Raw genomic sequence first — 114632 nt, 5'->3', positions numbered from 1 at the left:
AGCTCCGGAAGATGCCGCCAATCATCTCCGAAGGTCACAGCAAGGGACCGTAATTAGAGGCCCCTTGGCAAGCCCACAGACTAGCCTCCCTTTTCCCATCAACCGGTCCTTTGTTGAGATGCTGGCAGATCAACGCTTCGTGGTGGCATTCTGAGATCGCTTGGTGTCGCATTCTCGGGCTTTGAGCCTTCTTGCATGGCTTGGGTTAGGAGACATTGCGGGGAGCTAAGCGGCGTCCTGCTGCATTATGTCCCAGACTTCCTGGCGTGCCGCAAGGAAATCAAATTTCCCACCAGACATCAGTGACGTGACTTGCTCGAGAGGCCACTCGGCCAGCGTGCCGTAGCGAGCCGAGAAGATGCCAAGCCGGTCAATGTTGTACTGGTTTGAGTAATCCAGCAGCGCGTAGCCAAGAAGCTGGTAGACGTTTTCGGGTTTCAGCACATCTGGGCGGAGTCCTGCCTTGTTCTTGGGAGCGAGGGTGGTCTTGATGTCGACCAGCAATCCACCCGCGATGAGGTCAGCTTCCGCGGCAATGCGTTGAGTAGGGCCGAGTTTCGAAAGATCGAAAGTGGGTCCAAGGCTAAACGGACCTGTGAGGTTCGGAATGAGACGTTCTTCGGAGAGCTCCTTCAATGCGACCAGCTCAGCGATAGCGGCGTCATCGGCTTGTTCAAGCATCGTGTCCACGGTGAAGTCGTCGCTACGCACCAGGTCCGGTACGAGAGGAGCCCATGCAGGACCTGCCCGGTATGCATTGACACAGAGAGCGAGAGCCCAGGCGGCCCGAGCGGTTAGCTCGCGATCGTCTGACCGACCAACGATGCTCGCCAGTTCGTTGACAACACGGCGGTAAGTTGCGTGGAACGGATAGAGGATGAGTGCCGACATCGGTGTCTCGTCAGGCTCAAGGATTAGACGGACGATCAAGTCGACAGCCGTTCCGACAGTGCCTGCGTTCGCCCCCTTGGAATCGACGACGAGGTCGCCTGCCAGCGCCTTATGTTCGGCCTGAAGCGGCTTCACATTGGGAAAATTGACCCGGACATATTGACCGATAGAGGTCTTCGGGTCTTTGACGTCCTTACTGAGGAGCCCTGTGGTGTTGTACATCTTCCGACCATAACTAGGAGGAACGACACTTAACTGTTCTCCTGAGCCACATGTCCCTAACCCTTGGGTTGAGAGACATGTAAATTAAACACACCCGTGGAAGCCGTTTGCCGGCTTTGTTCGTCCGGAGCGGCGAGACAGTTCTAAATCAGCCCTTCCTGAACGGCTTGCATACTCATCTGCCTCACCCGAATGTCTCCAGCTTTCGCCTAATGGTGGCCAAGTCCTCCGACCGGGCATAGGTGAGGCGCCCAGAAGGGGTGCACTCCAGATCCGACTTCCGGATGACGACAAGACTCAGGTTGTGCCGGGGGATGAGCTCGAGACGCCTTTGGTCGTCGTACAAGGCACGCTGGGCGCTTCTCGGGATTCCGCTGACCGTGAGCTGATCTGGCTTATCGAAGAAGGGGACCGGTTGCTCGTGCTGGGTCTCCCAGAATTCAACAACCAATCCAAGGTCAGGCCAGTAGGCGTCTACGGGCAACTTGCGGCAGCGCCCATCTTTGCCTGGATCGCCAAGAAGCCAGTCGAACTTGGCTTCGCGGACACTGTTTGACCCTATGACCTGATCGCATAGATCAAGGGCGTATGCCTCGTCACGACGTCTCCTCGTCATGGAGTGGTGCTCCTGGACCGATTCAGCCGCGCCCTGTGGCCAGACCGAAGATCGCCTTCTCAACCTGGATCGGGCTCCGGTGGTATTCCTTCGCCCACTCCGTCAGGAGCTCCATGTAATCGGAATAGGAGTCCGTTGAATGCACGTCCAACGAAACTTCTGTCTGTTGACGGACCCAGCCGGCGACTTTGGAATCGATGATGGGAGCAGCTGCCGGATCATCGGGCCCTTGCAAAGCGGAGGTGAAGTAAAGCCACTTGGTGAAGTAGGCCGACCTAAGGTGCTTCACGCTGCCATGGTTGTTCATTATTCGGAACGCCTCTAAGGGCCCGGACCTGCGGGCCGTCGTCGCTCCTGCCTGCAGACGCTCGGCAACCGAGGAAAGTACAGGCGCGTGCAAGGCACGTCCGTCACCCACCCCGGTCAGAATCCAACGAGTGCGGACAGGTCCAAAGCCTGTCGTCCCATATCCCCAGATCATTGCTGATACGAACGCAGGCAGTATCCTTCCCGCCTCCAACTCCGAGAGCACGACCTCGCGAGTGGAATGCCGGTCAACCCGTTCCGGAAGCATATCCAGGATCGTTAGGACGTCGGGCAAATCGTGCATCTGCTCCCGCCAGGGCTGACGACGCCATGGAAAGGAACCCTGTGGGGACGGCTCTGCAGCTAGAACCCCGGCAAGCACAGACGGCATCTCTGGATGAACATTCATGTCCCCATCCTGCCCTATAGCCTGCGTAGCCGTCCCGTCGAGACAGGAGTCTCGCGGCGAAGCAGTGGAGGCATCCACGGAACCCCTCACAACAAAGGTGATGGCCGCTGACTGCCGCGACCATCGGTCATCATCGAGGCTTCACCTCGGACGCATTAAATATGAGGAACTTCTTTCGCTTCACCTGTCTTTTATGCCTCGATCCAGGGCGGACGACCGTTATGGTTATTGGAATAACCAGCATCTCGAGATGGGCAACTGATACGGGAATCCCTACATCCTAGGCGAGTAACTTGGAGATAATCATTGCTGCTGACAGCTATCTGGCGCGAGTGGTATCACTTCCGTCATCAGCAAGCTTGCTTTGAATTCGGAATGAAGTTCAAGGACTATAGCCTCCGTGATTCTGTCTCGCGGAGTCAGGACGGTTGCTACGTCGCGTCAGTTAGGATCGTGGAGACCTCGCGATGACCGAGCCTGATCTTCTTCGCCCGAGTCGTGATGGCGATCAATTTCACTACACGTGGGCAGCACGCCAATCCCTGCGGCTCCTCGACAAAGGCTCCGGGCTTCACTCGCTTTTTGTCGAGGCCGTTGATCTTAGTGAACAACCGACGTTGCCTGTCTCAGACACCGCCACCGCCGACAGCCCGACTTCCGAGGACGATACCGGTACGGGCGATGAGGTCATCGACCTCGCGGAATACTGGGGCTCCAGCGACATCGCCCACACAGACCGCGTCGTGTATCGCCAGTTCAAACACTCCACGCGGTACGGGGACAAGCCTTGGACGCTTTCGTTTCTCACTAAGACGCTGATCGGTTTCGCGCGCAAGTACCGGACGTTGAAGGCCAGCCACCCTACAGTTCTGGATCGTGTTCAGTTCGAGTTCGTCAGCAACCGACCCCCTGCTGCATCCGCCATAGAGGCACTCGACGACCTCCGAACCGGCGTCCCCTCGCCGGCAACCAGAACGATTCGCGAACGGCTCGTGGAGATCATTCCCGCGGACGACATCGCCGTCTTATGCCAGCGGCTGGTGGTCGACGACCGCGCACCATCTTTACTCAAGCTCCGCCACCTCCTTGACCTCGAGGTTGCCGACTTACTGCCCGGAGCGCCGGGCGAACAAGCGCTCCTACTGCGGGAGATGATCTCCAGTCGGGCGACCTCGATCGCAGGGGACAACCCTGCAGTCCGCCGCACAGATGTGTTGGCCTCCTTGAAGACTTCCGAGGACCAGTTACTGCCCGCGCCCAACCTGATCGAGCCCCCGACGCGCCCCATTGACAGGCGTCAGTTCGCCGAGATCGCTTCAAAAATCCAGGAGTTCCCCAAGGCGCCGACACTTGTGCACGGCCCCGGCGGGGTGGGCAAGAGTGTCCTCGCCGGCGCTCTGGGACGCGACCTGCCGAACGGTTCTATTACGATTGTGTTCGACTGCTTCGGCAACGGCTCTTACCGACGTCCCAGCGCACCGCGCCACCGACCCAAACAAGGCTTTGTTCAGCTTGTGAACGAGCTCGCCGGACATGCGTTGTGCGATCCCCTCATTCCGTCCGCCACCGCGGACGACGCAGACTACGCCCTCGCATTCATACGCAAACTCACGAAGGCAGCCGAAACAGTCGCCACCACAGACCCGGCCGCCCTACTCACGATCGTCATCGACGCCGCCGACAACGCCGCCATGATCGCCGACGAAATGGGCGAACGCTCCTTCGTCCGCGGCCTTCTCCGCGAGCCGCTCCCTGATAATGTCCGGCTCGTCCTGACTTGCCGCACTGAACGCGTCGACCTATTGGGACTTCCGGCCAACTACCAGGACATCCCGCTTCATGGTTTCGACCTCAACGAGACTTCCTCCCATCTGCAAACGACTTGCCCAGATGCCTCAGCCGCCGACGCATCCGAGTTTCACACCCGGACCAGCCACAACCCGCGGGTACAGGCAGCAGTCTTAGACGCCACTCAAGATCTCCACGAAGCCCTGACGTGGTTGGCGCCAAACCCGAACTCGCCCGGGCAGGCCCTCGACTCCCTCATCGAGCGGCAAGTCGCCGAGATCCGCGACCGACAACACGGATCGGCTCCCGACATTGACGCAATCTGCGTGGGCCTCGCTGCCCTGCGGCCGATGATCCCCGTTCGTGTCCTGGCCGAACTGGCCAACATTCATCCATCCGTCGTGCTGAGTTTCATCTCAGATCTGGGCCGCCCTCTCCTGGTCGACGGCGATACGGTGCAGTTCCGCGACGAACCTACCGAAACCTGGTTCCGGGATCGCTACCGTCCAACGGGAAAAAACCTCGACGCGTTCATCGAACGCCTTTCGCCGATCGCTGATCAGGATGCCTACGTGGCAGCCTCACTGCCCGCGCTGCTCTTCGAGGCTAACCGGTTCGACGACCTCGTTCAGCTCGCACTCTCCGACGACCGGCTTCCTGACAACACGCTCCCTGGCCCGCAGCGGAATGAGATCCAACGTCGTGAGATCGCGCAACAGCGCACCCATTTCGCCTTGACAGCCGCGCTGCGAGCCGACCGCGACTTCGAAGCTGCCCAACTCGCTCTGCGCTTGGGAGCGTTAACTGCGGGACGCACCCGCCGCCTCGACTTGATCCGTGAAAACACCGACTTGGCCGCACGGTTCCTTGACCCGACGGTGCTTGAGCAACTCATCGCCACCCGAAGCCTGACGGCTGGCTGGCCCAATTCCAATCTGCCGATAGAAGGCGCCCTTCTGGCCGGTGCCGCCGGCCAGACCGACCAGGCCCGAAACCGTCTGCGAAGCGCAAGATCCTGGATGCATGCCTGGATACGACAAGCACAACGCAGCGACACTAAATCAGGGGTGGGAGACTTGGACGTCCTCCAGGTCAGCTGGGGACTGCTCAATACCGATGGTCCGGCTGCGTGCATTCAGTTCCTCCAAAGTTGGCGACCGCGCGCCCTCGCCTTTGACGTAGGAGTGGACATCGCCCGTCGTCTGCTCGACGCAGGACGCCTCGCCGATTTCGCCGACCTGGCCCGCGCTGCCCGGGGCCGGCATCTCAAGCTCGCGCTTGCCCATGCCTGCGCCGAGCGGGACGTGGAAATGGACGCTGATATCGTGGCGCACCTACTCCGGCCCATCCTGAAAAGGAAGAGCACGGCCCAGCTAAGCCGTCACGCCGACTATCGACGTTCTGCGTCGGGCGACCCGCTTCACAACGGCCTAACAGCCGCCATCTGGCTAACCAGCCGAGCCGTTGTCCACAAGATCCTCGCCCCCACCGACGCCGCGCAAATCTTGCGCGCATACCTCCCTGAAAACCTCGGACATCTGACCGGGTCGTGGTACGACCAGGACGTCTGGTATCTGATTCTAGGGCTGGCGCTATGTGCTCGTCTCGAAGGCCGCGCGATCGACCCCGTCGATATCCAAGGTCCGTCAATTCGGGAAGCCCGCGAACGCGAGAAATTCGAATCATCCCAAGATCTGCGCACCTACCGGGCAAACGTCGAGCCCCTCGTCTCCTGGGCCGTCGCATGGCTTGATCTTGTGCTCGATCCAACCGCTGAAAGCAGTGCCGCCTTCGGTCGGCGCATATCGGCGTTCTTGCAGGAAGCACCTCCCGAGTGGCGGCGGGAACGGATTGACCAGACCAAAGTCAACACCGTCGTGCTGCTCATCGGACGTGCCCTTGCTCGATTCCCTGAGATCATCGATCAAGCCGCGCTGCGCACCTTCCAGGCCGGGAACAACGACGTAATCACGCGACGGACCCTGATAAACCTCATCCGACAGACCGCCACCCACCCCGCGAACCATGGGTTGTCCTCCGAGCTGGCCAGACGCTGCCATGAGTACGCTGCCAATGCACGGGAGGACGCAGGTGAACTCGCCTCCGACTTCGTTCGACTCGCGCGCGCGACGTACCGAATATCCCCCGATGAAGCCGTCGTCCATTTTCAAGCAGCCATCGATATCACGGACGCCGTCGGTGACGACGCTTGGGCCCGCTGGGAGACGTTCTTGACCATCGCAGGCCATGCCGGGCACGGCGCGCTCGACCAACCTGGTCGGGCCTACCGGCTGTGCCAGATTGCCGAGTGCCTCGAGCCTTATCTCGGCGATTATTTGTCCCACACTGACGTCCTTGCCGTCGCTGCCCGCCTCTCACTGCCTGAGGCTCTCGCGACCGGATCGCGGTGGCGCGACCGGCGTATCTCGCCGATCCGGAGCCTCGCCAACGCCATCACGCTCGACCCTGCGCTGCTGCTGAACGATGACCCTGCGGCCGCTCTTGCAGTGCTCCCTCTAGGCGACCGTTTTCCGGACCACGACGCCCTGGCCTCGGCGCTAGCCGCAGGGTCGCATGACGCAACATCAGCGATTGTCGCCTACCTCCGCTTTCGACGGGCCCAGCAACTAACCGCAAGCGCTCTTGACGAACTCCTCAACCGATCCGGTGTGCCGCGGACCGCCATCGAACAGATCGACCCGTCTTTGCTCTGGACTTCCACCGCGGCCGAAAACTATTTCGCGTCCAACGACAACCCCAGCCAGAGTCCAGAGAGCTCCTTCACGGACATTGACCTGCTGACGGCCGGTGGTTGGGCCGACGCGCTAAAACGTTACGGCCGGGGACATGCCCGAAAGGACGTATTCGACTACGTTGCCGGCAATGCTGGTGCCACTCCCGGCCTCCTGCGCGCGTTCAAGGCATGTCCGACAACGAGCCATTGGGACCTCTCTCGCCTGTTGGAGTCGTTGCAGGGCCGGTCGCTTTCGATGGCGACGCAGGCGGCGCTGGATGAGGTTTTGGCGACGCAGCTCGCTCGCTTCGCACCAGACATTCTGCTTGTTTCCTGGCACACTCTCGACTATGAGAACGCGCGAGCCCTAACTGGCCGCGATACCGATTATGAGCACATCGCAAGTCGTGCGCTGGCCGAGCAGCAATCCTTTACCGCCGATCAGGCCTATGCGCTGGCCACGCATCTCGGGCGTCGCCTCACCATCGACAAGGCCCTCCAACTCTTCGATGCCGCATCCTCGTACTTCAACGATACCGCGCCTCTTGACGCCCACGACGGACATCATCCCCTCGGGACGACCGGGAGCTGGAATTCCGAAGCGGCTATCGCCGCCGTCATCTGGACCGCCCTCGGAGATCCCGCCGGGAAGACACCTTCTGACAAGGACGGTCACTGGAAGGCCGCATGCCGTGAACACACCGTTGGCGCGCGATAGCCTGCTCCGTCTCCACGCTGCTGGCCTGGTCACGCTCGATTCCGCTGAGAAGAAGCTAATCGAGCAAGCAGGTAGACCCCTCGGCACCAAACGCCATAACTGGCACGCCAACCTGGAAGAAGTTTCGTCCGAGAACGAGATCACCGCGCATACCGACACGGATGCCTTTTCATCGCCGGAGTCCGCCCACGGCAAGACCGAACCAGGGGGTTCCGAACGCTGCGCGTCCGGTCTCCCCCCCGGGAATGTTTACCGGCGTCAGAGCCAATACCGTGCTGGGACCGACCACGGACGACGATCCCGAAGACGAGCGTTTCAGGTTCTTTTTCGACTTTCGTGAGTACTGGTGCAACCCACTTGGCGATGCCTTCGGCATCAGCGAACGCTCAGTCGAGCGGCTTGTCGCGGAAGTGTTGGTCGACCGCTGGGCGGTTCCATCGCGTGGTCGTGCAGAGGACGACAACCGTCACGCACTCAACCTGTATCCTCAAGGCACCTACCCTCATGAAGGCGAGTGGCCGGAAGAAGAAGACCTCGACTTCTACCTGGCTGTTCAGGGCCTCTGCGAGGTCGCTGGCGTCCTCCTTCAGCATCGACCCGTCGTTCAGCGATACGACGAGGACGAAGAGACCGGAGAATCCGAATACACCCGATTCCTCCGATGGCACATGCCGAGCCGCGATGATGGACGCTGGCTGTCCGACCGACGTCATCCTGCACCGGAATATGCCCGACTCGACTCACAGGACCCTTCGGGGCTGGGGACTGTAGCCCGCGAACCGCACTGGATATACCGGATCACCTCCCCCAGATTCAGCCAGGAATTGTTCCCATCACCGGAGCAGGTGGTCGTGTGGGGATCTCGAACCGTTGAGCACTACTCCCAAAGCGAGACAGTCAGTATTCATTCGGCTCTCGTAACCCCCAACACCGCCCCCGCCCTGCTGAAGGCACTGCAGACATCCCCAGACAAGCATGCCTACCGAATCCCTGATGCCGCGGACGAAGAATTCAGTTCCACCATCCCTGGATTCGAGCTCACAGGATGGATCGAACCCCACGGACATGCCTACGGACGTGACCGACAGGATCCGTATGCCAAATCGGTCGACTACCCGCCCATCCGGCCCACTGATTCAATGCCGCCACTCAAAACGCTGGTCGCCGACGCTGACTTCCGCCTCTGGCGCGAGGGCGAGAGCGTCGTGATCGAGCAGAGAACATGGGACGACTTCGCCAATGAGAGGCAGACCACTGGATCTTCCGGCGATGCCTTAGTTGCCAATCGCTCCTGGCTCGCTGACGTACTGGACAAGCTCGATCAATGGCTGATTGTGGAAGTCGAAATCAAAAGACGCTCGGAGGATTCTGCGTTCCGCGGCTCGAGGTATACCGATGACGAGGACCAGTTACGCTTCCTGCCGCCATACACGAAGTACTTCCTGATCGACACCACAGGAGAAGTCCATGAGTTCTAACGCTGACCGATCTCTACAACTTGGACGAGACCTCGCGGACGCCTTGGATCGCAGTGATGTCGTCGGCCGCTGGATGTCGCACCACCTAGCAGAACTGATCACACGCTGCGAGCAAAATCCCGACGACCAGGAACTTGCCGCGACCACGCGAGACGTCGTGCTGAAACTGTGGGAACACAAATCTGGCGCACCCTTCCAGACCAAGCCGCTTACGTATTTGCAGCCCGTCCTGCGCGCGATCGCACGACTAGACCCCAACCCGGACCCTTGGGCCTTCTACCGGCCATTAAATGAGGAAGTGCCAAGTGCCGAAGCCCTCTCAACCTATCCACTCCTACAGATGGCGTGCGATATCGATCGAGAGGTCGGGCACCTGATCCGTCTAAGCGTAGGGGCCGCGGCCGAGCAGGCAATCTCATCCGAAGAGCCATGGGTGATAGTAGGCACGGAAACGGCCAAAACCGAGGAGGACTGCAGTGTGCGCGCTCTTGAACAGGTCATCCGACGCATGAGGCTGAAGCCAGGCCCCGATCCTCTCGATGCACCAAACGAGCAGAACGAAATAGGCGATGAAACCGATCTGACGAGCCACGCCGGACCTGCAGCCGATGAGCAGTTGACGGGCAAACAAATAGCCTCAGGCGGCCAAGGGATCGATACAGATGAGGCGGTCGATTTCACAGACCCGCTCACTTTGGCGCTTCATAGTGCAATCGTCCGATGCCGTCGTCTCCTCGATCAGCTCGCAGATCTGTACGAAGTCGCGGCGACCGATGGCGAAGACACTCAGACCGAATCAGTAGCTCGCGAAGAGTAGGTGCGAACGAGGCTGATCTAACAGCCACTCTCATGTGTGGGCATTAAGAAGGGGCAGCCTGCAGGAGCCTTACTACCACCTCAGTGCAGCCGCCCGGACGTCTAAGGAGCGGCGAACGCACGATGACTGCAAGGATTGAGCAGACACCTCCAGCTACGGCTACGCGAACGCCTTGCAGAAATTGGAGAAATAAGGAACGCCGATAACAGCGCATATGTTCGTTCGTGACCGCACGGCGGCATTCTCCGCGTGCATGAACGAGCCGACTCTTGCGCGGCGGAACGGGACCGCAGCCACAAGTGTGACGGGATTCGGTGGTAAGAGACTGCACAGGGATGCTTGTTAGTTGGCGGGCAACTCGTCCAGGCGGCGGTGAGCTTGTCTTCCGCAAGCCCGAAGGCGACGTAGGGCGGGGTCCGGCGGGTGACCTGGGTGTGGGCCTCCGCTGTGCAGCGGCGGAATGATCAGGTACGGAACACAGCCGGAGACAGGACCGCACAGGCCAATGACGGCGGTACAGGAACAAACGGGCGAAAGCAGTGCTGCGAGGGCACATTTACCGAGGTGGTGCCGGCAACTGGAGCCTGCGCAGCGCCAGGCTTTGCCGCCCGTTCACCCGGTCGTGGCGGAACAGGGACCGGTCGGTCATGCGGAAGTCCTAGCTTGAGGGATTGCTTCCAACAGCAATCACCCTGGCGAAAGGATTCTGTATGTCTTCCCCTGTCTCCCGGCGTCGTCGTGCCCTGATGGGCGGCACCGCCCTGGCTCTGCTGGCACCGCTGGCGTTCTTCGGCGTGCAGATCGCTGCGGCGGATCCGCCGAAGCATTCCGGCGCGGAGGGCAACAGCCCGCCGGTCCATGCCCCCGCCAAGGGTCACCGCGGGGAGAAGCCCGTCGATGATGGGGTGGACCCCACGACGTACGTCGGCGGTCCCGAAGTCGTCACCAAGGGCGAGACCGGCGAGGATGCCCTGGATGGTGTGGTCTTCGATGACACCAACCAGAACTCGGTCCGGGATATGGGCGAGAAGGGCATCTCGGGGGTGACGGTGTCCAACGGCCGCGAGGTGGTCCAGACCGATGCCAAGGGCCGCTACGAGCTGCCGGCGAAGGACAAGGACACCTTCTTTGTTACCAAGCCCGCCGGCTGGGACACCCCGGTCGATGAGAACAACATCGCGCAGTTCTCCTACACCCACGCCCCCCAGGGCACCGCCGAGCAGGAGTTGCGCTTCGGCGGCCTGCAGCCCACCGGGGAACTGCCCGCCGCGGTGAACTTCCCGCTGACCAAGAACCCCTCCTCGGCCGGCGAGGACATTCGGTGCCTGGTGCTGGCCGATCCGCAGGCCTACTCCAACCAGGAGATCTCCCATGCGCGCAACGGTGCCCTGCGGGAAGCGGCGGCCTATGATGCCGCCGACTGCGGCGCCCTGTTGCTGGGCGATATCGCCGGCGATGACCTGGGCATGTACGACCGGGCGAAGGAGGCCTTGGGCCTGATGGGCATGCCAGTGCGCGCGATCCCCGGCAACCACGACCTGGACTTCGATGCCACTGGCGCCCGGTGGTCGTTCGATACCTACCGGCAGCACTGGGGACCGGAGAACTACTCCTATGATGTCGGCGAGGTACACGTGCTGGCGTTGAACAACGTGAAATACCCGTGCACGCCCGAGGACGACAACGCCGACGGCAAGCGGCCGGCCTGCGAGGACCCGGCCGGCGCCCCGGCGTACAACGGCCGCCTCGGGGAAGACACCCTGGCCTGGATCAAGAAGGATCTGGCCACCGTGCCCAAGGGCAAGCGCGTCGTGGTCGCCACGCACATCCCGCTGGTGTCCCACTCCGGCGCCGACAGCGCCCAGCACCAGACCGACGACGTCCGCACACTCTACGAACTCCTCGAAGGACGCGAGGCCTTGTCCCTGTCCGGTCATTCGCACTGGGTCGAGTCGATGGCCGAGGGGGATTCCCTCGGGGCATGGGAGGAGGCCGTGCGAGTGAAGGCCGTGCCGTTCGACCACATCGTCGCCGGCGCCGTGTCGGGAGACTGGTACGCCGGGGACTACGACGTCGACGGCCAGCCGATGAGCTTCCAGGGCGACGGCGCGCTGCCGGGCTTCTGGACCTTCGACTTCTCCGGCACGGACTACCAGCACGCCTTCCATGCGACCGGCCGGGACGCCGACCAGATGGGCCTGGGCGTGAGCTCCCCGCACTACCGCCACTGGGCGCAGACCCTGATCGACTGGCGCGACGAACACCCCGTCACCTGGGAGAACAAGCACAAGGACGCGGTGCCCCCGCGCACCCTGGGAGATCTCGGGGACCAGAACATGGTCACCCGCGAGGACCTTGACGGAGGCACCTACCTGACCGCCAACGTCTGGGCCGGCACCACCGACTCCACCGTCACCGTCTCGATCGACGGCTCCGAACCCGTCACCGCGGAGATCACCCAGCCCGCTGCAGGCGAAGAGGTCCGGCGCGGCGTCGAGTGGTCCGACCCGTCCGCGCTGATCCGCCAGCTCACCAGCGCCCGGATGTCCTACCAGTCGACCTCGGGGAACCCGGAGGCCCAGGGCCTGCACCTGTACAACGGCCAGGTCTACGGACCCTCCACACCGCGCCCGGTGGAAGGCAACCTCGCCGATGGGTCCCCGCACCTGTGGCGCATCCCGCTGTCGGCCGACCTCGAGAACGGCATGCACCTGGCCGAGGTGGTCTGGACCGACCGCTATGGCAACGGACACACCGAGACCCTCGCCTTCGAGGTCGTCGACGAACGGCCACAGCAGAGCTTCCGGCTGGACACCTTCGGCGAGGACGTCGTGTGGTGATCCACAGTCCTCGGCCAGGCCGTCCACAACACGGGCGGAAAGCGCGTCATCTGCCAGACTGAGCAAGGCCCGATCAGGCTCGTGCAGACCGCTAATCAACCTTAAGTAGAGGCCGAAAGCGTCCCCGGCGTTCAGCCGGGGACGCCTTCCGTTTCTGTGACATCAACTTCATGCGGCGAGCGCCGGCGCCGGATTGGCCGGCTTGTTCCGTCCCTCCGAAGCCTTGGATCCCCTGCCCAGTTGGATGCCGCTTGGGCTAGTCCCGCGGGTGCCTGCTAGCCGTGCTCACAGGAATGCGGGGGCTACCGCGAAGACGGCGGTCAGGACGTGCCGTTGGCGGCGGGAGACATCGTGCATCAGCAGCGGCGCGTCTTCGTAGGGTACGACGTCGGTGATCAGGTGCTTGCGGATCGTGTCGCCGTGGGTGCCGAGCAGCTTGATGGTTTCGGCCGAGAGCCGCGCTCGGTCCCACTGTGCCGCGAGGCCGCGCGGCACCCTGCCAATCTGCGCGCAGCGCAGGTTGAGCCCGTTGTGGTGGAATTCCTCGCCCAGCCGAACGGCGTCGGCTCCGCTGGTGTAGAAGGCGAGGTCGATGATGCTGCCCTGGGGGCGGGCCGCGCGGAGGGCGGCGTGAAGCGCTTCGGGGCGTCCCCTGCATTGGAAGACGACGTCGGCGCCCCGGTCCCCGGGACCATGGCGCCATCGTGTTTTCAGGATTTTGCCGGGGTCGTCATTCAGGTCCAGGGCCAGGAAGCCCAGCTCTTCGGCCAGCTGCCGGCGGCGGGCGTCGGAGTCCGCGACGGCGACTTCGCGCGCGCCGAGAGACCGGGCGAACAGGGCGGTGACCAGCCCGATGGGCCCGGCGCCGGTGATGAGCACCAGCCGGCCGTCCACCCCGTCGCCCAGCGCGCGGACCAGGCCGCCGGTTTCATCTGCCGCCGCGTGCAGCAGGCCGTTGGCACAGATGGGCCCGAAGTGTGCGACGAAGACGCCCAGCAGCGGATCAAGGTCGTCGGGCAGCGGCACCAGATGCTCGCGCAGCGGGTCTGCTACATGCGCGGTGGCGTGGCCATAGGCCGTCGCAAGGATGTCCCCTTCGGCGAAGGCCGGAGTGCGGGATTGGGCGACCCGGGCGACCTCCATGTAGCCCAGCCGGCGGATCGGGTAGGCGGCCTCCGCCGAGTCCTGCAGGAACAGGCCGAGCTCCTGATCCAGGCGGGACCGCAACCCGGGGTGGTCGCCCTTGACGAAGGCCAGTTCCGTGCCGGCCGACAGGCCGGTGACGAGCGTTTCGAGCAGGAGCCCGCCGTCGGGGACTCCGGGCAGCTGCTCCTCGACAATTTCCAGGGCTCCTGCTGCAGGAATGACGAGATTGCGCCGGTTCCTCACGACGCTGCCCCTGCAGTGGCCGGCCGCTCTTCGGGCAGCTTCACCGGCAGCCCCGTGCGCGCCGATTCGGCAATGGCACAGCCGAGCCGGTGGCTGCGCAGGGCCTCCGCATAGGGCGCGCGGGTGCTTTCCCGTTCGCCGCGGACTGCTTCGATAAATTCCCGGTCGACCGCGATGCGAGGGTCCTCGGCACAGCCCAGGTCCGTGCGCGACGTGCCGTCGAAACTGCTCAAGCCGGCCTCGGACAGCTCCAGGTACAGGCCTCGACTCACAATGTGCAGAGCCGCGCGGTGCTTCGCCGCCAGCACCGAGGTCGCCGCCAGCGTGGCAACGGTTCCGCTGGCAAAGCGGACGGTGGCCGCGGTGGCGTCGTCGACGTCGTCCGGCTCCGGCCCTGAGCCGTCGGCCGGCGGATGCCCGGTCTCCATCCCGCGCACCCCGGCGGCGTAAACCTCGACGGCTTCGCCGAGCAGGAAGCGCGCGGTGTCGAGGACGTGGGTGAGCTGCTCGACCACCTGACCGCCGGAGCGGTCCATGCGCCCCCACCAGGGGACCGGCGGCCGTTTGTCCAGCCAGTAGCCGTTGGCCAGCAGGGCCGGGGCCTCCTCGAGCAGGCCGCGGGCATGTCCGACGGCGTCCATGCAGCGCCAGTGGTAGCCGGTGCCGGTGACGACGCCGGCCGCTTCCACGTGCGCCCCAATTTCCTCCGCGGTTTCCCGGCCCAGGCCGACCGGCTTTTCCACGAACAGCGGCAGTCCCCTGGAAAGAGCGGCTCGCTCACCCGGCCCGTGCGCGAACGGCGGAACGCACACGTAGACCGCGTCCACTTCCGTGTGGTCGAGGGCCGTCTCGGGATTGGTGAAGGCCGGGGCGTCCACTTCACGCCCCAGCTTCTCGGCCGCCGCCGCATGCGCGTCGGTGACGCTGGTGATCCGGGCGCCGAGTTCCTGCAGGACGCCGACGTGCCGCCGCCCGACGGAGCCGGCCCCGATCAGGGCTACTTTCACGCTCACATGGCCTCCTGGATGAGTTGGTCGTACAGGCGCAGGTAACTGGCAGCCATCGCCTCGGGTGTCCATGCCGCTGCCGCGTCGATGCAGTCCTGTGGGCGGATATCGTCCAGTTCCTGCAGGAACCGGGCCATTTCCTGCTCATCGGCGGCGAGGAAACCGGTACGGCCGTGCTCGACCAGCGAGGGCAAAACTCCCAGCGGTGTCCCCACCACGGGGATGCCGCGGGAGAGGGCTTCCACTACCCCGGTGGCTCCAGGTTCGGCCCACCGGTTGGGGGCCAGCAGTACCCGGGCCGAGCGCAGGACGTGCTCCTTCGCTTCGCCTTCGACCCCGCCGATCCAGCGGTACCGGCCGCCGTCGAGCAGCGGCCGCACCTCATCCCGGAAGTACTTGGCATCCGGGTGGGAGGCCAGGTGCGGGTCCCCTTCGGCCAGCCGGCGCTCCAGCTCTGCCGGGTCGTTGATTCCGGCGACGGGGCCGGCCAGTACCAGCGGCAGGCCCGCCAGGCGGCAGATCCTCAGTGCGGTGTCCTGCCCCTTGTCGCGGGTAATGCGGGCGAGCACCAGGGCATGCCCGGCTTTCCCTGCGTGGACGTCCAGGGCGGGCGGAGCGGCCAGCGGGACGACGCCGATCGTCTGGCGCTGCAGCGCTTCTGGTGCGCGCTCCAGCTGGGACTGCGAGACCGCGGCGAACCGGATGCGGCCGCGGCCGTTGAAGGACGAATAGAACGCGCTGTGCTTGGCCAGATCCCAGTGCAGGGTCTGCAGCACCGGCGGAGCAGCCGTTCCCATGGCGGCAAACATCGCAGGCCCCACCACCTCAAGGTGGTCGTGCACCAGATCCCAGGTGCCGCCGTCGTACATGGCCTGCACAACGCCCTGCATATGCGCGTGGGCGATACCCGAGACCTGGTTATAGGGCAGGGCGATCGAAGCGAACTGGGGTTCATCGAGCGGGCACAGATAGGCATCGGCCTCGATCGTGCTCGGACCCACCGTGGCGAGGGTGACATGCACCCCGGCGCGGCGCAGCTCGGGAATCAGGGTGGCGATGACCGTTTCGATGCCCCCGTACCCGCGCGGCGGAACAGGCAACCAAGGGCCGGCGTTGATGAGGACCCGCACGGCTTAGGCCACGTGCCCGGTCGCGATCCGGTACTGGCCAATGTCCAGCATCGCCGGACGTTCGGACACTTCAACAGTGGAGGTTTCCCCGACGTAGTCCTCCCCCTCGCGCATGAACTGAGTCAGCTCGACGGCGGGAGGGGCAGCCGGGGCCAAGCCACGGCGGTGCAGCCGGGCCTGCACGGTGAGCTGGATCTGCAGGGCCATCCGGGCCAGCTCAGCGTCGGTGGAGTTGCGGTGGCAGCGCTCACCGAGGTCCACTTGGGCCATCCCGTCCAGGCCCACGGCTTCCAGCACGTCAATCAGCATGCCGGTTTCCACCCCGTAGCCGGAGACGAAGGGGATGCGTTCGAGCAGGCTGCGCCGGCCGGCGTATTCGCCGGCCAGCGGTTGGACGATCCCGGCCAGTTCGGGCCAGAACAGGTTCAGCAGGGGGCGTGCCACCAGTTCCGTGACCCTGCCTCCGCCCGCCGGCATGATTCTGACCCCGTCGTCGAGCGGCCGGTCATAGTAGCTCTTGACGAAGTGGATCCGGGGATCGGCCAGCAGGGGGCCGATCAATCCGACGGCGAACTGTGCATCGAACCGGCGCAGGTCCGAGTCCATAAACACCAGAAGGTCGCCGCTGGAGACGGCCAGGGATTTCCATAAGGCTTCGCCTTTGCCCGGATTGCATCCGGTGCCGGGCAGAATCAAGTCCTGGTGGGCAACTTTCGCGCCGGCAGCCGCCGCCACGGCGGAAGTGTCGTCCGTGGAGTTGGAATCGATCACGATGATCTCGTCCAGGAGCGGTACCGCCTCGACAAGTTCGGTGCGCAAAGCGGTCACGATCGACCCGACCGTCGCCGACTCGTTCTTGGCCGGAAGTACCACGCTGATCCGCTGGCCGTCCTTGCCTTCCACGAGTTCGTGCCGGTCGAAGCTTTTGCCTTGATAGTTTCTGCCGGAGAACCACTCCAGAACGTCTGCCCGCATTCCGGCTTCCTCTCATCGAGCGCCGGTTCATCCCCCAAGGCCGGCTGTCGGTAGGATCAAGTCGAAGCCTACGGGTCCGGATCCTGCTCTGTGAATAGTTTCCGCGAGATTGGCAGGGACGGCCGGCCCCAAGAAAGGCGGCGGTTACCGTTGCAGACGGATCGGAACGTCTGCGCGAGGCGTCGGCAGTGAGGAGAATTGATGCAGCAGCAGGTCCCCGCCGGCGGCCATGTCCATCGGCCCCGCCTGGTGCTGTGGCGGCACGGCCAGACCGAATGGAACGTCTTGGAAAAAGCCCAGGGCCATGCCGACATCCCGCTCGATGCGACCGGTCGTGTCCAGGCCAAGCAGGCGGCCAGGCTGCTGGCAACGTTCCAACCCGATTTCATCTGGTCCAGCGACCTGGAACGCGCCCGGCACACTGCTGCAGAGCTGGCCGCGTTAACCGGGCTGGAACCAGTGCTGGACAAGCGGCTGCGCGAGTACCATGTGGGCATCCGGCAAGGCACCACTTTTGCGGAGTTCCGGCAACAGCATCCAAACATCTATGAGAAGTTCTTCAGTGAGGAGAACTACCGGGTTCCCGGAGCCGAGCTGCCCTCCGAAGTAAACGGGCGGATGAAGTCGGTCATGCAGGACGCCGCCGCAGCGCTGGGCCGGGGCGGCACGGGCGTACTGGTGGGACACGGTGCCGCCCTCCGAAGCGGGCTGTTGGCCTTCTTCGACGCGCCGGCCCACATGCGCGAGATGTTTGCCGGCATGGCAAACTGCGCCTGGACGGTGCTGGAAAGGCACCCGGACCGCGGGTGGCAGGTCATCGACTACAACGCCCAAACCCTGCCCGATCCCTCCTCAGCCCTGGCGGACGAAATGCCGGCCGAACACGATGACCAGGGCGTCGGATCCCGTCGGCAAATCCGGAGATTGAGACGAGGACATCCATAGATCCGCTGCATCGTCAGGGCCGCGGAGTGCGACTATGGCGGCGAGCGGTGGTGACACCGCTAAAGACTGCACCTACCCGGGCTCGGCGGAGAAGCCGGGACCGCCGTTGCCTTAGCAGCCAATCAAGGGCTCGTCGAATGCCTGACAGTTTGTGCCTGCGCCTGTCGTCCACTTCGGCACTTGCTCGCAGTTATGGCGCACTTGAGGGCAAGTTGCCGACTTACCGGAGCTGTCATTGGCAGAAGGTAGCTTATCGGCTCTAAAAACAGGCGTGGGAGTGCCTGCAAAATGGGCTGTTTCCTGCCATCGTTCGTGGCGTTTTCTACATGAAATCCGGAGGTCAGAACTGCTTGACCAACGCCCGGTTTACGGCGGGGATGTCCAGGAAGGCAGAGTCAAAAGGCGCCTCGGAGCCGGTTATGTCGTCACCCACGCAGAGTCAAGCCAGTGAAGCCAGCTGTCACCAAAGCCGTACGCGTAGAACGCTCTGCCCAATCCCAGCGCTACCAACTGATCCAGAGAACAATCCTCCTCAGGCCTGTCTCCCGGTTTTTCACACTCCTGCCCTGGAAGCCGCTGCGGACTTCCGGAAATCCGCCGTCCCTGTCTAGCCCCGCCTCAGTTTTGCCCATGCATCCCATTCTTAAGGCTTCACTCCCCTACTAGTAAGACGGAGTAACCGCTCTCCCGGCGCAGGATCTCATAGTCCTGCTCCAACAAGCGGTTGCGCTTCTTCAGCTCCCGCATCTCGGACGACTCTGCCGGGCCGGCCTGGCCCCGGAGTCCTACGTTCTGCGGTGGCAATCCAGCGCTTTAGCGTTGTGACCGATAGCCCGAAATCCTTCGCGATTTGCGCCAGTGGCGTCTCGCACTTGCGGGCCGCATCGATAACATCCTGGCGGAATTCCGCCCCAAACAAAACCGGGGGCAGTCCCAGCCCGGGCTTCAGCTCGTAGATACCGGGTATTATTTCAATGGCCTCTGAGCTGCAGCAGCACTAGGAATATGTAGGGGATTGATACGCAGGGGTGCCAGTGGTACACACTTGTCAATTAGGCAATGCTCCCCGCACCTGTGAAAGGACTTCATGACCATCACGACTGACATATTCGGCCTCTCCGCCGGTCACACCACCGGAATGCGTGATATCTATAAGCACCTGCATGCCAACCCCGAGCTGTCGATGCAGGAAACGCGCACCGCCGAATACATCCGCGAAAAGCTGGACCGCTTAGGACTCGAAACATTCATATGCGGCGGCACCGGCATTGTCGGCATCCTGCGCAATGGGGTGGGCCCCGTCGTCGGCTACCGTGCAGACATCGACGGCCTCCCCATCCAGGAAGACACCGGGCTGGACTATGCGAGCACAACAACAGGCACGATGCCAGACGGCAGCGTGGTCCCGGTAATGCATGGCTGCGGCCACGACACGCACATCACTGTCGGACTAACTGCCGCCCAGCTCATGACCGAGAACCGTGGCGCCTGGGCCGGTACGGCCGTGTTCATCTTCCAGCCCGGGGAGGAAACCGCCGCCGGGGCCAGAGCGATGGTGGAGGACGGGCTGTGGGACAAGGCGCCTAAACCAACCATTATTTACGGGCAGCACGTATGGCCCGGACTCGCTGGCACCGTGAATCTCAGCCTAGGCACGGCCATGGCCATGGCAGACTCGTGGAAGGTCACGGTGCACGGGAAACAGTCACATGGATCACAGCCAGAGCAGTCGATTGATCCAATCGTGCTTGGCGCCCACATGGTGCTCCGAATCCAGACGATCGTCTCGCGCCAAGTCCATCCGATGAAGTCGGCCGTAATCACCATCGGGACGTTCCATGGCGGACTGAAGGAAAACATCATCCCGACCTCCGCTGAATTCACGCTCAATGTCCGGACCTTCGATCACGACGTGCGTGATCTGGTTCTCCGCTCGCTTCGACGCATCATCAGCGCCGAGGCCGCAGCCTCAGGCGCCCCGGAGCCTGCCATTGAGGAAATCTCGAGCTTCCCGCAGTGCTACAACGATCCCTCGTCCGCCGAGGACCTGATGACAGCGCTCGAAGAAGTTCTGGGGAAGGACGCGGTCTTCGAAACACCCCCCGTCATGGCCAGCGAGGACTTCGGCTTGCTGGCAGAGGCCATCGGCGTCCCTAGTGTGTATTGGTTCTTTGGCGGACACGCCCAAGAAGTGCTCGACGGCGAAAACGCTCCCGCCGGCAATCACTCCCCATTCTTCGCTCCGGTGATCGAGCCAACGCTGAGCACCGGAGTCCGGGCCGCGATGACCGCCCTGATGTCAAAGTTGGGAACTCCTGCATGAGCAACCCTAGGCCGACCCTTCACGGTCGAGGTGACCGCCGTCATCTAGAGTTGAACGGCATCGTCGGATGTCGGCTCAGAAGGAGCCCGAACCCCGACGCGCGCGGTCGTAAGCGCAGCACTTGCATACAAAATGGACGCCATCCAACCTGGCTATGGCCTCCTGTCTGAGAACGGACTTCGCGCGCTGTGTGAAGAAGAGCAGGTCGGTTTCATCGGTCCCGCTGCTGGCATCATCCGCCGCATGGGAGACAAAATCGAGGCAAAGAAGATTGCGCGGCGGGCAGGAGTGCCCACCGTGCCCGGTTCTGTCGGTGCAATCGCTGAATACAGCGTGGAAGGTGCTCGACCTCACCACAATCCGTCAACCCATCGATGAGATGGCCACATTATCGCTTCAGATGCTCCTGGCGCGCATCAATAACACCAACGCGGACTTTGAACACAAACGCTTCGCGACCGAACTTGTCGTACGCGGTTCGACGGGATACTCGCCGGCATAAGCACGACGTCGCCTCTAAAACGTAGGAGAACTCGTGGAACTTGTCGTACCCATGCAGGTGCGGTTTTCGGACGTCGACCGCTTCGGTCACATTAACAACGCTGTCTATTTGTCCTACCTTGAGCTCGCCCGGCTCCGGATCTATCAGGACGAATCGCTCGGAGCTTCGGTGGAAAACCTTGCGGGTGACGGGGGCGGGATCGTCATTGGCTATCAGGAGATCGCCTATCGAGCTCCGATCGGGCCGAACGTTTCGACCATCGACGTCGCCGCATGGGTGACACGAGTGGGGCGATCGAGCTTCGATATCGCCTACAGCGTTCGTGATGGAGAAGTTGAGTGCGCAATCGCTTCGACATCTATCGTGCTGGTTGACGTTTCGACCGGACGCCCCCGCACACTTTCGGGTCAGGCGAAGGGGATACTGGAGCATTTCAGCGGGCCCCCCGTCGACGTGCGGGCACGGTAAAGCTCGGCCCTCGACGCTAGCCCACAGTGAGTCCACACTGCAATTCACGCACCATCCAGCACAGCAGAAGAGCTCCAAGATGGTGAAGTTGGCGAGGCCACGGGCCTCACATACGGACTGCAGGCCGAAACGACCCAGATGTCCTCAAAGGGGATGCAGCATCGTCGTCAGAATCCGGGTACCCGAGGCGCCGAGTGGGTGTCCCAGCGCGATCGCCCCACCGCGCGGATTGAGCTTGTCGGGATCGGCATCGAACTCAGTGGCCCACGCCAGGGGAACCAACGCACATGCCGCATTGGCTTCATACACATCGGAAGTCACTCATCCGCATACCCGTGCGCTCGAGAACATACCTAGTTGTATTGGGCCACGACGTTGATTACACGGGGGAAGGGTGAAGACCTCTTAGGTTGGTGGTCACCACAACTGCCAACCGATGCTAAGAAGTCTTCATGTTCCACCGTACGCGAATTCGACTCCTGCCGGTAAACGGATCCTGGTCGAACGGGATATTTTCGACCGTCCCGTGGCCCATGTTGGGCCCCCAAGGGTAGGTGCCGGCATCCGCACCGGGGGCGGGTGCGGCGCGGTACATCTACAACCAGTTCCGCAGGGTTTCAGCGCCGAGCGGTACTCATCGGCCACAGTCTTACAACTCCATGCGCCACCGGAAGACCGATAACCTACACCGCTCGTCTTGGCGTCGGCAGCTGGCTACTCTCGCAGCAGCTGGCATCGTCGGTACGCTGTTGCTAACTGCTTGCAGTTCCGAACCAGGCACGGCTGGGCCCGCCGATCAGACCGACTCAGCTTCAAACGCCAAACTGGTATCCGAATCTACAACGAGGCTCCAGCCTCATGTGGCACCCGATTCCCAAATCAGCGCCACGGAACCTCTAAAAGGAACCCCGCCTAAGAACAAGGTGGTCTATTCGGTACATACAAACAATGCAGCTGCCACTGTGATAGATAAGCCATTCAAAGCGGCGGTAGAGGCGCTGGGTTGGGAGCCAAGAATCATTGCATTCGACACGGCTGACCCACTTGGTGCTAGTAGTGCTGTCACCCAGGCGGTTAACGGAGGAGCGGACTTCATCACGGTAGATTCCATGGACATTCATTCGCTTGGTGCCGGACTTGAGCTGGCGAAGTCTGAAGGTGTGCCTGTTCTCTTCACCAATGTGGCATTGGATGAACCAGCAGGAGCAGAGAACGGTCTTTACGGTGTAGTTAACGGAGGCAGGTTTCTTGTGGATCTTGCACAGAGGCTAAATGACTGGGCTGTGGTAGATGCCGAAGGCCCAGCGCACGTACTCCACGTCACGTATTACGATGCGGCGGGCATCGCCGCGGCCGAGCCGATGGTCGCCGAGGAGTTCAAGCAAGCCTGCCCGGAATGCACCTTCGAGTCGCTCAACCTTTCAACTTCAGCGCTCACCGGGGGTGAGGCACCAACACTTGTTACCTCTACACTGCGCCGGGAACCTCACTTGAATTACGTGTCCTGCTATGCGGGCGTTTTCTGTCAAGGGGTGCCAGAAGCCCTTGAGGCTGCTGGACTGGGCGACAAGATAAAGGTGCTGGTCAATAGTGCAGATGCTGCCCAGGTCCAAGCAATGCGGGAGGGCTCGATAGCAGCTGTCACAGCGTACCCTGCGGCGATGACAGTGTGGATGCAGGTGGACCAGATGGCTCGTATCAGCCTCAATATGGATTACGACGAAATTCTAGACACGCCCTTCCCTGTTTGGGATGTGAATAACGTGCCAGATGGTGTTGATTCGTACGACGGACCCGAGGGCTATGAAAATCAGTTCAAAAAGCTGTGGAATGTCCTGTGACGCATCATTCTCCGATTGAACAAAACGGACCCTGTGGTAGCAGAAGGCTGTTGAGTGGATGGGCCCTCAGCGCTGAAGTTGACATCAGCGTGGTGCCTATGCTCGCAGCTCGCAGAAATGGACACTGATTCTTCATGAAACTTAATGCAACCGAGACTTATCTTTCCCTTGCACAGCTCGCAATGGACACATCCATACTTCGGGCGGAAGATTTATCGGATGTTCGCCCAATCGCGGAGCTCATTAAACAAAGTCTGCTGCAGATCGACTACAGGCGACGTATCCCCGTGGAGAAGCTGCGACAAACAATTGCAGCTGGAGAGGAGGTCTATGCCGATATGGTCGAGCTGGCGCTTCGCCGAGGCATCGAAACCAATGTCACTGAGAGCCGCCCTTCGCTCAAAGTCGGAACATTTGAAGACTACAGGCGTGAACATGGACATATGTCGGAGCGCCTTGCGGCTCTTGGTCGTTCACTGTCGAAGAAACGAACACAGGATGATGATGAGCAGCTTGCTGCGTTACTCCGCCGCGCCGCTGAATGGGAGTCTGTAGCCGACACAATTGCGCTGCCACAGGATTCGACGAATGATGTCAGCGAGGAGATCGAAGCCCTCCCAAGCCGGCAGTTCGAGAGTTTTCTTAGAACCGTTCATAGTGACGGGACGGATTTGCAGCTCGTATCGGTGGAGAATGTTCCCGGCGGTTTTAGCAAGCAGACCTATTTTGTAACGGTCCTTGAGTCGGGTGATAAGATGCGGGAGCTAGTCGTGAGAAAGAACGACAGTGTGCCGTTTATGTTCCATCCGGCGTATCGGATCGAGCGCGAGTTCTCACTACTTCGCGAACTCTCGAACCTCGGCTTCCTCGTTCCGCGCCCGCTCTGGATGGGTAACGCTGTTAACGGGATCGACGGAGATTTCTACGTAATGGAGCGGCTTCCAGGAAAGCCGCTGGGTGCGTTGTCTTCTGGAGCACAGAAGATTCCGGAAGCTGTCGCACTGGAAGTGGCTGAGCATCTCGCGAGACTGCAAAGGTAACGCCGGACATGTTGCCAGATTTTGTCTCAGCATTCGACCCAGAATTGCTCAATCCGAATGAAACGGTTGAGTCTGCTTATCGTCGGCGCGTCGCTACTTGGCGGGAGTATTCCGAAACGGTCGAATTGCTTGCCAGTCCAGTAATTGAGTATCTACTGAACTGGCTTGAAACCCATATTCCGCGCGATGATTCGCCATTGGTGCTTACTCATGGTGATTATAATATCCACAATCTACTTGGCAACGGGGAGCATATTACGGGAATTCTCGACTGGGAATACTCGGCTTTCGGGAGTCATGTTACAGATCTCATGTACCTCAAGTCGACGATTAGCGAGCACATCTCATGGGACAAATTCTATGAGCACTACATAACAAAGGGAGGCCGTCCTCTTGACATGACGCACGCTAGCTTCTTCGAAGCGTATGTTGCATTGCAGTCTCAAATAGGTGCAAGCCGAATTGCGTTGAATCTGCAGAACGGTTGGCAGAAGGACATTCGCTTTGCCCACTTCGAACTCGCATTCAATCCGCTTTTCATTCGCATGGGTCTGGACGCAACTGACTCCGACTCGAGCTTGCAGTTCCAACAATAGGGAGAGAAAATGGCACTGATTGATTTGAATAAGATGGCACAGGTTGATTTGGATAAGAAACCAGCCTGGATGACGCCGGAACACGAAGCTCGGCAGAAGCCCGGTCACGCCGACACGCACTTGTGGGCCGAGAACTACCTGGTGTACGCCTGGTCGCCGGAAACGGAGGTCGGGGTTTTTGTTCACCTTTCACACAGGGTCGACAATCTTGACTTGTGGGACGAAGTTGTAATTATCGCTCTACCCGGCGACCGATACTTGGTGTCCCATAATGCCTCAAGCGGACAACACATTACTGACGAGGTCCTCAACGTAGCAGGAATTTCATATCGCGTAGAAAAGCCATTTTCGCGCCTCGTCATGAAGTTCCAAGGAGGTGCCCGGCTCATCAGTGGTGACGAGTATCGGGCTGGGCCGGTAACCGATGGCGTGTTGACGCCCGTGAATCTCGAGCTCGAGTTCGAATCTATGACTCTTCCTTTCGATTTGGGCGCACCCAAATTCGATTCGGATTGGGCAAAGGGTCATTATGAAGTCCATATGCGGGTCAATGGAAGCGTTACTTTCAATGGTGAGACCCTGAAAATTGATGGAACCGGGGCACGGGATCATTCGTGGGGTGACCGAGATTGCAGGTTGATGGGAATGTCTACGGCGTGGATCACGGCGCAGTTCCCCGAGTCTGGTCGAGGTTTCATGGCGATGGACGTTTCTGGCATTCCATACAGTGATCCGTGGACATACGCCGTGCTGACTGATCAAAATTCAAGCACGCAGATCGCGGCCGTGGGCGTCCCTCGTGCAACTTCCGTTGCTGAGTGCTCGACTGATTTTGAACTCCAGCTCATCCTTCCGGACGGTAATCCGTCCACTCTAAAGGCCACCGTGCTTAACGCGCCCCCGACAGGGTTGGTCGGGCCTACCGAACTGGCCGTTGGGACGTATTCGTCGCCGGGAGGATTCCGACATGTGATTGACGCTTTTATCCGTTTTGAATGGGATGGTGAGGTGGGGTACGGACTCACCGAGCGTACTTTTGACCTGGAGCTCGAGAAGTAGGACCGGGGGCTTAGACGAGTTCTAGGGGGCGCCGCAAGTACGTGATGTGGCTAGTCCCCCTGGATATGCCTACGCATATGCTGGGCTGGGAAACTCCAACCCAGCATATGCGTGGGGGCCCGTTCTGTCTGTGGGTGACAAGTTCGAAACTTCCAACCCGAATATTGATAGATCAGCACACTTAGGAAATACCGTATGACAGCATCTCATGCCCTGGGGCACACGTGAGCGCCATTGTTAAACGGCGCCGCTACGTCCGCGACGCTCCTGGCCTGAGTCCTGCCACGATGGCGTGACTTCGGTGGTGGCCTCAAGCATCGTTGATTTTCCCGGGTTCTTAGCTGCGGTTCTACGCACTAATCGTTGGCTTCTGAAGTGCTGGGATGGGCCTGGCCGTGCGGAAGGTCAATACCGTCTCAGGGGCGACCGCAGGGCAGATCGCGGAGAGGCGCCGAGGCGGAGGTCGCCGCCCTCGTGCAGTTCGCCGGGGACAGGATCGCGGGGGAAACCGGCAAAAACTTTAGCTGTAACTACCAGTCCCCCTCACGGCAGCCCGCGGCCGCCGTGGCCGGCCTCTGCCAGTCCGGTCGTGAACGGCACGTGATCGCAGCTCCTCTGGTATGTGCTGGAAGGTGTGTTTCGTCGAGTCGGTTCGGCCGTTTGAGCGCTAAGAATCCGGCCACTTAGGCGTGGTTTCCTGCCGGAGGAGCGAGAAGCTATTTCATCAGGGCGTTCTTCACTCGGTGCGAATCTCCCCGGAACCGGGTCGAACCCGACCCACGGCAACTGAAGGAAGGCGACCGTCCTTGGCGAACAACTCGAGCACCTGGACCTACTTGCGCCAGTGCGTTGCCGCGGACAGCTCGTCACAGCGCTCCAACCGCGCCCGGTTCAACCCGGCTAAGGTGGCGGCCTACGGTTCCGGGACCACGAGGTTCCGCCGCAGGAACCCGACCGCGTTCTTCACGTTGGCGAACAACTTCGACTCCACCACCTTCTTGCCGGTGCGCCGACCCCTCGTAGTCGAACACCACGTGCAGGTGCCCGGCCCTGGAGACCGTCACCGCGGAGCCTGTGAGATTGAGTTGGCGCAGGCGACGTGCCTGCTCGTACTCGGTATGCCTTGGCCTCAAGAAGCACCGCCAGGGGGGGTGCTCCCATGGTTTTCGTCAAGCGGCGGCGGGTATTTTCGCTTCGTAGAGATGGTTCCGTCGCGAAGCATGGCGAAGATGACATCGCAGCGTCTGCGGGCGAGGGCGATGAGGGCTTGGTTGTGTTTCTTGCCTTGGGCGCGTTTGGGGTCGTAGTAGGCCCGGGAGAGCGGGTCTTTCAGGGCGGCGAATGCGGAGAGGAACAGCGCGCGTTTGAGGACCTTGTTCCCTCGTCGTGAGGAGTGGTCGCCTCGGATTGAGGTGCCGGAGCGGCAGGTCACCGGGGGGACAGGCCGGCGTAGGAGGCCAGGTGCCCGGCGGTGGCGAATTTCTTGCCGACGACTTCGGCGAGGAGTCGTGCTTCGGCCCTGATCCCAACCGCCGGGATAGAGATCAGGACCGAGTTAAGAGAGTGGTCCTCCACGAGGGCCTCGACTTGGGCGTGGATGGTGTCCCGGGAGGCGCGCAGGTCTGTGAGCATGCCGACCACGGTCACAGTCTGCTGGTCGAGGGCGTCGAAGATTTCCTCCGTGAGGCGTGCGTACATGCGCTGGGCGAGCCGTTTCAGGCGTGCAGTGACACATAAGATTTCGGAAGCTGTCGCACTGGAAGTGGCTGAGCATCTCGCCAGACTGCACTAAGGTAACGCCACACACCCCGTCCGCCAACCCATGGGGCACACTGATAACCACCGGGAGTTCTCGCATGAACCCTTCGATCATCAGGCGGTGGCAGCCAAGCGGACAAGCGGGGCACCCCGGTACAGGGAACCGGCCGGGGACCACCCGCGCAGGCTAAGTAACAAGCTTAGACCCCGGCCCGCCACAACTCGGATACCGCGAGGACATGCGAGGAGTGGAGGATTACGGATTAGCGCGGACTGGCGCTCGCGCGATGTCCATTTCGGTGCCCTCGGCGCCGTCGAAAATATGCGCGCCGCGCAAACTGACGTCGGCTCCGCCATCGACGAAAACGACCTGCCCGGTGACATGCGTGTTCTCTTCGCTCGCCAGCCATCCCAGCAGGCGAGCGACGACGACCGGTTCGGCCGGCCCGTTAAGCGGCATTGGGACGGCGGCGAGAAGTGCTGCACGCCCTTCTTCGGTTTGCATCATGGGCACCCTCATAGTCATAGGAGTAAGGATCACACCAGGGCCAACACCATTGAGCGGAATACCGGCACCGGCCCACTCCTCTGTGATCGACGCAGACCGCACCCACTCGGCAATCGCACGCTTGGTGGAGGCATAGATCAAGTGCCCACCATCACCCGCTGGCAGATCGTCAGCGATCGACACTGCCAGGGTCTCATCATCAGCTTCCATCGCGGCGACCAACGCAGCATTGTTCTGCTGGAGCGTCGAGAAGGACGCCACGACGACCGCGCGCGGCGCCTGCGAGTTGGCTAATAGCGGCCTCAACGCCTCAAGGCTGGCCTTCGCGCCGAAGTAATTCACCTTGACCATTAGCGACGATGACGAGACGACGCCGGCCACAGCGATCACTGCGTCGACTGAGCCGCCGCTGATCGCGGTGACTGCATCGGCAAGACCCGCTCGACCTTCAGTCGTCGATAGGTCAGCGTCAACGTCACTGCCGTGCAGGTCTACGCCGATCACCCGGTGCCCCTGCTCCACCAATAGCACTTTCGTCGCGCGACCGATTCCTGAAGCGGCTCCCGTAACTACATATGTCCTCGCCATGAATATCCTTTCCGACCGATGACACTATATGTGACTGTCGATACACTCAAGATCGTCTGCGTGAAGAGCTTGACGTTCGCCGAGGTCGCCCTGAAACGCGAGGCGCAACTGGTCGGTCCTTCGCACTCTGTGCGTGCATGACCCCCGCACCACTATTCGTCATGCCACGAACGACATCGGCGCGATGCTTTTCGGGTGCAGCTTGGGTTTGATGGCGTCCTTCCCAATCAATCGTCTGAAGCAAATCGACCTGGAAGTCTCCTATCCCGGGTGCAGTGCCGTTGATATATCAGACATTCGTTAATTCTTGAAAAACACAATGTGACGAATGGAGCGTTGGCGCGAATCCGCACCAACGCGCCATTTCGTTTGGCGTCACCGCGTGATCTACATACCCCAGATTTCGAGGTACTGTTCACGAAAGTCAACCGGACCATCCCAGCTATTCACATTGGCCGGAAGATTCTCATCGGTGAAGAGCTGGTAGGGACGGGACTGGTGGAGTTCCTGCTCCGCATCCATATTAAGAGACACTCGCGCCATTTGATCCACCGTGGCGTACATCGCGTCCCCGTAGCCGAAAGCTGCCACGATACCTAGGTCGCCGTCACGGACATCTTCGTACTGATCATCGGTGGGATATGCCACGGCAATCTTAACATCGTTGAGTCCAGCCGCGTCCAGCGCCTGCCGGAGGCCTACCGCCGCCAAGCTAATGTCCATTGCGACGTATTTGATTTCTGGGTTAGCACGAATGGTATTTACAATCGAAGGCGTGATGTCGAGGTTTATCACCTGCGGCGATGAGAGTTCGTGGAGCGTCAGCGTACATTCAGAGCAATTTTCCTTCAGCTGTGCCTCAACGACTTTGCTCGATTTTGCAAGGACACCAGCATCGGGATACGTGACAAACAGCATATTTCCAGTACCTTCGCTGTCTACGATCACCCAGTCAGTCAGTGAAAGACCGCTCGCCGCAATTCCCATGTAGTTCGAAACATTGCCATAAATGCCGTTCGTTTCACCTTCGACCTCACCAACTCCAGATGTCAAGAAGACAGGAACACCTGCAGCCATGGCCTCGTCCATACCAGTCTCGAGTGTGTTGGAGTCTGCCGAGTTGATTGTGATGTAGTCCGCTCCGGCGGTTACCGCTTGACGGATAGCATTGTTCGTACCCTGGGGGTCTGCCGCATCGGTTGCAAGGATTTTCGCCTTCCATCCGAGCGCTTCCACGGCTTCAGTAAAGTAATCGTCCAGAGGAGTTGCCGCCGCGTTGTTGTACCGGATCAAGTAGGCAAGCTGGCCCTCCTCTGGCGTTCCCTTGAGTGCAGGCAGAGGACCAATATCGCTCACCAACTCGAGAAGCGGGTCAAGCCTCCCGGCTGCTGCGACGACCCCTCCACCCTGCTCGGCTCCGACCGCTTCATTGACGGGAATGTCAGCATTATCGTCTGCGCACGCTGTCAACGAAGTCATTGTTAGAGTGGCAGCTGCTGCAAGGGTAACAAACCTTACCGAGCTAGCTAATGTCCTAGAACGCATTACGTTTCCCTTGAACTTTCTATATTTGCATCGCAAGTGCCGCGGGTTGCTGCACTTGACTAATAGATTCACCTCCCGGAGAGGTCGGGAACTTCCACCGGATGATCGCTAAAAGAGAGATGACTCTCAGCACTAGATGGGGGCGAAACTTCCTTTGCCGCTTTCTTGACACGCTGCACCTGGCGGGCCGCAAAGATGATCGCAAGGAGTAGTGCAACACCATTGAAGAGCGGAGTGATCCAGAAGCCACCATCAGTGAGAGCAAGCTGCAGGCCCTGCACACCGAACGCCAATGTCACAATCGCAATAAAGGTCCCCCAGACGTTGGGTCTCCGGTTGAATTGGGTGGCACCAAGGAAGACGGCAGCAAAAGCCGGGAAAAGCAACGGCATGCCGACCGAGTTAGAGAACGTCCCAACTTGCGCCGCAAAGAGAACTCCGGCTAGTCCGCAGATAATCCCAGATGCGATGAACGATCCAATCGCGAGCGTACTCGTCCTCACTCCAGATAGTCGCGCCGCCTCGCGGTTCATTCCGGTGGCAAACAATTGCCGACCAAGCTTCGTCCATTCGAGAACGTACCAAACGATGAAGCCAAGTACCACAGAGACAAAGAATGGCACGGGCACCCCCAACCACCTGGCCTGCCCGAAGTCACTGAAGGCTTCGGGGAACACACCTCTAATCTGCTGATTGTTCGAGATCGCCAGAGCGATCGCTGCCAATATTTGGCTCACTGCGAGGGTAGTAATAAACGAATTTAGTTTGAGTTTGACTACGAGGAATCCGTTCACCAACCCGACTAGCCCGGATGCGACCACTGCAATCAAAATAACGACCAGCAGGCTCAGATCCGGATTAACGTTCGTCTGCCAAGTCACAATTGCCAATGACAACGCCATATTTACGCCCACTGTGATATCGAATTCACCAGCGATGAGAGGAAGCATTGCCGCCAGCGCAATCAGCATGACAACCGCTTGGCTCGAAGCCACAACTTGCATTGTCACGGCCGAAAGAAATAGATGCGGAATCCAAATACCAAAAGTGAGAATAATCGCGCCCAGAAGGTATATCACGCTGATTCGCTTTGGGCTCAGACCGCGGGCAATTCGCCCGACCTTGCTTGTATCATTCATGCCGAATCCGTTCTCCATGGGTGTCTTCCTGCGCACCACGTGAGCTGGACACCAATAGCTGTTCCTCTTCGATTCGTTCCGTCGTTACCTCATGGCCCGACAGCGTTGCTCCCACACGACCTCGCTTCATGATGAGGACACGTTGTGCAAGTGCCGAGAGTTCACCGTCATCTGAAGTGCATATGACTACTGCGGCACCCTCTAAAGCGGCTTTCCGGATCAAGTCATGTATTGCTAGTTTTGCGCCAACGTCGACGCCCTGCGTTGGTTCGTCGAGCACCAGAAGACGTGGCTTCATGCGCAGAAGCCGGGCCATAATGACCTTCTGTTGATTCCCTCCGGAAAGCTCCAATACCGGCCTCTCAGGGTCGGCGGGACGAACGTCAAGAGCGGCAATCCATTTGTTGGTCTCGCGAGACTCCATATGCCGAGACAATCTCATTGGTCGAGAAACTGGATCCAAGTTTGAAATGGTCACATTCTCACGAACTGTCCCGGTCGTTAGTAGTGCATCGCGACGGCGTTCTGATGGCAGATACTGGACTCCCGCGCCGATCGCGGAACGAGGCTCACCGGCCTTCACCACTGCGTCGTTAACCATTACAACTCCAGAGCGCCCCACCTGGCCTGCCAGAGCAGGAGCAACCAGGTCTCGTCCTGAGCCGATGAGTCCCGCAATGCCGACGATTTCACCCGCGTGGACATCGAGGTCGATACCCTGCAACTCAGATGTACGGAGGTCACGAACACGTAATACTGGTTGTCCCGAAAGTGCTTCGTTCGAGTGCTGCTTCATTGCGATCTCGTTCTCTTTTGCAAGACCACGACCCAGCATGAGCGCTGCCAGATCCGTACTTTCGAGACCTGCCGTCTCGCGCGAGGCGACCACTCTTCCATCTCTTAGAACAGTCACGCGACTAGCGAGTTCAAGAACTTCATCAAGATGATGCGATATGAATAAGACAGCTGTCCCTCTTGAAACGAGGCCACGCAGTGCCCGTTTCATGATCTGGGCATCAGCGCTCGGAAGGGAGGCAGTGGGCTCGTCTAGAACCAGGATCTTAGGTCGACGATCGTCGGCGGCGATCGCTCGAACGATGGCAGCTGCGGTTCGCTCAGCGGCGGTGAGGCTTGCCACCATAGAGCGAGGGTCGATGTCATATCCAAAATCTCGAAGGGCATCTCCGGTCCGTTTCACCTCGTTTGCCTTAAGTAACGGGGCTACCCAATTTCCCGCTGACATCGATAAGTGAAAGTTGTCGGCAACAGATAGCTCTTCGATGAGACCTAGATCTTGATGCACGAATCGAAGGCCCGCTGCATCAGCCGATCTCGCGTCACCAAGCCGGAAGGGGAGTCCACCGACAAGTGCGCTACCCGAGTCTGGGTAGTGGTAGCCGCCCAAAATCTTCACCAGGGTGGACTTGCCAGACCCGTTCGGACCCATGAGGGCGTGGATCTCACCTTGCATAACATTGAGCTCGACATGACTCAAAGCCGTTTGAGACCCGAAAGTCTTGTTTAGGTCTCGTAACCGCAAGGAGAAGTTTTCTGAACCCCCCATACCGTTAGATTGGGTCATGGCGTTAGCTTCGCGATTCGGCCAGAACTTGCTTTGCAGGAACCCGCTTACTGCCGTCAGCCCCTTCAAACTTCAGACCGGGGAAGCCCTTGGCGACGTTTTCCCTCATCCTGCGGCCGTACTCCGGAATACCCGAGGGGTACTGCGTATACACCAGTGGCTTGCCTGGAATATTGCCACCGGTGTACCAGTTCTTTGAATAGCTGAAGAACTTTGACATATTCCCCACCGCTTCCTGCACATGATCCAGAAATTCGGATGCTGCTTCTTCGGTAACCTCGACCGATCGAGCACCCAGGGCCTCTGCCTGAGCAATCTGAGCGACGATAAAGTCCACCTGGAATTCGGTAGCTCGGGGCACGTTTCCTGCCCCAACGTGCGGTCCACCAGCGATGAACAGGTTGGGGAACCCAGGCACGTTTGAGCCGAAAAGGGTGACTGGTCCCTCACTCCAGGTATCTCTGAGTTCCTCACCGTCTCGGCCTGTGATGTTCAGATCCAGAACCGCGCCGGTGACTGCGTCAAATCCTGTGGCAAGCACGACTGCATCAAACTCGAACTCGCGCTCGCTCGTCTCGATTCCGGCCTCGGTGAAGCGCACAATCGGGGTGACCGGCAGCTCGATGAGTTCGACGTTCTCCTGATTGTAAACCTCGTAATAGTTCGTCTCCATCGGAGGTCTCTTTGCGCCGAACGCGTGGTCCTTAGGGATGAGCTTCTCTGCGATCACCGGGTCTTTTACTCGTTGACGGATCTTACTCGCGAGGAAGTCTGACCATGCCTTGTTCGCAGCCTCATCCAATGCGAGATCGGCGAATGATTCAGACACCTTTCGGAGGCCTCCGCTTCGGTATAGCTCCTCAAACTTCTGAAGGCGCTCCTCTTCCGTCACCTCGAAGGTCTTGCGGGGGTCGGGGTAATGATCAAAAGCCATCCAAGCGATATCCATTTGTGCACGCATCTCGTCATATCGGCCCTTAATTTCTGCCATTTCTTCAGCAGAATAGGGCCGATTATTGAGAGGGGAACACCAGTTTGGTGTGCGCTGGAATACCGTGAGAGAGTCGGCGACTTCTGCGATTGGCGGAATGACTTGTACGCCGGTCGCTCCGGTTCCAATCACGGCGACCCGCTTCCCCGCGAAATCGACTTCCTCCTTAGGCCAGCGGGAGGTGATGTACACCTCGCCCTTGTACGAGTCGAATCCTGGCCAATTGGGTGTGTAAGTAGCAGAAAGCAGACCTACTGCGGGCACGAAGTACTTGCAAAGCAATACCTCCCCGGTTGACAGGGTGAGAGCCCATTCTGAGTTAGCTTCGTCGAGATCGGCCTTCTGCACAATCGTGTTGAACTGAATGTGGTCTCGAATACACCAGCGGTCCACGACGTGGTTAAAATAGCGCTCGATTTCCGGTGCTGAAGCGTACTCCTCGGACCAGTCCCAGTCCTGCAGGAGCTCTTTATCGTGGAAATAGCCGTATGACGGGCTCTCTGAATCAAATCGGCACTTCGGGTAACGGTTCCAATACCACGTTCCGCCTACACCCGTACCAGCTTCCACAAGCTTAACGGTAAGGCCCAATTTAAGCAGTCGCTCGAGGGCGTAAAGGCCTGTAACACCAGCCCCAACGACTACAGCATCATAGCGATTCGGCGATTGAGTATCTAGTGACTGAGACATTTGAACTCCCCTAAATATGAAGAAAGATCGCTCTTCTTTGCGCGTTCCCACTGTTGGCCTGCTCGCTCAACTGTGATCAGGCTAATACTTATCGAGCGCTAGGTCAACACTCTGGGGAGACGGAAATACGAGCGTGCGGCAGCTGGCGCCTAGCCGTATCACAGAGCGGTGGTCCACGTTCCCAGAGCCGGGCTCTGGGTATCGGATCGCACAGCCGGGCTGTGATCTGATCTCTGTACATTGGCGTCGCTGTATCAAGTGGCAATACCACCTGACTTGGCTCACGGCTGTCGGAAATGGTCGTTTTTTTGGCGTAGTCCCGCCTGGTTCCGGGGTGACGGCCACGGCACCGCCGCTCTCGCGGCGGACTGACCACGAAGATCCATCAGACTGTTGACGGGCGAGGCCGTCCGTCCGCGATCATTGTGACGGGGCGGGCAGCGCATCGAAGGAGCCATGCCGGCCCATGTTCTCGTGGAGGTCGATGTTTCCCGGCTTGGACCAAGTAGCCCGCCAACTCGTCCGGCTGCGGTGCTCGCGGATCAGGCATACACGTCCGGCGTGACTCGGGTCGACCTGCGCCGCCGCGGCATCCGAGCCGTCATCCCGGAGAAGGGCGACCAAATCACCGCCCGCATGCGCCGCGGATCCCTTGGCGAAAGACCACCTAAAGTTCGACGAGGAACCTACCGCGGCCTCAACGTCATCGAGCGATCGTTCGTGCTCACTAAAGCAAGCCCGGTCTCCGACCCGCTACGACAAGCTCCAGGGGGCGGTTCTGCCACTGGGCTACCTCGTCGGCGACCACGTCCGTGACCCGGGAGATCGTGGCGCCGGAGACGTGGATGCTTAGATCTCTTTCAGGTGCCCTAATGTCCCTGGTGGTGATTCCGCGGGCGTAGAGGGAGAGGATTGCCCATCCGTCGGGCCCTCTTCGGAACGATCACCGGGTCGAAGGAGCTGTTCCGATCCCTGGGGACGGTGACCTGCATCGGGTTCCGGAGGGTCTGGACGTCTTAGTGGTCTTGCCGTTGCGGAAGATGTCCTTGCCGGCAGCAGGCCGGCCCGCCTGCCTCTTAGCACAGGTGGTCTGATCTCGACTTCCAGGGCCCGTTCCAGCGCCCGCCTGGGTCATCCGGTAGAGCGGCTCCTCGACCCCGTAGCGCCCCACGCAGAGGTCCTAACTGCGTTGACCAGCGCAGCTGCACCAGTTGTCGGCGCGGTGCGGAGCAGCCTGGCGGCCGGGCTGCTGAGGTGTGGGGGAAGGCCCTCAGCGCCGACGGATAGTATTAGCGCAGGAGGGAACGGATCCGGTTGGCCTGCTGCTGCCGTCCCAGACCGCGTGCTGTTGCGCTCGTGCGAGCACGGCGATGGCTTGGACCAGTTCCGAATCCCGAGGCATAGGCCGGTGGGCGGGGCGATCGGTGTGCAGGATGTTTGCCAGTGCCTCGGCGTCTTGGGCATCGGATTTCATGCGGGAGACCTTGTGCCGTTCGCGGTATCGAGCCACGGCCATGGGGTAGATGGCGTAAACATCCCGGCCGCTTGAGCGCAGAGCCGCGACGAAGAGGCCGCGTGTGGTGCAATGGCCACCGGAACCCGGTCGTCGTCCCGGTCTCCGTGCGTGGTTAGCAGGTCCAGCAGCTCCGCCAGGCCCGCCGCCGCATCTTCAATTCTTTGCGAGGCAGCAATCGGGCTCTGTTGGTCCACGAGTGCGATTTCGTGGTGTCTCTCTGCCCAGTCGACACCGCAGAACATTTCCGCCATTTGGCTGTTCCTTCCCCTGTCGTCGGTAGCTGCAGAGAACCGTTGCGACTTGGGACAGTTGCGACCTAATGGAAGAGCTCGACGGGCTCGACATCTGATTGGCATTCTCATCCCTGTCCCATGCTGCCGGGGCCGGATCTTAGCATGAGAACTCTGGGTTCGCGTTCCTGGTAGAGACATTGGCCGGCAGCAAGCCCGGAGGTTAAGCTACGTTCCGTGGTGTGAGGGAGCCAGAGGGGCAATCTTTTTCGACGGCTCCGGGCCACGGTAACGGGAAGTCCTCATCTGGCTCCCTCACATTCCATTAGGTAACGGGGCAGTCCTTCCAGAGGCCCAAAATAGGAGGTGAAATGTCGCGGAACCGTGACAGAGTCTGCTCAGACCATCGTTCGGACCAGATAACCCCGTCGTCCCGTTGGGTCAGAGCACCGTGTATCCGCCGTCGACTACGTAATGAGCGCCTGTGACGAACGAAGCATCGTCGGAGAGGAGGAAGCGAATGAGCTTTGCGACTTCCTTTGCCGTGCCGAAGCGTCCGAGAGGATGCTTCGCGGCAAGCTGCTCACGGACTGACGGCGTCGCGGCCGCGAGCAGCGGAGTTTCAATATATCCTGGCCCCACCGCGTTGACGCGCAGACCCGCGGGTCCGTATTCGGCGGCCGCGTTCTTTGTGAGTCCGATCACCGCGTGCTTCGTGGCCACATACGGCGACTTGCCGGGGTTTGCTACGACCCCATGCACTGAGGAGAGGTTGACGATCGCCCCCGCTCCTGATGCGACGATTGCGGGTATCTGATAGCGCATTCCGTAGGCGACGCCGTTAAGGTTAACGTCCACGACCCTGCCCCAGTCGTCCAAGTCCATCTCGCCTGTCAATGCGGTCTTGCTGCCGATACCTGCGTTGTTTACCGCATAGTTCAGCGTGCCGTAGGCCTCGAGGGCAAAGTCGACAACCTTCCTACTGTCGTCAGCCACTGCAGTGCTGCCCTGGGTAGCCTTCGCTTCACCGCCGGCGGCCCGGATACACTCGACCACACTCTGCGCCGCATTAAAGTCGATGTCGGTGACGACCACCTTGACTCCGAGTGACGCGAGCTCGTTCGACGTCGCTTGACCGATGCCGGATCCACCACCAGTGACGATCGCGACTTTGCCTTCAAATGCCATCCGATACTCCTTCTCAATGATCCAGCGGCCGAGCCGCCGCATCTTCTCCAATTACGTCTTAGGTCATCCCTGCGAGAGGCGTTCCAGGATGGTGACGTTGGCGAGGCCACCGGCCTCACATACGGCCTGCAGGCCGAAACGACCGCCGGTGTCCTCAAGGTGATGCAGCATCGTCGTCAGAATCCGGGTACCCGAGGCCCCGAGTGGGTGTCCCAGCGCGATCGCCCCACCGCGCGGATTGAGCTTGTCGGGATCGGCATCGAACTCAGCGGCCCACGCCAGGGGAACCGACGCAAATGCTTCGTTGATCTCATACGTATCGAAGTCACTGATCCGCATGCCCGTGCGCTCGAGAATATGCCTAGTCGCCTCGATGGGTCCGGTCAGCATGATCTCGGGATCGGAACCTCGCACGGCGAAGGCGTGGAAGCGGGCGCGCGCCCGTAGCCCCAGGCTCTCAGCGCGCTCTGCCGACATGATCAGGACCGCGGAAGCACCGTCGGTCAGCGGAGACGCGTTCCCTGCCGTGATGCTCCAATCGATCTCCGGGTAACGCGCGGAGTACTTTTCGCTTTTGAACGCTGCTGGGAGACCGGCGAGTCCATCGACCGTGGTCGCTGCCCGTATCGTTTCGTCTCGGACATGTACCTTTCCGTCCGAGGCCACGACCGGAACGATCTCACGCGCGAACTGGTGTTTTTCCGTCGCATGGGCGGCGCGCTTATGAGAACTGGCCGCAAAGGCGTCCAGTTCATTCCGGTTGAAGCCCCAACGCGAAGCAATGAGCTCTGCACCGATCCCCTGTGGGGGCAGGCTGGTGAACCTCGATGCCAAAGGCCCATGGGGATCACCGTCCTGCGTGTTCGAATACATCGGGATTCGGCTCATCGACTCAACGCCGCACGCGATGGCCACTTCGTAGGCGCCAGCCATGACGCCCTGAGCAGCGAAGTGCGCGGCTTGCTGGCTGGATCCGCACTGTCGATCCACGGTCGTACCCGGCACGTGAATTGGAAGACCAGCGGCGAGGGCCGCCGTGCGAGCGATATTCAGTGACTGGTCACCGACCTGGCTCACGCACCCAGCAATGACGTCGTCAACAATCGATGCATCGATCCCGGTGCGGGCGACGAGCGCGGAGATGACGGTCGCCAGCATGTCGACGGGATGCACGCCAGATAGAGCACCACCCGGTTTCCCCTTGCCGGATGCGGTGCGGACCGCGTCTACGATAACGGCATCGCGCATACTCACTTCCCTCCCTCGGAGACTGGTCCATCTGCCTTGAAGCGGTCACGGAGTTCTCGCTTGTTCAGTTTCCCCGTGCTCGTCCGCGGAATCTCCTCGATCCGCTCGAAATGCTCCGGCACCCACCACTTCGGCACTCTATCGGCGAGGAACTCGCGCAATGCCTCGGTATCGAGATCATCCGACGCGACGATGAAGGCGTGAGGTCTCTCCATCCAGCGCGGATCCGAGCGCGCCACGACGGCAACCTCATGGATATCCGGGTGATCCTGGAGGGCTTGCTCAAGATCGACCGAAGAGATCCATTCGCCGCCAGACTTGATTACATCCTTCGACCTGTCCAACAGCGTGATCCAACCCTCACGATCCACCGTTGTGATATCGCCCGTGCGCAACCAGCCGTCGTGGAACTTGTCCGCCACCTGCTCGTCACGCAACCCGTAGTAGTGAGACGAGACCATCGGTCCGCGAACCTCGAGTTCACCCTGCGACTCCCCGTCGTGGGGAAGCACCGCCCCGTCCTCGTCAACGATCCGAACCTCGTAAAACGGGCTCACCCGCCCACCCTTGACCCGTTTCGCCAGAAGCTCCTCCTGACTTGCTCGCGAATCGACATAAGTGACGGCCGCACCAGGGAACGTCTCAGTCATCCCCCACCCGGAAACGACATCGACGTCAAAGTCGTCCCTCATGCGCACGACGAGGTTGCGCGGCACCTGGCTACCGCCGAGAAAAAGCTTGCGCACAGACGCCAGTACCTGAGTGTTGTCCCTGTTGCTCCCTGGATGCGAGTCCAGATGCCGGATCAGGTCCATCCAAATGGTCGGGACACCGGCCGACCACGTCACCTCGTGCGCAGAAATCATCCGAGCGAGACTGGCCGGTTGCAGATACCGGCTGGGCATAATGAGATCAGCCCCCGTGACGATCGCAATAAACGGCAGACCCCACCCCACGGCGTGGAACATCGACACCGTGGCAAGGACGACATCGTGTCCACGGATACCTACTACGTCGCCCCCGGCCATCGTGAGCGCATGGAGCACAATGGACCGGTGCGAGTACAGCACGCCCTTCGGATCCCCTGTCGTTCCCGACGTGTAGCAGAGCGCAGCGCCGCAGCGCTCGTCGAGCGCCGGGAACGCGTACCCTTCAGCGTCTTCCGCGATGATGTCCTCGTACCGGATTACGGGCAGCTCGGCGGTGGGGATGTCGCCGTCGCCGATGACTACGATGAATTCAATCGACGGCATCAGCGGCAGCAATGGGAAGATCTGTGCACTGAGCGAGTCGTCCACAATCAGTACGCGGTCTCGCGCGTGGCGCACCGTCCACACAATCTGGTCGTCGTGCAGGCGCAGGTTGATCGTGTGAAGCACGACGCCCATGCCCATCGCGCCGAGGTAGGTCTCCATGTGCTCGGCACTGTTCCACGCGAATGATGCGATGTGGTCTCCGCGGCGGATCCCGCGGCGATCGAGCGCTGCCGCCAGACGCTCACTACGTTCCGCCGTTTCGGCGAAGGTCTGAGTGTCGGACCCACCGTCGGCATCGCGAACCGAGACGATCCGGCTGTCAGGATGTACGTTCCGCATGCGCCACAGGAAGTGGGTCGTCGTCAGAGGAAAGTCCATCATTAGGCCCGACGCAGTCACCGTCTTCTCGCCGCCCTCAGTCGTTTCTTCGTGCTCCACGATTGCCGTCTCCATTCTTTTACTCATCATGGTGTCGTCATCGGCACCGCATGTGCGACTCCGAGCTGCGGCGCTCCGCGCCGGCGCACGCCCTCACCCAGGGAGAGCAACGCCGGCTTGGCGCGCCGCACGCTGTGTAATCATTTCTTCGATCTCGGCCTCATTGAAGCCGAGGTTCCGCAGCGTTGCCTTGGTGTCGCTCCCGGGAGCGACACAGGTCGGCGCGGCGAGGTCAGCATGCCGTGAGAATCGCGGCGCTGGAGCCGGGTGTGTCATTCCGTGAACCTGCGAATAGACCGCGCGCGAGGCAAGATGTGGCTCCGAATGCACGTCGGCGGAGCGGATCACGGGCGTGACGCAAGCGTCCACTCCGTCAAACGCCTCCATCCAGCTCGCCAGAGTGCGACCCGCGAACGCCTGCGCGATGACGTCCCGAGTCTGTGACCAGTGCGATCGATCGTGCTGCGAGAGCCCATGGAGAGCATCGCCCAATCCGAGCGTCTCGATCAGTCTGTCGTAAAACTTCGACTCAATTGCGCCGACGGCAATCCACTCGTCGTCCCGCGTGCGGTACACGCCGTAGAAGGGGGCGCCCCCATCGAAAATGTTGCCCCCGGGGCTTCCGTCGTCCCACATTTCGTGATGACGCATCGCGTGCAGCATCCCCGTGAAGAGTGCCGCCCCGTCCACGACCGCCGCGTCGACCACCTGTCCCCTCCCCGTACGCTGCGCCTCGTACACGGCGGCCAGCACACCGAATACGAGGAGAAAGCCGCCGGCTCCGAAGTCGCCCAGAACGTTTAACGGAGCCACTGGGGTACCGTCTGGCGCAACGGTCGCGGCGAGCAGGCCGCTCACGGCCAGATAATTGATGTCGTGGCCTGCGGTCGCTGCCCTCGGCCCGTCCTGGCCCCACCCCGTCATCCTTCCAATGACCAGCCTGGGGTTGCGCGCGCTCAATGTCTCGGGCGCGAAACCGAGCCGCTCAAGGACCCCAGGCCGAAACCCCTCGAGCAGTACATCTGCCCCGTCAATGAGGCGCTGCGCCGCCGCAGCACCAGTCGGCGTCGTCAGGTCGAGCGCAACCGAACGCCTTCCCCGTGTGAGGACGGCATGTGCCTCGACATTAATGTCACGCACGTCCACGTCTGTGACTCGTTCCACGCGGATGACGTTTGCCCCAAGATCAGCCAGCAGCATGCCCCCAAACGGGGTCGGCCCGATGCCTCCGAGTTCGACCACGTTCAGCCCCGCGAGCGGGCCGCTGGTCATCACGCCCATACCATTCTTTGCTTCCCGGTCGGGTGCATCGGTCGATGCTGGAGTTTCCGTCACCATCGATGCTGGAGTTTCCGTCACCATCGCCGCAGTCTCCACCTCAATCTAACTTACTGAACGCTAGCTAATATAGAGGTCGATGACTCCCAGGCGCAACCACTAACAACAAACCCGACCATCAGTGACTAGGAGAACCTCAAAGTTGCAGGTTATTGGATGCGGCGACGACCATCTGGCATCACAGCGGGCGCCACACATAGTTGGGGGCCTCAGCTGCATACCCCCCTCTTTGCATCGAGCAGCGAGGAAGATATAGTTAGCGCTATCTAAACAAGAAGGTGAGACTATGACTACCGCCCCGACTACGCGGACCGTGGACCCCGTTGTACTCAACGAGAAAATCGGTCACGTCGCCGTACTGCGTATCAACCGGCCGGAGGCACATAACGCAGTTAATTCCGAAGTGTCCTCGGCTCTTGGCGCAGCGTTCGCCGCAGCGAACGCGGACGACAGCATTCGTGTCGTGGTTCTTACCGGAGCCGGCAGTTCCTTCTGCGCGGGCGCAGACTTGAAGGAACTCGCGCTCGGACTGAGCGCTAGCAGCGTCCACTCCCCTGAGTACCCCGACTGGCACTTTGGCGGAATGGTTCGCCAGTGGTGCAACAAGCCAACCATCGCTGCCGTCAACGGACACGCGATGGGCGGCGGTCTAGAGATCGCTCTTGCCTGCGACCTCATCGTCGCGTCGAAACAGGCACTATTTGCCTTTCCGGAGACGAGCTGGGGCCTCTACGCCGCGGCAGGCGGCGCTGTTCGTCTCCATGAATTCGTGGGGTTGCGCCGGTCGCTGGAGATGCTCCTCACGGCCGAGCCCATCGATGCGAGCACAGCACTGTCGTGGGGCCTTATCAACCGCGCCGTCGAAGCCGAGGACGTGCTCGACGAGGCACTAAGCATCGCGCAACGCATTGCGGCGAACGGACCAAATGCCGTGCGCTTGACGAAGAAGACCGCCTATCGCGCGGCGACGGACGGGTCCGTCTGGAACGAAGATTGGACGCGCGAGAGTGCATGGGACGCCAACGAGGAGACGACGGCGGCTGTCTTCCCCAGCGACGAAGGCATTGAGGGCATGGCGGCGTTCGCCGAAAAGCGCGCCCCTCGGTGGCGATAGGGCATACTGTTCAACAGTCCCCTGATAGCGTATGACCAGCGCTAAGACAAAGCCTCGGATATGCAGATGGAGACACGAAATGGTCGAGACTGGCACAAACACGGATGCCGCGGACGTGCCTCGCGCAGCCGACTGGCGTTCGTATCCCAGCCCCAGACTCCCCGTCATCCTGACAGCGGCCCTGGCTGAGATTCAGCAACACGGCTACCACGGCACGACAGTGAGGTCTATCGCCACTGGTGCTGGCCTCACCATGCCCGCGCTGTACTACCACTACGGAAACAAGGAGGGCATCCTCTTCGCCCTGCTCGAAATCGCCTTAGATGACTTTCAGGCACAAAGCGAGATGTGCCTCGAGGAGGCCGGAGACGATCCGCGGGTGGGGTTCGAGAACTACATCACGGTTCTCGCGTTGCATAACACGAATCGGCGGGACTTAGCATCACTGCACGCTGAATCGCGATTTCTTGGGCCGGAATTGCGCGCGCAATATCTCGCCAGGCGCACAAACGTCGAGAACACGCTTGAGAAGCTTCTCGCCGCGGGGGTCTCCGACGGAATCTTCGATACGGTCGACACGCGATTTACGGCCCGTCAGCTCCTCGGAATGACGAATGGAATCCTCGACTGGTACTCTCCACGCGGACCCCTCTCAGCAATGGAAATCGCCGATCGCTACCGGCAGGCTGCTGTGCGCCTGGTAGCGAACGTATAGCGACCCGCCGCCCAAGAGTTCCCTCGGCGCCCTAGATCCATAGGGCCGCTAAAGCGGATTGGCAGGTACGATTCCCGCGGTCTCGCCACCGTCGGCGACGAACTCGGATCCCGTCGAGAAGCTCGATTCATCGCTGGCGAGAAACAGGACAAGGTTCGCCACTTCGAGCGGCTCGCCCAGGCGTGCGATCGCAACCGCACTCTGGTCGATCTCGTAGCCGTCGCTCATTGGGGTTCGAATGTTACCGGGGTGGACTGAGTTCACACGGATTCCGTATTGCCCAAGATCCAATGCTGCTTCCTTGGTCAGGCCACGCATCCCGAACTTCGCCGCCGTATATCCCGGGAACGAAGCAACTCCCTTGAGCCCGGCCGTCGACGACACATTAATGATCGACCCTCTGCCGGATTCCTTGAGTGCAGGGATTGCTGCCTTGATCCCGAGGAAAGTTCCCGTGAGGTTGATCGCAATCACTGAATTCCACTGGTCAAGCGAATACTTGTCGATCGGGGCGAAGTTCATAATGCCGGCATTGTTGACCAAGATGTCGAGACCACCGAATTCCGAGACGGCCGTCGCAACTGCCACCTCCCAGCCCATGGGGTTCGTGACATCCAGATGCACGAAACGAGCGGACTTTCCCAGTCGCGCGGCTGTAGCTTCGCCGTCGTCGTGGAGCACATCGCCGATCACGACCTTTGCCCCCTCCTCGACGAGACGCTGAGCATGCGCAGCGCCCATACCTCGCGCACCACCACTAATCAGCGCGACTTTTCCGTTTAGACGTCCCATTGTTTTCCATTTCTGCTGGTTCCCCCCCAGGTTCCTGCTCATGCACCGGACTATTGGAGGTTGATTTGAGTGGGGTTTATGCTGTTCGCTCGGTCAGAGGTATTCGTAAAAGGTCGAAGCCTAGGCGTGACTCTCAAGTTCACGCCTCTGTTGATGGGCTTGAGCCCGGGCTAATCGCGAAAGGTCACCATCCTGCTCAATGCCTCTCTTTCAGTCCGGAACCCGTTCGCGGGATGCGCGATATCGGGACGCCCGAAAGCGATTGCGAACAAGATCATCCTGTTATGGGGAATTGCCAACTCCTCACGGAGAAGGGGTGCCTCCGCGGCGATCGAAGCCTGCGCGATCGTTCCCACCCCGCGAGCTTGCGCCGAGAGCATGAAGCTCTGGGCAAAGAGCCCGCAATCGATGGCCGCGTACACGCCGAGATGCACCGGCGCCGACATGATGGCCACGTGTGGTGCGCCGAAGAACTCAAAATTCTGCCTTGCTTGCTCACGAGATGCCTCGCGGTCTCCGCGCGCCACACCCACGGACTCGTATAGCGCCCAGCCGGACTTCCGACGGCGGTCTCGATAGACGCCTTCGTATGATGCAGGGAACGGGATGTCAGGTCGTGGCTCGTCGATCGCCGCGTCCGCTGAAAGCCTCGCACGCACCCGTTCTAGCGTGTCGCCCGACAGCAGGTCGAGATGCCATGGCTGTGTGTTGCACCATGATGGGGTGTGCGTGGCCGCGGCGAGGATCTCCGTGACGACATCGGGTTCGAGCCGTTTCGGTAGGAATGCCCGACAACTCCAGCGTTCAGCGAGCAGAGCATCGAGAGTCGAAGCCACGCCGGGATTTGTTCCTGGCAGCGTCTCCGAACCCGGCGATGTGCCGGTATGGGGGGTCATGGTCATCGTCCTCTTCCTGCCGATGTCACTAGCTCGACATCTCTTCCAGAGGATCAGATCGGTAGGTGTTCCAATGGAGCACCTTCGCTACCGCTTTGCGCGGTGTCGACTCGGGCGCCGACTCCGGATAGCCAACGGGGATGAGCCCGACGATCTCGGCCTGCTCCGGGATACCCAGGAGGTTCTGGATCTCCTGGTCAATTCTTCCGGCGTGGACGGTCGTGACGAGCGCCCCCAGCCCCAGTCCGTGCGCTGCCAGCAGAAGATTCTGTACCGCCGGAAAGATCGACCCGTAGCGCACCGGGTTGGTATGGGTCCCGGCGGCTGGTGGACCGTTGTGCAACGCGACGATGATCGCCGGAACCTTTGCCATCGAGCGCGAGAGTTCGGCGGCGTCCCGATAGATCTTTTTCTTTGACTCGCTCGTTCCCGGGGATTTGGCGGTGGCCTCAAACAAACTCTCGCTGGCCTCGCGGTAAAGCGCACCGATCTGAGCAGTCAGGTCCGGTCGCGTCACGACGACGAACTCCCATGGTTGCCCGTTGCCCGCGCTAGGGGCCCGCGTCGCGTAATGCACCAGACGCTCGAGGGTCTCACGGGGTACCGGCTGCGCCGACAGCTTCCGCACCGATCGCAAAGACTCGAGAGCCTCGAACAAGTCCACCGACGGCATACTTGTCACCATTCGGCGAGCACCTCCCCACGGTGAAGCGAGCTGTGCCCCCCCGTGCTCACATGCGTCTCGAGAATCTCGCGCACGGGGAGGATAGACCAGTCATCACCGGGATCGCCCGCCAGGAGCTGGAGCGTGGACGACGCCGTCCAATGCCGAACCTTGCTGGGATCCTCCACCACTCCGCGCGCGTTGCGCAGCACACTCCCGGCATCGCCGTCGCCGACGGTCGGCCGAGGCGACGCATAAGTCAGCGTTGGTTTGACCTTGGGGGGTTCGGAGCGAGTCTCCAACCTGAGTGACATGCGGACGAACTCGACTCCGCGGCGCCCGGCAGACAGCATGAGGAGATCGTCCTTCCACTCCATCGTTGCGTCGCCCACTTGCAGCGGCATGCCCCAGACCTCGCGCCCGGCTACGGCGCCGGCGAAGTTCGTTTTCATGCCGGTTAGGCAGTGCTGAACGAGCTCTCCATTCAGAAGCGCTCTGGCGGCGAGGTACACCCCAATGTAGGGGCCGAAACTGCTGCGCACATGATGCACGACGCGCAGCACTCCCAATCCAGGGCCTTCTGGCAGCTCGAGAACGGGAGGCAGAAGCGGCGCCAAGATGTCCCGGTCGGTGCGGAACACCACGGTGACTTCCTCGCCCTTGTCGTAGTAATACGGAGGCTCACCGTAGGTAGTGCCAATCAAACCGTTCATGTTTTCCTTTCAGGTTTTCCGTCGACGGGCACATCCGTGGCCGGACGCGGAAGATCAGCGCTCAGGCGAAAGCGACGCTGGGGAAACCGGCGGCAGCTTCCTGCAGCATGCGGCGACGATACTCGGGCACGCCGGGCGCGTACTGGGTGAAGATGACTTTCTTGCCGGGAATGTTCCCGCCCGTATACCAGTTCTTTGTGTAGTTGAAGATCGGTGACATCGCGGCGACGGACTCTTGGACGTGATCGACGAATGCGGCAGCCGCCTCGTCCTTTATCTCTACCTTAGTGCTCCCGACCTTCTCAGCCTGGTTAATGATCGCGGTGACGAAGTTGACCTGGTGCTCCGTGGCCCGCGGAACATTCCCTGCGCCGACGTGCGGCCCTCCCAGAATAAAGAGGTTTGGAAATCCCGGCACACCTGCTCCGTATAGCGTTACGGGGCCGTCCTCCCAAACGTCACTCAATTCGACTCCATCGACTCCCCGAATGTTCATCTGCATCATCGCACCCGTTACCGCGTCGAACCCGGTCGCCAGCACAATGATGTCGAAGTCGAAGCTCTTCTGGGTTGTCTCGACACCCGTTGGGGTGAAGGTTGTCACCGGAGTCTCAGGAAGTTCGACGAGTTCCACGTTGTCCTGGTTGTAGACCTCGAAGTAATTCGTCTCCATCGGCGGCCGCTTGGCGCCGAACCCGTGGTCCTTGGGAATGAGCTTCTCAGCGAGCACAGGGTCCTTGACCCTCTGACGGATCTTCCCCGCAAGGAAGTCGCACCACGCCTGATTCGTCTCCATGTCGATCACGTTGTCCGCGAAGTTGTCGGACACCTTCTGCAGGCCACCCTTGCGATACAGCTCTTCGTACTTCTGGGCCCGTTCATTGGCCGTCGCGTCCGCGAAGGTACGCGTCTCGCCGTCATGGGCCATGCCCATGTAGTCCTTCGTGGTCCTGTCGTAGATTAGGTCGTAATTCGCCCTGATCTCTGCCATGTACTCGTCGGAGATCGGCTTATTATTCAACGGCGTGCACCAGTTCGGTGTGCGTTGGAACACGGTGAGGGACTGGGCGACCTCGGCGACGAGCGGGATGATCTGCACGCCGCTGGACCCTGTGCCGAACACGGCCACCTTCTTGCCGGCAAAGTCGACCGGCGCCTTGGGCCATTGTGCCGTGTGGTATATCTCCCCGGCGAATGAGTCGAGGTTTTCGTATGCAGGCGTGTACGGGATCGAGAGTAGACCGGTGCACGGGACGAAATACTTGGACCGAACCGAGGCGCCGGTCGAAAGGTGGATCTCCCATTCGGCCGCTGACTCATCATAGGTGGCGCCCTCGACACGGGTGTTGAACTGCGCGTGCTTGCGCAAATCCCAGCGATCGACCACGTGGTTGAGGTAGCGCTCAATCTCAGGCTGACCGGCGTACTCCTCAGACCAGTCCCACTCTTCGAGCAGTTCCTTGTCCGAGAAGTACCCGTAGACGTAGCTCTCGGAGTCGAATCGCGCCCCCGGGTAGCGGTTCCAATACCAGGTGCCGCCGACCCCGGAGCCTGCCTCGATGATTTTGACGTCGAGGCCTAAATCAATGAGCTTCTTCGCTTGATAGATGCCGGTGACTCCCAGGCCGACGACGATAGCGTCGTGGCGGGAGGCGAAGGACGAAGTTAGTGCGTGTGACACGAGGATCTTCTCTCGATCGGATACGGATGTGCTTTGCGAGCTAGTACGGCACTGCGCCGCGCCCGCAGGTGGACTCGCAAATGAGAGTATTGCTTATCGAGCGCTAGGTCAATAACGTGACACGATTCACGCGCGTCTCTCAATTTCCGGGATTGCGAGCATAGTAGCGCGCGCCGGCCCGCAGACTTGAGCTCCGTGCGGGAAGCCAGTGCCCCGCAGGGTACACGAGCAAAGTCGTTGGTGACGCGCGAGGCGCCAAAGGGCGTGGCCCATCCAACCTGCTTCTCTCCGACGGGGCCTCCGGCCATGGCCTGCGGGCAGAACTGGCCGCCTGCACGGAAGCCCTGGAGTCGTCAAACACAACCGAGCATTCACTCACTTCAGCAGAGCGGCTTTTCCCCTTGGCCTTTGAGGAGACCCGGATCTTGGAGATTGAAGGCGAGGTCGATTGCGTCTGATGACTGTCGAACGCCGTCGGCATCAAGATCGGCCACCGAGAGCGGGCCGGAACTCCGGGGAAGCCACATGGGGCACGACTGGGATTTCGTGGGCGTAGTGACATGAAGTGCCACGCAGCGAATCTATTCGCCGCTATTCTGCGATCGATACGACTTGCCCCAACTTTCGAGAATCACATCATGAATCAGGGAATGAGCACGGCGCGGCCGCGAATCGCGCCCGATTTCAAGCGCCTATACACGTCGGGGCCCTCCTCTAGCCTGTGAGTCTCGATCTCCGTGCGGATTCGACCACTCGCGGCAAGCGCAAGGACCTCCCATAGCTCCGGGAGCGTTCCCCAGAATGGCCGCAGTACAGAAACACCCATCGGCAGCTCGCCGACAGCGACACGGAGGACACCGGGTCCGGCACCCACCAACGAGATAACCCCTGCGCGTGCGACCACGCTCCGCCCGAGGTCGACCGTCGCCTGCACCCGCACCATGTCAAGAACTACGTCAACCCCCTCACCGTCTGTGATTTCGCGGATGCGCCGCTCGGCATCGGAGTCGGCTAAGAAGGCATAGTGTGCGCCAACGTCCCTGGCCAGCTCGAGCTTGTCCTCCCGCACATCCACGGCGATCACGGTCACGCCAGGGGCCACCGCCAACAACACCTGAATCGCCAGGTGACCCAACCCACCTACTCCTAATACGAGGGCACGCGCGCCCGGGCGGAGCTGCGGACGGCATTCCATCACCGCGTGATACGACGTCAGACCGGCATCAGTGAGCGCCACAGCCTCGACCGGGTCGAGGCCACCCAGGGGCACCAGGTAGCGTTCCGCGGGCACCAGTAGGTACTCCGCCATCGCCCCGTCCGTCTTGATTCCGGGAGGCGTAGGTCCCCCCGCTTGTTGGCAGTAGTTTTCGGCTCCCGAACTGCAGCTGCGGCAGCGGCCACAGCCCCACGGCCCGTACACCGCGACGTCGTCGCCGATGGTCACGCGTTCTACGCCCGCCCCCACGGCGACGACTTCACCCACAGCTTCATGTCCGAGAGTCATCGGCAGGGACGCGCCACTAGCCGCCCATGCCTCCGGCGTCTGATTCATCACCCACTCGTCTGAGTGGCAGACCCCAGCTGCCTTCACGCGCAGCAGGATTTCGCCTTGCCCAGGAGTTGGCTTCTCAGCGCGCAGGACCTGAGGCTCCTCACCGAAGCCCGCGAAACGGAGGGCCCGCATCAGACACCTCTTCCCGACACGCGCAAACCCCTACGCAACGGGTGCGAGCGAACGGGCAGCGGCCTCGTAGAGGGCAACCCCTCGCTCGTCGCCGACGATGGTGTTCTGCATATTGTTCATCACGTAGGCGACAGTCATGCCCGATCCGAGGTCGTTCGTCACGAACGATCCGCCCCAACCGCCCCAGTAGTAGGTCCGCTCGTTGACCGGCAGCGGAAGGCCCTTCGACCGCAGCGCGAATCCCAGGCCCCACGTAATGTCGGCGCCGACTACCTTGTCGATGCCGTCTGCCTGCACCTCGAATACGGCCTCGCATGTTTCGCGAGACAGGAAGCGGCGTCCGTCGATCTCCCCGCCGTTCGAGAGCACGCGCTGCACCATCGCCACCGAACGAGCGTTGCCGTGCCCCCCGGCAGCTCCGATCTCGGCGTGTCGCCACCAATCGGTGTTCGCAAATTCTCCGCTGGAGATGGGAGGGTTCGTCAGACTGCGCGCCGTGATGGTCGTCGGGTCGCTGAAGTCGTGCGTGGCCACGGGAGGCGGCCCCACGACGGGGCTGATTCGGTCAAAGTCCTTCTCGGCGGGGACGATCTGGAAATCAGCGCCGAGTGGCTCGGCCAGTTCGGTGCGGAAGAAGTCCGGGAGCGTCTGCCCTGTGGTCCGACGCACGAGTTCGCCGATCAGTGGGCCGTGCGAGTAACCGTGGTACCCGGAGCCATCGCCGGGAGTCCACCACGGGGCCTGTGCCGCAAGGAGCGAGGTCAGCTTTTCAAGATCACCGAAGTCCTCCGGCTCGAGTGGCTCATCCCACCCTGAGAGGCCGGAAGTGTGACTCAGGACGTGACGGACGAGAACGCCCTCCTTGCCCGCGGCGGCGAACTCTGGCCAGTAACGAGCCACAGGTGCGTTGAGTTCCAGCTGACCCCGATCCACAAGCAGGAGGGCAGACAGCAAGGACATCGTCTTGGTGGTGGACCAGACATTGGTGATCGTGTCTTTTTCCCACGGGCGACCCGTGGATTCGTCAGCAGTACCCCCCCAGAGGTCAACGAGGATCTCGCCCTCCACTGCGACCGCCACAGAGGCGCCAATCTCTAGTCCCTTGTCAAAGTTGGACTGGAATGCTTCCTTAACGGCCTCGAACTTCGGGTCGCAGGTGCCGTGGATCTCAACCATATGTCTCAATCTCCTTTAGGTAGCCGCACGATCGTGCGGCTGTCGCTGCTGTATTTATTTACGTTCTTGTCCAACATGATGTAGCCGAACTTGTCACCTGCCAGGAGGGGATCGCATTCGCGCCCATTTCACCCGTGGCCTCTCCGCAAGGAACCGGAGGGGGATACGACTCGTGGCTACTGGTCTACGTGACATCGAAGTCATCATTGAGTGTGCTATTTAGCGATCGCTATGTCAATGATGTGTCTCCACTACTTTGCCCGCAATCGACGGCGCAGGATCCTGGACGAATAGGGTTCCATCTTCGACGAGCCGCGCCACCTTGTGCGCATCCAGACCCAGGAGCCCGTCGGTGATTTGCCGCGTGTGCTCAGCGAGAAGCGGGGCGGGCCGCATGAGCGGTCTGGGCAACGAGGAAAAGCCTGCCTCCACCGCGTGGACTCGCAGTCCTTGCGGGTACTGGGGCTGCATCAGAATCCCGAACGCAGATCGGTCAGCAAGGTCCCCGTCACGCGGCAGGGTGACCTCGTGGACGACAGGCGCCGCTTGTACGCCGGCCTGCTGCAGCTGCATCGCCGCGGTCTCCGGTGCGATGCCAGAGGCCCACGCGCGGATTTCCCGTTCCAGTTTTTCTCTGTGCGCTATTCGATCCGCGGGCGTTATGAAGCGCGCGTCCTCAAGCAGATCCGGCCGGCCCATCACACGACACAGCGCATGGAACGAATCGTTCCCATTAACCTCGACATAGATCCACTGATCCTCTGCGGGCTCCCCTTGAGCGGCAAACACGCCGTGCGGGGCGTCCCGGGGAACGCGCGTGTCCCCCGTATCCTCCGCTTGCGCGGCCGCGTTCATTATGATGTCGATCTGCGCGGCCTTGGCTTCTCCGCCAATACCTAGAACTCGTTCACGCAGCACCATGGCCACCGCGAGGATCGCGCTGATCCGCCCCGCGAGGTGGTCGGGGAACACGGTGAGTCCATCGCCGAAGCTGTCAGCGGCGTCGGGATATCTCCACTGGTGCGTCAGGCCGGACATCGCGCGAACCAGCGGACCGTATCCAAAGTAACCTTGAAATGACTCGGATTCGCCAAAAGCACTGGATTCAACCGTAACGATCGAGGAGTTCACGCGTGAGAGAGAGGCGAAATCAATTCCTAGAGACTCGAGGGTGCCGGGCTTAAAATTGCTCAGCACCACCTCCGATCGTGCAACCAGTCGACGGAAGACTTCCTTCCCTTCAGCCTGCCGCAGATCCACGCCAAAACTGCGCTTGTTGCGGTGACCCCGAGCGAAGCTCTCTGACATTCCCGTCGCGAGCGTCGCGAGCCGCGATCCATCGAGGTGCTCCCGGCTCTCGACCTTGATGACATCAGCCCCGTAGTCCGCTAAGAGACGTGAAGCCTCTGCGCCTGCAACGATGACTCCCAGATCTAGCACGCGGATCCCTTCGAGGGGCATCTCCGCCTTGTCCCATGGCGAGAGATGGTCGAAAAACCTCCCTCCTGAACGCCAGGTGTTCCCGGGAGTCGCTCGGCCGGTAGGTACCCGCCGCCCGTCTATGACGAACAGACTCTGCACCTCGGGTCGCACCGTGCCGTCTGGTTGCTCGACATCAACGATCGCACCTGACTCGTGCATCTCGGGCGAGGCAATGGCACTCTGGAAAGATTTGACGCCCGCGATAGGAATGCCTCGCGCCTGCCCCTCCCGGATGGCATCGGCCTGCGACATCCCGGCGAGGTGCGCCGCGATCAACGGGTAGAGTGTCTGGGCAGCCGCGAGCCGTTCCTCGCCGCGATCAAAGCGCTCGTCGGCGAACTCGGCGGGCTCGCCCAGCCACTTGAACATGCCCTTCCATTGGCGCGGGCTCAGCATGCACAGGCGCACCCACCCGTCTTCGGCCGCGAAGATCGGGTAGAGCCCTGCCGCATTGGGGCGGCCGATCGTGGCGCTCAGATTCTGAGCGCCCAGCACACTGCCCTTGATCCCGAACGCAGGATCGAGCGCGTGGATCATCGCATCGGCCACCGAGAAGTCTATGCGCTGCCCGCGCCCACTTCGAGCGGCGGCCACGATACCCAGCATGATGGTCCAGACACAGTGAACCGCGGCGGTGATATCGACGATAAAGGTTGGAGGCATCAGAGGCGTACCCCGTTCCGGCAAACCTGAACGCGCAAGAGCACCCGAAAGAGCCATGTGTACGCCAGGTGAGGCCGCCCAAGCCGCTCGATCTCCGCGTTTGCCAAATTCACTCACAGTGACCCAGAGCAGTCCCGGGGAATCCTGTCGCAACCGTCGCTCGTCGAGGTTGTGTCTGCCTTCGGCCTCGCAGTCGATGATGATGACGTCCGCCGTCGACGCAAGGCCCATGATGTAATCGTCCCTTGCGATCCGCTTGTTCCTGTGCCGGGTGGAGTCGACGATTGAGGCCTCCGGCGTGACCACGTCGGCGCCGAGGTCTGCAAGAAGACGAGAAGCGAGCTCTAGTGGGCCATCCACCAAGTCGAGCACGCGCAGCCCGGCGAGTGGCCCAAGGATGGCTTGAGAACGATGCTCGCGCGACACGTCAGCTCCTTCATTGAAGTGATGCCAAATTTAAACAGTCATCACTGACTGTTCTTACCGATGGTATGAGAATCTGGCAGGGAGCGCAACGCCCCTGCACCGCAGATCGATTCGCCATAATGCTTACTCGACACTGATCAGAAGGAGACACTTCAATGGCAGACGCGGACCAGCCCCTGCTGCGCCAGCGCGCCGTCCAGGAGCGAAGCATGCAGACCAAGACGCAGATCCTTAATGCAGCGATCACCGTCCTCACCACCGATGGATATGCGGGGGCGACAACAACCCGCATCCAGGAGGCGGCCGGGGTGAGCCGCGGGAGGCTCCTCCACCACTTCCGCTCTCGGGAAGAGCTGCTCGTCGCTGCGGTTCAGCAGCTCGCCGCCACGCGCATGGGCCTCCTGCAACAACGATCGAACTGGCCTGATAGGCCAGCCGATCGCCTTGACGCCGCTATCGATGCGATGTGGGAGACGCATCAGCAGAGTTACTTCTGGGCCTCTACCGAACTGTGGATTGCCGCTCGCCACGACGAGCAGCTGCGCGCCGTTCTGCTACCCCGCGAACGCGCACTCGGACAGGTGATCCAGGATACTGTCCGCTCATTCTTTGGCCCGCAGCTGTCCGCGCTTCCGAACTACCAGGCGCTGGCGAATCTGCTGCTGACGAGTATGCGTGGCACAGCTCTGACCTACGCGTTGACCGGCGCACCACCGGCCACGGAACGCGCCGTCGACGAGTGGAAGCACATAGCGCGTTGCCTCCTGGGCATTACACCGAGCGGCACGCCCTCCTTCCCCGGCCCCTTGACCGGCCGGGACTCTGCGACTATCGTCTGACGTATACAGTCAGCTGTGACTGTATTTAGCAGGGTAGGCAGAGAGGCTCCGATGATTGACATTGCAGGATCTAGTGCGATCGTGACGGGGGGCGCATCTGGCCTCGGGCTGAACGCAACGCGCCGACTACATCAAGCAGGAGCTCACGTCACGATCCTCGACATGTCGGACGAGGCGGGACATCGCGTCGTCGGCGAACTCGGCGGGCGCGTTGACTTTGTTCGGGGCGACGTCACAGACGAGGGATCGGTGAACCACGCCGTGAAGCGCGCTGCCGAGCGCGGCCCCGTGCGCATCCTCGTGAACTGTGCGGGGGTCGGCACCCCGGGGCTGGTTTTGCGCAAGGGCGTGCCCGCCCCCTTGGACCACTTCACACGCGTCGTGCGCATCAATCTCATTGGCACATTCAACGCGATCCGTCTCACCGTGCCGGCTATGCTCGAGGCCGATCCGATCGGCGAAGAGCGTGGCGTCATCATTAACACGGCGTCTGTCGCGGCATTCGACGGCCAGATCGGCCAGGCGGCGTATGCGGCCTCAAAGGCCGGCGTCGCCGGCCTGACGCTTCCCCTCGCGCGCGAATTCGCGCGTTCCCAAATCCGTGTGGCGACGATCGCGCCCGGAATCTTCGAGACGCCAATGCTCATGAACGATCTATCGGAGGAGTACCGCGCAAGGCTCGGTGATCAGGTCCCCCATCCGTCGCGGCTGGGCCGCCCCGATGAGTACGCCGCCCTCGTCATGCACATTATCGAGAACGCCATGCTGAACGGCGAAACCATCCGCCTCGATGGCGCCATTCGCATGGCCCCGCGGTGACCCTTGGGAAACGAATCAAAGGAACAGAGATGATGGTGAATTTCACCGACGCGCCACTGACACCGAGGCTGCTCATCGACGGAGAGCTGGTCGACGGCGACCGCCCGCCGATGGAGATCCTCAATCCCGCTGACGAGAGCGTGTTAGCGCACTCAGCGAGCGGATCACCCGAACAGCTATCGGCAGCCATCAAAGCAGCCCGCACCGCATTCCCGGGGTGGCGCGACACCCCGGTCGAGGAACGCAAGTCCGCACTTCGGAAGATCTCCACCCTGATCCAGGACCATCAGGAAGAGCTCGCGATGCTCCTCACCTCCGAGCAAGGCAAGCGTCTCAGCGAGGCGAGTTCAGAGATCGGTCGTGCCTGCCTGTGGTTCAAGGAGATGGCCGAACTCGAAGTTCCCTGGGATGTAGTTATCGAGAAGGACGACGATCGCGTCGTCCGCGCACGTCGAGTCCCGCTCGGTGTCGTCGCCGCGCTATCACCCTGGAACTTCCCCGTGACCCTCGCGATGTGGAAGGTCGCCCCGGCGCTTCTCACCGGCAACACGGTGGTGCTGAAGCCGTCTCCGTATACGCCGGTCACCAACCTTCGAATCGCCGAGCTCATCCAGCCGGTATTGCCGCGCGGTGTCCTCAACGTGGTCACCGGCGACCACGACCTCGGGCCGCAGCTGACGAGCGACCCACGCATCGACCGCATCGTCTTCACTGGCTCGACGAACACCGGCAGTGCCGTCATGCGCTCCGCAGCTGAGTCCCTCGCGAGCGTCACGCTCGAACTCGGCGGCAACGACGCCGCAATCGTCATGCCTGACGTCGACATCGAAAGCACCGTCCAGAAGGTCTTCTGGATGTGCTTCACCAACAACGCGCAGTACTGCCTCGCTGCCAAGCGCGTGTACATCCACGAACGCATCTACGAAACCTTCGCCGCCCGTATGGTTGAGTATGCACGGCAGTTGCGCACCGGAAACGGACTCGACCCCGACGTCGACCTCGGTCCGGTGGCGAACCGCGACCAATACGACCGCGTTTGTGCCCTTATCGATCGCGTCTCCGCGGAGGGCCATTCGTTCCTCCTACGCGGCGAGATTCCCGAGGGGAAAGGCTTTTACATCGCCCCGTCGATCGTCGACAATCCGCCTGACGACTCCGAGGTCGTTGCGGAGGAGTCATTCGGTCCCATTGTCCCGTTCCTCAAGTTCTCCGACGTGGACGAGGTCGTCGACCGTGTGAACGCGTCTCCGTACGGCCTGGGCGGATCCGTCTGGTCGGCCGACCTCAAGGTCGCGAGCGACATCGCTCAGCGGATCGACTCGGGCATCGTATGGATCAACGAGACACAACGGCTCACACCGGATTTCCCCCTGAGCGGGCACAAGAAGTCCGGTGTCGGCAGGGAAAACGGGCTTGAAGGCGTTCTGGAGTACACCAACGTGCAGATCATCTCGGCCTACCATGGCTCCTGAAGGCGGCGACATGAGCCGTTCCGCCCTCGCCGCACTGACTCCCGGCACCGTGGTTGCAACCCGCGACCATACAGCCGATGAGATCGACCTGTTCCTGTTCAGCGCCGCGTGCTCGCTTCCGCACCGGATCCACTACGACGAGGAATTCGCGCAGTCAGAGGGGCTGAAGACGATTCCCGTGCATGGACCGTTGCAGGCAACCTGGCTGACGCAACTCGCCGCCGAATGGGCCGCCCAGAACCGAGCAAACCTCGCGACGAGCACCGTGCGTCATCAAAGCTCGGCTTACCCGCATGATCGGCTGCAGGCCTCTCTGGTGTTCGTCCGAGCTGAACCTAACCCATCAAACTCCGGCCTCGAGGTCGTTCTCGACCTCTCCCTCACAAAGGAAGACGGCACGGTGACGACCGCCGGCACCGCTCGCGTGAGACTAAACAACGACGACATGTGACGGAGGGTTCTTACATGAGCACTGCACCCGTATTCCTCGCGGGAATCGGTGCGACCGAGTTCTCCCGCGCCAGCGGAAGATCCGTCGGAGCACTCGCACGAGAAGCGGCGCTGAGCGCACTCGCCGATGCTCAACTGACGCCCGGCGATGTCGGGGCTGTCGTCCCCGTGGGTGGTTCGCTGTTCACCGAGGATGTCATCGCCGGGCTGGGGCTGGACGACGGCGTCGCCGATCTCCTTCCTCCACCCGGCGGGAACGGTGGTCTCAATTCGGTGGGCACCGCCGAGACGATCCTGCGATCAGGACTCGCCGACGTCGCCCTCGTCGTGTTCGCGCGCAACGGGCGCTCGGCCAACAGGATTGGTCGTCGCGTCGCCGCACTCCCGGGTCAGCAGTTCCGTGAATTTCTCGAGCGCCCCTACGGATGGTCATCGCCAGCGCAGTGGTACGCGATGATCGCGCAGCGCCACATGGCCGAGTACGACACGAGTCCGGATGCACTCGCCGAGGTCGCTCTGACGATGCGGGCCCATGCCCAGCTCAATCCGGCCGCCATGATGTTCGGACGCACGATGACGCGTGAGGACTACGATGCCTCCCCTATGTTCACCGAACCGTACCGGCTTTTCGACTGCTGCCTGGAGACAGACGGTGCCGTGGCCGTGGTGATGACGAGCAGGGATCGGGGCGTCCTTGACATGGGCGCACGCGATATCCCGCTTCTGGCGTTCAGCGCCGCCCGTCCGGAGAGCGCCGACGACCTCACCAATCGCGAAGACTGGTTCCGGATAGGCCTGACGACCGCCGCGCCGGCCGTGTACGAGCAGGCGAGCCTCGGGCCACACGACGTCGACACCGCGATGATCTACGACTGCTTTACCTTCGAGGTGCTGCATCAGTTGGAAGAGGCCGGCTTCTGCCCACGGGGCGAGGTCGACAGCTTCGTTGCCTCCGGGGCACTAAGGCTCGGGGGCTCGCTCCCCACCAACACACACGGTGGCCTGCTCTCCGAGGGTCACCTACTAGGACTTTCGCATGTCGCCGAAGCCGTTCGGCAGCTCCGCGGCGAGGCCACGGGACGCCAAGTCGAGGACGCGAGGATTGCAGCCGTGACCGGCTGGGGCGACTGGGGAGATGGTTCCATGGCGCTGCTCGGCGGAAGAGAGATGCGATGAACACCGAAGAGATGCTGAACCGCGCGCAACTGATCGCACCCGAGATCGTGCCATACCTGCAAGGCGACACCCGTTCTGACCTGCTCGTGCCGCGTTGCATCGCCTGCGGCTGCCTGGGGTGGCCGCCGCGCCCGTCGTGCTCGACGTGCGGCGAGGACATCTTCGAGCCTGAACCTGTCGAGCCGATCGGAGAGCTCTACTCGTGGACCACTACCCATCGGGCGCCGTCTCCGGAGTTCTCCTCTCTCGTGCCGTACACGGTCGTCATCGTCGAGCTGAAAACGACAGATCGTGTCCGTCTGCTGGGACGACTCGCCGAGACGAACGCATCTCCCACCCTCCGCGTCGGAATGCGAATGCGCGGCGAACGCGAGCACCGAGACGGGTTGCAGCTGCTGGTTTGGAGGATCGATGAGTGAAGACATCGGAACAACGCAGTTCCCCCCCCAAGTGGCGACGATCGCCATAACGCGAGAGGCGATCATGCGGTTCGCCGCGGCCGCCGGGATCTCCTCCCTTAAGCATCATGACGTGCTAGCGGCGCAACGAGCCGGTTTCACCGACCTTGTCGCACCGCCCTATTTCTTCACGGCGCTGGGCCTGACGATGGGGCGAGTCTATACGCGAGCTGAGCTCAGCGACGGGGGGCTCCCAATAGACGACCCACTGGCCGTGCGGAAGATCGTCGCGGGTGAGACGACGGTTCGTTGGTTTGGGCAGATCGTGGCGGGCGACATCATTACCGTCACCCAGGTCTTGCTCGATGTGAAGCGTAAGACTGGCAGGTCCGGACCCTTTGAGATTTATACGTTCCGGCGCGACTACGCACGCGACGGCGAGCTCGTAGTACAGGAGCACTATTCGCGCATCGCGCGGTGAGGCCTGCCTCCGCCCCGTATCGCTCGTCGTCCAGATGTTCATAGCGTCGATTATCGGCGTTTTGGCCGCGGGAGATCGGAAACCGGATGTCAGCCTGAAATTGCGCGTGCTGGTCGTACGAAGAAAGGTCGTAGAAAGAATGCTAGAACCGTCAAGCCCACCCCATAGAGCATAATGAGCCGGCGAGGCACCGATCAGGTTATGCGGCCGTGGATATCTACCCACCCGATTGCTGCGGGCAACTCGAAGGGATAAACACTTGAACCGTATGGAAAGATTGTTATCCTCCGGTTCGCGCCGGCTCGGGCGCGTGAATCGGGAAACCGTGACTTTTCAGTCCAACGGGCTTCGGCTGGTAGGGGATCGGTGGTCGGGGCGGGGTGCAACAAAGGGCAGCGTCCTCCTCCTGCACGGAGGAGGACAGACCCGTCATTCCTGGCGAAGTACAGGATCGCGTCTTGCAGGCGAAGGGTGGAACGCATATGCGCTTGATGCACGCGGCCACGGTGACAGCGACTGGTCCCCGACGGGAGACTATTCCTTAGCTGCCCTTGTCGCCGACCTTGTTGCCGTACAGGACGCGATCGGCGATGAACCTGTACTCGTCGGCGCATCCATGGGCGGAATGACCGCCCTGATTGCGGAGGGTGAGATCGGCGGTATCGCCCGCGGTCTGGTGCTCGTAGACATCGTGGCCCGACCGGAGCCTGCAGGGATTGACCGCATTCGGTCCTTCATGAGCCAGGCCCCGAACGGGTTCGCATCTCTGGAACAAGTGGCGGATGCGGTGGCCGCGTACAACCCGCATCGCGATCGCCCGACTAACATCGACGGTCTCCGCAGGAATGTCCGGTTGAAAGAAGGCGGCCGATGGTATTGGCACTGGGATCCAGCCCTCCTGCCGGGCGGTGAAGAACCCACACACGAGGCTGGCTACGGCCGCGCACGCTCGGCAGCGAGCCGGATCACCATACCCACGATGGTCGTGCACGGTGGGCAATCGGACATCGTCAGTATGGAGGGCGTGCAGGAGATGATCGACCTGATTCCCCGCGCGACAGCCGTGGAAGTTAGTTCTGCAGGTCATATGGTGGCCGGTGACGACAACGATATCTTCACAGCCAACCTTGCCGCATTCCTCAACTCACTCTAATCAGGACGTGCGCTTTGCAGGCTGCCGACCGGTTTCCTGTCCACCGACGGAGCCTGCGGTGTGCGAAGTCCAGCTAGAAAGAATATCCCCTCGAATAGGAGTAAACATGAGTACAGCTGTCGTCGCGCGCCAGGGTGTTCTGGCCGGCGGTTACCTGGTGGGCTTCGTTGCGGCCGCGGGCCTGACCGGATGGCTGGCCAAGCGCAACTGGGACAAAAAGTTTTTGGGCGCCACCGTCTCCTTCCTCGCCGGCACTGTGATCACCTTCGTCTTCGGCATGGCCTGGCTGGCCATCTCGCTGGGCGCGGACCTGCAGCAGACGCTCGAGTGGGGCCTGTACCCGTTCATCATCGGAGGCATCGTGAAGTCCTTGATCGCCGCGGCAGCCATGCCGGCCGCGTGGAAGTTTGCCACCCGGCTTCCCAAAAATCCTTCCCTCGGGTAGCGCTTACGCGCAGGTGGCTCTGGATGCCGCCACCTGGCAGCCAAGTGTCGCTGATTTCGCTCTGGTTTACCCCCGGAGAACGCGGCAATAGCCATTGAATTTCCGAATATTAGGCGCATCTCAGACCAACTAGCTCAACCTCGGCCGATCGCCCCTGAGGCATAGAGCTGTCCCAATCAGTAAGGTTGCTTAGTGTCTACAACATTGACTCCCGCCCAAGCCTGGCAAAAACTCCTCGACGGCAATGCACGCTTCGTAACGGGCAGCTCCGTCCACCCGAATCAGGACGCGGCCCGGCGCAGTTCGCTGATCAACGAACAGCATCCGTTCGCCATCATCTTCGGCTGTTCCGACTCCCGGCTGGCAGCCGAGATCATTTTCGACCTGGGGCTAGGCGATGCTTTCGTGGTCCGCACCGCCGGCCACGTTCTCGGCGACGCCGTCATTGGCTCCCTTGAATATGGCGTGGACATACTCAACGTGCCGCTGATCGTCATCCTTGGCCATGACAGCTGCGGGGCCGTCAAGGCAGCCAAGAATACTGTGGATACCGGCGAAATGCCGCGTGGCGGCCTCCGCGACTTGGTGGAGCGGATCACTCCGTCTGTGCTAACGGCCCGGCGGTCCGGCCTCGAGGATATCAATGACATGGTGATCGAAAACGTGCGCCAGTCATCTGAACGCCTGCTGGACAGCTCCCGCGCCATTTCAGCGGCAGTCGAAGCCGGACAGACAGCCGTCGTCGGCGTCGCCTACAGGCTTGCCGACGGTCGGGTAGACCTGGTCGTCGGGCACGGCGCACTTTCTGATCCGGTTCTCCGCTGACCGACCTCCCGGCATGGCGTCGTGGAATCGACTACGTCCGGAAAGGCTGCTGCGCTCGAACCAGTCCCTTTGAAATATCGCGGCAATGTATACAACCAGTTGTCTTTTTCGCGAACTTGTAGCGTTGAGGGCTCAGTATGTATACACTCGAGGTATGCGTGCCAGTGATCGCGCCTACAAGGTGCTTCGTGAGGACATTCTCGAATGGCGCCTCAGGCCTGGGACGGTACTAGGGGAGGTGGAACAGGCCGAGCGCTTGGGTGTCTCCCGCACTCCCCTGCGCGAGGCCTTGGGCCGGCTGAATGCCGACGGCCTGACCACTCCCCACAGCGGGCGCGGCGTCGTTGTCGCCGACGTCTCGCTGGAGAACGTAATCGAGCTGTTCGAACTGCGTATTGCCCTGGAATGCCACGCGGCAGCATTGGCGGCCAAGCGTGGTGAAACGGATGAGTTCCGCAAGCTGCAGCGTGAGTTCGCCTCGGCAGCCTCGCTGCTGCGGGGCGACGACCCTAACCGGGACGGCTACTACGAGCTAGTTTCCCGGCTGGATGCTGCCATCGATGAGGCAGCCGCCAATGAGTACCTTCGCCAGGCACTGACGAACCTGCGCGTTCACATGATGCGGGTTCGGCGCCTGGCGAAGGACAACCCGGCCAGGCTGCTGGCCTCGGCGGCCGAACATGCCAACATCGCCGGCGCGATCGCCGAGGGAGACAGCCAGCTCGCCGCAGCAGCGACACTGGTGCACCTGAACCAGAGCCTTGAGCATCTCAAGGCCACCCAGAATTCAGCCGAGAGGACAGTTTCATGACCGTTGACCACAAAGTACGCGTCTACCGCAGCGAAGAGAACCTGCCGCGCGAGGACCAGCTCGCCTACAAGATCGCCCAGGTAGCCACCGATCCGGTGGAGGTTTCCGCCGACGTGGCCGAGATGGTGATCAACCGCATCATCGACAATGCCTCGGTGGCGGTCGCCTCCCTGAAACGGGGACCGATCGTCGCCGCACGGGCGCAGGCGCTGAGCCACCCGGTCTCCGGCGGCGGACAAGGCGCCGGGGTGTTCGGCGTCGCCGGGAAAACCTCCCCGGAGTGGGCGGCGTGGGCCAATGGCGTGGCGGTGCGCGAACTGGATTACCACGACACGTTCCTGGCCGCCGACTACTCGCACCCGGGCGACAATATCCCGCCGATCCTCGCGGTGGCCCAGCACGTCGGCGCGAACGGCCGCGATTTGATGCGCGGCATCGCCACCGGTTACGAAATCCAGGTCGATCTGGCCAAGGCCATCTGCCTGCACAAACACAAGATCGACCACGTGGCCCACTTGGGACCGTCCGCCGCCGCCGGCATCGGCACGCTGCTGGGCCTGGATACGGAGACCATCTTCCAGGCCGTCGGCCAGGCGCTGCATACGACGACGGCGACGCGCCAATCGCGCAAGGGCGAAATCTCCACCTGGAAGGCCCACGCACCGGCTTTCGCCGGCAAGATGGCGGTGGAAGCCGTGGACCGGGCGATGCGCGGCCAGACCTCTCCCGTGCCGATCTACGAGGGCGAAGACGGCGTCATCGCCTGGCTGCTGGACGGCCCGGATGCCTCCTACGACGTGCCGCTGCCGGCCCCGGGCGAACCCAAGCGCGCCATCCTGGACACCTACACCAAGGAACACTCGGCCGAGTACCAGGCACAGGCCTGGATCGATCTGGCCCGCAGGCTGCACCGCATGCATCCGGAGGCCACCGACGCGGAGAACGTGAAGTCGGTGCTGATCAAGAGCAGCCACCATACGCACTACGTGATCGGCTCCGGCGCGAACGATCCGCAGAAGTACAGCCCCGCGGCCTCCCGCGAAACACTCGACCATTCGATCCCCTATATCTTCACGGTGGCCCTGCAGGATGGCACCTGGCACCACGTTGACTCGTACGCCCCCGAGCGTGCGGCCCGCCCGGACACCGTGGCGCTGTGGCAGAAGGTCACCACCGAGGAAGACCCGGAGTGGACCCGCCGCTACCATTCGCTGGACGTCTCGGAGAAGGCATTCGGCGGCTCTGTGGAGATCACCCTGGCCGACGGAACGGTCATCACCGACGAAATCGCCGTGGCCGATGCCCACCCGCTGGGCGCCCGCCCGTTCGCCCGGGAACAGTACGTGAATAAGCTGCGCACGCTGGCGGCCGGAATCGTTGACGAGGCTGAAATCGACAGGTTCCTGGCCGCCGCCGAGCGCCTGCCCGAACTGTCCGCCGGAGAGTTGGACCAGCTGAATATCCAGGCAGCCGGCGGGGTCATCGACCTCGCGGCCGGACCGAAGGGGCTGTTCTAAATGCTTTACTCTGCGACCGCCCCGGAGCAGAAGCGCCGGACCCTGCGCGAGGGGCTGGCTTCCGGGGAGCTGCAGCAGTTCCCCGGCGCGTTCAATCCCCTGTCGGCGCGGCTGATTCAGGAGAAGGGGTTCGACGGTGTGTACATCTCCGGCGCCGTGCTGGCCAACGACCTGGGATTGCCGGACATCGGGCTGACCACGCTGACCGAAGTCGCCGTCAGGGCCGGCCAGATCGCGCGGATGACCGACCTGCCCGCCTTGGTGGACGCCGACACCGGCTTCGGCGAACCGATGAACGTGGCCCGCACCATCCAGGAGCTGGAGAACGCGGGCCTGGCCGGCTGCCACATCGAGGACCAGTTCAATCCCAAGCGCTGCGGCCATCTGGATGGCAAGAACGTGGTGGACCTGGAGACCGCGAGCAAGCGGATCCGGGCCGCCGCGGACGCCCGCCGGGACGAAAACTTCCTGATCATGGCCCGGACTGACATCCGAGCCGTGGACGGCCTGGCTGCCGCCCAAGACCGTGCCCGCGCGCTGGTCGATGCCGGCGCGGACGCAATCTTCCCCGAAGCCATGAGGACGTTGGAGGAATTCGCCGCCATCCGCGACGCAGTTGACGTACCGGTGCTGGCCAACATGACCGAATTCGGCAAAAGCGAGCTGTTCACCGCAGAGTCATTGGCCGGGGCCGGCGTGAACATGGTCATCTACCCGGTGACCCTGCTGCGCAGCGCGATGGGGTCCGCCGAGCGGACCCTCGACGCCATCAAGTCCGACGGAACCCAGCAGTCACGGGTCGCGGACATGTTGACCCGTGCGCGTTTGTACGAATTGGTGGACTACGAGGCGTATAACCAATTCGACACCTCTGTATTCAATTTCCAAGTGCCCGGCCGGCACTGACCACAAGACATAGGAGTCGCCATGAGCACCGATGCATCAACCGAAGCACCGCAGATCCACAAAGGGCTGGCCGGCGTCGTCGTCGACACCACGAAAATCTCCAAGGTCAATGCGGAGACCAATTCGCTGCTGTACCGCGGCTACCCGGTCCAGGACCTGGCCGCGCACTGCAGCTTCGAAGAAGTTGCCTATCTGCTGTGGAACGGAGAGCTGCCCGACATGGTTCAGCTCCACGACTTCACCACGGCCGAACGCGGCGGACGAGCCCTGGACCCGGTGGTGAAATCGGTCATCGATGTGCTGCCGCTCGAGGCGCACCCGATGGATGTCTGCCGCACGGCCGCCAGCGTGATCGGAGCCCGACACCCGCTGGCCGGGGATTCCTCTCCGGAGGCGAACATGGCCAAAGCCGTGGAGCTGCTGGCAGCCTTCCCGGCGGTCGTCGCCTACGACCAGCGCCGCCGCCGCGGCCAGGAGCTGGTGGAACCGCGCGAAGACCTGGGCTACGCGGCGAACTTCCTCTGGATGTCCTTCGGTGAAGAGGCCGCCCCGGAAGTCGTGGACGCCTTTAATGTGTCCATGATCCTGTACGCGGAGCACTCTTTCAACGCGTCCACGTTCGCGGCGCGCGTGATCACGTCCACGCTGTCCGACCTGCATTCGGCCGTGACCGGTGCGATCGGCGCGCTGAAGGGCCCGCTGCACGGCGGAGCGAATGAGGCGGTCATGCACACCTTCGAGCAGATCGGCATCCGCCCCGATGAGCCCCGCGAGGAGGCCGCCGCCCGCGCCCGGACCTGGATGGAGCAGGCTCTGGCCGACAAGCAGAAGGTGATGGGCTTCGGCCACCGGGTCTACAAGCACGGTGATTCCCGCGTGCCGACCATGAAGGCCGCCCTGGACAAGATGATCGAACACTATGGACGGCCCGAAATACTCGGCCTCTACGACGGCCTTGAGCACGCGATGGCCGAGGCCAAGAACATCAAACCGAATTTGGACTACCCCGCCGGCCCCACCTACCACCTCATGGGGTTCGACACGGAAATGTTCACCCCGCTCTTCGTGGCCAGCCGCATCACCGGCTGGACCGCCCACATCATGGAGCAGCTGGAATCGAACTCGCTGATCCGTCCGCTCAGCGAGTACAACGGCCGAGCCGAGCGCTCTGTGAAAGAGAGCATCCAGCTGTAACCGCCCCAGCTGCCATGAACTGCGGTGGGGCACCGGACGATCACCCGGATCGTCAAGCTTACCGCCACGATTACGGTGCCCCACCGCCACTTTGTCCAAGCAAAAATGAGCAGTGATAGCTAGAGCAGATGCATCTCATGAGTACCAAACAACTTAATTCGAAATCACTGGAGACACCTATCTAGAAAGCAGCTTCTTATGGAGAAGACGTCACACTTGACCGCACTGAAGCCGAAAAAAGTTGAGGATTGGGCCGCACTCGAGGGGGTTAACATCGATGTCCGTTTGAACGGCATGACAATTTGCTCAGGCATTGTGGACGCGGTGACAGAGGACGGGTCCATTCTTTGGGTGAACCCTGCAGGGTCCGAAAGAAGACTCTTCGAAAAGAGGAGTTCATATGAAGCTTGGACCGATGAGCAATCTGCCCCCTTCCTATACAGAATCGCGGGCAAATCAAAGTTCTAGTCTTGTCACGAATGGTTTGGCCGACGGAAGTCTGCCGGGCAATGAGAAGGAGTAAATATGAGTACAGCCGTTGTCGCACGCCAGGGTGTTCTGGCCGATGCCCTCGTTCCCAGCACCGCCCTGGCTAACACCGCTTTGGTGGTGGCGGCGCCGGCCTGACCGCCCGGCCTGACCGCTGTGATGGCGCAGCTGGCCGTGCCGCTGTGGCCGGTCCCGATCACCGGCCAGACCCTGGCCGTGCTGCTGGTCGACAGCACCCTGGGCCCGGTGCGCGGGATGTTGGCGATGGCGCTGTACTGGGTGGCCGGTGTCGCCGGCATGCCGGTGTTCTCCGAGGCCTCCTCCGGCCTGGCCGCTGCCGTCGGCCCGACCGGCGGCTATCTGGTGGGCTTCGTTGCGGCCGCAGGCCTGACCGGCTGGCTGGCCAAGCGCAACTGGGACAAAAAGTTCCTGGGCGCCACCGTCTCCTTCCTCGCCGGCACTGTGATCACCTTCGTCTTCGGCATGGCCTGGCTGTCCATCTCGCTGGGCGCGGACCTGCAGCAGACGCTCGAGTGGGGCCTGTACCCGTTCATGATCGGCGGCATCGTGAAATCCCTGATCGCGGCCGCCGCCATGCCCGCCGCATGGAAGGTGGCCGCCCGGCTGCCCAAGAATTTTCCCGCGGTTAGCGTGTGGTTGCCGGACGCGCAACCCTTGGTACCTAACGGCCGGCGTATCGTGATGCGCCCGGACCGGGAGGGGCAGCAGAGCCACCGATGATCTGACCCACAAGCCGGTCCCCACCGCCACAAAAGTGAGCGGGAGTCATGCATGCGTGAATAGCTCGACACGATTGCATTCCCATCACTGCCGTCACCAGTACACCGGGTTCCATGGGCGTCCAGAGGCATTGCCCCCACACCGTGGAGCAGAGCGCGATAGCGGGCGGCCTCATTCCGGAGGTGGATAACCGCCGGCATGACGACGCGTACATCGCGGCTGGAGCGACTTATAACCCCAGCCACCGGAGGATGGTGTCCACACCGAAGTCGAATGATTCGTCCGCCTCCAGTTCTTGGAAGCCGGAAGGCATCAGGCGGGCGCCGGCGAGCTCAGCCCGTGGCTGTCGCTCGGCGACCGCCCCAAGATGAAGTGCATCAGCGTCCGGGCTCCCCAGCTTGCCTGCTTGGGCGGAAGGCCGCAGTCGGACAGCAGCGCTTCGAGCAGCCGTAATGGCGCGAGGAACTGTGTCTAAAGAGGGCATCGTCCGGTCCATCTACGACCCCACCGCCGGAACCGGCGGCATGTTCACCGTGGCCCAGGAACACCTTCACTCACTCAACCCGAGCGCCTCCCTCGTCGCCTACGGTCAGGAGATCAACGACGAGTCCTACGCCATCTGTAAGTCGGACCTGCTGATCAAGGGCCAGGACATCTCCAAGATCTCCGTCGGCGACACCCTCGCCAACGACCAGAACATCAATGGAAGAAGATCCAGCCGCAAATCCAGAAGGAAGACGAACTCCACGGCTTCGACGGCCGCTTCGGTCCGGGCCTCACTCGGGTCAGCGACGGCTCGCTGCTGTTCCTGCTGCATCTGGTCCGCAAGATGCGCCCGGCGCACGACGGCGGCTCGCGCATCGGCATCGTCTTGAATGGCTCGCCGCTCTTCACCGGCGGCGCCGGCTCGGGCGAGTCCGAGAAAGACCCCGCGGCGAGGCCTTTGCGACCCACCTCCACGCCGAGCTGCAGACCCTCGCGGCTGCCCCAGCCCAGCGCGTCAGTCGTGCCGTCCGTCAGTTCACTTTCCATAGCTTCTTGAACTGTTCCTTGTAGTCCTGCGGGTAGACGGGCACCGAGGTCGCGGACCCGATGTTGTCCTCCGTCAATACCGATAGCGGGTAGGACTCACCGACTACGGGCTTACCGCTGTCGAGCGCGCGAGCGGCGGTGTCGAGGTTAATCCAAGCCGACATCGCCGTCGGGAGGCCAATCCAGAAAGAGTTCGCACCGCTCTCTAGCGCTGCGAGACTAGTCGGGTTCGGAATGTGGCCGCCGATTTCGACGGAGATACCCGCCTGCTTGAGAGCTGGCTCAATCCCGACGGCCAGGTCCCCGAGGGCGAAGTACGCGAAGTTGATTGACGGATCGGACTGCAGTTTGGAGACCACGGCGTTGGTAGCGGCGGGGGAACCGATGCTCGCGAATGGGATATCAGTGACTGAAACGTCGCAGTCCTGGCATTTCTGCTTGAGGATGTTGCCCATGGTTTCCGCAGCAACATGCTGGGGGCCGGAGGGGAGGGAGAAGAAAGCGACGTTGGCCTGGCAGTTCGTCGCACGCAGGATCGAGTAGGCGCCCAACTCCCCCATATTGGAGTATAGGTCCCCGCCGAGCGGCGTGCCGCCGAATCCCGGCACCTCCTGAGGCGGCTCGTTGATCGAGCCCAGCATCAGCAGCACGCCCTTGTCCTTAGCGGCCTTGACCGGTCCTTGTACCTCGCCGGGGAACAATCCATCGATAACGACGACGTCACCGGGTTTGGCGTCGTTGATGGCCGCCAGAGCCTTACGGGTGAGGTCCTCCACCGACCCGTCGTAAACTACGCCTTTACCAGTCCACCCCATCTCTGCAGCACCGGCGACTATGTTGTCGTTCACCTCCTGCGAGACCGGTACAGATCCCGGGGTTAGCCGGGTGATCGTCACGCCCTGGGCCGGGGGCTTGCTGAGAGGCGTGAGCGTGGCCGGCAGCGACTCGGGCAGCAGCCCGCCGCGCGCGTCAAAATACTTGTTGACATTTTCCACGCACTGCTGCGAGTCTGCGGAAAGTTCGCCGCTCTCGGCGCTGGCGCCGGTACTAGGAACGGCACCGCTACAGGCGGCCAGGGCGAGAATCGTGGAGCTGGCGGCGAGGCCCACGAGGAGACGACGCCAAGGAGGGAGGAAGGAGAGATGAGAGGGCATGGAGGGCCTGCTTTCCTGTGCTCTGAGCGCGCCCTGTCTGGGTGCGGCTAGCGGGTTGGGATGAGATGGTGCTACTGAGATCGGCGCTTTCTGATCGCTCGTGCGGTGATGCTGACCGCGCCGATGAGGACCAGTCCTTCGACGAGGTCCTTGATCCAGGGCAGGTCGGGGAATTGGAGCTGGAGTCCTTTGACGGCTATGGCGAGCAGATAAAGAGCAATAATCGTGCCGCGGACATTGAAGCGGCCAGGAAGAACCTGAGTGGATCCGAGGAATGCGGCAGCGAAGGCGGGCAACAAGTATGGCGCGCCGGCATTGAAGGACGCTGCACCCAATTGCATGGTGAGGATGACGCCTGCAAGCGCTGCGAGCGCGCCCGTGATCATCAGCGAGATCGACTGCAAGCGCTCTACCCTAATGCCGGCGAGCTTCGCTGCCCTCGGATTGGACCCTATGGCGTAGAGATAGCGCCCAAACGGGGTATGTTCCAGTACAAACCAGAGCACGATGGCCACGACGGCGAGGTAGAAGACCGTGATGGGCACCGGACCGATCGCCGCCGAGCCTGCATCGGTGAACGTAGAGCCGACCTGATCCAGCATGATCGTCTGGCCGTCGGCAACCCAGAACGCCAAAGCAGCGAGAATCGACGACATGCCGAGCGTCGCGACGATAGGGTCGACCTCCATGCGGGTGATGATTACCGCGTTTACCGCACCGATCGCCGCACCGGCCAGCACCGTGAGCACGACGCCGAGCGGCCAGGGTACGCCCCCATCAGTCACCATCCATCCCAGCAGACAGATAGAGAAGGTCATGTTGGCAGCGAGGGAGATGTCGAAGGCGCCAGCAGCCATCGAAACGGTGACCGCTAAGGTGAGGATCCCAGCGATCGCGGCGCTGCCTGCGATCACTGCCGCGTTGTTGGCGGTCCCAAACGTGTGCGGCAATAACAGCGAGAACACCACTGCTAGGATCACGGCCAGGTACAGGCCAGAGTACCTGTCCAGTCTCATGAGCTCCAGGAACCGCGCAGGCTTGGCCTGCCTCGTGCTTTCGGGACCGGGCAAGCGCTGTGGTTCTATAACGTTGCCGCGGTCCGTGGACACGTCAGAGGTCACTTTTGGGATCATACAGACGACTCCTCGTTTGCGGGCCTCATTTAGTGAGCCCCAAGCTGATATGGACCAGACGGCGCGTCTGGATTTCGGCACCGTGAAGCTCTGCGACCGTGCGGCCCTGACGCAGGACGACCACCCTGTCGCAGAGGCGTTCGAGTTCCGCCTCGTCCGATGAACAGACCAGGACTGCCATGCCCTGTGTTGCCGCTGCATCTATTAAGTGGTGGATCTCTGCCTTCGCCGCGACATCAACACCTTGGGTAGGCTCGTCCAGCAGCAGGACGACAGGGGCAGCCTGAAGCCACTTGCCCAAGACGATCTTCTGCTGGTTGCCGCCCGACAGGGCCTCAATCGGAGCCTCCAGCGAAGGCGCCTTCACTGCCAGCGTGCGCATCATCGTTTCGGCTTGACGGCGGTCATCCCGACCGCGGATCCGGATGTGCGGTGCGAGACGGCGCACCGTGGTGAGGTTTAGATTCTCCCGTACGTTGAGGCCGACGGCGACCCCATCGCGTAGCCTGTTGGCGGGCACCATCCCCAAGCCGAGGGCGCACGACAGGTGCGGACGTGAGCCCGGGAGCTCGCGACCCCCTACCGTGACACGTCCGTCTCGGGGCTTGGCTCCAAAGATCACGGAACAGAGCTCCTCACGGCCCGAACCGGTGATTCCGGCGACACCCACCACTTCACCCGCACGCACCTGCAGATCGAAATCGATGAGCTCGGCGCCCCTGACACCCTCAAGTGCCAGCAACGGCTCGTCAGGGGAGGGCACAGACCGTCTCCGGACATCGTCGGCAACGCCACCAGTCATGAGATTGACCAGCGACCTCGGATTGAGCTCCGCACAGCGCTTCGTCGCCACGCCGTGGCCGTCCACTAGAACCGTCACACGGTCCGCGATCTCGAAGATCTCATCCAGGTGGTGCGACACATACAACACACCGACACCTTGGCGACGCACGGTGTCGATGATGGAGAAGAGCCGTTGAACCTCCCCCTTCGGCATGGTCGCCGTCGGTTCGTCCAATACCAGCACTGACATGTCGCCGCGGGCGCTCTGCAGCGCCCGTGCGATGGCCACCGCTGTTCGCTCCACCGGCTGCAGGTCCTCCACTGCCATGCGGACATCGAGCTCGTAACCGACCGCCCGGATAGCTGTCTGAGCGGCCTCCCTCTGACGGCGCCAGTTGATGCGAGTCCCTAGCTCCGTAGCGTAGCCATACCCCAACGCGAGATTGTCGGCAACGGAAAGGCCAGGGACGAGACCGAGATCCTGATGCACGAACCGCACGCCTGCGTGGTGGATGTCATCGGGGTCACCCAAGGCTCGGGGTCGCCCGTCAACTATCGCACTCGCACCAGGATCCGCCTCGTGGAAACCGGCGAGGATTTTGATGAGCGTGGACTTGCCCGAACCGTTCTGGCCCATCAGCGCATGCACCTCACCCCTTGCGACGTCCAACGAGACGTCGTGGAGCACTCGCGTGCCTCCGAAGGTTTTTGACACGGCGTGCAGCTCGAGCCGTGGTGCTCGTCCCTTGACATCCATGTCTTCCTGCCTGACTTTCTACTCGCTCATCACGGAACACTTTGGCTTGCCCATCATGAAGAGATTCCCGGTATGGATCCTCGTTCTCTGCGATTTCTGTGGACCGATGGCACACCTGCGCCCCCGCATAGTTCCAGCAGCATCCCTGTGATCTAGGGAGGTCAGTGGATAAGAATCCTGCCGTGTAGCGATCGTTATGTCAATGTCTTTGTTCGCTCGGATTTCTGGGAGATGTTGGGTCCTTGACCTCGATGCTGTCGGGGACGGTGGGGTTGTCAGCCGAAAAACGCGTAGTTCACCTTCGCGCCTGCACGTCCGGGCAAGTCCCGTCACATGCGGCCCATGCGAGCCGGGTGAGATCCCGACGAGTCAGCGGGTCGCGTCGTGGCGAGCGGGGAGAGCTTCGAGGAGTCTGCCTCGAGGATGGGGGCAGAGCACGCCAGGCGTGAGCGGGGGTCGGTGTCGATGACCTTTGGCGGCACGCGTGCTGCCAAAGGTCTCGTTGAACGTCGCAGCGGGCGAGGCGCATGCGCTGATAGGCCAGAAGGCTTCGGGCAATTCCACGCTGCTCAAGTTGCGGAGGCTAAACGTGCGGAAACCGCTAGGGGTTGACGTAGCGCTCGCTACGTGGATATTCTCCTTGTGACTCACCTCACTAACAGTCTGGCAGCAAATCACTAAGTAGTGCAGGGCTGACGCTTAGCAGCAGACGACTGTGTGAGTTGAAAGTAGGAAAACGACCAGCATGGATGAGGCTGATCTACTAGCCTCCTTGCGGTTGTCATGACGTTCGGGCGCCGGGGGCTTTGCTGGACTGTCCAAGCATGTACCCCGGCGAAGTTTCGGGAGCAGGCCCTAAAGCTGCTGAAGGCGTAGGGACGCTCCACCTGCGGGAGCACACGGGTGAACCACAACGACAGGAGATACGGACGTGAACATGAACGTAGAGACGCGGAGCGATGGCCGCAAGGTCTGCCCGTACGATCATCATTCGTTCGAGTTCGGCCAGAACTATCGAGAGATCCACAGGGAGGTCCGGGAGGCGGGGCCGGTGGTGTGGAGCGAGAGCCACGGCGGGTTCTGGGTCGTCACCGACTACGAGTCGAACCGCAAGGTGTTGATGGATCCCGAGACGTTCACCATCGGGCCTGTGGAGGGTGCTCACGAGTTCGGGCCGATCCTCCCGCAGCCGGAGGAGGTTCGGGCGATGGCGGAGACGCCCGGCATGTTCTTCTTTGTCGACGGTGAGCGCCATGACACTCCGCGGGCCGTGCTGAGCGGGCCCTTCTCCAAGCGGCGGGTGGCGGCGAAGGCCGACATGATCCAGTTGCACGTGGACCGCGTGCTCGACCGCGTCCTGCCGCGAGGTGAGTTCGACATCGTCTACGACGTGGGCATGCCGGTCGTGGCCGGAGTGGTCAGCGAGCTATTGGGTCTCGAGCTGGAAGATCCGGCGGCGATCTTCCGTGCGATGGAAGGCCCTTCACAGTACGCCCGGTCGGATGAGGACGGCTCCGAGGAGGTCAAGATGTCACTGTCGGAGGCCCTCGCCTACGTCGGCGAGGTCGTGCGAGCCCGGAAGGAGGAGCCGCGCGACGACCTGATCTCCACCCTCCATCAGGCCAACGACGGACAGTTCTCCGTCGACGAGGTTCAGGGCATGGTCACGCAGCTGCTCTTGGCCTCCCTTGAGAACCCTCAGGCCCTCACGGGGCACTGCATGCTCTATCTCGCCGACCGGCCCGAGCTGCGCGCTCAACTCCGCGCCGACCCAAGCCGAATCTCCGACTTCGTCGTGGAGGGGTTGCGCAACTTCAACCCCGGGATGACGACCGCGCGTACTGCCACGCGCGACGTCGAACTCGGCAGGATGCAGATCCGCAAGGGCGATCGCATCCTTGTGCATCTGGCGGCGGCCAACGCCGACCCGGCGATGTACGAGCACCCGGACGAGTTCGATCCCGAGCGGCGGGGGTTTCAGCACCTCGCCCTAGGTGCCGGCATCCACAACTGCCTGGGCTCGCATCTGGTTCAGGCCATGGTGACGGCGACGCTGCAGGGCCTGCTGGAGCGGATCGAGGAGTACTCGTTCGACCCCGACAAGGTGGTCAGGAACACGGACAAGGGCGCCAACGACGTCTTCGACAGGGCGTGGATGCGCGTCACTGCCTTGCGGGCCCCCAGCGCGCGGGAGGCGGCATCATGAGCAGCTCAGCGTACCTCCTGTGGAAGCAGCCTGCACCGTGAATGACCAAGGAGGCCGGCAACCGGCAGCAGCGCGTGGCGGCGATGCGCACCGTTCCGCTGGACCTCGGCCGCCCCGTCCGCGAACAGCAGGGGTGAGCTGACCTGAGCAAGCCCGATGGCACCTCACGCTGAGGCGTCGCGCAGGTCGCTCCCACGGGCACGGAGCGGGGCGGCCGATTTCGGCGCGAGCGTCGCGTCTTGACCGTCTCCGCGCCCGTGGGGAACACAATGATCACAAAGGCTCAGGCAACTCGCCATCCGTGTCTGCGCTCAAGTAAGGGGAAGACAATTGACACAACTGGACAAGGTTGACCTGAACACCGGAACGCTGACCACAGAGCTCAGAGAAGCAGAGTTCGACATGGCTGTGGAGGGACGCGAAGGCAGCACCAAGGACGTCGCCATCTTCACTCTGCGAGAGGTGCACGGCTCAGAGCTCCCGCTGTGGCAGCCGGGTGCCCACATCGACCTCCTGGTCCCCGGCGTCGGGCCACGGCAGTACTCGCTGTGCGGGGACCCGTCGGATCATCGACGATGGCGCGTCGGAGTCCTCAACGAGCCCGGCGGCCGCGGTGGCTCGCGCTACCTCCACGAAAACCTGGCGGTCGAGTCGACCATCCGAGTCCGGGGGCCCCGTAACCACTTCCGCCTGCTGCCCTCGGACAACTACCTGTTTATCGCTGGCGGCATTGGGATTACCCCCATCCTTCCGATGCTCGCCGCAGCCGATCGGGTCGGCGCGAGCTGGCGCTTGATCTACGGAGGCCGGCACCTGTCAACCATGGCCTTCGTGGACGAGCTCGCGATCTACGGCGACCGGGTCACGCTGTGGCCAGAGGATGAGAAGGGCCTGATAGACCTAGCTGGTTTGCTAGGGGCGGCCCATGCCGAAACCAAGGTCTACTGCTGCGGGCCAGCCCCCCTCCTCGAGGCGGTCGAGCAGGGGTGCGCCCACTGGGCCCCCGGGAGCCTGCACCTCGAGCGGTTCGCTGCGCGGCCCCTCACCGAGTCAGCTCGAGCTGAAGCCTTCGACGTCGAGCTTCGAAAGTCGGGAATGATCCTTAGCGTCCCGCCCGAGCGCAGCATCCTCGAGGTGGTGGAGGAAGCAGGCGTCCACGTGCTGTGGTCATGTGGTGTGGGCACCTGCGGGACCTGCGAGACGCCCGTCATCGAGGGGTCACCCGAGCACCGCGACTCCATCCTCGATGCAGAGGAAAGGCGTGCGAACGACTGCATGATGATCTGCGTCTCGCGCTGCATAAGCGGGGGACTGGTGCTTGACCTCTAGCGAAGCCGGGGGTTCTAAACTTGCACGTTTGTCTTGAGTTTCTGGCACGGTCCGAGCGGGTGTTGTCCGTATAGGTATCGGACGATTACGGGCTCCGCCCCGCCCCACGGCCATCAGTCGACCACGCACCTGCCCGCTGCCGACCTGACTGGTCGGCAGGAAGGCGACCGGGGACGATTCCCGCGTTAGCACTCAACCGATCTACGAGCGAGGTGCCCGACTGTTGCCCCGACAGCATCGCCATGGCTCGCCGCAGTCCTTCTGGCCTCCTCACCTGGCACGCTGTTTAAGGAGCTTTGGCATCGGTTCCTCTCGTTCTGTGAAGGTGCGGTCCAGTCGGCGAAGCCGAAATTCGATGCGATGGTTGCCGCCTCCTCGAACCTGCCCCCGGCCGGCTCGGACGAGCTCATGCCAAACCCTGGCCACCACACCGTGGACTGGCTCCTACCAAAGGTTTCTTCTGCCGGCCAACCCAAACTAGAAGCATTCGTTCGGACGTGCTGTCAGGAGATCGAGGTTTCCGCCGCGCCCTTGATCCTCGTTTGTTTGGCTGGCTCCTTGGCGCGCATTCCGATAATGACTGCTAGGGCTGCTGCTATGGCGATGAACGTGAAGCCGGTCTGGTAGGCCCCCGCGGTGGGCGGTTGGGCCGGCGTGGGAGAAACGACGGTGGCGACTAGGGCTGCGCCGAGCGCGCCGCCCACGGTGCCCACGCCGGAGAGCGTACTGGCGGCCAGGGCCTGATACAGGGTGTACAGGAGCGGGGAGGAGGAAGGTCAGCCCGAGGGTCGCCAAGGCGGGGCCGGCGACCATGACTGTCCGGGTATCGAAACGGTGGACGAGGCGGGCCGAGACGAATCCCCTGGTGAAGATGACGGTGGCCATGGGCAGCAGAACCAGCCCGGATTGGAGGACGGTCAGTCCGAGTCCGTACCCGGTGGTGGGGGCGGTTTGGACGAACTGGGGCAGGAAGGCCTGGAGCCCGTAGAGGACGACGCCGAGCAGCGCAGCGGAAGCACTGGTCGTCCACATGGTGTTCCCGCGCACCATTTTCAGATCGAGCATGGGACCTTTGGACCTGCGTTCCACCAGTACCCATGCCAGGATCCCGCACACTGCCAAGACGAGCAGTATCAGGATTGGGGCGGAAGTTGCCTCCAGCTGCGGGCCTGGCCGGTGACGAGCAAGAGGCTGGCGAGCCACACCGTGAACAGGGCAACGGATCCGGCACTGAGCGGGACAGGGGAACGGGGTGAAGGCGGCAACGCGGTGACGACCAGAATCATGATCATCGGTCCCCAGAATAACCAGCGGAATCCCGCGGTCTCTACGACAATGCCGGAGAGGACGCCGCCGAGGCCGGCGCATCCTGCACCGATTCCGGCGACCGCGCCGACGGCCTGGTTCAACCGCCGGCCGTCGAGGTGGTCGCGCAGGATGCCGAAGGCCAGAGGGAACGCGCCCCCGCCGATGCCTTGGATGAGGCGTCCGACGATCATCGTCATGATGTTTTCCGCCAGGGCGGGCAGGGCGGGCTGACAATGGACTAGAGAACTGCGAACGTGCCGCCCGCGGCGGCCAGTACGGCGATGGTGGCGCTCGAGTTACCCCTGACAGCCCAGCGGCGCCTTCTCACAAGTTTTCCTCTCCGCAGGCCGCCTACGAGAGCATTTCCGGCAGGCAGCCGCCGTTGAAGGCACCTCTAAAAGCAACTCCGGAAGCTGACTTACCGAAATAGCTGAATCATTACCCCAACGATCGCCACGGCGGGCGCCACAGCACGATCGGCGTGATGGGCCTGGTCAACTACGAGAACACCGCGGTGTACCTTCGGCTGGTGGAGGGCTTCCCCCATCGGATTCCCGTGGGGACGGCGATGGCCGGGCGCTCTCAGCCCGCCGGCGCGAGGCAGCCGTCTGCGAGGCCTTCACGGCCGGCCTTGTCGGTCTTGGTGGGTACTACTACATACGGAGCCGCACCCAGTGCTGCCACCTGTAGGGGCTCATTTCCAGGAGGGCAATCAATGAAGATGATGTCGTAGTTCTCGGCGATCGGGGCGAGCGACCGAGCGAGGGCCAGCTTCGCTTTGCTCCCGTCTTTGCTTCCCTGCGAAATTAGCCCAGCTGCCGCTGGGTCGAGTTCAGCGCCTCCGAGAATCACGTCGAGGTCGGGCCTTACGTCCATCTATGGCCTCAGGACTGTCCCGAACAAGAGGCTTTGAGCAAGTGCGCTGCCGTCGTCGTCCAGTTCGCCGTGCCTGTAGCCAATATCGAGGCCAGTTTCCCTGCGGGTCCATGTCTACGAGGAGGAGCTTCCACCCGGAGGTGGCCAGTACAGCGTCGATGTTTGCAGTCAGCGTCTTCTTCAAGACGCCTCCCTTGCCCGCCATGTGGCGGGTTTTTCCCGCCGCCCGACGGCTCCCGCCGGAACCGTATGGGCATCATACTGGTGTGACCGGTGCCACTTGAGGCCCCGGATGTAACCTAAGGGAGATCTAATGACAAAGACGTTACCCTCATTGTCGGCCTCCGCGGCGGAGGTCGGCCCACCGCCGCCGTTCGACCCGGAAGTGGCCGCCGCCCTGTCGCTTCTTTATCAGTTCCTGCCCCCGGATGGCGTCACCCACGAGGCCATCCCTACGCTGCGGCAGGGTGTGCCGGGGATGGAGCCGCCCTCGAACGAGGACCTGGCCCGAGGTGGGGCCTTCGAGGTTCAAGAACGGCTGGTGCCCGGGCCGGAGGGCTCCCCGAGGTTCCCTTGCTGATCTGTCGCCCTACCAAGTCCAGCACGCCTTTAGCGACCGTCTACACCATCCACAGTGGCGGCATGGTGATGGGCGACGCCCGAACAAATCTCCCGGAGGTTTTGGAATGGGCTCAGGAGCTGAATCTGCTCGTGGTGTCGGTGGACTACCGCCTGGCCCCGGAGACTCCGCACCCGGGTCCAGTCGAGGACTGCTACGCCGGGCTGGTGTGGCTGGCCGGGCAAGGCGAGGAACTGGGAGTGGACCCGTGGCGGATCAACAGCGAGCTTGCTTTGGCACCGCTTGCTGACGCCATCGAAGATGGTCAACCTCGCGAATGAGCTGAATTATGCGCGTTCGAAGTCGGCCACCATCAGGTATGGGCCGGCATTATAGGGAGGGCCACAGAGTCGTTGCTTCCATCGTCCATCGGCTCCAGTCCACGGACTCGCCGCTGGTTTGATGGACGGTTTACGACGACGGGTGGGATAGGCGCTGGTCGATTGCCAAGACGGGTCGCTGCGGCACAGGCTCGGCGGCGTCGGACGCAGCCGCTTGGGCAACTACGGTCGTAAGCGGGATATAGATCGCTGCGAGCCCTGATTTTGGCGTCGCAGTCGCCGCCACTCAGAATATGTCCCGCAAAGCCTCAAGCGAGGGGAGACGGGTGTCTCGGGCCGCCGTGGTGACAGAGGTGAAGACGGCGCATCTGCCGCGCTCGCAGTCGAGTTGCCAATGGCACGGAAGAGGCTGATCAGGCCGTTCGTGGACGCAGCCTGGGTGATGGGCACGGCATCCACGATCAGTGTGGGCATGGCGGCGTAGGCAACGGCTGTGCGCTGGCCGGATTCAAGGTCGTTTGTGGCCCCTACGGGGCCTTCAGGGGGACGGGCACGAGTTCCCGGAGTTCTCCCAGGGTGCAGCCGAAGGCTTCGCGGACGGTCACTTCGTCGGTCCGGTGAGGAAAACGGCCTTGTCGGTGTAGACGCGGGTCACGCAGCCCACACCGGTCAGAGGGTAGGTGCAGCTTCGACGATTTGGAGGCACCTTCGCGGATGAGCAGGGTCATCATCACGAACACGTCCTTGGCACAGGTGGCGAGGTCCATGGCACCGCCGACGGCGGGAATCGCCCCGGGTGCCACGGTGTGCCAGTTCGCGAGGTTACCGGTGATTGAGACTTGGAACGCGCCTAGGACGCAGATGTCCAGGTGCGCGCCGCGCATCATCGCGAACGAGTGCACCTGGTGGAAGTAGGGCAACTCGAAACGAGCCCTGCGGTCTTTCTGCTGAGCCGCCTCCCGAAGCTTGCCAACCCCAGGGCTTTTCCCTGGATCGTTGTGTCTAACCAGCCGTCATTGTCATTGTCGACCCTGACCTTCTCCATATTTAGGAAGGTTCCGGCTCGAGATTTTGCTTCTGAGCCGGAACCTTCCTCATAGCTAGACTGCTAGACCTCGATATCGGCTCGTGAAGACTGGGCCGGGTTGAGCTTCTTGGCATTATCGGCATTACGGTCGATCAGATAGAAGATCAAGCCGCTGCCAACCAACATTATGGCCACGATGATGAACGGGATGGTGTCGCTTCCGGTCAGATCCATCAAACTGCCTGTGATGTAGGGGCCGAGGAACCCGCCTGTGTTGCCCACAGCGCCGATCAAGGCGAATGCGACGGCCAGTGCCGTCGCGGAAAACAGCTTCGGCACCATGCTGTATGTCACTGTGGAGATGACGAACGCACCGACCGCCGTCAAAGACAAGGCGGCCATGCTCACAAACGGGGAACCAGCGTTGATGGTGGCCAGGGCGCCGCCTGCCGCTGTGAGTGCCATGATTAGAGCGTGCAATCCGGGCTTGGCGCGTTTGGCGACCGAGCGGACGACGAAGAACATGACAATAACCGCAAATACTGACGGAATCGATGTGAGCAAGGCGATTTGAAGCGGGCTGTAGCTAACGCCAAACTCGTCGTCGAAGCCACCGATGATCTTGGGCAGGAAGAAGGTGAGGGTGTATGCCGTGTACGCGAGTGGGAGGTATCCCAGGGCCATGAGCCAGACCTTGCTGCTTCGCCACCCGGCACTCGTCTCGCTGCGGCGCGCGGGGGCATTCTGGGCGTCCCGAGTCAAATCCGAATCGATAGTCAGCTTCTCCTCGGTGGTGAGCCAGTGTGCCTTCGCCGGGCTGTCGGTGAGATAGAGGAAGGTGACGACTCCAAGAAGAATGGGGATGATTCCAGTCACAAGGAGCATGAACCGCCAGCCTGAGAAATTCCATCCAAGCGCGTTTCCCCATTCGATGAGCAGGGTCACCAGCGGTCCGCCCAAGATTCCGGAAGTTATCCCCATCACCAAAAAAATTCCAAACGCGATCACTCGGCGTCGGGCGGGCAACCAGTACGTCAGATAGAGGAGTACGCCCGGGGCCAGGCCTGCTTCTGCGATTCCCAACAGCACACGCGCAATGTTGAGGAACACATCGTTTGTGACGAAGGCGGTCAGAGCCTGAACGATTCCCCAGGAGACAATGATTCGGGTCAGCCACGCCCGGGCGCCGAATCGTTGAAGTGCGATGTTGCTGGGGACCTCAAAGATGATGTATCCGAGAAAGAATATTCCGGAGGCGAGGCCGAAGGCTGCGGCTGTCAGTCCGAGTTCATCGTTCATGCCGTTCGGGCCGGCGAAGGCCAGTGCCGACCGGTCGACGTAAGCAACGAAATATAAGGTACAGACGAGTGGCATCAGACGCCACATCACCTTCTTATAAAGATCCTTTTGGGCACGGGTTTCCGTACTCAGGGTTGTCTCTGACATTCTCTTCTCGCTTTCTTCGCTACTCCGTCGTAGCGCTCTGAGGGATCAGGCTGGAACGGTTGACGTCAACGATGAAGTGGTGTGTCCGTGACGGGTGTCGGCGTGATCACAAAAACTACTGCTCTTATCCGTACTGCGCGGACTGATTCCAGTCCGCGGCGCCATCCTAGGAGGGGTCAGGCCGGCTACGGGAGTGTTTCCGGCAGTCGCCCGCTGTTGGAGGCACCACGAAGAACAACTCCAGAAGCTGAGCTGCCGAAACAGCTGAATCATTAACCGGCCGATATGGCGAATCCGAGGCTATTAGCCGGATAATGCTTCGATCACTAGGCCGCTGAGGCGTTCTTCTCATCACTTGAGTGGGAAGTCCTTTCACACCGCGAGTTCGAGCTCACCCCGCGGCCCAGGCCGTCGTGCTTGGCCCATGCTTTGGTTCTACAGCCACGGCTGTCGCCACAGCACAATCGGAATGGTGAGCCCGATCAACTACGAGAACACCGCGGCTCCCAACCGGGAGGCCGCCTAGGGTAGCCCTTCCCCGATCCGGAAGGAACACAAAACCCCTTCGCACCAAAGCGGCGAACCCCCGGATCGGGAGGGGGTTCGCCGTTTTGCGGGCAGACTTGAGGTAGGTCGCGGTTCGGGCGGACTTGCTCGACTAGATGTTCAGGCCGTAGGCACGGTGTGCGGTGCCCGCGAACAACTGGCGCTTCTCGTCCGGACTGGCATCGGAGACCATGCGCTTGAACGTGTTCAACAGGACGGGATACGAGCACATGAGGCCGTCGACCGGGTAGTTCGTCTCGAACATGCACCGGTCGGCTCCGAAGGTCTCGATGCACCAGCGCACCTCGTTGCGCCAGTAGTCGGCCAGCTGCGCTGAGGTGGGCGCGACGTCGGGGTCTCCGGTGACGTCGACTCTCTCCACAAAATCCGATAACCCGAGACCGCCGAGCTTGACGAACACGTTCGGGCGTTTTTGGAGTTCGCTCATGTTGCGCCTCCAGACGGCCAGGGTCGCGTCGCGCTTCATTCCGTAGGGTCCCAGCTTGACGGGTCCGCCGAGGTGATCCACGATGATCCGCGTCTCGGGGAAGGCATCCGCCAGGGCTGCGACCTCCGGCAGCTGCGGGTGGTAGACCCAGGCATCGAACGACAGATCGCGGCGGGCCAGCTCCGCGAAGCCGGCCTGGAAGTAGGGCCTCAGGAGCAGCCCTTCCTCGGGGTCGGTCAGGTAGGTGGTGACCTCCGGCGAGGGGTCCCACACGCTGGACTGGCGGATGCCCACGAACCGCCCTTCGCTCGCCTCGAGCAGACGATCGAGGCCCTCGCCGGCGGCGGTGCCGTGCCGGAGGTTGAAATCGCCTACCATCCCACGGATAACAGTTCCGCCACGGCGCTCGCTCTCACGGGCGATTTCCGTGACGTAAGTCACCTCATCGAGGCTGGACAGGCTGGTCGCACCGCGCGCCTCCATCCAGATCGAGTTCGTGACCCGGTGGCCCGACGCCGTGTCCTTAAGGAAGTCGTCCAGCGAGTAGTCCCTAATCCACCAGTGCTGACCCTCCGGGAAGAAGTGGTGGTGGGCATCCGTGATCTCAAGCTCAGGCTCGATGATCGCTTCCTCGACCATGCCATGGGTTAGTTTCGTCAATGACTTCGCCTCCAGTGTCCATAGAAATTTTGGTGTTAGTGGCAGCACACGCCTGGATCGGCCCCAAGTGTAAGGGGACGCGAGTTTCACCGACATCCGTGTGACCGGCACCACATCCTTGTCTAACGCTCGCTACGCTGCCACACGCTTGTCCGCGAGTCAAGGCTTCCTTGCGGCGTCAGTCAGGCCGGAGACTTGTCCGAGAAGCGAGAAACTGGCCGACGCGCCGAGCCGATTCCGAGTTCACCCATCCGGGCCGGTCAGGTCCTCACCCTTGGCGCGAGCGGCGTTGACCAGTCCACGCACTGCGGAACGCCCGGCCTCTGTCGGGGTCACCGTTTTCTTCGCTGCTCCTCTTAGGCGAGCCCACCCCCGCGCTATTCCGGTCATCCTCGGCCGGCCTTCCTGGCGCAAATTAGGACCAAGACCGTGCAGAAGCAGGCGGATGACGCCGATCCTGTCGCGATCGGGGTTCCGCCGGGCGCCGGACAGGTTGGTCGCCGAGAATTTAAACGCCCATTCAGGGATTGACATAGCGTTCGTTAACCGGCATCGTTCTCGACGTTGCAGGAGGATTACTCCTGCTCCTACTGCCGCAACGTCGCAGCAGCGTACACCACGGAGGAGACAATCATGGGTCGACTGGATAACAAGGTCGCAATCATTACCGGAGCAGCGGGCGGCATGGGTGCCGAGCACGCGCGCCTGTTCGTCGAGGAGGGCGCGAAGGTCGCCATCACCACCGACATGAACATCCAGGGCGGCGAGGCCCTGGCCGCTGAGCTGGGCGGGAGCACCCTGTTCCTCAAGCACGACGTCTCGGACCCGGAGTCCTGGACGTCGGTCGTGGCAGAGGCCACCGAGAAGCTCGGGCCCATCACCGTGCTGGTCAACAACGCCGGGCTGTCGGGCCCGGCCGCCCAGACGCTCGACCTGAGCGTAGAGGACTTCGACCGCATCGTCGCCGTCGACCAACGTGGCACCTTCCTTGGAATGCAGGCGGTACTTCCGGGCATGATCGAGGCCGGCGGCGGTTCGATCGTCAACATCGGCTCGGCGGCAGCGTTCGCGCACCTGCCCTGGACGACGAACATGGGCTACACGGGTGCCAAGTTTGCCGTGCGTGGCATGACCAAGGCTACCGCCATCGAGTACGCCGCCAAGGGCGTGCGCGTTAACTCGGTGCACCCAGGGGCGATCATGACGCCGATGGCGGAGGTGTACGACAAGGCCGTGCTTGACGAGTTCGCCTCAACCGTGCCAATCCGCCGGTTCGGCGAGCCGCGCGAGGTCTCCTACGCGGTGCTATACCTGGCCTCGGACGAGTCGAGCTACGTCACCGGCACCGAGCTCGTCGTTGACGGCGGCCGCCTGGCCGAGTAACTCGCCGCGGGCATGGAATGCCCCCTGACCACGTTCTGAAAGAAAATCAATTCTCTGATCTCAAACTCGGTCGCGCGCCTTTTGTCCGACTGAAGTGGCCAGGACAGAGGCGGTCCGCCGAGTGCCCCGATGGCCCGCCTCTTCCGTAGCAGTCGCAGGCTGATCAAGCCGACCAAACGCTTCCCGGCAACCTTGCCCCGCTGAAGGCGTTCGAGGCCCATGAGGCTCGTTGGACGTCGCTAGCGGGCGAGGTGTGCCGGCGGCGGCAGAGAGCAGGTCGGCGAAGGTCAGGAACCGTCAGCACTGGAACTTGCTGGCAGCTGCAGGCGCTCCTGCGCCCGATATTTAAACCTCACAAGGTGTAGTCTCCACGGACGTTAGGTACGGCGGCGTGGCTAGGTGACAAAAAGAAGACCTCCGGGTGAGGTCAAGCTTGTATAGAGTTCACTTCTCACCGGAGGTCCTCATGTCCCACCCTAACGTTTTCCTCGCCGATGACAGCGCATATGTGGTTGATAGGCCACGAAGGATGACGCACACGAACTCACCACTCACTCGTCTTTTTCGAGAGCCTCGACCCTGAGCGGCTTGCGGAGAATGGCCGGTAGGCAGTGGGATGCAGGGCGGGAGTGCGCCGAAGTGATGCACTAATGCCTCGTGTTTGCTACGTCCTTCAGTCGCGCTTGTGGGGTCCCGTCGCGAGGGCCGGACCCCACAAGTCAGCGGCTCAGCCTGTCATCACTGGTCGTAGCGTGCTACCAGGCGCCCTGAGACGCCTCCCTTGGCCAGGCGATCCAGGCCATCAGGGATGTCGTTGAAGCCAACGTTCGCAGACACGATTTCCAGCTGCCCGGAGTCAATCATCTGCAGCACGTTCTTCAGGTGCTCGGGGTTTCCGACCGGGGTGGACCCCTGAAGGGTGATGGCTCTGGTGATGAAGCCGAAGGACTCGAATTCGAAGTTGGTCTTCCCCAGCCCCACCAGGACGACCTTGCCGCCGTCCTTGACGGCATCGAAGGCGCCGACGGTGGTGGTGCCAAAGCCGGCGGAGTCGACCACGACATCCAGGCCTTCGCCCTTCAGTTCGCTGATGTCCTTGACCACGCGGGACACGCCGCGCTCCTTGGCGGCCTTCCAAACCTCTTCACGCGGCTCGATGCCGATCACTTCGGCACCCTTGATGACGGCGATCCTGGCGCCGGTTAGCCCGAGGCCGCCCAGCCCGATGATGCCCACCCGCATCCCCTTCTCGACACCGCCGTGGACAACCACGCCGCTGTAGGAGGTGACCCCCGCATCGGTCGCTGCGGCCGCCTGGGACCACTCCACGCTGGCGGGCTTGTGCACCAGGCTTTCGACCTTTCCGATGACGTATTCACCGAAGCCGCCATCACGGGTGACGCCGGGAGCGTCCGAAGCAACCACTCCCTGGGCGACTTCGTCACCCACCTTAAACCCGGTGACGCCTTCACCGACTTCCTCAACGACGCCGGCCACTTCGTGTCCCAGCACGATGGGCAGGTCGACAATGATGGGGATTTCGCCTTGCACGTATCCGACATCACTGTGACATATGCCGGCGGCAGTGACCTTGATAAGCACCTCACCTGGTCCGGGTGAGGGCTTGTCCAGGTCCTGAAGCTTTAGATCCTGGTTGATCCCTTCCATAACCCATGCCTGCATGGTTCCTCCTTCAGCATGTGTACGCACGCTATTTATATGCGTATGCATCGACTTTAGGCTTCCTTCATGTTGTACCGCAACTTTGACCCCTATCCTGCACGTCCCAAGCAGAACCGCGTCCGCGTCGGGTTTTACGGCACCGACGAGATCGGTTTCCCCGTCAGCCGCGCCGATATCGCTGCCTTCACCGTCGCCCAGGTCGACGACGGCACCTACCGCCGGCGCGTCCTCCGCCTGAGCAGCAGCAAGGAACCCGTTATCACAGCAAGAAGCCCGGACCGATGACGGTCCGGGCTTCGTTGTTTCCTGTCAGCCGCAGTCGCCGCCGCCGCCTCCGGCATCTCCTCCGTAGGCAGTGGCTCCGAAAGCTCCCGTGCTGGCGGCATCCGTGTTCACGGGAGCCCGGGCACTCTTTACTGGTCGACGGTCAGCGCGGGCACCCAAAACCACCCAGGCAATACACGCCGCACAAAGGATTGCAATGATGATTGCGAATTCCATGCCTGCCTCCTGTCGTTGAGCTCAGGGTATGGACGAAATGAGTTGCGGGCAACAGTTCCGCGTTTTTCTTTGTCCGGTGATGGTTACCGAAAGCTCCGCACATATGGACATCAGCACAGGCGCCAACGCCGCCCAGCGGCGGGGCCGAGCAGCTAACCCAACTTTTGCGCCGCCCCGCAAATACTCGTCCCCCGATGGTCGGTAAGGGATGGCCTGGACCCTCGTCTAGTCGGCACGAGGGAGGTGGATTCGTCTCATCTCGTGGGCGAGGTGCGGGTTTTGCTGGTCCAGATGGTCAATCACATTCTGCACCACGTCCGGTTGCTTGTTCTGGCTGAGTTTGGCCCGCGCGTCGAAGCGTTCTACGCGCATCCGCAGTCCGACGGTACCCTTCGCCGCGCGACGGGTTCCCTGTTCGTCTTCGCTCAGATGCCTGCCGCCCGGGTGGTGCTGCTCAAAGTGCTCGGTGAGACGCGTAAGCATTTCGTAGTTCTCGTCGTCGCTGAGAATTACCGGGATGCCATAAAGATGTGCAGTGAGGTGGTTCCAGGTGGGTACGAGATCGCCGGCCGCGTACCAACTGGGGGAAACGTAATCGTGCGGACCTTGGATGATGACAAGAATTTCGTGCCTGCCAAGTTCGTGCAGGGTGTCGTCCGGGCGGCCGAAGTGGCTGACGATTGAGATTTCTTCGCGGTCTTCCTCGAGCAGCACCGGGTAGTGGGAAGCGATCAGTCCGTTGCTTGTCGCGGAAACAAAGGTGGCCCAAGGGTGCCTCCGGATGAGGCGCTTGACTTCGCTGGGATCCGTCATGAGGTAACTGGGTGTGTGGCGCATCAGGGAATTTCCTTTCGGTTGAGGTGATGGAGCGGGCGCCGGAGACGGCTTCGAGGGAGATGTTCGCCCGGAGCGAGTGCGATGCCGGCAGCGAGGGCTATTCGCGGCGGCGACGCGATGACGGCGAACGACCCGGCCACATTCTGCCCGGCGAGCGCGACCAGCGGGTTCGCGCCGAGGCCGGTGGCCGCCGTCGTCGTCGCGGTGGAAAACATTGCAGCGGCACCCGTGTTCGAACCGGTGAGGTACCCGCCAAGGGCTCCCAGCGCCGGGATGGCGGCGACGAAACCGTAACCGCCCTGCGCGGCACTGGTGGCCAGATGCTCGGCCATGCCCGTCGCGGCCATAAAGACCCCCGGACAATGAACACGATCGCGCTCCCCGCAGCGCGGGCCTGCGAGGCGCCACTGGTCCCGGACGGCACGCCGGGGCCAGGCGATATCCCCCACGGTCCTGCCGGCGAACTGCTGACAGCGAAGTCGGTGGCTGCCAAGGTCCGAAACCGGATCGAACGCGAAAAGTTGACATGTCAACTATTCGCACTAGAGTAGATGCATATGCATGTACTGCATGTACTCGTCCTGGACCTGCATCGGTTCGCACTCCCGAGGGCAGCTGTGACAAGCGTCCGTCGCATGTTTGCAGCGCCTCGCTGAACCGGTGAGGCCAGGTGACGGGGACTATCTGTAAGGAGGAAATCGTGGTTGACAGTTCGACTCGGCACAGCGGCTCCATCGGGACAGTATCCCAAAAGGGCATCCCCGACGAGGTAGACGTAGCAATTGTCGGTTCCGGCGGGGCTGGCCTGATGGCGGCGCTCACCGCTGCCAGGGAGGGCGCAAGGGTTCTCGTTCTCGAGTCCCGGGAACTCGTCGGAGGCGCCACCGGCATCTCCGCGGGTGCCGCCTGGATCCCCAACCACGGCTTCTCGACCAAGGACCTCAAGGTCAAGGACAACCTGGACCAGGCCCGGCGCTACATCTACGGCCAGGGTCGGGACAAGGTTCTCGACCACGACCTGGTGGAAAAGTTCCTGGAAGCCGGACCCGACGTCGCCCGCTTCATCGAAGAGCACACCTCCTTCGGGTGGATCCCGACCATCTGGCCGGACTACCGCTCCGACATCGACGGCGCGTCCGTCGGCCGGGCGCTCTTCCCCGGCCCCTACTCCCCCGAGGGACTGGGAGAGGCCGCAAAGTACGTGCGGCCGGCCCTCACGACGGGCATGGCCAAGAACCCGCTCCCGTTCTGGTTGCTGGGCGGCATCGGCATCGACGACGTCTGGCTCGCCGGACCGGCACTGGTCGGCGCCCTGCTCGAGGGCAGCCTGCGCAACGGCGTCGACGTACGTGTTGAGGCGCCCGCAGTCCGGCTCGTGACGGACGAGTCAGGCGTGCAGGGAATTGTCGTGCGAGCCGATGGTCAAGAGCACACGGTGCGCGCCACCAAGGGAGTCCTGCTGGCCAGCGGCGGGTTTGAAAGCTCCGACGAGGTCACCACCACCTACCTCGACGCGCCCTTCGGCGTGCAGGTCTCACCGCAGGGCCACGACGGCATCGCGGTGCAGTTGGCCAACGAGGTGGGCGCCGACCTGACCGGGATGGAAGACGCCTGGTGGATGCCGGGGGTCCAGCTGCCCGGTGAAGAGCTGGAAGGCCAGCCGCTCAGCCGGGTGTTCCTGGGTGAGCGGGCACTGCCGCACAGCATCATGGTGAACAGCAAGGGTGAGCGCTTCGCGAACGAGGCGCTGGCCTACGACCAGTTCGGGCAGATCATGCGCGAGGTCGACCCGGAGACGGGCACCATGCCTAACGCCACCGCATGGCTGATCTTCGACCAGAATTACTGGGAGAAGTTCGGGATCTTCGGCATAACCCCGGGCGGAGAAGTGCCCGAGTACCTCCAGCGCGCCAATACCCTCTCGGAACTGGCGGCCAAGATCGGCGTCGACGAGGTGGGACTGCTCCGCACCGTCGACCGCTTCAACCCCGAGGCCGCACGGGGACGCGATCCGCAGTTCAACCGCGGTGACACGATGTTCGACCGCTACTTCGGTGCCTACTATCCGCGGCTGGGCAAGAACTCGCCGGACGCGCGCTTCCCCGCCGCCACCGCAAAGGCCAGGGTGCTCATCGCCAAGGCCGTCGGTCCGATTGGGAGCAAGCTCGCCGGCCGGGTGGCAAAGAGGAACGACCCCGAACGCCTCCGTTCCGTGGTGGTCAAGCCCCTGGCGAAGATCATACGGCCGGTGCTGAAGAGCCCGAAGTCGAGCGTGCTGGGGCCCGTCGACACGGCCCCCTTCTACGCGCTCAAGGTCGAGGCCAGCGCACTCGGCACCGTCGGCGGCCCGAAGACCGATGCACTCGGGCGCGCGCTTAACACCGAGGGCAAGGTCATCAAGGGCCTGTACGCCGCCGGCAACGCGGGCGGAGCCCCAACAAAGGGGTTCTACGGAGGCGCCGGCGGGACGATCTCGCTCGGACTGGTGTTCGGCTACGTGGCGGGACGCGAAGCAGCCCGACGGCAGGATAACGCCTGAGCATTTCGTTGGCGACCTCGACCGACGAAACGGCGGTCGAGGTCGCGCCGCACAGCGCTGATCCTTCCCCGCGAACGTAAGGAATCCCGCGATGGCACGGTTGTTCGACAACCCCATGGCGCGCATCATTTTGCTGGTGGTGCTCCTGCTGCTGTTCGGAGCACCCAAACTGCCCGGCATGGCCCGCAGTTTGGGACAGTCGATGCGCATCTTCAAGTCCGAGGTCAAGGAGCTGGCGGCTGACGATCCTGAGGCCCCTGAACCTGGCCGCGAAGGCACCGGCCTCGATCCGGAAGCCAGCCCGGGGGCGAAGGGCGCATCCTGAGACGGGACGGAGCATAGCCCCGCCTTCCGTCACTGAACGAAACCAATTCGCAGGGACGTCGGACTAAGGTCCGGCGTCCCTCCGTCTTCAAGGGGGCGTGATTTGGGGGATCCTAATCTGTACCCCATCTTCAATCTGTGCCGCATCTTCCGAGGAAGCTCATGCACCTCGTTGCAGCAGCCCGCCTGTGCCCAGTATGCTCTGAGCTGACGTGATCGACGTCGCAATCAGTTCCCCTCTTAACCGTGACCGCCACATTGTTGGCGGCGTTCCCGTTCGGCTCTTCGCGCAGGCACCCCCGAACGGTGAGAAATCGAGAAATCACCGCGGTGGCAGGTGCTCTGCAAGCCCGCGCGAGGCAGCCGGAGCGGCATGCCATCACCCCATAGTTTCGCGGAGGAAACTATGCGCACGTCCATATTTTTGAAGCGTTCTTCAATCCCCGTAGCTCTGCTGCTGTCCATGTCCTTGCTGCCAGGTTCGACCGCTGCCGCCTCGCCGGCGCCCCTGGTCACGGCGCCTGCGGAACAGGACCAACCCGGCGATCGGCATTGGATCAGAGCCGAGGAGCTGCCCCCGCCGGTCAACGAAGGGGACCCCGAAGCACCCGACTTCGAACGGCAGCCCACGGTGGTCGATCGGCCCGCCGGGGTGATGCCGGAGGTTCCGGAGGGCTTTGAGGTGGAGGAATTCGCCAGCGGCTTCAACCAGCCCCGCGTCATGCGCCTCGCCCCCAACGGCGACGTCTTCTTGTCCGAGAGCGGCGCCGGGCGCGTCCTGGTCTTCGCCGCCGACGCCGATGGAGAACTCTCGACCGAGCCCGAAGTCTTTGCCGAAGGCCTTGATCGGCCCTTCGGCATCGCGTTCTACCCCCAGGAGAACCCGGAGTATGTCTACGTGGCCGCGGCAGACCAGGTCGTGCGCTACCCCTACAGTGAGGGCGACCGCGTGGCCGCCGGGCCGGCCGAGGCGATCATCTCGGACATCCCCACCGAGCGGCACTGGACGCGGGATCTGGCCGTGGCCCCGGATGGGGAGCACCTCTTCGTCTCGATCGGCTCGGCCTCCAATGTCGCCGGTGACATGCCGGAGAAGACCGCCGAGGAAATCCAGGACTGGGAAGCCACCCACGGACGGGGCGCTGCCTGGGCCGATGAGGAGGACCGGGCCGTAGTCCGCGTCTTCGACCCGGAGGGCGAGAACGTCCGGAACTACGCCACCGGGCTGCGTAACTGCTCAGGCATGACCATCCAACCGGCCACCGACGAACTGTGGTGCACGGGCAACGAACGCGACCATCTCGGCGCCGACGTCCCGCCCGACTTTCTGACCACCGTGCAGGAGGACGGGTTCTATGGCTGGCCGTGGTTCTACACCGGCGGCTTCGAGGATCCCGCCCACGCCGGTGAGCGCCCGGACCTGCAGGACGAGGTCATCGCGCCCGAGGTATTGATCCAGGCCCATTCCTCCACCCTGCAAGTCCAGTTCTACGACGCCGAAGCGTTCCCGCGCGAGTACCACGGTGATGCCTTCGCCACGCTGCGCGGGTCCTGGAACCGTGAACACCGGACCGGGTACAAAGTGGTCCGGGCCGTCATGGTCAACGGCGAGGCGACCGGGGAGTACGTGGACTTCATGACCGGGTTCGCGCTGGATGAAGAACGGGTTTTCGGCCGCCCCACCGGCATCACGATCACCCAAGACGGCGACATGCTGGTCAGCGAAGACGCCAACGGAACGATCTACCGGGTCGCAGCGGAACCGGAGAAATGCGACCATCATGGGCACTGCAAGCACAAGCACTAACTCAGCACACCGCCCCGAGCAGCGACGAGGCCCGACTGAGCGCGCGCTCAGCGTAAGCCTCGAACCGCCTGGTGGGCTCTGACCAACAGTTTGAAACCGTCTGCGGACCCGCATCACGCGGGTCCGCAGACGGTTAACCACCACATCGGCCTGGCTTGTATCCAATCCTGACTTCCCGGTACAGAAGCACCGGAAACCCTCGCGGCCTGAAACTCTGACAGCGCCCCCGATAGCCTTCCACGGGCAGCCGCTGGCGTGGGGACGAACCAATGGGGGGACCGGCCCATTCGCCGCCCTTGGGTGTGGTGTCCCTCTTCACGGGGCTCCTTGTGAAGCCTGGCTCAAGCGGAGCGCACCGTTGCCCTGCCGCGTGCATTCCCGCCAGCCCGACTGGGCGCCGGGGTTGTGATGCCAACCCGCGCCTGTGGGAAAGTAGCCGCAGGAGACCCCTCCAGGGGCAAACGCTTCCATGAAGAGATGGTCCGCTGTTTTCCTTCGCGGTAGTGAGGGAACAAAAGAAAGGGCAGTCGATGACGTTAAGCCAGAGATTGGTTTTTGAGCACGAGACCCTGGGGCAGCGAGTGCTGTTCGGTGCCGGAAGGGCGGCCCAATTCCTTTCCGAGGAAGTTCAGCGGCGCGAGGCGGGGCGGGTGATGGTGATCGCCAGTGACCGGGAGCGGGAGCGCAACGGAGCAGTGCTTGAGGGTCTCGATGCCGCTTTTGTCTTTGGCGATGTTGCGCAGCATGTTCCGGTTGAGACGGCCGAGGAAGCCCGGCGGCACGCTGCTGAACACGGGATTGATCTGCTGGTGAGTCTTGGCGGCGGGTCGGCGACCGGGTTGGCCAAGGCCGTGGCCCTGACCTCGGGATTACCGATCGTGGCGGTTCCCACCACCTATGCCGGTTCGGAGGCCACGAATGTCTGGGGCCTGACCGAGAACGGGCGTAAGACCACCGGGGTGGACAGGCGCGTACTGCCCGAAACGGTGGTTTACGACGCGCGCTTAATGCTGTCGCTCCCGCGGGAACTGAGCATTGCCAGCGGGCTCAATGCCCTGGCCCACTGCATTGACTCGCTGTGGGCACCCCGGGCCGACCCGATTAACGCCGCACTGGCAACAGAGGGCATCCGCGCGCTGGCCCGGGGCTTGCCGACGGTCAAGGCGGCCCCGCAGGAACTCCCCGGGCGTGAGGGCACCCTGTACGGGGCGTACTTGGCCGCGGTGGCGTTCGCCAGCGCCGGCTCGGGGATGCACCACAAGATCTGCCATGTGCTCGGCGGACGGTTCGGACTCCCGCACGCCCAGATGCACGCCGTCGTGTTACCGCACGTACTGGCATTCAATGCCGGAGCCGCCAGTGGCGCTGCGGAGAGGATTGCCGCCGCGTTCGGGGCCGGGTCCGCGGCGGAGGGCCTGGAAGACCTGCGGTCAACGGTCGACGCCCCGCAGGCCTTGAAGGATTACGGGCTGAAGGAATCCGACCTTGAGGAGGCGGTGGAACTGATCCTGCCGTACATCCCGGAATCCAATCCACGGCCGGTCAACGCGGGCAATCTGCTGCCGTTGCTGCATGCGGCTTGGGCCGGAGAAGAACCGGTCTCCTAGTGTCCCAACGGTCTCTTCGTCGTCGACTTCCGCCGGGTCCTACCAAAGGTTCAGGGAAGAGGGGCGGACCGTAGCCCGCCCCCTCGGTTCCCGTCAGGAGAGCCGATTCAGCCAATCCCTGGTGGCGGCGAGGTCGGCGTGCTCTATGCCGTGTCCGCCCGGACGCAGGACCTGCTCCGCGTCGGCGCCCTGCCGTTCCAGCGCCGCCATGAGGTCCTTGACGCTGGCCATCGGGGCCATGGGATCGTTATCACCGTTCAGGACCAAAATCCGGCTGCCGGAGAGGTCCTCGGGGCTTTGGCGGTCTCCGAGCGGGTACATGCCCGACAGTGCAACCACCCGGTCGAGGGCCTGCGGGTGCAGCAGCGCAGTGGCCAGGGCGATGTTGGCCCCGTTGGAGAAGCCCACCGCCACGATTCGGCGGCCACCCAGTTCGTAGTGTTCCCGGGCAGCCGCAATAAAGGCTGCCAGGTCCCCGGCGCGGGCGGTCACGTCGTCGATATCGAAGATTCCTTCCGCGCGGCGGCGGAACCAACGGAGCATGCCGTGTTCCTGGACCTGTCCGCGGGGAGCCAGTACGCCGGCGTCAGGATCGATTTCCGAGGCCAGTTTCGAAATTTCGTGTTCGTTGCCGCCGGTGCCGTGGAGCATCAGCAGCACCGGCGAGCCGGGGTTGCCCGGGTGGTAGAGGTGCTGCCAGCCGGTGAGTGTGGCGGTGCCCATCCCCTGCTCCTTACTTCCCGGCCAGGGCCGGGTTGTTTCCTGCCGGCAACTGGATCTTGGCCACTGACTGTTCGATGGCTTCGCGGCCGGGCTCAAGCCACGGCGGCATCTTCAGGGAGCGGCCCAGTTCAAGCAGCGGTTCGTCGATGTCGAAGCCCGGAGTGTCCGTGGCGATCTCGTAGAGCACTCCCCCGGGTTCGCGGAAATAGATGGAAGTGAAGTACTGGCGGTCCAGGATCGCGGTGACCTGGAAGCCGCGTTCGGCCAGGTCCTGCCGCCACTTTTCCTGGGTTTCGGTGTCCGGGACCCGGAAGGCGATGTGGTGCACGGTGCCGCCGGCGGTCAGACCGCGCGGCGCGGACGGGTCCGCGATGACGTCGACGATGTTCCCGGGGCCGCCCTCGCCTGCCGCCAGGCGGGTGCGGTTGCCCATCTCGCCGACAAGGCGAAGGCCCAAATCGTTGGTCAGCACGTCTACGGTTTTCGCGGAATCCTTGACCGTCAGCACCGAGGAGTGCTGGCCCCGCACGGCGTATTCGGCGGGCACGGAAGCCGAGTCCCACGGGTTGCGCGGATCAATGGTGGACGAAGCGATCAGGTCCAGCCGCAGGCCGTCAGGATCGCGCAGCGACAGGCGCTCCTCGTCGGAGGAGACCCGCGTGATCGCGGATTCCACGCCCAGACCCTTGAAGTGGTCCTGCCACCATCCCAGAGACCCTTCGGGCACGGAGAACGCGGTCGACGTGGACTGTCCCGCACCGATCCGGCCGGCAGGCACTCCGCCCCAGGGGAAGAAGGTCATGAGCGTGCCGGGGCGGCCGGCTTCGTCCCCGTAGTACAGGTGGTAGGTGGAAGGGTCATCGAAGTTGACGGTCTTCTTCACCAGCCGCAGGCCGAGGCCTTGGATGTAAAAGTCGATGTTGGCCTGCGGGTCACCGGCAATCGCGGTGACGTGGTGCAGACCCGAAGTGTTGGCGGTCATGGAACCCTCTTTGCTTAATACGGATCCGTCCGGAATACTCCCGGGCAGCTGTTGTATATGCAAACACATCTATCAGCGGGAATATTCCACCGTCGAATAGGTCGTCCGACTAAAGGCGGCCTCCCGGCCAGTGCGACCATGGATGGGCATCCTCTGCAGGGGGTCGTCGGCTCAGCCTTCGTCGCAGAGCAGGTGGTACCAGCTGTCCGCGAGGACCCCGAGCGCCCGGTCACGGTTTGGTTTGGATTTGCGGCTCGTCCAGAGGGTGGAGACGTAGTTGAGCTGGGTGAACGCGAGCGTTCCGCGGACGTGGCGCGTCTCCTCCGGAAAGCGGCCGGCCTGCTGCATGCCGCGGATGAGGTCGGAGACTACTTCCTCACGCCAGTCCATGACCAGGGCCCGCACTTCGCGGTCGACGGCGGCGGCCTCGTCGAGGACGTCCAAGTAGGGGCGGAAGACGGGCCAGAGTGCCGCGCGCGACTCGAGCCAGTCGCGGATGCTCGCGAGCTCGCCCGCGCGGACCACGTCCACGAGCTCGGGGGCCGTCGACGCGTCATCCGGTCCGCCGGCGCGTTCAAGGACCGCATTGACCCGGGCCATGAAGTCCCTCATTAGATCGCTCCGCGAGGGGTAGTACGCGTAGAAAGTCACCCTGGTAGTGCCGGCAGCGGCGGCGATATCGTCGATCGTCGTCCCGGCGTAACCCTTGTCGATAAAGAGTTCGAGCGCCCGTTCGACGATCCGGTCGCGGGTCAGCTGCTTCTGGGCTTCTCGCAGCGACGGCATGAGGCAGTCCTATCCGTGATGCAGGCACGCCCAGCCGGTAGAACGGCACCCCTGCTGCCGCCGGAACCCTGACGTGCGGTCAGGAGTAACACCTGCTCACAGCTTTACCGGTGTAGCCGGTTGCAGCGCCGAGGGTCCCGTGTTGGCGAGCCGCCGCAGTTTGGGAATGGGGATGCGGTAGTTGATCGCCGCCGCGGTCCCGGGGCCGCCGTCCGCGTTCTCCCAGCGCAGCAGCATCGAGTCGGTCTCGCCGCCCGGCTCCAGGTAGTCGGGCGCCCCGGTCACGGGCGTGAAGCCGATCGCCTTGAGGGACAGCCCGAAACCTTCGGTCCAGAAGTACGGTTGGAAGTCGAGCTCTGGCGCCGCGTCGCCTTTCAGCAGGCCGGCAGCCGCGACCTTGGCCTGGTCGATGGCACTGGTCCATAACGGCACGCGCCCTACGCCGCGGCCGGTCGGGAAGAACGCCACGTCACCGGCGGCAACAACGTCCGGACGGACCCGGCCGCGTGAATCCACGCGCAGCGCCCCATCGACGAGGAGACCCGAACCGGCCAGCCAGTCGATGTTGGGCTCGTCGCCGATGGCCGTGACGACGAGGTCCGCCTCAAGCTGGATGCCGTCGGACAGGGCAACCCGCGTCCCCGAGCCGGAGTCAACGAGTCGCGCCCTGCTGCCGCTGACGAACCGCAGTCCGCGCCGGGCGGCGGCAGACGTGAAGATCCCGGAGAGGTGGTCGCCGAGTTGGCGCGAGAGGGGCTTCACATCGGAGACCAGCGTGACCGTGCAGCCGACGTGCAGACAGCCCGAGGCGACCTCCATGCCCAGCGGTCCGCCGCCGACCACGATCACCGAGGGGCGGCCCGCGACCCGCTGTTTGAGCGCCACCGCGTCCTCGATCGTGCGCAGGGTGAGCTCCCGGGGAGCGCCCTCGGGCGGCGGACCCCCGGCGAGCCGCTTGGCCCGTGAACCGGAGGCGATGACCAAACCGTCGTACGGCAGCTCCCCGCCGCCGTCGGTGCGGACGATTTTGGCTTCCGGGTCGATGCCTGCCGCGCTGACACCGAGAAGTTCGGTCGCTTCGTGGGTTGGCTCGGGCAGTTCGTGGGCTTGCAGCCCGCCGTCGCCATGCAGCAGCGCCTTCGACAGGGCCGGACGGCTGTACGGGTGGTGCGGCTCGGCGCCGACGACGGTCAACTCGCCGTCGAACCCGTGCGAGCGCAGCGAGTCGCAGGCGGTGAGTCCGGCGATGCCGTTGCCGACGACGACGATCCGCCGCATGGTCATTTTTCCGCCAGCCGCAGCGCGGCGACCGGGCACACCCGTACCGCGGCTTTCGCAGCGGCCAGCTCCGCCCCGTCGACCACGGGGACGTCGATCACCAATTCGCCGTCGTCGTCCAAATGCATGAGCTTCGGTGCGGCTTCCTCGCAGAGTCCGTGCCCTTCGCAGCGGGGGCGGTCAAGTTCGATCCTCACACCGCCACCACCTTCACGACGTCGAGCCGTTCGTGGCTGCGGGTGATGTTGCTGGGCACCCGGATCTCGTCCCCGATTTTCAACACCTTGACCCGGCGGGCCAGGGCCTCGATGACCGCGTGGGCCTCAAGCTTCGCCAGGCCCTGGCCCGCGCACCCGTGCGGCCCGTAGCCGAAGGCGAGATGGTCCACCGGGTTGCGCGTGACGTCGAAGACGTCGGGATTCTCATAGTGCCGCGGGTCGCGGTTGCCGGCACCGAACGGGATGCCCACCTGGGCTCCTGCCGGAACGGTTGCTCCATCGATTTCGACGTCGCGGGTCGCGGTCCGGCCCCAGATGTGGATCGGGGGCCAGTAGCGCAGCACCTCGGCGAACGCTGCGGGCACCAGCTCCGGGTTCTGGCGGACGAGCTCAAGCTGCTCAGGATGGCGGCCGAAGAGTGCGACGATGTTCCCGATTGAGGCGATCGTGGTGTCGACGCCGGCGCCCAGGTACTGGTGGATGATATGCCCGGCGGCTCCTGCCGGGATGTCGCCGCGGGTCTCGGCGTCGAAGATGCCGCGACCGATCGACCCCGGTACGAGGTCCTCGGCGGTGACGGAGGAGCACCAGCCGTAGAGCTCGCCCGGCGATCGGGAAACTCTCCTGGGTGCGGTGGTTCATCGGTCCCAGGACCTGCATCGCGGCCTGCCCCCAGCGCAGCATGTTGTCCTTCACATGGCCGCTAAAGCCGATGAGGTCGGCGACGATTTCGAGCGGGAAGGCGCGTGCCAGGGAGTCGATGGCTTCGAAGCTGCCGCTGGCGACGAGCTCGGCGACGAGCTTGTCCGCTTTCTCGTCGATGGTGACCTTCAGTCCGCGCAGAGCGCGCGGCGTGAGGTTCTCCGACAGGGTCGCGCGCAGCTGGGTGTGCGTTGGCGGGTCGGAGGCCAGCGAGGTGCCCTGCAATGCCTCGTTCACCATCGGGTTGAAGCCAAGGCTGGTGGATGAGAACGCCTCCGGGTCGGCGAGGACGTCGCGAATGATGTCGTAGCGGGTCAGGACGTAGAGGTCATTTTTCGGGAGGTGGACGACCCCGGCCTGCTCGCGCAGGGCGGCGTAGGTGCTGTACGGGTCGACGAGGATGTCGTCATCCCAGATGTCGATGTCTGCTTGGATCGGTGCGGTCACGGTGTGCTCCTTTGATCGTCCTGGGTGCGGGTTCGGAAGCGGACGATGCGACGCCCATAGCTTCGGAGAGCCGTGCCTCGGCAGTGAGGCGTGGAACACAGTCTGCCCGGAGGCTTTACAGCGTGTCAAGTGAAACTATGGTGTGCATCACGAAGAACACGGTGTAACTCCGAGGGAGCCACTGCTGCGGAGTTGATAGCACTGGCTAGGAACCGATGACTCTGCGGCACGGTTTCTTGCCCGGATCTTGCACAGCGCCCGAGCACGCGCCGGCTTAGAAACATGGCGCGCTCTTCAGTGCGCCTAGCGCAGTGGCGACCGTGTCTCGGCGAGCGAGCACTCCACAGCTGTCGCAGCGCGCTGCGATCCACCCCCGTCAACCGCGTGAGGTAGAGGCAGGCCTTGCTCGCACGGTGCTTGCCGAGCCCGGCCACTAAATCGGGCCAGCGCTCCGAGAAATCGTTGACGAGGTAGATCGTGTGCTAGGTCGGACCCGGAGCGAAGGCGAGCAGGGGAGCACGGCCCCCGTGCCCGGTCTCGTAGCGGTACTCGTACCCTCCGAAGCCGATGATGCGGCCGGCCCACACGACCGGCTGCTCGCCGCTGATCTCGCTGAGGATCATGAGCAGTTCGTCGGCCTCGGCCCGCCGGGGGCCCGTGGCGCGCTCAAGTACCTCCGCAACCGGCAGGTCGGACGGTGACATTGCGGGCGGCTTCGCTGCCATGGGGGTCTCCTCGCGATCGTGCTTTGGATAGCCCAAGAGTACGATCCCAGGTTCAAGTCCCGGTGCAGGTGCAGTTATTCATCCGTGCCCATGTACTCGACCTGCCTGCCGGAACCGAGGTCGAGGGACAAGAGGAACCAAGGCGGCACCCACACGGAGGGCCGTCTTGGAGCGTTGCGGGCAGCTACATCTGGACGGCGCCGATCTGCTGAAGCATCTTTAGCGTGTCGGTCGATCCCCAGTGCTCGACCACCTTACCGTCCCGGATGCGGACTATGTCGATACCGCTGAACTCCACTGTATTGCCGGTGGGAGCCGTACCCATGAGCTCGCCCTGGTGAGTGCCGGTGAGGACGACACGGGCTGCCTCCAGGTCCCCGTCGACCATCGTAGGCTCGATGGCCTTCACACTGAGGTCGGGGAAGGCCGACCTGAACATGTTGACGTAGAACTTGATGCCGTCCAAGCCGGGCGGCTGCCCGGGCATGGGCTCTTCATGATCCGTGTAGTTTTCGCTGCCCAACTCGTCGATCAGGTCAAAGTTTCCCCTCTCCATGATTTCCCGGTAGAACCGCTCGATCAGCCCTGATCCGCCTGCCATTTCCGATTCCTTCCTCGAAATCCCCCCTTTTTTAATGCTCCCACCGGCGACACTGCGACACGCCGGGAGGATGACTTTCGGATCAGGCGAAGGCCGGGCCGACGGTCCGGGGACTTGATCCTCACCTCCGCAGACCGGCCGCCAGAGTATCGCTGACCTGCACCGGGAGGTTAGACTGCCACCGTCTCCGTGTCGTACTGGATAGGGACGATATGAAGCTGAGCCGGCGCCTGAGATCAGGTCTCGTCATTTCACCGGGCAAGGTTCCCGCCGCCTACGAGCACCTGGAGAAGTTCCAGGCGCTGGCCGAGGAGCACGGCGACCGTGCCACCGGCACCTCCGGGTACGAGGCCGCGGCCCAGTACGTCGAACGCCAACTCGCCAGCGCCGGCTATCGCAGCACGCGCCAGTACTTCACCTTCAAACACCGCGGCGAGCAGATCGAGACCTTCAACATCCTCGCCGAGACCGCATCCGGCAGCGATGAGAACGTGATCATGCTCGGGGCCCACCTCGACGGGGTGCCGGGCTGTCCGGCGATCAATGACAACGGCTCCGGGGTGGCGGCCGTGTTGGAGGCCGCCAAAGCGCTCGGCCGGCAGGAGGGCCTTAGCAACACGGTGCGCTTCGCCTGGTGGGGGGCCGAGGAGTACAAGAAGGAGTACGGGTCCCGGCACTACGTCAAGCACCTGGCCAAGAGCGACAGCGAGGCACTCGACAGGATCGCCGCCTACTTGAACTTCGACATGATCGCCTCGCCCAACCCCATCGTCGGGGTCTACGACGCACGGGACGCCCAGCCCCATCACGACGTGCCCGAAGGTTCGACTCAGATCATGGACGTCTTCACGGACTACTTCGACACCCACGACCAGCCCTGGGTCGCCACGGATTGGGACATGGACTCGGATCAGTTGTCGTTCGTCAAGAAGGGTGTCGCCGTGGGCGGGCTGTACACCGGAGACGACGAGAAGAAAACCACCAAGCAGGCCCGCCTGTTCGGCGGCACCGCGAAGCGGCCCTGCGATCCGAACTATCACCGGCCAGGCGATGACCTCAGTAACGTCGATCTGGAGGCGCTGAGCCTGATGACCGACGCGATCACCCACGCCGCCACCCGCCTGGCCCACGACCACGGCGCCCTCAAGCCAGCAGGGCACCGGTAGAACCCCTCCCCTTAGGTCGAAAACGACAACCGGGCTGAGACCCTACAGCTGCTAGCCGTGCTCAACCGCCATGTTGGCGAAACGTGAGTAGTGGCCCTGGAAACCGACCACGATCGTCTTGGTCGGGCCGTTACGGTGCTTGGCAACGATGACGTCGGCTTCGCCGGCGCGCGGGGATTCCTTGTCGTAGATGTCCTCGCGGTGGAGCAGGATCACCATGTCCGCGTCCTGCTCGATCGAACCGGATTCGCGAAGGTCGGACACCATCGGCTTCTTGTCCGTACGCTGTTCGGAGCCACGGTTCAGCTGCGAGAGCGCGATGACGGGGACTTCGAGTTCCTTGGCCAGCAGCTTGAGGGCACGGGAGAACTCCGAGACTTCCTGCTGGCGTGATTCGACGCGCTTGCCGGAGGACATCAGCTGGAGGTAGTCGAGCACCACCAGCTTCAGGTCGTGCCGCTGCTTGAGCCGCCGGCACTTGGCGCGGATTTCCATCAGCGACATGTTGGGGCTGTCGTCGATGAACAGGGGCGCATCATTCATCCGGCCCATGGTGGTGGCAATCTTGCCCCACTGCTCGTCCTTGATGGTGCCCTTGCGCAGGTCCTGTAGCCCGATGGTGGCTTCCGCGGAGAGGAGGCGCATGGCGATTTCGTTCCGGCCCATTTCCAGGGAGAAGAAGACCGTGGTCATGTTGTTCTTGATCGCGGCAGACCTCGCAAAATCCAGTGCGAAGGTGGATTTGCCAACGGCCGGCCGCGCCGCGATAACGATCATCTGGCCGCCGTGCAGGCCCTGCGTGAGCTCGTCGAGTTCGTAGAAGCCGGTGGGCACGCCGGTCATGCCTTCGCCGCGGTGGCCGGCGGATTCGATCTCGTCGACGGTGCCTTCGATGATGTCCTTGAGCGGCACGTAGTCTTCCGCGGTGCGGCGCTCAGCAACGGCGTAGATCTCGGCCTGGGCCTGGTTGACGATGGCGTCGACCTCGCCGTCCTGCGAGTAACCCAGCTGGACGATCTTGGTGCCGGCGTCGACCAGGCGCCGGAGCACGGCACGTTCCCGGACGATCTCCGCATAAAAGCCCGCGTTGGCGGCCGTGGGGACGGACTGGATCAGGGTATGCAGATAGGCGGGCCCGCCGATGCGGGAGATTTCGCCGCGCTTGGTCAGCAGGTCGGAAACGGTAACGGCGTCGGCCGGTTCGCCACGGCCGTAGAGGTCGATGATGGCCTCATAGATGCTTTCGTGGGCGGGGCGGTAAAAGTCCACGCCGCGGAGCACTTCAACGCAGTCGGCGATGGCGTCCTTGGAGAGCATCATGCCGCCCAGAACCGACTGTTCGGCCACGAGGTCCTGCGGCGGCGTGCGGCCGAATTCGGAATCCCGACCTGTTGCCGAATCCGCGTGCGCTAACGACACCGCTGCCTGCTTTCTTTGCTCCTCGAACCGGATACCGCATCCCCCTGGATTCAGAATTACCAGCCGGATCGGACCATTTCGTCGGATCGTTGTGGGCGCGCAGACTGCCATTAAGCGCGCGGCTCCAAGTGGGATACTCCGGCAACCGTAGCCCCCTTCCCCCTTCCTACCAAGCGAGTTATCCACTGACCCTGTGGATAAAATGTGGATCGGTGGGCGTGTCTTGTGCACAGGCTGTGCGCAGAGCTGTGGAAACAATGCTGAACTCGCGAGTAACATGCCCCTGACCTGCGGAAACGCTATCCACCGGATGTGGACAAAAAGAAGTTCACTGTTGATTTTCCGGCCATTTTTGCGGTTGACAGATCCGGAATAGGCGCGTAAGGCAAATGTTATCCACCGGTTATCCACAGGCCGTGAATTACAGGGCTGTGATGCCCGCTTTCGAAGGCTGTTGGCGCGCGGGCCATCGTGCGGGACGTACGATTCAAGTATGGAATTTGTGGTGCCGTTGCTCATCGCCGTACTGGTGGTCGTGATCGGCCTGGTGATTATGCGGTTGGTCTCACGCAATAAAGCGCGCGGGCCCCGCCCGGGGAGCGGATCGTCGGCGAGGGCGGCACCTGCCACGACCCAGGAAGCCGCTGCCGCAGCCAGCGGGCGTTTGAACCAGCAGCAACATACCGCCGTCTACGCCCTGATTGCGCAGGGGCAAGCTTTTGCTGCAATTCGCGAATACCGGACCGCCACCGGTGCGGGGCTCAGGGAGGCTACCTCCGCCGTCGCACAGATGTCCGCGCACCCGCAGCCCTACGCGGCACCCCGCCAGGAGGCGCCCCAGGCGCGCCCGGACGACGAGGGACCCCGGGAGGTGCCGCCAACGCGTCCGGAGGACGAGGAGCCCCAGTCCCCCGCATACCCCGCGGAAGAGGTGGTGCCGCCGGCGGAGCCCGCTCCCGCACCCCTTCCCGAGCCGGCCGGATACCGGTACCGGGCCATCGTGTCCAAGGGCGACACCATCAGGGAGGTGGCCAGCACCCGCCTGAACGACGACGTGTTTCAGCGCATCCGCACCGCGGCCCTTGAGGGCGATCGCGACGGCGCCGTCCGGCTGCTCTTGGAGCACTCGGAAGCGACCGAGGTGGAAGCGCGCGAATTCGTGGATTTGATCGAGCCGGACGAGGAGCCCTAGCTACGGGTCAGCACGCCCCCGACCGGCGCCGCAACGGCCCCGGGTGCTGGCGGTGCTGGCAGCGGGCAGGGCTTTCTGGAACACTTCACCCATGGCCGAGAACAAGACTGCACCCACGGACGTACCCGTCGACGAGTTCCTCGCGTCAGTGGAGCACCCCGTGCGGCGCCGGGACGGCGAGACCGTGGTGAGCCTCATGCGGGAGGTTACCGGGCAAAAGCCGGTCATGTGGGGCCCCTCGATCATCGGCTTTGGCAGCTACCACTACAAGTACGCCAGCGGCCACGAGAGTGACGCCGCCGCCGTGGGCTTCTCGCCGCGGAAGGCCAACCTGGCGCTGTACGGCTTGACCTACGCGCCGGGCTCCGCGCCGCTGCTGAAGCGCCTGGGCAAGCACAAAACCGGTGCCTCGTGCCTCTACGTCAACAAGCTCGCAGACATCGACCTTGACGTGCTCAGGGAACTGGTCTCGCTCGGCTACCGGCACATGACCACCACCGACCACGAATCCCTGCAAAGCCAGCGTTAGGGCAGCCGGGTCAGAGCTCCACCGTCCCGCTGATCACGGTCTCTACCGTCCCGCCGACCCAGACATCGCCGCCGTCGGAGTCGATGTAGACCCGCGCGTCCCGGCCGAGCGCCGTTCCCTGGCGAACGGAGTACGCGGCAGGTGCCGCGCCCTCGTCGATCAGCCACTGGGCCAGCGCGGCGTTCAGGCTGCCGGTCGCCGGGTCCTCCGCCGGAAGGTCCTCGAAGCCCATCAGCCCGCGGACTTCGAAGTCGACGTCGGAGCCGCCGGGATGGGCGCCGATCAGACCGACGCCGAGCGGTGACAGGGCGGCATAGTCAGGCACGACGTCGAGGACGGCCCGGGCGTCCCGCAACTGCAGGGCCTGCCACTCGGGGCCGTTATCCGCCCACTGGTGGCGCAGCACGTCGCCGCGCTCAATCCCCAATGCGGCACAGATCTTTGCGACGTTCTCCTCGGGGAGCGGCCCGGTCCGCCGCCGGGGCGGCGCAGCGAAAGCCAGCCGTCCGCCGTCGTGCTTGACCTTGACCAGGCCGGCTCCGCATTCCTGCACGATCGCTCCCCCGGCCTTCGGCTGCCCGCCCGCGGCCAGCCAGACGTAGGCCGTACCCAGCGTGGGATGGCCCGCGAAGGGCAGCTCGCCGCTGGGCGTGAAGATCCTGACCCGGTAGTCAGCTTCCGCGCTCTCGGGCGGCAGGAGGAAGGTGGTCTCGGAGAGGTTGGTCCAGTTGGCGAAGCGCTGCATCTGCTCGTCGCCCACATCACCGGCGTCCGACACGACCGCCAGCGGATTGCCCGTGCACGGTCCGGTTGCAAAGACGTCCACTTGGCTGAACTGATGTGTGCTCACGTCCTACAGCGTACCGGGCGTTAACCGCTGCAGGCCGGGTCCTGAACGGACCCGGCCTGCAGCGACAGTGAGGCTGTTAGCCAGCAACGACCTTGAGGTCGATGACGGCGGAGACCTCTTCGTGCAGACGCACGGTCGCCTGGTAGTCGCCCACCGACTTGATGTGCTCGGTCAGTTCGACCTTGCGCTTGTCGATGGCGCCGAGGCCGGCGGCCTCGACAGCGGAAGCCACGTCGGCCTGCTTGACGGTGCCGAACAGGCGGCCCGACTCGCCGGCCTTGACGGTCAGCGTGACCGGCTTGGCGGACAGCTGGGCAGCGAGCTGCTGCGCGTCTTCCAGGGATGCGATCTCGCGAGCGGCACGTGCAGCCTTGATGGACTCCACCTGCTTCTCGCCGCCCTTGGTCCAGGTCAGGGCGAAGCCGCGGGGCAGAAGGTAGTTACGGGCGTAACCGTTCTTTACCTCGACGACATCGCCAGCAGTGCCGAGACCGGTCACTTCGTGGGTCAGAATGAGCTTTGCCATGTCAGTACTCTCTCCTCTTCGCTTCGCTTAGCCGCGGCCAGCGCCGGAGTAGGGCAGCAGGGCAACTTCGCGGGCATTCTTGATTGCCAGTGCGATCTTGCGCTGCTCCTGCACGGTGACGCCAGTCACGCGGCGGGCGCGGATCTTTCCGCGGTCAGAGATGAACTTGCGCAGCAAAGCTACGTCCTTGTAGTCGATGACGGTGACGTCAGCGGCCTTCAAGGGATTGGACTTTGGTTTGGGCTTACGAATTTCAGCCTTAGCCATCGTGGAGCTCCTTTATCTTGTGGAGCCCGTGGATCTTTTCCACGGGATGGGGTTTGTTTTAGAAGGGAGGTTCGTTGGAGTCCGGACCGTTGCCCCAGCCGCCGGACGAGCCGCCGGCCGGTGCGCCCCAGGGATCGTCCTGGGGGGCGGGCTGCTGGCCGGACTGCTGTCCGCCCCAACCGCCCTGGTTCTGGCCTCCGCCGAAGCCGCCGCCGCCAAAGCCACCGCCCTGGCCACCGCCGAAGCCGCCCTGGCCACCGCCGGAGCGCTGGGTACGGGTGACCTTGGCAGAGGCGTAGCGCAGCGAGGGGCCGATTTCGTCGACCTCAAGCTCCATGACGGTACGCTTTTCGCCCTCTTTGGTTTCATACGAACGGGACTTCAGCCGGCCCTGAACGATCACGCGCATGCCCTTGGTCAGGGTTTCAGCGACGTTCTCGGCAGCTTCGCGCCAAACCGACGCCCGGAGGAACAGGGTTTCCCCGTCCTTCCATTCGTTGGACTGGCGGTCGAAGGTCCGCGGCGTGGATGCAACGGTGAAGTTCGCTACCGCGGACCCGGACGGGGTGAACCGCAGCTCGGGATCGTTGGTGAGATTACCGACGAGCGTGATAACGGTTTCGCCTGCCATGTTGCCTCCTGATGTCCTAGTCCCGCTTGCCGGCGGCGCGCGGGAATGTCTTCGTCAATGCCGCTCCCGGAACGGGTGCGGCGATCACAGCTGATTACTCAGCGGAGATCTTCTGCTCCTCCGGGCGGATGATCTTGGTGCGCAGAATGGTCTCGTTCAGACCAAGCTGGCGGTCAAGCTCAGCAGCAGTGGCGGGAGTGGCGGTGAAGTTGACCACCGCGTAGATGCCTTCGGACTTCTTCTTGATGTCGTAGGCGAGCCGGCGGCGTCCCCAGATGTCCACCTTGTCGATGGTTCCACCATCGTTGCGGACAACGTTGAGGAACTTGTCGAGCGAGGACTCTACGGTACGCTCTTCGACCTCGGGGTCGATGATTACCATCAGTTCATAAGCACGCATTGTGAACCCACCTCCTTCGGGCTAAGCGGTCACGGTCTTTCCGTAACAGGAGGTTCTGTTGCGTTGCCTGCCTGCCACCGCGGCGACTTCCGTGTGTTTTGGCTATTGTCACAGGAAATACCAGCCGGCGCTGACAGCACAGACTTACCAATGGTACCGGACGGCGGTCCGGGCTCGTGAATCCGCTAATCCGACCTGTCCTCCACAGGCCCGCGCGGCCGGAAGCGTTGTCCGCCACAGGCACGGCGGCAGTAACGCAGCCCTGGGATCGGCGCGCTCAGTAGTCCAGCCCCAGGCTGGGCACCACCAGTCCGGTCTCGTACGCGTACACCACGGCCTGCACCCGGTCGCGCAGGTGCAGCTTGGCGAGGATCCGCCGCACGTGCGTTTTGACGGTTGCCTCCGAGAGGAAGAACCGGTGGGCGATCTCCGCGTTGGAAAGACCCTCCGCGATGGTCCGCAGCACTTCCAGTTCACGCGGCGTCAGGTCATCCAGCAACGGGTCGCGCTGCGGCGGCGCCGCCGGGCTGCCGCCCGGGGCCAGGCCGCGCACATAGGTCTCCAGCAGGCGCGCCGTCACCCGCGGCGCCACCACGGCGTCGCCGGTGGAGACCAGGCGCACCGCCTGGACCAGTTCCGCCGGTGCCACGTCCTTGAGCAGGAAGGCACTGGCCCCGGCCTGCAGCCCGGCAAAGGCATACTCGTCCAGGTCGAAGGTCGTCAGGATGATCACTCGCGCGCACAGCCCGGCGGCGACGATCTGCCGGGTGGCTTCGATTCCGTCCATGACCGGCATCCGGACGTCCATCAGCACCACGTCCGGGGAGAGCGACCGCGCCAACTCCAGCGCCTCGGCGCCGTCGGACGCCTCCCCCACCACCGCGACGTCGTCTTCGCCCTCCAGGATGAGCTTGAAGCCCATCCGCAGCAGCGGCTGGTCGTCCACCAGCAGCACCCTTACCGGCCCGGCCTCGCTGCCGTCCGTGCTCTCAGACACTCTCGTTTTCCTCTCCGGGCCAATACAGTGTTGCCTCCACCATCCAACCACCGCCGGACCGCGGACCGCTGGCAACGCGGCCGCCGTAGACGGCGGCCCGCTCGCGCATGCCCGGAATGCCCTGCCCGGCCCCGAGCGAGTCGGCCGGGCCGACCTGCCGGCCGTCGTCGGCCACCGTGATGTGGACGGCGTCGCCGTCCCGTACCAGGGCAACATCCACCCGGGTCACGTCCTTGGCGTAGCGCAGCACGTTGGTCAGCGACTCCTGCACGATGCGGAAGACGATGAGCCGGAAATTCTGGTCTTCCGGGAGTGGCGGCCCGGCCATCACCGTGCGCAGCGGCAGGCCGGCGGCCCGGAAGCCGTCCAGCAGGCCGGTCAGCTGATCCCCGGCCGGTGCCGGCGCCAGCGGGGCAGCGTCGTCGGCACCGTTCCCGCCGCGCAGCACGCCCAGCACCCTGCGCATGTCGGCCAGCGCCGACCGGCCGGTGGCGGAGAGCTGGTCCAAAACCTCGCCGGCGCGTTCCGGGTCCTTGCGGACCACGACGGCGGCGCCATCCGAGAGGGCGATCATCACCGAGAGCGAGTGCGCGACCACGTCATGCATCTCCCGGGCGATCCGGGTCCGTTCGGTCGCGGACGCCAGCCGGGCGTTGTCGTCCGCCCAGCTCTGCAACTCGGCATCATGGAGCCGGTCCCGGCGCACGGTGACACCGATGCCCGCGGCGATAATGTTCGCCAGGATCAGCACCAGGCCGGACACCAGCCCCACGTATCCCGGAACAGCGCCGGCGGCTATTTGCTTGGCGATCTCCGGCGGCATCCGGACCGCCATCGCCGCGATCATGGGCAGGGCCGCCAGCACCGCCGCGGCAAGGGAGCGGACGGCCGGCCGGGTGGTCGCGACCGTGTAGACGGCAAACCACATGGCGAGCGAACCGCTGCCGGTGCTGGTCAGAACCACGATCAGCATGTCCACCACGGCAATGGCCGCGAGCACCAGCAGCGGCGCCCGGCGCCGCCAGACCAGCGCGGCCCCGCCGGCCAACAGCAGCATCAGGGGCGGCCATTCGCCGTCGAGCGCGGTGGTCAGGGCATTGGGCAGCCCGAACAGCACGTGGATCACGACCAGCGCCCAGTCCGTGACCACGGGGTGGGTATGGAAGTAGCGCCGGATCGGGCCCCGGCGCCTGGACGATATTTCGGTGAAGGAGACGGCGGCCGTTCGTTCCGCCGCCTCCTTCACCGAGGCTTGATGAGACACGCGTCGAGCCCGGCCGCGCCTAGACGTCCCGCGTCTTGGTGGTCACGGCCGCCCCGGCCAGCAGCACTGCGGCCCAGGCGGCCATCACCAGCCCGCCCTGCCACTGGGTCAAGTCGCCCTCGGCGGTCTCGAGCATGAGCATTTGGCGTCCCGCGTTGGAGGGCAGGTAGGGCATCACGCCGTCCTGCACCCAGTCGAAGGGGATGATCTGGGCGACGATCGGCAGCACCAGCAGCAGCACGACCAGCGTGACGATGCCGCCGGCGCTGTTGCGCAGCAAGGATCCGAGCGCCAGCGCCATCAGCGCCACCACCGCCAGGTAAAGGCCGGACAGCAGCATCGACTGGACCAGGTTTTCCACGTCCAGGCCGAATTCCCTGCCGTAATTGGCCAGGATCGGCTGCAGCAGGAAATAGGTGGCAAAGCTGGAAGCGATTCCGACGACGGCCGCGACGACGGCGACGACCAGCGCCTTGGCGAACAGCGGCGACAACCGGGACGGCACGGCCGTCATGGTCGAGCGGATCATGCCGGTGGAGTATTCGGAGGCGATCAGAAGCACGCCCAGTGACCCGATGATCAGCTGGCCGAAGTCGATCCCGCCGCTGGTCATGAGGTAGAGGATGGACTCATCCATGCCGGCGGCGGCCGGATCCTGGCCGGCGGCCTCCATCTGCTCCATGCCGGTGGCGACGCCCCAGCCGCCGAGCAGCCCGATGCCGACCATCACCACGACGGTGGTGACCAGCAGCACCCAGGTGGAGCGCAACGTGGTGAACTTGATCCACTCGCTCTTCAACGTCCGGGGGAAGCTCACGCCGGGGCCGGTGACACGGCCGGCCTGCGGGGTCAGGGTTGCAGCGCTCATGGTCACTTTCCTTCCTGGCCGACGCCGGCGGCGACGGCAGCGTGCCGTCCCGACCCTGCGCTGCCGGCATTTTCGTGTACATCGGCCACCGGGCCGGAGTGGTATTCGACTTCGTCCTTGGTCAGGTCCATGTAGGCCTCCTCCAAGGACGCCTGCAGCGGGGTCAGCTCGTAGACGAGCACCTGCTGGGCGAGGGCCGTCTCGGCGATGGCCCGCGCGGGGACGCCGCTGACCTCCAGCAGTTCCGGCTCGCGGGCTTCAACGGTGACCCCTTCCCCGGCCAGCGCGCGGGTGAGGACGTCGGGCCGGTCGGTGCGTACGCGCACCCGCTGGGCCCGGTTGTTGAGGATGTCCTGGATGGGCGCATCGGCGATGATCCGGCCGCGCCCGATGACGATCAGGTGGTCGGCGGTCAGCGACATTTCGCTCATCAGGTGCGAGGAGAGGAACACCGTCCGGCCCTCCGCGGCGAGTGTCTTGACCAGGTTGCGCACCCAGAGGACGCCTTCCGGGTCCAGCCCGTTCACCGGTTCGTCCAGAATGATGGTCTGCGGATCGCCGAGCAGGGCGGCCGCGATGCCCAGCCGCTGCCCCATGCCCAGCGAGAAGCCGCCGACGCGCTTCTTGGCCACGGCCCCGAGGCCGGTCAGCTCGATCACGTCGCGCACCCGCTTGGTGGGGATGCTGTGGGTCGCGGCCATGGCCCGGAGGTGGTTGTACGCGGTCCGGGAGGTGTGCACCGCCTTGGCGTCCAGCAGGGCGCCGACTTCGCGCAGCGGTGCCCGGTGCTTGGCGTAGTGCTTGCCGTTGACCAGGACGTCACCCGAGGTGGGACGGTCCAGTCCCATGATCATGCGCATGGTCGTGGACTTGCCGGCGCCGTTCGGCCCCAGGAAACCGGTCACCCGGCCCGGCTGCACGGTGAAGGAGACGCCCTGCACTGCCGGTTTGTTTCCGTAGACCTTGACCAGGCCCTGTGCCTCGATCATCTGAACCGTCCTTCGTGGATTGGAGGAGCGCCCGGATTCCCGGGGCCAAGGAATACGTTACGGATTGCCGGCCGGCCGCACACCGCACTGCGGGATGATCTTCGCGTCCGGCCGGGTCGTCCTTACGGATGACGCTATCCGCCGGTGAGCTACCGGCCATTGAACATGCTGCCCTGCCTCTCCGCCTCCAACGCAAACTTCAACATCAATAGATCGCCTACCAGGGTGTATGCGAGACGGGCATGGTGTGGCGGGGCGATTCATGCACCGCCGCCCAGGTTGCAAGACGCCCAATCCGTGCGGCCGCCGGTCTCGAATACATGGCATGAGCGAGACACCGGATATCAGAATTGCCACCGGCGATTCGATGGTATTGGCTCTTGCACGGCGCGCTGCCGTAGAAACACTCGCCGAGCTTGAGCGGACCTGGCGCTATCCCCAGCCTGATGCGGTGGTGGCCGCGGCGCGGCGGCATCTGGCAGCCGCCGAGAACTGGGCCGATGCCCGCCGCGAAGGGGTTTAAAGGGACAAGCACCGCACATAGATTTACGTGCCGGGCCGCTCGAAGGTCGCCTCGACTGTTCCTGCCATGGCTGACTCTTTCGCAGGACCGAGGAGCCGGACCTCTCGCCTGCCCGCTGCTTCCCTCACGATCCAGGTCTGCAGACCCGATTGCAGATGGACCTGCCGCAGGGTCGTGCACAGATATTGACGGCACGTTGGACGCCAGAGAGGACGGGCCCCGGACCTCAAGGCCGGGACCCGCACCCTCTGCGACGCGTCAACCGCTGTCGTTCCTTTCGATGACCACGGCAGGCCGTATCAGTGGTGGGCCCGGTCCAACTCGCCGCACGCGACCGGAAGTGTCGCCCACGCCGGCAGCCCCGGCAGGGAGGCCACAGACGCCGGGAGCGGATTCACCCGCGCGTCCGGGTTGATGCCGTGGATCACCACGTGACGGGTGCCCAGCTTCAGTGCCTCCTTCAACTCTGCCTGCAGGTGCGACTTGGAGGCGTGCTCGTGGTACCGGTACCGGCCCTTCGCATCGGCGACGGGGAAGTCCAGCGACGGCGCGAAGCTGTCAAGCTCGCTGTCCAGGGAAACAAGGATGGGTCCGTACTTCGGCAGGCCCTCGATGACATCCACGAAGCCGTCGCGGTTTTTGTCGTCCGAAGCGTTCGGGCACTTCTCGCCTGCGTGGATGTGCTGCGGGTGCAGTGTCTTAGCGGTGACGCCCCGGACCTTGATCGTCACGCTCACATCGTCGCCCTTGACCCTCACCACCGCGGTTCCCTGGGTGGAGGGAATGGTGTAGGTCTTCTCGGCCACGGTGTGTTCGCCTGCGTTCAAGGGCTTCAGGTGAGCGACGAAAGTCCGCCCCGCATCCCGGTGGTGGTGGTTGTTGCCTCCCCAATCGGGCTGCGGGCCAGAGGAGGCGGAAGCCCCTCCGGCCCCCAGCAGCACCAAGGCGGCCGCCGCGGCCCCTGCGAATCCGGCTGTTTTACGCATGATGGCTCCTGAAATAATCTCGGGCTCTCTACGGCAAATCGGAGTAGCGTCGCCCGTCTTACAACGGGTATTCGCAGTGATGCAGCCTACGGATTGGAATCTTCCGGATTTTCATCTGCGGGGCTGCGTCTTTCCGGCCGGAGCGAGGGGTGAGAGGGACGGGGCGATCGGCAACCGTGCCGGCCACGACGAGGAGACTCTCGCAGCATGAGCCAAACGAACGTGTGCTCACGATTGCTTGCTGTCCAGCCGGGCCGGGCAACCCGTTTCGCACCCGCCCTTGAGGCCCGCTGGAACTCCCTCGTCCGGTGTGAAGGTGCATGGCGTTTGCAGCGGCTCCGAGGTCCGCAAAGCCGCGTGATTCGTAGAGTCTGCGGCCAGTTGGGTCTGCGGTGAGGCTGACGTGAGCAACGCATGGCACGCGTGCGGATATCTTCGGGCGGGCTATCGAGCACGGCACCGCCAACGCCGCGCTGCTGAGGCGGGGGCAGCGGCCCGGAGCCTACACCGGAGCCTTGGGGATCATGATCCACAGCGCGATGTAAACCAACTCCCCGATACCGACCAGTCCGAAAATAATGAACGCGAGACGCACGAGCACTTTCGGAAGGCCGAAACGGGCGGCCAGGGCCGCGCAGACACCGGCAATCAGTTTGCCGTTCCGGGGACGAACCAATGCAGCAGCCATGGCCACAGTCTAGAACCGGCGCCGCTTCCCGAACAGCATCCAGCGGCGAGCGACCGCGCCGACGAGGGGGTCGTCGAAGAGCGGGCGCAGCTTAGCAACCCAGTCTGGACTTGCGATGGCGTCAGCATCGAGGTAGGCGACAAACGGCGCCGTCGTCGCCTCGAAACCGGTGTTTCTCGCCCCACCCGGTCCGCCGTTATTCTTCCGTACGACGAGTCGCGCGCACCAGCCGCCTGGGCAACCTGCTCAATGCGCGCTGCGTCGGAGCGAAACGACGCATCGTCGACGACGGTGATGGGGAGTCCAGCGTCGGCAAGCGAGGCGAGGCACCGCTCGAGCGGCCGAGCACCGCCGTGTACGGGAATCACGATCTCGACATCGTCGACGCCTCAGGCCTCGATAGGAAGCGGGTCCGCGATGCCCCGGTCGAGCAGGTAGATCGAGGCCTCCCGATCCTCATCACTCTGCGCAACGATGCCGCTGCGATTCGCCGCATACAGTTTTCGTGCAAACGGTCGAATCGAGCCGGGCAGCAGCGCCACCTCCCACGGCGATCCGCCGATGGTGACCTTTCCCGGCACGAAGGACGACCCCCGACGTCCACGCGGGCGGTATACGCGTCGTGAACTCCGAGGTCTCGAATGTCCGAAGCGGCGGTACTGGGTACGGCTGTGGCACTGGAACCGGCGGTGGTCGCCGATCCGAACGCGCCGGGCGTGTCACCGACTGAGTCGCCTTCCAAGGCATCAACATGGAGT

Annotated in this window: 105 protein-coding genes and 8 pseudogenes; 47 read left to right on the top strand and 66 right to left on the bottom strand. The window is 62.9% G+C overall.

The window, feature by feature from the left end; genetic code table 11:
* Nucleotides 1–225 precede the first annotated feature (225 nt).
* Complete coding sequence (locus AC5RVS_RS03705) at nucleotides 226–1113, bottom strand: hypothetical protein (RefSeq protein WP_494107157.1); 888 nt, start codon at nucleotides 1111–1113, stop codon at nucleotides 226–228.
* Between the two features lie 304 nt (nucleotides 1114–1417).
* On the opposite strand from AC5RVS_RS03705, the gene AC5RVS_RS03700 reads away from it, so the two are divergent.
* Complete coding sequence (locus tag AC5RVS_RS03700) at nucleotides 1418–1669, top strand: hypothetical protein (protein WP_494107156.1); 252 nt, start codon at nucleotides 1418–1420, stop codon at nucleotides 1667–1669.
* An 82-nt stretch (nucleotides 1670–1751) separates the two neighbouring features.
* Here AC5RVS_RS03700 and AC5RVS_RS03695 read toward each other — a convergent pair whose 3' ends face one another.
* Nucleotides 1752–2444 carry an 8-oxoguanine DNA glycosylase OGG fold protein gene (locus tag AC5RVS_RS03695; protein WP_494107155.1) on the bottom strand — a complete coding sequence of 231 codons (693 nt, stop codon included), beginning with the start codon at nucleotides 2442–2444 and terminating at the stop codon, nucleotides 1752–1754.
* 467 nt (nucleotides 2445–2911) lie between these two features.
* On the opposite strand from AC5RVS_RS03695, the gene AC5RVS_RS03690 reads away from it, so the two are divergent.
* The 4 genes from AC5RVS_RS03690 to AC5RVS_RS03675 all read left to right on the top strand — a co-directional run bounded on the left by AC5RVS_RS03690 (nucleotide 2912) and on the right by AC5RVS_RS03675 (nucleotide 12819).
* On the top strand, nucleotides 2912–7684 hold the full coding sequence (locus AC5RVS_RS03690; RefSeq protein ID WP_494107154.1) for a hypothetical protein: 4773 nt from the start codon (nucleotides 2912–2914) through the stop codon (nucleotides 7682–7684).
* Nucleotides 7685–7929: 245 nt separating this feature from the next.
* A complete protein-coding gene (locus AC5RVS_RS03685) occupies nucleotides 7930–9162 on the top strand; it encodes a hypothetical protein (RefSeq protein WP_494107153.1) in 1233 nt (410 codons plus the stop codon).
* Nucleotides 9152–9979 carry a hypothetical protein gene (locus AC5RVS_RS03680; protein WP_494107152.1) on the top strand — a complete coding sequence of 276 codons (828 nt, stop codon included), beginning with the start codon at nucleotides 9152–9154 and terminating at the stop codon, nucleotides 9977–9979. The genes AC5RVS_RS03685 and AC5RVS_RS03680 overlap by 11 nt, the downstream gene beginning before the upstream one ends.
* 710 nt (nucleotides 9980–10689) lie before the next feature.
* Nucleotides 10690–12819, top strand: a complete 2130-nt coding sequence (locus AC5RVS_RS03675; RefSeq protein WP_494107151.1) for a calcineurin-like phosphoesterase C-terminal domain-containing protein — start codon at nucleotides 10690–10692, stop codon at nucleotides 12817–12819.
* A 285-nt stretch (nucleotides 12820–13104) separates the two neighbouring features.
* On the opposite strand, the gene AC5RVS_RS03670 is transcribed toward AC5RVS_RS03675, so the two are convergent.
* From AC5RVS_RS03670 to AC5RVS_RS03655, 4 genes are read right to left on the bottom strand one after another with little or no spacing between them, the layout of a single operon-like run.
* A complete protein-coding gene (locus tag AC5RVS_RS03670; RefSeq protein ID WP_494107150.1) occupies nucleotides 13105–14208 on the bottom strand; it encodes a zinc-binding dehydrogenase in 1104 nt (367 codons plus the stop codon).
* A complete protein-coding gene (locus AC5RVS_RS03665) occupies nucleotides 14205–15221 on the bottom strand; it encodes a Gfo/Idh/MocA family protein (RefSeq protein WP_494107149.1) in 1017 nt (338 codons plus the stop codon). Before AC5RVS_RS03665 ends, AC5RVS_RS03670 begins: the two co-directional genes overlap by 4 nt.
* On the bottom strand, nucleotides 15218–16345 hold the full coding sequence (locus AC5RVS_RS03660) for a glycosyltransferase (RefSeq protein ID WP_494107148.1): 1128 nt from the start codon (nucleotides 16343–16345) through the stop codon (nucleotides 15218–15220). The genes AC5RVS_RS03665 and AC5RVS_RS03660 overlap by 4 nt, the downstream gene beginning before the upstream one ends.
* 3 nt (nucleotides 16346–16348) lie before the next feature.
* Nucleotides 16349–17320, bottom strand: a complete 972-nt coding sequence (locus AC5RVS_RS03655; protein ID WP_494107147.1) for a glucosyl-3-phosphoglycerate synthase — start codon at nucleotides 17318–17320, stop codon at nucleotides 16349–16351.
* Between the two features lie 201 nt (nucleotides 17321–17521).
* Here AC5RVS_RS03655 and AC5RVS_RS03650 point away from each other — a divergent pair, with 201 nt between their 5' ends.
* A complete protein-coding gene (locus tag AC5RVS_RS03650; RefSeq protein ID WP_494107146.1) occupies nucleotides 17522–18265 on the top strand; it encodes a histidine phosphatase family protein in 744 nt (247 codons plus the stop codon).
* A 675-nt stretch (nucleotides 18266–18940) separates the two neighbouring features.
* Here the strand turns inward: AC5RVS_RS03650 and AC5RVS_RS03645 are convergent.
* A pseudogene (locus AC5RVS_RS03645) lies at nucleotides 18941–19196 on the bottom strand (transposase); the annotation flags it as partial.
* A gap of 156 nt (nucleotides 19197–19352) precedes the next feature.
* On the opposite strand from AC5RVS_RS03645, the gene AC5RVS_RS03640 reads away from it, so the two are divergent.
* The 4 genes and pseudogenes from AC5RVS_RS03640 to AC5RVS_RS03625 all read left to right on the top strand — a co-directional run bounded on the left by AC5RVS_RS03640 (nucleotide 19353) and on the right by AC5RVS_RS03625 (nucleotide 21558).
* Nucleotides 19353–20588 (top strand): amidohydrolase, encoded by a 1236-nt coding sequence (locus AC5RVS_RS03640; RefSeq protein WP_494107145.1) that lies wholly within the window; start codon nucleotides 19353–19355, stop codon nucleotides 20586–20588.
* Between the two features lie 111 nt (nucleotides 20589–20699).
* Nucleotides 20700–20966: pseudogene (locus AC5RVS_RS03635) on the top strand (biotin carboxylase N-terminal domain-containing protein); the annotation flags it as partial.
* Nucleotide 20967: 1 nt separating this feature from the next.
* Complete coding sequence (locus AC5RVS_RS03630) at nucleotides 20968–21090, top strand: hypothetical protein (protein WP_494107144.1); 123 nt, start codon at nucleotides 20968–20970, stop codon at nucleotides 21088–21090.
* A 33-nt stretch (nucleotides 21091–21123) separates the two neighbouring features.
* The gene (locus AC5RVS_RS03625) at nucleotides 21124–21558 is read left to right on the top strand and encodes an acyl-CoA thioesterase (protein WP_494107143.1); all 435 of its coding nucleotides are present in this window, start codon (nucleotides 21124–21126) and stop codon (nucleotides 21556–21558) included.
* A gap of 144 nt (nucleotides 21559–21702) precedes the next feature.
* Here the strand turns inward: AC5RVS_RS03625 and AC5RVS_RS03620 are convergent, their stop codons facing one another.
* Nucleotides 21703–21879: a hypothetical protein gene (locus tag AC5RVS_RS03620; RefSeq protein WP_494107142.1), complete on the bottom strand. Its 177-nt coding sequence runs from the start codon at nucleotides 21877–21879 to the stop codon at nucleotides 21703–21705.
* Nucleotides 21880–22418: 539 nt separating this feature from the next.
* Here AC5RVS_RS03620 and AC5RVS_RS03615 point away from each other — a divergent pair.
* From AC5RVS_RS03615 to AC5RVS_RS03600, 4 genes are all read left to right on the top strand, one after another.
* A complete protein-coding gene (locus AC5RVS_RS03615) occupies nucleotides 22419–23399 on the top strand; it encodes a sugar ABC transporter substrate-binding protein (protein ID WP_494107141.1) in 981 nt (326 codons plus the stop codon).
* Between the two features lie 134 nt (nucleotides 23400–23533).
* Nucleotides 23534–24439, top strand: a complete 906-nt coding sequence (locus AC5RVS_RS03610) for a phosphotransferase (protein WP_494107140.1) — start codon at nucleotides 23534–23536, stop codon at nucleotides 24437–24439.
* Between the two features lie 8 nt (nucleotides 24440–24447).
* Complete coding sequence (locus AC5RVS_RS03605) at nucleotides 24448–25035, top strand: phosphotransferase family protein (protein WP_494107139.1); 588 nt, start codon at nucleotides 24448–24450, stop codon at nucleotides 25033–25035.
* Nucleotides 25036–25044: 9 nt separating this feature from the next.
* Nucleotides 25045–26094: a DUF7064 domain-containing protein gene (locus AC5RVS_RS03600; RefSeq protein WP_494107138.1), complete on the top strand. Its 1050-nt coding sequence runs from the start codon at nucleotides 25045–25047 to the stop codon at nucleotides 26092–26094.
* Nucleotides 26095–26853: 759 nt separating this feature from the next.
* Here the strand turns inward: AC5RVS_RS03600 and AC5RVS_RS03595 are convergent.
* The 13 genes and pseudogenes from AC5RVS_RS03595 to AC5RVS_RS03535 form a co-directional block, all read right to left on the bottom strand.
* Nucleotides 26854–27121, bottom strand: a pseudogene (locus tag AC5RVS_RS03595) (IS21 family transposase); the annotation flags it as partial.
* Nucleotides 27122–27223: 102 nt separating this feature from the next.
* A pseudogene (locus AC5RVS_RS03590) lies at nucleotides 27224–27825 on the bottom strand (transposase); the annotation flags it as partial.
* A gap of 283 nt (nucleotides 27826–28108) precedes the next feature.
* Nucleotides 28109–28948, bottom strand: a complete 840-nt coding sequence (locus tag AC5RVS_RS03585) for an SDR family oxidoreductase (RefSeq protein ID WP_494107137.1) — start codon at nucleotides 28946–28948, stop codon at nucleotides 28109–28111.
* Nucleotides 28949–29335: 387 nt separating this feature from the next.
* On the bottom strand, nucleotides 29336–30427 hold the full coding sequence (locus tag AC5RVS_RS03580) for a sugar ABC transporter substrate-binding protein (protein WP_494107136.1): 1092 nt from the start codon (nucleotides 30425–30427) through the stop codon (nucleotides 29336–29338).
* 134 nt (nucleotides 30428–30561) lie between these two features.
* Entirely contained in the window at nucleotides 30562–31650 is a 1089-nt protein-coding gene (locus tag AC5RVS_RS03575; RefSeq protein ID WP_494107135.1) for an ABC transporter permease, read from the bottom strand.
* Nucleotides 31625–33214, bottom strand: a complete 1590-nt coding sequence (locus AC5RVS_RS03570) for a sugar ABC transporter ATP-binding protein (RefSeq protein WP_494107134.1) — start codon at nucleotides 33212–33214, stop codon at nucleotides 31625–31627. The genes AC5RVS_RS03575 and AC5RVS_RS03570 overlap by 26 nt, the downstream gene beginning before the upstream one ends.
* 4 nt (nucleotides 33215–33218) lie before the next feature.
* Nucleotides 33219–34895 (bottom strand): flavin-containing monooxygenase, encoded by a 1677-nt coding sequence (locus tag AC5RVS_RS03565; protein WP_494107133.1) that lies wholly within the window; start codon nucleotides 34893–34895, stop codon nucleotides 33219–33221.
* Nucleotides 34896–35622: 727 nt separating this feature from the next.
* Nucleotides 35623–35808 carry a transposase gene (locus AC5RVS_RS03560; RefSeq protein WP_494107312.1) on the bottom strand — a complete coding sequence of 62 codons (186 nt, stop codon included), beginning with the start codon at nucleotides 35806–35808 and terminating at the stop codon, nucleotides 35623–35625.
* 379 nt (nucleotides 35809–36187) lie between these two features.
* Nucleotides 36188–36662 (bottom strand): annotated as a pseudogene (locus AC5RVS_RS03555) (IS110 family transposase); the annotation flags it as partial.
* Nucleotides 36663–37082: 420 nt separating this feature from the next.
* Nucleotides 37083–37829: an SDR family NAD(P)-dependent oxidoreductase gene (locus tag AC5RVS_RS03550; protein WP_494107132.1), complete on the bottom strand. Its 747-nt coding sequence runs from the start codon at nucleotides 37827–37829 to the stop codon at nucleotides 37083–37085.
* 63 nt (nucleotides 37830–37892) lie between these two features.
* Entirely contained in the window at nucleotides 37893–39077 is a 1185-nt protein-coding gene (locus AC5RVS_RS03545; RefSeq protein ID WP_494107131.1) for a thiolase family protein, read from the bottom strand.
* A gap of 2 nt (nucleotides 39078–39079) precedes the next feature.
* Entirely contained in the window at nucleotides 39080–40786 is a 1707-nt protein-coding gene (locus tag AC5RVS_RS03540) for a long-chain-fatty-acid--CoA ligase (protein WP_494107130.1), read from the bottom strand.
* 78 nt (nucleotides 40787–40864) lie between these two features.
* Complete coding sequence (locus tag AC5RVS_RS03535; protein ID WP_494107129.1) at nucleotides 40865–42133, bottom strand: CaiB/BaiF CoA transferase family protein; 1269 nt, start codon at nucleotides 42131–42133, stop codon at nucleotides 40865–40867.
* A gap of 262 nt (nucleotides 42134–42395) precedes the next feature.
* Here AC5RVS_RS03535 and AC5RVS_RS03530 point away from each other — a divergent pair, with 262 nt between their 5' ends.
* Nucleotides 42396–43223, top strand: a complete 828-nt coding sequence (locus AC5RVS_RS03530) for an enoyl-CoA hydratase/isomerase family protein (RefSeq protein ID WP_493990002.1) — start codon at nucleotides 42396–42398, stop codon at nucleotides 43221–43223.
* A gap of 79 nt (nucleotides 43224–43302) precedes the next feature.
* Nucleotides 43303–43938 carry a TetR/AcrR family transcriptional regulator gene (locus AC5RVS_RS03525; protein ID WP_494107128.1) on the top strand — a complete coding sequence of 212 codons (636 nt, stop codon included), beginning with the start codon at nucleotides 43303–43305 and terminating at the stop codon, nucleotides 43936–43938.
* A gap of 48 nt (nucleotides 43939–43986) precedes the next feature.
* Here AC5RVS_RS03525 and AC5RVS_RS03520 read toward each other — a convergent pair whose 3' ends face one another.
* The 8 genes from AC5RVS_RS03520 to AC5RVS_RS03485 form a co-directional block, all read right to left on the bottom strand.
* On the bottom strand, nucleotides 43987–44772 hold the full coding sequence (locus tag AC5RVS_RS03520) for an SDR family oxidoreductase (RefSeq protein WP_494107127.1): 786 nt from the start codon (nucleotides 44770–44772) through the stop codon (nucleotides 43987–43989).
* Between the two features lie 128 nt (nucleotides 44773–44900).
* Entirely contained in the window at nucleotides 44901–45632 is a 732-nt protein-coding gene (locus AC5RVS_RS03515) for a nitroreductase (RefSeq protein ID WP_493990005.1), read from the bottom strand.
* Between the two features lie 22 nt (nucleotides 45633–45654).
* Nucleotides 45655–46299 carry a nitroreductase family protein gene (locus tag AC5RVS_RS03510; protein WP_494107126.1) on the bottom strand — a complete coding sequence of 215 codons (645 nt, stop codon included), beginning with the start codon at nucleotides 46297–46299 and terminating at the stop codon, nucleotides 45655–45657.
* Nucleotides 46300–46304: 5 nt separating this feature from the next.
* Entirely contained in the window at nucleotides 46305–47003 is a 699-nt protein-coding gene (locus tag AC5RVS_RS03505; RefSeq protein WP_494107125.1) for an acetoacetate decarboxylase family protein, read from the bottom strand.
* Between the two features lie 61 nt (nucleotides 47004–47064).
* Nucleotides 47065–48684 carry a flavin-containing monooxygenase gene (locus AC5RVS_RS03500; protein ID WP_494107124.1) on the bottom strand — a complete coding sequence of 540 codons (1620 nt, stop codon included), beginning with the start codon at nucleotides 48682–48684 and terminating at the stop codon, nucleotides 47065–47067.
* Nucleotides 48685–49327: 643 nt separating this feature from the next.
* Nucleotides 49328–50368: an NAD(P)-dependent alcohol dehydrogenase gene (locus tag AC5RVS_RS03495; RefSeq protein ID WP_494107123.1), complete on the bottom strand. Its 1041-nt coding sequence runs from the start codon at nucleotides 50366–50368 to the stop codon at nucleotides 49328–49330.
* A gap of 30 nt (nucleotides 50369–50398) precedes the next feature.
* Nucleotides 50399–51544, bottom strand: a complete 1146-nt coding sequence (locus AC5RVS_RS03490; RefSeq protein ID WP_493990010.1) for a serine hydrolase domain-containing protein — start codon at nucleotides 51542–51544, stop codon at nucleotides 50399–50401.
* A 234-nt stretch (nucleotides 51545–51778) separates the two neighbouring features.
* Nucleotides 51779–54115 carry a CaiB/BaiF CoA-transferase family protein gene (locus AC5RVS_RS03485; RefSeq protein ID WP_494107122.1) on the bottom strand — a complete coding sequence of 779 codons (2337 nt, stop codon included), beginning with the start codon at nucleotides 54113–54115 and terminating at the stop codon, nucleotides 51779–51781.
* Nucleotides 54116–54270: 155 nt separating this feature from the next.
* On the opposite strand from AC5RVS_RS03485, the gene AC5RVS_RS03480 reads away from it, so the two are divergent.
* The 17 genes from AC5RVS_RS03480 (at nucleotide 54271) to AC5RVS_RS03400 (ending at nucleotide 68706) form a co-directional block, all read left to right on the top strand.
* A complete protein-coding gene (locus AC5RVS_RS03480; protein WP_494107121.1) occupies nucleotides 54271–54954 on the top strand; it encodes a TetR/AcrR family transcriptional regulator in 684 nt (227 codons plus the stop codon).
* Nucleotides 54955–55008: 54 nt separating this feature from the next.
* Entirely contained in the window at nucleotides 55009–55773 is a 765-nt protein-coding gene (locus tag AC5RVS_RS03475) for an SDR family NAD(P)-dependent oxidoreductase (RefSeq protein WP_494107311.1), read from the top strand.
* Nucleotides 55774–55802: 29 nt separating this feature from the next.
* A complete protein-coding gene (locus tag AC5RVS_RS03470) occupies nucleotides 55803–57245 on the top strand; it encodes an aldehyde dehydrogenase family protein (protein ID WP_494107120.1) in 1443 nt (480 codons plus the stop codon).
* 10 nt (nucleotides 57246–57255) lie between these two features.
* A complete protein-coding gene (locus AC5RVS_RS03465; RefSeq protein WP_494107119.1) occupies nucleotides 57256–57696 on the top strand; it encodes a MaoC family dehydratase in 441 nt (146 codons plus the stop codon).
* 14 nt (nucleotides 57697–57710) lie between these two features.
* Entirely contained in the window at nucleotides 57711–58871 is a 1161-nt protein-coding gene (locus tag AC5RVS_RS03460; protein ID WP_494107118.1) for a thiolase C-terminal domain-containing protein, read from the top strand.
* Entirely contained in the window at nucleotides 58868–59290 is a 423-nt protein-coding gene (locus tag AC5RVS_RS03455) for a Zn-ribbon domain-containing OB-fold protein (RefSeq protein ID WP_494107117.1), read from the top strand. Before AC5RVS_RS03460 ends, AC5RVS_RS03455 begins: the two co-directional genes overlap by 4 nt.
* The gene (locus tag AC5RVS_RS03450; RefSeq protein ID WP_494107116.1) at nucleotides 59283–59750 is read left to right on the top strand and encodes an FAS1-like dehydratase domain-containing protein; all 468 of its coding nucleotides are present in this window, start codon (nucleotides 59283–59285) and stop codon (nucleotides 59748–59750) included. Before AC5RVS_RS03455 ends, AC5RVS_RS03450 begins: the two co-directional genes overlap by 8 nt.
* A gap of 268 nt (nucleotides 59751–60018) precedes the next feature.
* Complete coding sequence (locus AC5RVS_RS03445) at nucleotides 60019–60903, top strand: alpha/beta fold hydrolase (protein ID WP_494107310.1); 885 nt, start codon at nucleotides 60019–60021, stop codon at nucleotides 60901–60903.
* A gap of 106 nt (nucleotides 60904–61009) precedes the next feature.
* Complete coding sequence (locus AC5RVS_RS03440; RefSeq protein ID WP_494107115.1) at nucleotides 61010–61348, top strand: biotin transporter BioY; 339 nt, start codon at nucleotides 61010–61012, stop codon at nucleotides 61346–61348.
* 192 nt (nucleotides 61349–61540) lie between these two features.
* A complete protein-coding gene (locus AC5RVS_RS03435; protein ID WP_494107114.1) occupies nucleotides 61541–62173 on the top strand; it encodes a carbonic anhydrase in 633 nt (210 codons plus the stop codon).
* Between the two features lie 154 nt (nucleotides 62174–62327).
* Nucleotides 62328–62984, top strand: a complete 657-nt coding sequence (locus AC5RVS_RS03430; RefSeq protein ID WP_494107113.1) for a GntR family transcriptional regulator — start codon at nucleotides 62328–62330, stop codon at nucleotides 62982–62984.
* Complete coding sequence (locus AC5RVS_RS03425) at nucleotides 62981–64501, top strand: MmgE/PrpD family protein (RefSeq protein WP_494107112.1); 1521 nt, start codon at nucleotides 62981–62983, stop codon at nucleotides 64499–64501. Before AC5RVS_RS03430 ends, AC5RVS_RS03425 begins: the two co-directional genes overlap by 4 nt.
* A complete protein-coding gene (gene prpB, locus AC5RVS_RS03420) occupies nucleotides 64502–65407 on the top strand; it encodes a methylisocitrate lyase (RefSeq protein ID WP_494107111.1) in 906 nt (301 codons plus the stop codon). It begins immediately after the preceding gene.
* A 21-nt stretch (nucleotides 65408–65428) separates the two neighbouring features.
* Nucleotides 65429–66601 (top strand): bifunctional 2-methylcitrate synthase/citrate synthase, encoded by a 1173-nt coding sequence (locus AC5RVS_RS03415; RefSeq protein WP_494107110.1) that lies wholly within the window; start codon nucleotides 65429–65431, stop codon nucleotides 66599–66601.
* A gap of 198 nt (nucleotides 66602–66799) precedes the next feature.
* On the top strand, nucleotides 66800–67069 hold the full coding sequence (locus AC5RVS_RS03410) for a hypothetical protein (protein WP_494107109.1): 270 nt from the start codon (nucleotides 66800–66802) through the stop codon (nucleotides 67067–67069).
* Between the two features lie 180 nt (nucleotides 67070–67249).
* Complete coding sequence (locus AC5RVS_RS03405; protein ID WP_494107309.1) at nucleotides 67250–67831, top strand: biotin transporter BioY; 582 nt, start codon at nucleotides 67250–67252, stop codon at nucleotides 67829–67831.
* Nucleotides 67832–68298: 467 nt separating this feature from the next.
* A complete protein-coding gene (locus AC5RVS_RS03400) occupies nucleotides 68299–68706 on the top strand; it encodes an N-6 DNA methylase (RefSeq protein WP_494107108.1) in 408 nt (135 codons plus the stop codon).
* Nucleotides 68707–68847: 141 nt separating this feature from the next.
* Here AC5RVS_RS03400 and AC5RVS_RS03395 read toward each other — a convergent pair whose 3' ends face one another.
* The 3 genes from AC5RVS_RS03395 to AC5RVS_RS03385 form a co-directional block, all read right to left on the bottom strand.
* Complete coding sequence (locus AC5RVS_RS03395; protein ID WP_494107107.1) at nucleotides 68848–69858, bottom strand: sugar ABC transporter substrate-binding protein; 1011 nt, start codon at nucleotides 69856–69858, stop codon at nucleotides 68848–68850.
* A gap of 230 nt (nucleotides 69859–70088) precedes the next feature.
* A complete protein-coding gene (locus tag AC5RVS_RS03390; protein WP_494107106.1) occupies nucleotides 70089–71138 on the bottom strand; it encodes an ABC transporter permease in 1050 nt (349 codons plus the stop codon).
* Between the two features lie 37 nt (nucleotides 71139–71175).
* A complete protein-coding gene (locus tag AC5RVS_RS03385) occupies nucleotides 71176–72690 on the bottom strand; it encodes a sugar ABC transporter ATP-binding protein (protein WP_494107105.1) in 1515 nt (504 codons plus the stop codon).
* A gap of 937 nt (nucleotides 72691–73627) precedes the next feature.
* Between AC5RVS_RS03385 and AC5RVS_RS03380 the strand changes: the two genes are divergently transcribed.
* Both AC5RVS_RS03380 and AC5RVS_RS03375 read left to right on the top strand, forming a co-directional pair.
* Complete coding sequence (locus AC5RVS_RS03380) at nucleotides 73628–74896, top strand: cytochrome P450 (RefSeq protein WP_494107308.1); 1269 nt, start codon at nucleotides 73628–73630, stop codon at nucleotides 74894–74896.
* A gap of 330 nt (nucleotides 74897–75226) precedes the next feature.
* Entirely contained in the window at nucleotides 75227–76225 is a 999-nt protein-coding gene (locus AC5RVS_RS03375) for a PDR/VanB family oxidoreductase (RefSeq protein WP_494107104.1), read from the top strand.
* A 503-nt stretch (nucleotides 76226–76728) separates the two neighbouring features.
* Here AC5RVS_RS03375 and AC5RVS_RS03370 read toward each other — a convergent pair.
* The 4 genes from AC5RVS_RS03370 to AC5RVS_RS03355 form a co-directional block, all read right to left on the bottom strand.
* The gene (locus AC5RVS_RS03370; RefSeq protein ID WP_494107103.1) at nucleotides 76729–76938 is read right to left on the bottom strand and encodes a hypothetical protein; all 210 of its coding nucleotides are present in this window, start codon (nucleotides 76936–76938) and stop codon (nucleotides 76729–76731) included.
* A gap of 420 nt (nucleotides 76939–77358) precedes the next feature.
* Complete coding sequence (locus tag AC5RVS_RS03365) at nucleotides 77359–77745, bottom strand: MFS transporter (protein WP_494107307.1); 387 nt, start codon at nucleotides 77743–77745, stop codon at nucleotides 77359–77361.
* Between the two features lie 370 nt (nucleotides 77746–78115).
* Complete coding sequence (locus AC5RVS_RS03360; RefSeq protein ID WP_494107102.1) at nucleotides 78116–78409, bottom strand: ParA family protein; 294 nt, start codon at nucleotides 78407–78409, stop codon at nucleotides 78116–78118.
* Entirely contained in the window at nucleotides 78366–78614 is a 249-nt protein-coding gene (locus tag AC5RVS_RS03355; RefSeq protein WP_494107101.1) for a ParA family protein, read from the bottom strand. Before AC5RVS_RS03355 ends, AC5RVS_RS03360 begins: the two co-directional genes overlap by 44 nt.
* 108 nt (nucleotides 78615–78722) lie before the next feature.
* Between AC5RVS_RS03355 and AC5RVS_RS03350 the strand changes: the two genes are divergently transcribed.
* Together AC5RVS_RS03350 and AC5RVS_RS03345 are read left to right on the top strand one after the other, a co-directional pair.
* Nucleotides 78723–78989, top strand: coding sequence for a hypothetical protein (locus tag AC5RVS_RS03350; RefSeq protein ID WP_494107100.1), 267 nt, complete (start codon nucleotides 78723–78725; stop codon nucleotides 78987–78989).
* Entirely contained in the window at nucleotides 78983–79309 is a 327-nt protein-coding gene (locus AC5RVS_RS03345; protein WP_494107099.1) for an alpha/beta hydrolase, read from the top strand. The genes AC5RVS_RS03350 and AC5RVS_RS03345 overlap by 7 nt, the downstream gene beginning before the upstream one ends.
* A 527-nt stretch (nucleotides 79310–79836) precedes the next feature.
* Here AC5RVS_RS03345 and AC5RVS_RS03340 read toward each other — a convergent pair.
* From AC5RVS_RS03340 to AC5RVS_RS03325, 4 genes and pseudogenes are all read right to left on the bottom strand, one after another.
* A pseudogene (locus AC5RVS_RS03340) lies at nucleotides 79837–80232 on the bottom strand (CoA-transferase); the annotation flags it as partial.
* Nucleotides 80233–80417: 185 nt separating this feature from the next.
* A complete protein-coding gene (locus AC5RVS_RS03335) occupies nucleotides 80418–81782 on the bottom strand; it encodes an MFS transporter (RefSeq protein ID WP_494107098.1) in 1365 nt (454 codons plus the stop codon).
* Between the two features lie 658 nt (nucleotides 81783–82440).
* The gene (locus AC5RVS_RS03330) at nucleotides 82441–83436 is read right to left on the bottom strand and encodes an amidohydrolase family protein (RefSeq protein ID WP_494107097.1); all 996 of its coding nucleotides are present in this window, start codon (nucleotides 83434–83436) and stop codon (nucleotides 82441–82443) included.
* Between the two features lie 246 nt (nucleotides 83437–83682).
* Nucleotides 83683–83826 (bottom strand): annotated as a pseudogene (locus AC5RVS_RS03325) (IS256 family transposase); the annotation flags it as partial.
* Nucleotides 83827–84069: 243 nt separating this feature from the next.
* Between AC5RVS_RS03325 and AC5RVS_RS03320 the strand changes: the two are divergent.
* Complete coding sequence (locus tag AC5RVS_RS03320; protein WP_494107096.1) at nucleotides 84070–84819, top strand: SDR family NAD(P)-dependent oxidoreductase; 750 nt, start codon at nucleotides 84070–84072, stop codon at nucleotides 84817–84819.
* A 738-nt stretch (nucleotides 84820–85557) separates the two neighbouring features.
* On the opposite strand, the gene AC5RVS_RS03315 is transcribed toward AC5RVS_RS03320, so the two are convergent.
* On the bottom strand, nucleotides 85558–86502 hold the full coding sequence (locus tag AC5RVS_RS03315; protein WP_494107095.1) for an alcohol dehydrogenase catalytic domain-containing protein: 945 nt from the start codon (nucleotides 86500–86502) through the stop codon (nucleotides 85558–85560).
* Nucleotides 86503–86568: 66 nt separating this feature from the next.
* Here AC5RVS_RS03315 and AC5RVS_RS03310 point away from each other — a divergent pair, with 66 nt between their 5' ends.
* Nucleotides 86569–86787, top strand: a complete 219-nt coding sequence (locus AC5RVS_RS03310) for a hypothetical protein (protein ID WP_494107094.1) — start codon at nucleotides 86569–86571, stop codon at nucleotides 86785–86787.
* 441 nt (nucleotides 86788–87228) lie between these two features.
* Here AC5RVS_RS03310 and AC5RVS_RS03305 read toward each other — a convergent pair whose 3' ends face one another.
* Both AC5RVS_RS03305 and AC5RVS_RS03300 read right to left on the bottom strand, forming a co-directional pair.
* Complete coding sequence (locus tag AC5RVS_RS03305) at nucleotides 87229–87840, bottom strand: FMN-binding negative transcriptional regulator (RefSeq protein ID WP_494107093.1); 612 nt, start codon at nucleotides 87838–87840, stop codon at nucleotides 87229–87231.
* A complete protein-coding gene (locus tag AC5RVS_RS03300) occupies nucleotides 87840–88187 on the bottom strand; it encodes an L-lactate permease (RefSeq protein WP_494107092.1) in 348 nt (115 codons plus the stop codon). The genes AC5RVS_RS03305 and AC5RVS_RS03300 overlap by 1 nt, the downstream gene beginning before the upstream one ends.
* Before the next feature lie 353 nt (nucleotides 88188–88540).
* Between AC5RVS_RS03300 and AC5RVS_RS03295 the strand changes: the two genes are divergently transcribed.
* From AC5RVS_RS03295 to AC5RVS_RS03280, 4 genes are all read left to right on the top strand, one after another.
* Nucleotides 88541–90379 carry an FAD-dependent oxidoreductase gene (locus AC5RVS_RS03295; protein ID WP_494107091.1) on the top strand — a complete coding sequence of 613 codons (1839 nt, stop codon included), beginning with the start codon at nucleotides 88541–88543 and terminating at the stop codon, nucleotides 90377–90379.
* A 91-nt stretch (nucleotides 90380–90470) separates the two neighbouring features.
* The gene (gene tatA / locus AC5RVS_RS03290) at nucleotides 90471–90704 is read left to right on the top strand and encodes a Sec-independent protein translocase subunit TatA (RefSeq protein ID WP_494107090.1); all 234 of its coding nucleotides are present in this window, start codon (nucleotides 90471–90473) and stop codon (nucleotides 90702–90704) included.
* Between the two features lie 462 nt (nucleotides 90705–91166).
* A complete protein-coding gene (locus AC5RVS_RS03285; protein ID WP_494107089.1) occupies nucleotides 91167–92510 on the top strand; it encodes a PQQ-dependent sugar dehydrogenase in 1344 nt (447 codons plus the stop codon).
* 530 nt (nucleotides 92511–93040) lie between these two features.
* Complete coding sequence (locus AC5RVS_RS03280; RefSeq protein ID WP_494107088.1) at nucleotides 93041–94117, top strand: maleylacetate reductase; 1077 nt, start codon at nucleotides 93041–93043, stop codon at nucleotides 94115–94117.
* Nucleotides 94118–94210: 93 nt separating this feature from the next.
* Here the strand turns inward: AC5RVS_RS03280 and AC5RVS_RS03275 are convergent, their stop codons facing one another.
* The 9 genes from AC5RVS_RS03275 to AC5RVS_RS03235 all read right to left on the bottom strand — a co-directional run bounded on the left by AC5RVS_RS03275 (nucleotide 94211) and on the right by AC5RVS_RS03235 (nucleotide 100579).
* The gene (locus AC5RVS_RS03275; protein ID WP_494107087.1) at nucleotides 94211–94840 is read right to left on the bottom strand and encodes an alpha/beta hydrolase; all 630 of its coding nucleotides are present in this window, start codon (nucleotides 94838–94840) and stop codon (nucleotides 94211–94213) included.
* A 10-nt stretch (nucleotides 94841–94850) separates the two neighbouring features.
* Nucleotides 94851–95822 (bottom strand): ring-cleaving dioxygenase, encoded by a 972-nt coding sequence (locus AC5RVS_RS03270; protein ID WP_494107086.1) that lies wholly within the window; start codon nucleotides 95820–95822, stop codon nucleotides 94851–94853.
* 171 nt (nucleotides 95823–95993) lie between these two features.
* Nucleotides 95994–96608 (bottom strand): TetR/AcrR family transcriptional regulator, encoded by a 615-nt coding sequence (locus tag AC5RVS_RS03265; protein ID WP_494107085.1) that lies wholly within the window; start codon nucleotides 96606–96608, stop codon nucleotides 95994–95996.
* 96 nt (nucleotides 96609–96704) lie between these two features.
* A complete protein-coding gene (locus AC5RVS_RS03260; RefSeq protein WP_494107084.1) occupies nucleotides 96705–97892 on the bottom strand; it encodes an NAD(P)/FAD-dependent oxidoreductase in 1188 nt (395 codons plus the stop codon).
* The gene (locus AC5RVS_RS03255; protein WP_493988318.1) at nucleotides 97889–98083 is read right to left on the bottom strand and encodes a ferredoxin; all 195 of its coding nucleotides are present in this window, start codon (nucleotides 98081–98083) and stop codon (nucleotides 97889–97891) included. Before AC5RVS_RS03255 ends, AC5RVS_RS03260 begins: the two co-directional genes overlap by 4 nt.
* Complete coding sequence (locus tag AC5RVS_RS03250) at nucleotides 98080–98532, bottom strand: cytochrome P450 (RefSeq protein ID WP_494107306.1); 453 nt, start codon at nucleotides 98530–98532, stop codon at nucleotides 98080–98082. Before AC5RVS_RS03250 ends, AC5RVS_RS03255 begins: the two co-directional genes overlap by 4 nt.
* Nucleotides 98504–99253, bottom strand: coding sequence for a cytochrome P450 family protein (locus AC5RVS_RS03245; protein WP_494107083.1), 750 nt, complete (start codon nucleotides 99251–99253; stop codon nucleotides 98504–98506). Before AC5RVS_RS03245 ends, AC5RVS_RS03250 begins: the two co-directional genes overlap by 29 nt.
* 482 nt (nucleotides 99254–99735) lie before the next feature.
* Nucleotides 99736–99978 carry a hypothetical protein gene (locus AC5RVS_RS03240; protein ID WP_494107082.1) on the bottom strand — a complete coding sequence of 81 codons (243 nt, stop codon included), beginning with the start codon at nucleotides 99976–99978 and terminating at the stop codon, nucleotides 99736–99738.
* 184 nt (nucleotides 99979–100162) lie between these two features.
* Nucleotides 100163–100579: an ester cyclase gene (locus AC5RVS_RS03235; protein WP_494107081.1), complete on the bottom strand. Its 417-nt coding sequence runs from the start codon at nucleotides 100577–100579 to the stop codon at nucleotides 100163–100165.
* Between the two features lie 212 nt (nucleotides 100580–100791).
* Here AC5RVS_RS03235 and AC5RVS_RS03230 point away from each other — a divergent pair, with 212 nt between their 5' ends.
* Nucleotides 100792–101745, top strand: coding sequence for a M20/M25/M40 family metallo-hydrolase (locus tag AC5RVS_RS03230; RefSeq protein WP_494107080.1), 954 nt, complete (start codon nucleotides 100792–100794; stop codon nucleotides 101743–101745).
* 51 nt (nucleotides 101746–101796) lie between these two features.
* On the opposite strand, the gene dnaB is transcribed toward AC5RVS_RS03230, so the two are convergent.
* Nucleotides 101797–103164, bottom strand: coding sequence for a replicative DNA helicase (gene dnaB, locus AC5RVS_RS03225; protein ID WP_493941666.1), 1368 nt, complete (start codon nucleotides 103162–103164; stop codon nucleotides 101797–101799).
* Nucleotides 103165–103657: 493 nt separating this feature from the next.
* Here dnaB and AC5RVS_RS03220 point away from each other — a divergent pair, with 493 nt between their 5' ends.
* Nucleotides 103658–104356: a hypothetical protein gene (locus AC5RVS_RS03220; protein ID WP_494107079.1), complete on the top strand. Its 699-nt coding sequence runs from the start codon at nucleotides 103658–103660 to the stop codon at nucleotides 104354–104356.
* A gap of 91 nt (nucleotides 104357–104447) precedes the next feature.
* The gene (locus tag AC5RVS_RS03215; RefSeq protein ID WP_494107078.1) at nucleotides 104448–104885 is read left to right on the top strand and encodes a DUF1801 domain-containing protein; all 438 of its coding nucleotides are present in this window, start codon (nucleotides 104448–104450) and stop codon (nucleotides 104883–104885) included.
* 10 nt (nucleotides 104886–104895) lie between these two features.
* Here AC5RVS_RS03215 and AC5RVS_RS03210 read toward each other — a convergent pair whose 3' ends face one another.
* The 9 genes from AC5RVS_RS03210 to AC5RVS_RS03170 form a co-directional block, all read right to left on the bottom strand.
* On the bottom strand, nucleotides 104896–105735 hold the full coding sequence (locus AC5RVS_RS03210) for a PhzF family phenazine biosynthesis protein (protein WP_494107077.1): 840 nt from the start codon (nucleotides 105733–105735) through the stop codon (nucleotides 104896–104898).
* 76 nt (nucleotides 105736–105811) lie between these two features.
* Nucleotides 105812–106261, bottom strand: a complete 450-nt coding sequence (gene rplI / locus AC5RVS_RS03205; RefSeq protein ID WP_493988326.1) for a 50S ribosomal protein L9 — start codon at nucleotides 106259–106261, stop codon at nucleotides 105812–105814.
* Between the two features lie 27 nt (nucleotides 106262–106288).
* Nucleotides 106289–106528, bottom strand: coding sequence for a 30S ribosomal protein S18 (gene rpsR / locus AC5RVS_RS03200; protein ID WP_136787674.1), 240 nt, complete (start codon nucleotides 106526–106528; stop codon nucleotides 106289–106291).
* A gap of 58 nt (nucleotides 106529–106586) precedes the next feature.
* A complete protein-coding gene (locus AC5RVS_RS03195) occupies nucleotides 106587–107159 on the bottom strand; it encodes a single-stranded DNA-binding protein (RefSeq protein ID WP_494107076.1) in 573 nt (190 codons plus the stop codon).
* A gap of 94 nt (nucleotides 107160–107253) precedes the next feature.
* A complete protein-coding gene (rpsF, locus tag AC5RVS_RS03190) occupies nucleotides 107254–107559 on the bottom strand; it encodes a 30S ribosomal protein S6 (protein ID WP_136787676.1) in 306 nt (101 codons plus the stop codon).
* Between the two features lie 277 nt (nucleotides 107560–107836).
* Nucleotides 107837–108556: a response regulator gene (locus tag AC5RVS_RS03185; RefSeq protein WP_494107075.1), complete on the bottom strand. Its 720-nt coding sequence runs from the start codon at nucleotides 108554–108556 to the stop codon at nucleotides 107837–107839.
* Complete coding sequence (locus AC5RVS_RS03180) at nucleotides 108549–109820, bottom strand: sensor histidine kinase (protein ID WP_494107074.1); 1272 nt, start codon at nucleotides 109818–109820, stop codon at nucleotides 108549–108551. Before AC5RVS_RS03180 ends, AC5RVS_RS03185 begins: the two co-directional genes overlap by 8 nt.
* Nucleotides 109821–109839: 19 nt before the next feature.
* The gene (locus tag AC5RVS_RS03175) at nucleotides 109840–110688 is read right to left on the bottom strand and encodes an ABC transporter permease (RefSeq protein WP_494107073.1); all 849 of its coding nucleotides are present in this window, start codon (nucleotides 110686–110688) and stop codon (nucleotides 109840–109842) included.
* Nucleotides 110689–110690: 2 nt separating this feature from the next.
* Nucleotides 110691–111677: an ABC transporter ATP-binding protein gene (locus AC5RVS_RS03170; RefSeq protein WP_494107072.1), complete on the bottom strand. Its 987-nt coding sequence runs from the start codon at nucleotides 111675–111677 to the stop codon at nucleotides 110691–110693.
* Between the two features lie 325 nt (nucleotides 111678–112002).
* On the opposite strand from AC5RVS_RS03170, the gene AC5RVS_RS03165 reads away from it, so the two are divergent.
* A complete protein-coding gene (locus AC5RVS_RS03165) occupies nucleotides 112003–112200 on the top strand; it encodes a hypothetical protein (protein ID WP_494107071.1) in 198 nt (65 codons plus the stop codon).
* 299 nt (nucleotides 112201–112499) lie between these two features.
* Here the strand turns inward: AC5RVS_RS03165 and AC5RVS_RS03160 are convergent, their stop codons facing one another.
* The 4 genes and pseudogenes from AC5RVS_RS03160 to AC5RVS_RS03145 form a co-directional block, all read right to left on the bottom strand.
* Nucleotides 112500–113186 (bottom strand): hypothetical protein, encoded by a 687-nt coding sequence (locus AC5RVS_RS03160; protein WP_494107070.1) that lies wholly within the window; start codon nucleotides 113184–113186, stop codon nucleotides 112500–112502.
* Between the two features lie 502 nt (nucleotides 113187–113688).
* Entirely contained in the window at nucleotides 113689–113874 is a 186-nt protein-coding gene (locus tag AC5RVS_RS03155) for a PspC domain-containing protein (protein ID WP_494107069.1), read from the bottom strand.
* 9 nt (nucleotides 113875–113883) lie between these two features.
* Nucleotides 113884–114090 (bottom strand): annotated as a pseudogene (locus tag AC5RVS_RS03150) (glycosyltransferase family A protein); the annotation flags it as partial.
* A 173-nt stretch (nucleotides 114091–114263) separates the two neighbouring features.
* The gene (locus AC5RVS_RS03145; protein WP_494107068.1) at nucleotides 114264–114455 is read right to left on the bottom strand and encodes a hypothetical protein; all 192 of its coding nucleotides are present in this window, start codon (nucleotides 114453–114455) and stop codon (nucleotides 114264–114266) included.
* Between the last annotated feature and the right edge of the window lie 177 nt (nucleotides 114456–114632).

This window comes from Arthrobacter sp. Y3221048, from assembly GCF_059092685.1.
The sequence above is the reverse complement of the archived record's forward strand: the minus strand, read 5'-3'. Positions and strand labels throughout refer to the sequence as shown.

What these genes read in the sequence shown, in the direction of transcription:
- rpsR (WP_136787674.1), bottom strand. Translation starts at nt 106,528, where the DNA reads ATGGCTAAGGCTGAAATTCGTAAGCCCAAACCAAAGTCCAATCCCTTG.
- AC5RVS_RS03520 (WP_494107127.1), bottom strand. Translation starts at nt 44,772, where the DNA reads ATGAGCAGGAACCTGGGGGGGAACCAGCAGAAATGGAAAACAATGGGA.
- AC5RVS_RS03335 (WP_494107098.1), bottom strand. Translation starts at nt 81,782, where the DNA reads ATGTCAGAGACAACCCTGAGTACGGAAACCCGTGCCCAAAAGGATCTT.
- AC5RVS_RS03240 (WP_494107082.1), bottom strand. Translation starts at nt 99,978, where the DNA reads ATGGCAGCGAAGCCGCCCGCAATGTCACCGTCCGACCTGCCGGTTGCG.
- AC5RVS_RS03470 (WP_494107120.1), top strand. Translation starts at nt 55,803, where the DNA reads ATGATGGTGAATTTCACCGACGCGCCACTGACACCGAGGCTGCTCATC.
- AC5RVS_RS03705 (WP_494107157.1), bottom strand. Translation starts at nt 1,113, where the DNA reads ATGTACAACACCACAGGGCTCCTCAGTAAGGACGTCAAAGACCCGAAG.
- AC5RVS_RS03690 (WP_494107154.1), top strand. Translation starts at nt 2,912, where the DNA reads ATGACCGAGCCTGATCTTCTTCGCCCGAGTCGTGATGGCGATCAATTT.
- AC5RVS_RS03655 (WP_494107147.1), bottom strand. Translation starts at nt 17,320, where the DNA reads ATGCGGGCAGACGTTCTGGAGTGGTTCTCCGGCAGAAACTATCAAGGC.
- AC5RVS_RS03505 (WP_494107125.1), bottom strand. Translation starts at nt 47,003, where the DNA reads ATGAACGGTTTGATTGGCACTACCTACGGTGAGCCTCCGTATTACTAC.
- AC5RVS_RS03685 (WP_494107153.1), top strand. Translation starts at nt 7,930, where the DNA reads ATGTTTACCGGCGTCAGAGCCAATACCGTGCTGGGACCGACCACGGAC.
- AC5RVS_RS03280 (WP_494107088.1), top strand. Translation starts at nt 93,041, where the DNA reads ATGACGTTAAGCCAGAGATTGGTTTTTGAGCACGAGACCCTGGGGCAG.
- AC5RVS_RS03385 (WP_494107105.1), bottom strand. Translation starts at nt 72,690, where the DNA reads ATGGATGTCAAGGGACGAGCACCACGGCTCGAGCTGCACGCCGTGTCA.
- AC5RVS_RS03350 (WP_494107100.1), top strand. Translation starts at nt 78,723, where the DNA reads ATGACAAAGACGTTACCCTCATTGTCGGCCTCCGCGGCGGAGGTCGGC.
- AC5RVS_RS03565 (WP_494107133.1), bottom strand. Translation starts at nt 34,895, where the DNA reads ATGTCTCAGTCACTAGATACTCAATCGCCGAATCGCTATGATGCTGTA.
- AC5RVS_RS03455 (WP_494107117.1), top strand. Translation starts at nt 58,868, where the DNA reads ATGAACACCGAAGAGATGCTGAACCGCGCGCAACTGATCGCACCCGAG.
- AC5RVS_RS03510 (WP_494107126.1), bottom strand. Translation starts at nt 46,299, where the DNA reads ATGCCGTCGGTGGACTTGTTCGAGGCTCTCGAGTCTTTGCGATCGGTG.
- AC5RVS_RS03600 (WP_494107138.1), top strand. Translation starts at nt 25,045, where the DNA reads ATGGCACTGATTGATTTGAATAAGATGGCACAGGTTGATTTGGATAAG.
- AC5RVS_RS03195 (WP_494107076.1), bottom strand. Translation starts at nt 107,159, where the DNA reads ATGGCAGGCGAAACCGTTATCACGCTCGTCGGTAATCTCACCAACGAT.
- AC5RVS_RS03270 (WP_494107086.1), bottom strand. Translation starts at nt 95,822, where the DNA reads ATGACCGCCAACACTTCGGGTCTGCACCACGTCACCGCGATTGCCGGT.
- rplI (WP_493988326.1), bottom strand. Translation starts at nt 106,261, where the DNA reads ATGGCAAAGCTCATTCTGACCCACGAAGTGACCGGTCTCGGCACTGCT.
- AC5RVS_RS03315 (WP_494107095.1), bottom strand. Translation starts at nt 86,502, where the DNA reads ATGCAGGCATGGGTTATGGAAGGGATCAACCAGGATCTAAAGCTTCAG.
- AC5RVS_RS03495 (WP_494107123.1), bottom strand. Translation starts at nt 50,368, where the DNA reads ATGCGGGCCCTCCGTTTCGCGGGCTTCGGTGAGGAGCCTCAGGTCCTG.
- AC5RVS_RS03155 (WP_494107069.1), bottom strand. Translation starts at nt 113,874, where the DNA reads ATGGCTGCTGCATTGGTTCGTCCCCGGAACGGCAAACTGATTGCCGGT.
- AC5RVS_RS03170 (WP_494107072.1), bottom strand. Translation starts at nt 111,677, where the DNA reads ATGATCGAGGCACAGGGCCTGGTCAAGGTCTACGGAAACAAACCGGCA.
- AC5RVS_RS03465 (WP_494107119.1), top strand. Translation starts at nt 57,256, where the DNA reads ATGAGCCGTTCCGCCCTCGCCGCACTGACTCCCGGCACCGTGGTTGCA.
- AC5RVS_RS03550 (WP_494107132.1), bottom strand. Translation starts at nt 37,829, where the DNA reads ATGGCATTTGAAGGCAAAGTCGCGATCGTCACTGGTGGTGGATCCGGC.
- AC5RVS_RS03680 (WP_494107152.1), top strand. Translation starts at nt 9,152, where the DNA reads ATGAGTTCTAACGCTGACCGATCTCTACAACTTGGACGAGACCTCGCG.
- AC5RVS_RS03580 (WP_494107136.1), bottom strand. Translation starts at nt 30,427, where the DNA reads ATGACTTCGTTGACAGCGTGCGCAGACGATAATGCTGACATTCCCGTC.
- AC5RVS_RS03525 (WP_494107128.1), top strand. Translation starts at nt 43,303, where the DNA reads ATGGTCGAGACTGGCACAAACACGGATGCCGCGGACGTGCCTCGCGCA.
- AC5RVS_RS03300 (WP_494107092.1), bottom strand. Translation starts at nt 88,187, where the DNA reads ATGGCCGCGACGGGCATGGCCGAGCATCTGGCCACCAGTGCCGCGCAG.
- AC5RVS_RS03220 (WP_494107079.1), top strand. Translation starts at nt 103,658, where the DNA reads ATGGAATTTGTGGTGCCGTTGCTCATCGCCGTACTGGTGGTCGTGATC.
- AC5RVS_RS03175 (WP_494107073.1), bottom strand. Translation starts at nt 110,688, where the DNA reads ATGAGCGCTGCAACCCTGACCCCGCAGGCCGGCCGTGTCACCGGCCCC.
- AC5RVS_RS03445 (WP_494107310.1), top strand. Translation starts at nt 60,019, where the DNA reads ATGGAAAGATTGTTATCCTCCGGTTCGCGCCGGCTCGGGCGCGTGAAT.
- tatA (WP_494107090.1), top strand. Translation starts at nt 90,471, where the DNA reads ATGGCACGGTTGTTCGACAACCCCATGGCGCGCATCATTTTGCTGGTG.
- AC5RVS_RS03380 (WP_494107308.1), top strand. Translation starts at nt 73,628, where the DNA reads ATGAACGTAGAGACGCGGAGCGATGGCCGCAAGGTCTGCCCGTACGAT.
- AC5RVS_RS03585 (WP_494107137.1), bottom strand. Translation starts at nt 28,948, where the DNA reads ATGGCGAGGACATATGTAGTTACGGGAGCCGCTTCAGGAATCGGTCGC.
- AC5RVS_RS03440 (WP_494107115.1), top strand. Translation starts at nt 61,010, where the DNA reads ATGAGTACAGCTGTCGTCGCGCGCCAGGGTGTTCTGGCCGGCGGTTAC.
- AC5RVS_RS03425 (WP_494107112.1), top strand. Translation starts at nt 62,981, where the DNA reads ATGACCGTTGACCACAAAGTACGCGTCTACCGCAGCGAAGAGAACCTG.
- AC5RVS_RS03570 (WP_494107134.1), bottom strand. Translation starts at nt 33,214, where the DNA reads ATGACCCAATCTAACGGTATGGGGGGTTCAGAAAACTTCTCCTTGCGG.
- AC5RVS_RS03450 (WP_494107116.1), top strand. Translation starts at nt 59,283, where the DNA reads ATGAGTGAAGACATCGGAACAACGCAGTTCCCCCCCCAAGTGGCGACG.
- AC5RVS_RS03535 (WP_494107129.1), bottom strand. Translation starts at nt 42,133, where the DNA reads ATGGTGACGGAAACTCCAGCATCGATGGTGACGGAAACTCCAGCATCG.
- AC5RVS_RS03605 (WP_494107139.1), top strand. Translation starts at nt 24,448, where the DNA reads ATGTTGCCAGATTTTGTCTCAGCATTCGACCCAGAATTGCTCAATCCG.
- AC5RVS_RS03575 (WP_494107135.1), bottom strand. Translation starts at nt 31,650, where the DNA reads ATGGAGAACGGATTCGGCATGAATGATACAAGCAAGGTCGGGCGAATT.
- AC5RVS_RS03160 (WP_494107070.1), bottom strand. Translation starts at nt 113,186, where the DNA reads ATGCGTAAAACAGCCGGATTCGCAGGGGCCGCGGCGGCCGCCTTGGTG.
- AC5RVS_RS03360 (WP_494107102.1), bottom strand. Translation starts at nt 78,409, where the DNA reads ATGGACGTAAGGCCCGACCTCGACGTGATTCTCGGAGGCGCTGAACTC.
- AC5RVS_RS03430 (WP_494107113.1), top strand. Translation starts at nt 62,328, where the DNA reads ATGCGTGCCAGTGATCGCGCCTACAAGGTGCTTCGTGAGGACATTCTC.
- AC5RVS_RS03265 (WP_494107085.1), bottom strand. Translation starts at nt 96,608, where the DNA reads ATGCCGTCGCTGCGAGAAGCCCAGAAGCAGCTGACCCGCGACCGGATC.
- AC5RVS_RS03410 (WP_494107109.1), top strand. Translation starts at nt 66,800, where the DNA reads ATGGAGAAGACGTCACACTTGACCGCACTGAAGCCGAAAAAAGTTGAG.
- AC5RVS_RS03320 (WP_494107096.1), top strand. Translation starts at nt 84,070, where the DNA reads ATGGGTCGACTGGATAACAAGGTCGCAATCATTACCGGAGCAGCGGGC.
- prpB (WP_494107111.1), top strand. Translation starts at nt 64,502, where the DNA reads ATGCTTTACTCTGCGACCGCCCCGGAGCAGAAGCGCCGGACCCTGCGC.
- AC5RVS_RS03515 (WP_493990005.1), bottom strand. Translation starts at nt 45,632, where the DNA reads ATGACCATGACCCCCCATACCGGCACATCGCCGGGTTCGGAGACGCTG.
- AC5RVS_RS03545 (WP_494107131.1), bottom strand. Translation starts at nt 39,077, where the DNA reads ATGCGCGATGCCGTTATCGTAGACGCGGTCCGCACCGCATCCGGCAAG.
- AC5RVS_RS03405 (WP_494107309.1), top strand. Translation starts at nt 67,250, where the DNA reads ATGGCGCAGCTGGCCGTGCCGCTGTGGCCGGTCCCGATCACCGGCCAG.
- AC5RVS_RS03305 (WP_494107093.1), bottom strand. Translation starts at nt 87,840, where the DNA reads ATGCGCCACACACCCAGTTACCTCATGACGGATCCCAGCGAAGTCAAG.
- AC5RVS_RS03355 (WP_494107101.1), bottom strand. Translation starts at nt 78,614, where the DNA reads ATGGCGGGCAAGGGAGGCGTCTTGAAGAAGACGCTGACTGCAAACATC.
- AC5RVS_RS03310 (WP_494107094.1), top strand. Translation starts at nt 86,569, where the DNA reads ATGTTGTACCGCAACTTTGACCCCTATCCTGCACGTCCCAAGCAGAAC.
- AC5RVS_RS03610 (WP_494107140.1), top strand. Translation starts at nt 23,534, where the DNA reads ATGAAACTTAATGCAACCGAGACTTATCTTTCCCTTGCACAGCTCGCA.
- AC5RVS_RS03415 (WP_494107110.1), top strand. Translation starts at nt 65,429, where the DNA reads ATGAGCACCGATGCATCAACCGAAGCACCGCAGATCCACAAAGGGCTG.
- AC5RVS_RS03650 (WP_494107146.1), top strand. Translation starts at nt 17,522, where the DNA reads ATGCAGCAGCAGGTCCCCGCCGGCGGCCATGTCCATCGGCCCCGCCTG.
- AC5RVS_RS03530 (WP_493990002.1), top strand. Translation starts at nt 42,396, where the DNA reads ATGACTACCGCCCCGACTACGCGGACCGTGGACCCCGTTGTACTCAAC.
- AC5RVS_RS03460 (WP_494107118.1), top strand. Translation starts at nt 57,711, where the DNA reads ATGAGCACTGCACCCGTATTCCTCGCGGGAATCGGTGCGACCGAGTTC.
- AC5RVS_RS03235 (WP_494107081.1), bottom strand. Translation starts at nt 100,579, where the DNA reads ATGGCAGGCGGATCAGGGCTGATCGAGCGGTTCTACCGGGAAATCATG.
- AC5RVS_RS03640 (WP_494107145.1), top strand. Translation starts at nt 19,353, where the DNA reads ATGACCATCACGACTGACATATTCGGCCTCTCCGCCGGTCACACCACC.
- AC5RVS_RS03260 (WP_494107084.1), bottom strand. Translation starts at nt 97,892, where the DNA reads ATGACCATGCGGCGGATCGTCGTCGTCGGCAACGGCATCGCCGGACTC.
- AC5RVS_RS03275 (WP_494107087.1), bottom strand. Translation starts at nt 94,840, where the DNA reads ATGGGCACCGCCACACTCACCGGCTGGCAGCACCTCTACCACCCGGGC.
- AC5RVS_RS03285 (WP_494107089.1), top strand. Translation starts at nt 91,167, where the DNA reads ATGTCCTTGCTGCCAGGTTCGACCGCTGCCGCCTCGCCGGCGCCCCTG.
- AC5RVS_RS03695 (WP_494107155.1), bottom strand. Translation starts at nt 2,444, where the DNA reads ATGAATGTTCATCCAGAGATGCCGTCTGTGCTTGCCGGGGTTCTAGCT.
- AC5RVS_RS03490 (WP_493990010.1), bottom strand. Translation starts at nt 51,544, where the DNA reads ATGGTTGAGATCCACGGCACCTGCGACCCGAAGTTCGAGGCCGTTAAG.
- AC5RVS_RS03230 (WP_494107080.1), top strand. Translation starts at nt 100,792, where the DNA reads ATGAAGCTGAGCCGGCGCCTGAGATCAGGTCTCGTCATTTCACCGGGC.
- AC5RVS_RS03675 (WP_494107151.1), top strand. Translation starts at nt 10,690, where the DNA reads ATGTCTTCCCCTGTCTCCCGGCGTCGTCGTGCCCTGATGGGCGGCACC.
- AC5RVS_RS03630 (WP_494107144.1), top strand. Translation starts at nt 20,968, where the DNA reads ATGGCCACATTATCGCTTCAGATGCTCCTGGCGCGCATCAATAACACC.
- rpsF (WP_136787676.1), bottom strand. Translation starts at nt 107,559, where the DNA reads ATGCGTGCTTATGAACTGATGGTAATCATCGACCCCGAGGTCGAAGAG.
- AC5RVS_RS03165 (WP_494107071.1), top strand. Translation starts at nt 112,003, where the DNA reads ATGAGCGAGACACCGGATATCAGAATTGCCACCGGCGATTCGATGGTA.
- AC5RVS_RS03540 (WP_494107130.1), bottom strand. Translation starts at nt 40,786, where the DNA reads ATGGAGACGGCAATCGTGGAGCACGAAGAAACGACTGAGGGCGGCGAG.
- AC5RVS_RS03480 (WP_494107121.1), top strand. Translation starts at nt 54,271, where the DNA reads ATGGCAGACGCGGACCAGCCCCTGCTGCGCCAGCGCGCCGTCCAGGAG.
- AC5RVS_RS03215 (WP_494107078.1), top strand. Translation starts at nt 104,448, where the DNA reads ATGGCCGAGAACAAGACTGCACCCACGGACGTACCCGTCGACGAGTTC.